Below are 114,939 nucleotides of genomic sequence, written 5' to 3' on the forward strand. Positions count from 1 at the left end.
CATAATGTGGGCTACGTGGGTTAGTGCAAAGGCGATCCGGTAAATCCGGGCGTGCTGCTGTGTCTTGAGTAGTGTCTGTCATGGCTCTGGCCTGTAATAAATAAAACGTGCGTCATTGTAGGCAAAGCCAGCAGTGGGCTCAAGAGCGGCGGTTAGAAACAGAGAAAAACAAAGATAATAGGGATATCAGGCTCTGTGCTTTTCTGATAAATATTTTCAAGTTTGTAGCTACTGGGTACATCCAGCCTTAACTTTCCTGCGCCGATTTATTTTTAGTACCATCAGACTAGTTTCTCAGTTGATGTTGGCTGCAGGTATTTGTTGCCGAAGAAGGAAAACTAATTTAATTTAAAAATCAACAATGACAACACTCAAAACATGCATGTAAGTTAATATGCCGATTATGCCCAGTCTTTACGACTGAAGAACATCTGACTTTGGACTTTTTGCTCAATTTGAAACTCAACTTCATTGGTGAAATTTATCCTGATTTAGTCAATTTTTAGCATCGAGTGAGCGGGCTGATTGATGCTTTAAAGCTGGTTTCCAAGCGTGCCGTAAAAATTGGGGTATTAATGTATCATAGACAAAGGAGCTAGCTTTCTCATCTCTGAAAGCTTTTTAAGCTATATAAATGGAAAGAATATGAAGTCAGCATTTTTTATACTAGTTGTTATCCTGATGATCACCGCTTGTCAGAGCACAAGTCCTAAGGTTTTTTTAAATTTTCCAGGTTATGAGCAGCGTTTTAAAATCGGTGAAGATCATTTCAAAGCGGAAATATTAGCTGGGAATGAAAGTAAAAAACTTGATTTGGCAGTTTTATATTATTCAAACTTTTATTTAAAGAACCGAAAGCTTGCATTACCTCTGTTCAAAGAATTGGAGGCTGAAGGTGATATGCAAGGCATCACTTTATTAGCTATTTTAGAATACGACGGTACTCTCGGTTATGTATCAGATGAAACATTTATAAAATACGAACGAGAGATAGAAAGCTATAATGTAACCGAGCTTGTGCGTTACAAAAATGAACGTGACACCTTCATAGAACTTTTATCCACTAATTTCCAAGAGGTAAAGGATTTTTATGACAGTAGTCATCATCTTTGTGAACAGCGAATCGACTCGCACGTGTCACGTCTTGAAAATAATCCTAAGGCTTATCTTGCAATAAAATACTTGGCGAGTTGCCTGGAGGCATATTCCATACACAACAGCGAGTTACGATTTAAGGCGCTGGCAAAGTATGAAAATCTACGCTGCATGAGGCCTGAAAGAACTAAGATCTGTTTAAGTGGTGGTTATACTGCATTAAGTAATGGTGTGTACAAATCTGAACAAGCACATGGAGTGGCGGCTGCCCTGAAAGACGTATACGCAAATCATAACAGTAAGTTGCTAAAAATAAATGTTTTAGATAAAAGGGAAACATTGAGCGGTACGTCACGAGTAATGGCTAAGGCATTTTATGCCAGAGAAGAAGGAAATATATCCGCGGGGATTGATATGTTATTGGATTATATTAAAGATAATTCTCAACTAAACCCCTATGATGCTGCATTTTTAAAAAAATTCTTAGTTATGATGCTAATTATTCGGGATGAAAAAGGCGATTTAGGTAAGGCTGCTGGATATGCTGAAGAAGCACTTAATAGTAATGAGTTGTCTTATAGCGATCAGTCATCATTATTTGGCATGCTTGCCGATATTTATTATAGAGATGAAAAGTATGAAAAATATATTTCACTTATCAGTGAGCACATATTGGCTCGGCAGGGGACTATGGATCTTATTCAGGAGATAAAGTTAATAAAATAATATTATTTAGTCAGGGTTATAATGATCGATAGTTGGTAAGTTTCGTTGGTTCGCTGTCATAGGCGCTTACGTTGAACTAATTATTTTCGCTGTCATTAAAAATAGTGTTAATCATAATGTCGCTGTTATTTAATTTAATAAAATGGACCCACCATGAAAATTGCTTTAATCATCCTAGTTATTGCTTGCATAGCTTTTTACTTCTACAACAACGCCAATAACCAAAAAGCCGCAGCGCTGAATCTGGAAAAAGGCAGTGCGTTTTTAGCTGAAAACTCTAAAAAAGACGGCGTAAAAATCACAGCTTCAGGCCTGCAGTATGAAGTTTTACAAAGTGGCAGCGGCGAAACTCACCCAACAGCCAGCAGCACAGTGCGGGTGCATTACCACGGCACTTTGATTGACGGCACAGTGTTCGACTCTTCAGTCGAGCGCGGCGAAACTATTTCTTTCCCACTAAACCGCGTTATTCCTGGTTGGACTGAAGGCGTACAGCTGATGAAAGTGGGTGATAAATTCCGTTTTTATATCCCTTCTAATCTGGCTTACGGCAACCGCAGCGCAGGCAAAATCCCAGCCGGTTCCACCCTGATTTTTGATGTGGAATTGTTTGAGATCCAATAAAACCAGGCTGCTGTTGTGGTTGAGAGTTATGATCTTGGCTGCCGCAAAACGCAAAGTACTGTGTGTTTTGCGACGGCATTAGTGGTCACGCCGATCTGAACCCAACTGACTTCGCATGATAAAAGGCTATTAAATGAAAAAAGCTCAGGTTGCAGGTTTTTGTATTGCCATCATAGCGGTGTGTTATTACCTGTCCTTTGCCGACAGGTACGATGCAAATGAATCCAGCTCACCCTCTTCGGGTTTTGGTGTCATGCTAGTTTTTCTGATGCTGTTAGTTTCTGCTTTATTGTTAATTCCCTCTTCAGTTCGGCTGTGGCTAAAAAAAACAAGAGACGAAAACCAGTTTAGCGGCCCAGTTTGGCTCAGTTTGTTAGCACTAAATTCAATCCTATCTCTGCTGTATAGCGCAGCTTTGCTTTGGTTAATTTTTATGACCATCAAGTTCTCTATGTAAGCTTTGTTACAGTCCTGCTGCGCCTGTAAAAAAACCTTCATAAAATTCTCTGTCCATAAATCACTGCTCGTTGCTCTTTAGGGGGACTGCTGCGCATTTGCGCCTGGCAGATTTACTTAATCAGCTTAACTAACCAGGAATAATGGATTAATTATGAAGACGAATCTTCGCAAGAGTCATCTGGCTTTGGCCGTGCTGGCTGCACTGCCGGCTTTTTACAGCACTATGGCTTTGGCTCAATCTGCTACGGACGCTGCTGCGGCAGAAACAGAAGTGATTGAAGTGAAAGGCTTTCGTAGCTCTATTATCAAAGCCAAAGATCTGAAGCGTGAAGCCATGATCGCTCAGGATTCGATAGTGGCGGAAGATATTGCCGATTTCCCTGATCTGAACCTGGCCGACTCACTGCAACGTGTGCCTGGTGTCACTATTACCCGTGAAGGTGGCGAAGGCCGGCAGATTTCTTTGCGTGGTTTAGGCCCTGATTTTACCCGTGTGCAGGTCAACGGTATGGAGGCTTTAGGTACTTCGTCTTCGCCTATGGATGCGCGTGGTGGTGTGTCCCGTACCAGGGCTTTTGACTTTAATATTTTTGCCTCTGAGCTGTTTAACCAAATTGATGTGAAAAAATCTTTTTCTGCTGATCAGGAAGAAGGTGGCATAGCTGGTACTGTCAATTTACGTACCGCTAAACCTTTTGATTACGATGGCGCTCAGGCGGCAGTTTCCGCTCAGGTTGGTACCAACAGCAATACCGACAGTACAGATCCTCGTATCGCGGCTTTATTGTCTAATACCTGGTCTGATTTTGGCGCTCTGGTGTCTGTGGCTTACAGCGACAGAGCAACCAATGAATTCGGCACCAACACCACACGCTGGCGTCGTGAAGGTGGCAAAAAAGCGGCCGATGCCACTAATACTGCCTTACAAGCTGAGTTGGATTCAGGTGAATTATGGTTTCCGCGTGGTCACCGTTATTCGGTTTGGGAAAACGATCAAAACCGTTTAGGTATTACTGCGGCTTTACAGTACAAACCAAGTTCAGACTTCAGTCTGGTGCTGGATTTGATGCACGGCAAACTGGAAAATCAGTTGTCTGAGCATCATATGGCGGTGAAAGATAACTCTGTGGTTAACAGCCTGGTCTGGCGTGACAATAACGGCAATAAAGAAGTGATTTATGCCGATTATAAAAATGCGACATGGCGTAATGAAAACCGTCAGGATCGCAACGAGTCGGTATTAAATCAGGCGAGCTTGACGGCAGATTGGACTCTGACCGACGACTTAAAAATGAGCGCTATGCTTGGCCACAGTTCTTCTGATTACGAGCAACCTCGTGTGAATAAACTGAATATCGAAGCCAGTAAAAAAGTGAATATTATTACTGATTTCACTCAGGATGCCTTCTACGGTCACAGCTATTCACCTAGCTTTGATGTCACTACTCTGACTGGTTACACGGTCAAAGATTTGTACTTTCAGTCGAACTTTATCTACTCCGACTTTGATAATGCCAAGCTGGATTTTGACTATGGTTTAACCGACAGCTCCAGCCTGAAATTTGGTGTGAACTATAAGAAATTTACGAACACAGGTTTTGAGCGGGTGGCTCAGGATTTCCCAACCAATAAAGCCACACCGCAAAATCAGGGCGTAAAAACCCTGACGGCCGAACAGGTGCAACTGTTTAACGGTCATCCGGATAAAAGCTGGTTACAAGGTGATATGGCAGCTTTGCAGGCCTTTTATGGTCTGACCGATTTCACTTTAACAGATGCCTACACAGTGGAAAGTTCGGCTTATGATTTAGCCGAAGAAACTCAGGCTGCTTATCTGGTCTACGATACCGAATATGATGTGGCAGGTATGCCGCTGCGCGCCAATATCGGCGTGCGTTACTTCACCACAGAGCTGAGCTCAAAAGGTTTGTCGAAAGGCATTCCGACGGAGATGGTGCGCGATTATTCAGACTATCTGCCAAGCCTGAATATTGCCTACGAGTTTGCTGAAGATGTGATCTGGCGTACAGGCCTGAGCAAAAACATGACCCGTCCTTCGTTAGGTGCTATGGCGTTTTCGGCCAACGTTAGCCAAACCTCCCTGGGCGAAAATGATATAGGCCAGATTTCAGTAGGTAACCCACATCTGCAACCTTTTGAATCGGATAACTTTGATACGGCGCTGGAGTGGTATTTTGAAGATGTAGGTTTGTTGTCTGCAGCCTTGTTTTACAAAGACATTGATAACTTTATCGTCACTGAAACTCAGCAGATTGTCTACAGCGAACTGGGTTTACCGGCTGAGTTATTACCAAAAGGTAAAACGGTAGAGGACATTTTTAATGTGTCATCACCACAAAACTCTGATTCGTCCACCATCAAAGGTTTTGAACTGGCGATGCAACGGGATTTGGATTTCCTGCCAGAGCCTTTTAATAACTTAGGTGTGATTGCTAACTACACCTGGGCGGATGGTAAGACCTTGTATCGTAACGTCGAAAACTCAGGTGAAGATCAAATCAAAGCCTTTCCTGGTTTATCCAAACAAAGTTATAACTTCACGCTGTATTACGAAGCAGAACAATGGGGTGCCCGTGTTGCTGCAGCTTACCGCAGTGATTATATTACGGGTGTGGAAAGTGGCTCGATTGACGATGACGAACGTGGTTACCATGCCACGACCAACGTTGATTTCTCTGCATTTTATCGCTTAAGTGACAGTGTAAAACTGAACCTGGAAGCGATAAACCTGACCAATGTGCGTGACGAGTTATATAGTGACTCCAGCGACAGAGCCTATAACACCACCTTTAGTGGCCGGACTTATATGGCTGGGGTGACAGTACAGTTCTAATCATAGCCTGAAGACAGCCCTGATTCTGTCGGATCAGGGCTGTTTCATAAGTCTTAAGGTGTAGTAAGTGAAAACTTTGGTCGTGAATAAAAAGCAGATTGGTCTGGCTGCTGTAGTAACTTTTTTAATGGCGTCATGTCAGCAAGTGCTAGTGGATCCGCAACCAGAACAAAAGCCAGAACAAGGCAAAAGCTGGCTGGCAGGTGATCACCATGTGCACACCCATTACAGCGTGAAATGGGATAATTCAGTGTTTCCGCCAGCACCTATTTTAGGTGGAGATGCTAAATACTCTATTCCGCTAAATGCCCAGATGGCCTCGCATTATGGCTTAAGCTGGATGGTGATAACCGATCACGGTGGGCCAAACCGTGCCAAACTGGCGTTAGAGCAGGCTTACCCTGAGCTGGTGGCTTCACGTAAAGCTTTACCGCAAATTCTACAATTTTACGGTATGGAGTTTGATGTGCCGGGCAATAGCCCTGGTGGTCGCCATGCCAGTTTTATTATGCCGCACAGGCCAACCGAAGCAGAGCAGTTATACCAGATAGAAAGCCGCTACAACGGCCGTCAGGGTGTACCTCCTGGGCCGGAAAAGTCCGAAGATGGCTTTATGCTGCAAGCACTCAAAGCCATGAATGAATTACCGGATAAACCTTTGCTTTTGGTTAATCATCCGGCGCGCTTAGCCACTGGTTTTCGGCAATACAATAAAGTGACTCCAGCGCAGTTACGTGACTGGCAGGATACTGCACCCGATGTAGTGATTGGGATGACAGGCGCTGAAGGCCATCAGGCGGCAACTTTAAATCCGGATGGCAGTCAGGACCCAAACGCCATCCGCGGCGAATACCCTTATTATCCGACTATGGGTGGCTACGACCAGATGACAGCCCGTTTAGGTGGTGTGTGGGATAGTTTATTAAGTGAAGGCCGCAATTGGTGGGTGACAGGAGTGTCCGACAGTCATGGTCATTATACAGATGGCTGGGCCGACTTCTGGCCGGGTCAATACGCTAAAACTTATGTGTATGCCGATAAAAACTACGACAGTATTTTTGCTGCCCTCAAAGCCGGTCAGGTTTTTGTCACGACCGGTGATTTAATAGATGCCTTGTTTGTCGAAGTGGCGGTAAAAGGTTCGGATAAAACCGCGGCTGCAGGCCAGACTTTGACAATAAAACCTGACGATGAGCTGATGCTGCGGGTGCGTTTTCGTGACCCCACTAGCAATAACGGCGGTGGTTTTAACCCAGAGGTGCAGCGGGTGGACGTGATTCAGGGGCTTATCACAGGCCCAGCTTTAGAGCGAAATAGCGACGAAGCGCTGAAGACCAAGGTAGCCAAACGTTTTTACTCAGCCGACTGGACTATCGAACACGGTTACAGCCAGTTTGAGCTGCCACTGGGTAAAGTCAGCAGCAGCCAGTATTTGCGCCTTCGCGGCACCAACAATAAAAACGAGCTGGAACCAGAGCCTGATGCCAAAGGCGAAAACCCTTGGTCCGATTTATGGTTTTACAGCAACCCGGTGTTTATTAAACTGGTTCAAGACTAAGCTCAATCTGGCTCAGTCTTGAGACTCTGACCAAACTGCAAACTCGTTACCGCTGGGTTCGGTAAAGTGAAAACGGCAGCCGCCCGGGAAGTCAAAAATAGGCTTAATCACAATGCCGCCATGCTGTTGTACTTTGGCTAAAGTAGATCTGATATCTGCACTGTAAAACACCAATAAAGCTCCGCCTGTTGTGCTGGTGGAGCATTGTTCAGATCGGAAAAAGCCACCGTCTAAACCTTGGTCGGAAAAGGCCACATAATCCGGGCCATAGTCAACAAAACTCCAGTCAAAAGCCGCGCTGAAAAATGCTTTGGTGGCGGATAAATCTTTGGCGGGGAATTCGACATAATTTAGTTTTCCGTGTTGGTGCATAGTGCTGTTTCCTTAGAATTGCTATGACTTTGAGTGGTGCAAAGCTAATTTTGCAGGTTCAGGCTACAAACTGCTGCCTGTTGTTCCTGTGAACATTGCGTCTCAGTTCTGGGTGTATTCAGCAGTTCTAGATTAACTGCCATGTTCGTCGTCCCTTCAGACTGTATAGAAAGACCAGAATAACTGAAATAACAGCTCTGGGTGACGGCAATAACACAACAGTATGGCGACAGCAGATGCTTAGGACCAGGTTATTGCTGTTTTTCAGCTTTTTTCTTCCATCAGACCTATTAAGTTACCGTCCGGGTCTCTCAGAAAAGCTATCCATAGTTGATGATCCGGCATCTGTGCTGCAAGCTGTGGAGCTCGCTCCGCTACAGCACCGAGAGCCAGAGCCTTGATATAAAACTGTTCTATGTTGGTTGTTTGAAAATAAGGAATGGAATTTTTGCCAACTTCACCTGTACCTTGCGGCGTGCTGAGCATTAACCGGGTGGCACCAGATTGTACAAAAGCCAGTTGTGGTGTCAGAGAAAATAGAAAGTCTAGTCCCAGTACCTGAGTATAAAATGGCAACGAAAGCTGCACATCTTTTACCACTATGGCCAGTTGGCCTAATCCAATTATTTTATGGTCCATAAATGATTTCACCATCTCAGTGATGTGGTTGAATACGTTGCCCTGCTAAGATAGCGAACCATGCCATAGGCAGATAAGCTATCACCAGATCTAACGCAATAAACCAGCCTGGAGCTGGGATCATAAAACTCGCAGCTACGCCGCCACAAAGGAAAAACACGCCAATCAGATAAGCAAAACGATGTTTATGCTTAGCCGCTATCAGGTAAGCGATCATAGCTCCGGCCAAAGTACCAAGAGCATGCGCCAGAAAGGGCATCACAAAATGTTTGGGTTCAAATAAGTCGATGCCCAAACTCAGGCTTTCGGTGTTTGTTACGTCGACGCCCGCAGGCGGAGGAATAAGCGCAGGACTGATGTGAATCAGCGCCATATTAACTGTCGCTCCAAGCAGGATCCCTAACAGAATAGCCAGTAGATTTCGCAGTAAGTTCAACATGCTGATATTCCACAAAGACATCGTTAGCTTTTAAGTTAGATGAGTTATTGCGACTGAGCAATAACATCACCATATGTGGCACCAGTCTGAAAATGTCGTCGGCGATTAGCCCGATGATTCAGCAGATGTTGCAGTAAAGACGGAATCTTGTGTCTGAGAGTCCCTTCAGGATCCGGCTGAAGGGACTCGCTTTAGAATCTACTTAGCCGCAGCCCCAGCAATAAAACGGTCCATTTCTGCTTCCAGAATTTCCAGTGGCAAAGCGCCATTGGCTAACAGGGCATCATGAAAAGCGCGCAGGTCAAATTTGTCACCCAGTTGTTGCTCGGCTTTAGCTCGCAACTGGCGGATTTTAATTTCGCCCATTTTGTATGACAGCGCCTGACCAGGCCAGGATATATAACGGTCCACTTCGGCTCTTACATTAGCTGGTGACAACGAAGTATTGCTGGACAGGAAATCCAGCGCCTGTTGACGGCTCCAGCCCTTTGAATGGATACCTGTATCAATCACCAAACGACAAGCGCGCCACATCTCGTAACTTAGACGGCCAAATTGCTGATAGGCATTTTCATACACACCCATTTCCACACCAAGACGTTCGGCATACAAACCCCAGCCCTCGCCATAAGCACTTAAATACAGATTACGGCGAAACTGCGGCACATTTTCCAGCTCTTGCGACAGGGCATTTTGTAAATGATGGCCCGGCACAGCTTCGTGTAATGTTAAAGCTACCAGTTCATAGAGTGGGCGTTGGTCCAGAGCATGGGTATTCAGCCAATAAGCACCACCGCGGATGCCACCTATGGCGGCAGGGTTGTAAGAGGCAGTCGTATAGTTCGGTGCTATTTCATCTGGCACAGGCACTATACCGTATGGCAGGCGGGGTAATTTGCCGAAAAACTCCGGCAAGCGGTAATCAATACGCTTGGCGATGTAAGAGGCTTCTTTTAATAATTCTGTTGGGGTTTTGGCGTAAAACTGCGGATCTGTACGTAAAAATTTCGTGAAGTCGCTGAAACTGCCTTTGAAGCCGGTCTCTTTAATCAGCGAGTCCATTTCAGCGCGGATCCGTTTTACTTCGGCAAGGCCAATGCTATGGATCTCGACCGGATCCATATCCTGCGTCACATAGGTATTGATGGTATGACGGTAATAGGCTTTGCCTTGCGGCAGTAGCTCTGCTGCCAGACTGTCTGTAGCGGCTTTCATATAATCGCCTTCAAGAAAGTCAGCTAAACGGGCAAAAGCAGGTAAAGCTGTTTGTGCAATAGCTTGTTTGGCGGCCTGCTGTAATTGCAGTTGTTCAGCTGGTGAAAATGAGGCCGGGAATTTAGTAAAAGGTTCATACAAGCTGCTTTGTGTCGGGTCTTTATAAACCTGAGCGCGCACTGTCGGTGCTATGCCCTGCACAACAATTTTTGGTAAAACAAAACCGTCTTTAATTCCAGTGCGCATATTGGCGATGTTTTCATCAAAGTAGCGGCCAAAGTCATGGATACGGGCAATATAATCCTGATAATCCGTAACTTTGGGCATAGCCAGGCCGCTACTGGCATCCAAAGCTGCGCTCCAGAAACTGTAGAAAGTATTAGCCGGAATACGGTCGAGGAACAGCGTATTGGACTGAATGGAGTTGCGTAGCACCCAGCCCAGCAGTTGGTGGTTTACCCTGTCCGCGTCTGTCAGTTGAGTTGTGTCTATTGCTTGCAGGCGCTGCAGCAATTTTTGTTCAGCCTTCAGACGACGCTCTCTGTCTTTGGCTGTCACACCAGGCAGTTTGTTATTGTAACCAGCCAGTCCCATCCGGCCTGCGGTAACAGGGTCTTCCTGCAGGCTGAAGTGCCAATGGTCATCTATGACCTGTTGTAGTTGTTCTGTTGCAGTGGCGGCTAAGGCGGCAGGCGCCAGCCACAAAAGCGTCAGGCTAAGTAGGCTATGATAAACAAAAGACAGAAATTTGCGGGACCTAAACACAGGGGTTCTCCAGACAGATGGATCGGCTTATTTTTATAGCTTTACCTTAGCATGAGCCCTTTCTCTGGTGACAACTTCTAACCCGTCATTTAAACGCTACACCGCATTCGTTATGTATTAGTTCGCAAATAGCTTTTTGCCTTGGGCAAAAAACAAGACAACAGCACTGTCACCAGAATAAAAGCGCTGGACCAATACAGGCATGCCTCTAAGCCTTGAGTTTGATATAAATACCCTGACAACAGCGTGCCAATGAGGCGGCCCATAGCGTTGGCCATATAATAAAAACCAACATCCAGCGAGACGCCATCTGCTTTGGCATAGCTGACAATTAAATAGCTGTGTAAAGACGAATTGACCGCAAACACAGCGCCGAAGACTAAGAGCACTGACACTAACAAAGTTTCGGTCGGGAAGGGCAGAGGCAAGAGTTTAGCCAATAGCGCTGGTATCAGACAAAGCGCAAAAGCCCAGCCCACAGCAGCCCAACGCCCCGGTACTTTGCCTGCTTTTTTACCGGTAATGAATGGAGCTACACTTTGCACCAGACCATAACCAATAATCCATAAGGCTAAAAAAGTGCCTATGGCCTGCTGGCTCCAGGCCAGTTGCTGGGCTAAAAACAGCGGCAGGGCGATGACAAACCATAAATCACGCGCACCAAATAAAAATAACCGCGCCGCCGACAACAAATTAATAGGACCACTTTTCGACAGCATGTCTTTAAACTTGGGTTTGTAACTACTTTTGCCTAAGTCTTTTTTCAGCAACACCAAACTTAATAACCACACTAGCGCTAAAGCGCCAGCCATCACAGCCACAGCACCCTGAAAGCCGATGTGTGTCAGTAAAAAACCACCTATAAAAAAACCAACCCCTTTCAGCGCGTTTTTCGAGCCTGTCAGCACTGCAACCCACTGATACAGCTTACTTTGGGAGTCTTGCGGCACCAACAATTTAATCGAGCTTTTGGCGCTCATTTTATTTAAGTCTTTGGCAACACCAGACAAAGCCTGAGCCGCCATCACCCAGGGAACTATTAATAACTCCGCAGGAACCAATAACATCGCAAGCGCTGCTATTTGTAAAAATAGCCCAATATTCATGGTTTTATTCAGGCCAATACGAGCGCCCAGCCAGCCACCAAACAGGTTAGTCAGCACGCCAAATAGCTCGTAAAACACAAATAACGACGCTATTTCCAAAGGGCTATAACCGAGTTTATAAAAATGCAGCAGCACCAACATCCGCAGAGCGCCGTCGGTCAGGGTAAAAGCCCAGTAGTTGCCAGTAACTACCAGATACTGTTTGATTGCTGCATTCATTTTACTCGTCCTTTTATATAGACCCGACCATTTTGGCTAACTCTACTGTACGATTGGCGTAGCCCCATTCGTTATCGTACCAGGCGTAAATTTTCACTTGAGTGCCATTGACCACCATAGTCGACAGGGCGTCAATAATGCTGGAGCGCGGGTCGGTTTTATAATCGACCGAGACCAGTGGCCGCTCTTCATAACCCAGAATATCTTTGAGTTCCTGCTCTGATGCCGCTTTTAACAAGGCATTGACTTCTTCCGCTGTGGTAGCGCGTTCTACTTCAAATACGCAGTCAGTTAAAGACGCATTAGCCAGTGGTACTCTTACGGCATGGCCATTTAACCGGCCTTTTAGCTCAGGAAATATTTCGGTAATAGCAGTAGCCGACCCTGTAGTGGTTGGAATTAAACTGCTGCCACAAGCGCGGGCACGGCGTAAGTCTTTGTGCGGTGTATCCAGAATAGACTGAGTATTGGTTAAATCGTGGATAGTGGTGATAGAGCCATGTTTAATGCCCAACTTTTCATGAATGACTTTGACCACAGGCGCCAGACAGTTGGTAGTGCAGCTGGCTGCTGTGACTATTTTGTGTGTTGCCGCATCAAATAACTGGTGATTGACACCCATCACTACGTTTAATACGCCAGCTTCTTTCACAGGCGCGCTGACCACCACACGTTTTACGCCTTGATCTAAATAAGCCTGTAGCTGTGCTGAGCTTTTCATTTTGCCAGAGCATTCAATCACCAGATGGCAGCCTGACCAGTCGGTGTCGTTAATGGCTTTATTGTGCGTCACAGCAATAGAATGACCCTGAATGATGACGGAATTGCCCTGCGCTTCAGCCTGATGATTCCAGCGACCGTGCACTGAGTCGAAATTCAGTAAATGAGCAAAGGTTGCAGCGTCACCGGCAGGGTCGTTGATCTGCACAAATTCAAATTCAGGCCAGTTAAAAGAGGCGCGTAACGCCAAACGACCTATACGGCCAAAGCCGTTGATACCCACTTTAATTTTTTTCATCACAGTATCTCTTTGCTAATCAGTTATGACAGGCTTTGAAAATAAGCCTGATGTGGAGCTAAAGTCAGTGCATTAGGCCGCAAAGCCTGAATACGTTGTTTCACCCGTTCTTTATCGATGCCACGTTCAAGCAGAATTTGTGCTGCTACTAAACCAGTGCGGCCTGAGCCCCCTTTGCAGTGAATGGCGACTTTTTTGCCCTCTTTTAACAGCTGATGAATTTGCGGGCCTTGCTGCTGCCAGGCTGTGGCAAAGTCAGCACGTGGGGCATGGTCGTCTTCAATAGGGCAATGAAACCAGGCTAATCCAAGCTCTTCGCACAAGGCTGGCAAGTCAGTAACCTGGTTGAGTTCCATTTCCTCGCGAGGCATTAAGGTCAGAATGGCCGAGGCACCTGCTTGCTTTAACGTCAGCAAAGCGTCTTTTAATGCTTCAGTTTTAGTGCCAGGACAAGGGGTGAACAGAAGTGCTGCTGAGCCTTCCAGTACTAATTCGTCAAATGGGTGTGACATCAATTTTTCCTTATCAACTGTGCAATAGCTTTATTCATCGCGCAAAAACCAATGGCGGGTGCGGTTAGCAAACCATACCAAAGACAACATCACAGGCACTTCAACCAGCACACCAACCACTGTGGCAAGGGCTGCGCCTGAATTCAGGCCAAAAAGTGAAATAGCCACAGCAACGGCCAGTTCAAAAAAGTTACTGGCACCGACCATACCGGCAGGAGCCGCTATGTTATGCGGCAACTGCAGTTTGCAGCCGGCAAAGTAAGTCAAAGCGAAGATGCCGTAGGTTTGCAGCAGTAACGGAATGGCAATCAGCACTATGGCGAGCGGTTGATTCAAAATGGTTTGTGCCTGAAAACCAAATAACAGCACTACAGTGGCCAGTAAGCCAAAGATGGACCAGGGTTTTATTCGTGCCAGTAAAGTCGTTAGTTTTTCGGGACTTTTGCCTGAGAAAGATTTTCTGGTCCAGACACCAGCCAGCAGCGGTAGCAAAACATAAAGCAGCACGGATAAAATCAGCGTCGACCAAGGCACAGTGATATCTGACACGCCCAATAGCAAAGCACTGATAGGCGCAAAGGCAAAAATCATAATGATGTCGTTCACAGACACCTGCACCAGAGTGTAATTGGCATCGCCTTTAGTTAACTGACTCCAGACAAACACCATAGCGGTGCAAGGTGCTACGCCAAGTAAAATCATACCTGCTATATATTCAGTGGCAGTTTGTGGGTCGACCCAATCGGCAAACAGCACCCGGAAAAACAACCAGCCGAGCAGCGCCATAGTAAAAGGTTTGATCAGCCAGTTCACCACCAGCGTCAGTACAATGCCTTTGGGTTTTTTCGTCACATCTTTGATGGCGCTAAAGTCAATCTGCACCATCATTGGATAAATCATCACCCAGATAAAAGCGGCGATCACCAGGTTCACTTGCGCATATTCAAAGGACGCAACCACCTGAAACAAGCCGGGGAACAGGTTGCCAGCAACAACACCCAGCAGCATGGCTAATGCAACCCAGACCGATAAATAACGTTCAAATAATCCCATTGTGGGTCTCCTTTTTGATGCTGGTCCGTGAAATTAACAGCAGCTTTTTTGTCGCTCTGGTCTGTCACCCATATGACATAACTGCTTTTGGTTTAATGCCAGCCAGTCAGAGCTTGCCTCCAGTGTTTGTTGCAAACAGAATAGAGCCCACTGCGGTAATTCAGGATTTAAGCGGTAATAGACCCATAAACCTTGTTTGCGGTCGAGCACAATGCCATCGCGGCGCAACTGGGCTAAATGACGGGAGATTTTCGGCTGACTGTCGGCAAGCGCAGCCACCAGCTCACAAACACAAAGCTCTTGTTCCTGCTGGATCAGCAACAAAGAACGTAACCTTGTTTCATCTGCCAGAGCTTTAAAAAAGGTGATAGGGTTAAGTTGCATTATTGAAGCTACATATGGAAAACCATATGCAGTAGTATATATCTGTTTTTCCATATGTAAATTGAAATCTATGGAGAAACTTAGCTTTGCGATATGCTAGAGCCAATAAAAACAAGGACGCTTAGCCATGACCAATCAGCTGCTTGATGCTGGATTTTTAGATGATCAGTGTTTATCGGGACCATTACCTGACCAGTGGTTAGTGTTACCAGCTACTGCTTTAACTAAAAGACGCTGCAGCTGGGCTTTGGCTTTGCTGGTCGTATTAGGCGCAGTCGTGGCAGCGCAGTGGTGGTGGGAGTTACCTTGGCTACTGCCTGTCCTTGGGAGTGTCAGCGGATTGATATTTCTTGCCAGTTGGTTCTGGTTACCACTGGCGATCCGCCACAGCAGATTTTTACTTCGCACTGAAGATTTTTTACTGCAATCTGGCGTGCTCTGGCATAAAGCTGTGTTGATCCCCTTGCATCGGGTGCAGCATGTCACCATCAGTCAGGGACCACTGCAAAAACGTTTTGGACTGGCGACCTTAAAAGTCTATACAGCTGGTGGTCTGGACGCTGAAGCGACGTTGGCGGATATAGAATATGGAGTCGCGCAGGCGTTAAGTGAGCAGTTGAGTCAGTTGATCCCACGCGGAGACAGTGATGTTGAACGCTGAGGTGCCAGAGCCAAAAACCGCTTCTGAGCAGTGGCAGCGCAGTTCTATCTGGGCTCTGCTGCCTTTGCTGGTCAAAGCTGTGGTGCAATGGGCTGGTGTGATCCTTGGTGGCGCCTATCTGACGTTTAGTGATCGTTTTCAGCATTATGCTCCCTATGGTCTGACAGTTTTGACGCTATTGATCATCGGCAGTGCCGTGTTGAACTGGCGCAGCACTTTGTTTCGTGTTTCAGCTCAGGGCATTGAGTTAAGCCGGGGCGTATTACAAAAAGAGCATCTGCTACTGGCAAAATCCCGGGTGCAGGAGCTGCAGGTGCAACAGCCGTTTTATTTTCGGCCGCTGCAATTGTTTACGGTCAGCCTGGACAGTGCTGGTAGTCAGCAGCAGGAGTTTTATCTGACCGGCCTGACGGCGCAGCAGCTTAGTCTGTTGCAAGGCGATGCGCAGGCCTCGCGGGATAGTCCTTCAACACCTTTTTTCCGCATCTGGTTGGCGACTTTATACAACAAACATTTGTGGTTACCTTTGATGGCTGTCTGTGGTGCTGTTTTGTCGCAGCTTGATGGCAAATTAGGCGAACAGCTATTGGCGCAAGGTGGTGAAATGCTGCAACAGGCAGGTCTTGAACAAAGTCTCACTATGCAAATAGCTGCCAGTTTTGGTCTGGTGCTGTTGTTATGTTTAGTCTTAGTGCTGATGAGCTGGATTTGGCTTTATCCGCAGTATTTTGTGCGTGATGACAAACAACTGCAGCTGATTCAGGGCTCGTTGCTGAAAAAATCTCAGCGGATCCTAAAGAAACGAGTACAGCTGCTTAGGCTGAATCAGCCCTGGCTGGCACGGATTTTTGGGCACTTCTCTGTTATTTTTCATGGTTTTACTAACTCTCAGGAACAAAGCAGTAAATTTGTGCTGCTGGGGCAACGTCTTGACGAGGTCAATCAACAACTAGTAGCGCAGCAGTTGTTAGCCTTGTCTGATATGCAAAAACTAGCCTGGCAGCGTTTTACTCCGGCCTATTTCCGGCGTTTGCTGTGGCTTAGAGGGAGCATCATTCTGTTATTGAGTCTGGTGATTGCCCTGTTGCTGCACACCCAACTGCTCACTTTAAGTACAGGTCTTCTTTTGCTGGGCCTGTCTGCCCTCTGGCTGCTGGCGGACTGGTGGGCCTACCGGCGTTGGCATGGATTTTATCTGCAGGATCAGGTGCTGTACCTGTGGCGTGGTGGTATTGGTCAGTGCTGGCAGATATTACCTTTGCGGCAAGTACAAAAAGTGCAGTTGGTACAATCGTTGTTTTTGCGTAAGCATCAATTGGTGCAGCTCAGGTTCGATACGGCCAATGGCAGCATCACTCTGGCTGCTATTCCAAATCAGCAAGCCAGGGATTTATATGCCCAGGTACTGAGTTTGCGACACTGAGCTCAGTATGGTCTGCTCGATGCGTCGACTCGTATAACAGCGGAATCATGATGAATTCAGCAGCTGTGGTTTAACTCTTTAACGATGTAATTTGCAGCAAAAACAGTTTTGTTATTTGAGAACAGTTCTTGTTTGTGGCTATACTGCGGCAACTTTCAGTGAACCCCAACGGAGTATTCGATGAAATTTTGGCAAAAATCTTTAATCGCAGCAGCCTTAACTGCTGCAACTATGGCTCAGGCTGCAGAAGTGAATGTGTATTCTGGTCGTCAGGAAGAATTGATCAAACCTATGCTGGATCAATTCAGCAAAGACACAGGGATAAAAGTGAACCTGATCACCGGTAAGCCGGATGAACTAATAAGCCGCATGCAAAGCGAAGGCCGCAATAGCCCTGCGGACCTGCTGATCAGTACAGACGTGGGGCGTTTACATCGTGCTGAGGTACAAGGATTATTACAACCTGTTGATTCAAAAGTGCTGACCGATGCTATTCCTGCTCACTTACGCGATCCTAAACAGCAGTGGTTTGGTTTAACTAAACGTGCCCGTCCTATCATGTATGTGCCAGGCAAAGTCAAACCAGAGCAGTTAAGCACTATTGAAGATTTGGCGGATCCAAAGTGGAAAGGTAAAATCTGTGTGCGTTCATCTGACAATATTTATAACCAGTCGATGGTAGCCGCGTTGATCACCCAGATAGGTGAAGAAAAAACTCAGGCCTGGGCCAATGGTTTTGTTAAAAACTTCGCTCAACCACCTAAAGGCGGCGACCGCGATCAGATCAAAGCAGCCGCTGCTGGGGTTTGTGATATCGCCATTGCCAATACCTACTATTTAGGTGGTATGTTTGATGATGCGGGCGACAAAGCCGCGGCTGAAGCTGTGAAAGTATTCTGGCCAAATCAGCAGGACCGTGGAGCTCATATCAACATCTCTGGTGCTGGTGTGGCGAAATATGCACCAAACAAAGCTGAAGCGATAAAGTTGCTGGAATATATGGTGAAACCCCAAAGTCAAAGCTGGTACGCTGTGACGAACCACGAATATCCTGTTGTGGCGGATGTGAAGTGGAGCCAACGTCTTGAATCTTTTGGGCAATTTAAGGCTGAGCAAGTACAATTATCGACTTTAGGTGAGTTAAACGCTAAGGCGATTCAAGTCATGGACAAGGCGGGCTGGAAGTAATTCCACTGCGTAGTTTTGTTGATTGGATAAGCGGGCGACCATAAAGGTCGCCCCTACGTTTTTTAGAAGGACACTCCTCGTTTGACCAGCCCTTTATTTAGCCGGACTATCACTGTATTCGCTTTGCTACTGGCAGTGCCTGTGCTGGTGGTGCTTGGCTCTTTAGTGACGCCTCAACCACAACTTTGGACACATTTGCTCGATACTGTGTTGGCTGATTACGTCATCAACTCTTTGGTATTGGCCTTGGGTGTGGGTTTGTTAAGTGCTGGCATAGGTACTTTTACCGCCTGGACAGTGGCGCGTTATCAGTTTGCTGGTCGTACTCTGGTGCAGTGGTTATTGCTGCTGCCCATGGCGATTCCGGCCTATATTATGGCCTACAGTTACACAGGTTTACTGGATTTTGCCGGACCAGTACAAAGCGAATTACGGCTGTGGTTTAACTGGTCTTACGGTGATTATTATTTCCCTGAAATCCGCTCTTTACCCGGCGCTATACTGATGTTGTCGCTGGTGCTTTATCCTTATGTCTACATGCTGGCGCGTACGGCCTTTCGCCAGCAATCCGGTTCTTTACTCGAAGCCAGCCGCACTCTTGGCCTCACACCCCGACAGCATTTCTGGAAGGTGGCTTTGCCAGTGGCTCGCCCTGCCATTTTAACCGGGGCGGCGCTGGCGATGATGGAGGCTCTGGCTGACTACGGTACAGTGCAGTATTTTGGTGTGACTACCTTTACCACCGGTATTTTCCGCACCTGGTTTGGTATGGGTAATCAACTGGGGGCAGCCCAGTTGTCGGCGCTGTTGTGTAGTTTTGTGTTGCTATTGCTGTATCTGGAACAATGGTCCAGGCGCAAACTGAAGTTTTATCAGCAAGGCCAAAAGCAGCAGGAGCAGTCCCGGCAGCCAGTGCAGGGTTTAACCGGTTTTAGTTTACTGCTGCTGTGTTTATTGCCTGTTATTTTTGGTTTTTTCTTACCGGCGCTGCAGTTAGTGGGCTGGGCTTTAGAGAGGTTAGAGCAACTGTGGTCAGCTGACTTTGTTCAGTTATTAATCAATAGCTTTTCACTGGCTGCTTTAACAGCTGTAGTCACCGCCAGTCTGGCTTTGTGTTTTGCTTATGCCAAGCGTTTATCCGGCCATTGGTCTTTGGTATTGCCGGTGCGTGTTGCAGCTATGGGTTATGCCTTACCAGGCACTGTGATTGCCATAGGTGTGATGATTCCGCTGGCGGCATTAGATAACTCCATCGATCTATGGGCAGAGCGGCAGTTTGGTATTCGTACCGGTTTGTTGTTATCTGGTACTTTAGTCGCGCTGGTGTTGGCCTATACAGTGCGTTTTATGGCTGTTGCTTTGCATAGTGTTGAAGCTGGTCTGATGAATATTACGCCTTCCATGGACAATGCCGCCCGTAGCTTAGGTGAAAGTCCGGTTGGTGTGCTAAAACGGGTGCATTTGCCGCTGCTCAGAGCTTCGGTGCTGAGTGCTTTATTGCTGGTGTTTGTGGATGTGCTTAAAGAGCTACCAGCCACTTTGTTACTGCGGCCTTTTAACTTTAATACCTTGTCGGTGCGCAGTTACGAGCTGGCTTCAGATGAGAGGCTGGCTGATGCGGCTTTGCCCGCGCTTGCCATAGTACTGATAGGTTTAATTCCGGTGATCCTGCTGTCCCGTGCTTTGGATCGTTCAAACAGAGGAGCCACCTAGTGCTGGTATTACAACAAGTATCGATAGCTTATGGTTCAGCCACTGTGGTCAAAGATGTGAGTCTGAGTTTACAACAAGGCCAGATCGGCTGTTTGTTGGGACCTTCTGGCTGCGGTAAAACCAGCTTATTAAGGGCTATTGCGGGTTTCGAACCTGTGCAAACGGGCTCAGTAATACTGGCAGATAAGAACCTATCAGAGCCAAACCACATGATAGATCCTGAGCAGCGCCGCATAGGCATGGTGTTTCAGGATTTTGCGCTCTTTCCGCATCTGACCGTAGCGCAAAATATTGCCTTTGGCTTAAAGAAAAAGCCAAAAGCTCAGCAGCAACAGATAGTAGCGGAGCTGTTAGCTTTAGTCGGCTTGCCGACCTTAGGCGAGCGTTATGTGCATCAACTCTCTGGCGGTCAGCAACAGCGGGTGGCTTTAGCCCGGGCTTTAGCACCAGAGCCAGAGGTTTTGTTATTAGACGAGCCTTTTTCAGGCTTAGATGCTGATTTACGTGAGGCTTTGGCACAGGATATCCGCGCTATTATCAAACAACGTGGCATCAGCGCTTTGATGGTGACTCACGATCAGTTTGAAGCTTTTGCCATGGCCGATCAGATAGGTGTAATGCAACATGGCAAGCTGCAGCAGTGGGGCAGTGCTTACGAGTTGTATCACCAGCCCGCCAACCGTTTTGTTGCTGATTTTGTTGGGCATGGCGCTTTACTCAAAGGCGAAGTACTAGCGGATGGAAAGGTGTACACAGCCTTGGGCGTATTTGCTCAGACGCAATCGACTTTTACCCCTGGTGTCGCGTTAGATTTACTGGTGCGGCCGGACGATATAGTGCATGACGATCAAAGCGGCGTTACTGCCAAAGTGGTGGGTAAATCCTTCCGGGGCTCACATATTTTGTACAGTCTGGAATTGGAAGGAGCAGAGCAGGTGTATTGTTTAGCGCCCAGCCACCACGACCATCAGCTACATAGCCGCATTGGTATTAAGCTGGAGCTGGATCACTTAGTCTTATTTCCACGAGCATAAAACTAGGCTCAGCTCAGATTGTTAAGGGTTAACAATCTGAGCTGAGCCTCATCGAATTTACAAGGTAAAACGTGCAACGGCATTGTTCAGGCCGTTGGATAAAGTGCGAAGTTCATGCGCCACTTCACTGTTATGACGGGTCGCTTCGCTGTTTTGTGCCGACATAGTAGCGATACGTTCGATATGACCTGCCACTTCGTTACTGGCGGCGTTTTGTTCCTGCAATGACATGGATATAGATTCAACAACACTCACCACCTGCTGAAAGCTGTGCTGAATAGTATCTATGGCTGTACCAGCCTGGCCTGCCAGTTCAACCCCCATATTCACTTGCTCTACCCCTGTACTCATCTGGCCCACAGCATCCACTGTGCCATTTAAAATCACGTCTATCATGCCGGAAATTTCAGTGGTTGATTGAGTAGTGCGCTGCGCCAGTAAACGTACTTCGTCTGCCACTACGGCAAAACCCCGGCCTTGTTCACCAGCCCGGGCTGCTTCGATAGCAGCATTTAATGCCAGTAAGTTGGTTTGATCAGCAATGCCTTTGATCACGTTCACAATAGAAGAGATTTGTTCAGATTGTTTACCCAGCTCTTCAATACGGCCTGAGGCTGAACGCACTACCCCAGCTATCCGTTCCATACTGGCGACTGTGTCGTTAATCACTTTACTGCTTTGTTGCGCCTGTTGACCGGACTTTCCGGCAATAGTCCGGGCTTCGCTGGCATTGGCTGAAACGGAATCTATGCTAACACTGAGTTGTTCCACAGCTGCAGCTATCGACGAAGAGGCTCTGGATTGTTCTTCTGCTGAGGCTGACAGCTGCTCTGTGGTACTGGCCACTGTTGAACTGGCACCACTTAAATCGGCAGCAGCGGTTTTGATTTGACTCATCAACTGATGCAACTGAGTTTGCATTCTGGCAAGTGCTTGCAGCAAGTCCGCTACTTCGTCACCACCGGTGGTATCAATTTTATTGGTTAGTTTGCCATCGGCCACAGCGGAGACTAAATCTTTAGCAACCTGTAACCGATTTTGCAGCGAAGTTTTCAAATAAAGAGCGATAAAAACACTGAACACCAGAATAATTAAACCACCTAACAGCAAAGTGGTTAAGACAAAACTTTTGGCCTGAGCTGCGTCCTGACTGCGACTGTCTAATAAAGAGCGTTCTCTTTGCTGCACAGTTTCCATCTGCAGACGAATTTTATCCATAAAGGCTTTGCCTGTGCCGCGGCGCTCAAATTCCCGCACAGCCTGACGTGCTGTTGTATCTGTGCCTGCTGCTGTCATTTGACTGATACTTGGATCAATAGCCTGAGTCAACCAATCGTTATAGAGGCCCTGTATAGTTTTTAAGCTTTGTTGTTGCTCCGGATTATCCGAGGTTTTCTGCAGTAGTTCTTTGATATCTTTTTCAGCTTCCAGTTTGCCCTGATGGTAGGGGTCTAATGACGCTTCATCGCCGGTGATCACAAAACCACGCTGGCCTGTTTCTATATTCACGAAGGCTTCCGACAATCTGTTGGCAGTGCGAATCACTTCAAAGGTATGGATATTCAGTGCAACAGCCTGCTCCATTTTATTTAATTGATTCAAAGTGATTACAGTCGACAAAGCAACCAGCGCCACAATAGCTGCAAAAGCAAAAATAAGTTTTCTAACCAGAGTCATGGTTTACCTCAGTGGGGAATAGCTGTTAATTAGCGGCCTTAAAGCCCGGTGCTGTAAATTGATTAATACAGTTAGAAGTGGGTACGTGAAGTTTGAATAGTGGATCAGTCGTTTCAGTAATTAAATAGGGACAAGGTGTTGCTGAACACACTCAGAGGTCACATCAATATGATGAAATTTCATGCGCCGAAAAGATGATTACCATCTGGCAACCTGACCATTTGCTGCGACCCAAAACACAGAAATCTTTTGCTTTTTGCAGAAATCCTGCAAAAGAAACATTCTGTCTCTGTATTCATTCGTATCTGGCAAAGCTAAACCAACTTCATTGGTTTTTTGTGGATTTTCAGTTTCATTGAGTGCAGTGAGCATGGCATAGGCCACGTTTGGCCAGGAGCGACTCAATTGATCTCCCGTACTGGCTTCGCCCTTGCACTCTATGACTAATAGTTTGCCTGAGACCGGATCTTTAGCCTCAACGTCATAACCTTGCCTTGTTCCGAGTCGCACCACTACCTCTGAATACCCTTGAGCTTTTAGCCAGGCTTCCATAGCTCTTTTTACATCATCTTCCAGTATCGGCATGCCTGTCCATTTTATAGTTAAATTTCGCTCAAACGCTGGCAACTTGTTGTGGCTTAAGCGTCTTTGGCTGCTGCGTTGTGCTGGCATTTGTTTGTTGCTGTACGGCAATACCTGTGCATTACAAGTAAAAATTCAGAATAAATCCTAAGTAAGAAACCACTTGGAGATGAATCCACAAACAACAATGATCGCACCAATGAACGATGCTTGATTGTTATCTTTATAAGTCCCAACTGCTAAGCATGAAAATCCTACAGCTAATGCTAGATCCCCAAATTTCTGACCGTAAAAAATAAAATTAACAACGTTGATAAAACTAAGAATAACAGCCAGAGCTAAAAATACTTTGCTATCCCTTTTCATTCTGAATTTGCCTCCGAGCTTGAGTCATCATATAGCTAACGCCGCAAACAAGGGCGCCGCCAGGCGTCCTGCTTGATTTGACTTGTTAGGGCTGGACCCCAAATCAAAGCCTTCGAATTAAGTTCTTTGCCCATATCATACAGAACTCAATTGCCCAGTCTGTTTGAGGTGGTGACAATTCAGGAACTGGCTGGCTCCCGGCACCATGCCCGAAGGGATTACGCACTTTGGAAAAGAATTCTACCAAACTTTCTCGCTCCCACCCATTTATAAACTCTCCGTTTGCTTTTGCTCGAAGGTTATCAATGTAATTAGTTGCTCCTTTTTCATTCCCTTTTGTCCACCCTTTCGCGTCAGAAATAATTTTAATAGTACTTTCCAAAGCTTTCGCCGCAAAAAGGGCTGGATCTCTTCCACCACTGTCTCGGAGATCAATAGCTTCCTTCATATCATGATCTACATTTCGCCATATTGGATCGCTAACCAAATTCCAAAAAGGCTGTTCAATCTCGCAAGCAATGACTTCATCCTCTGAGATTTGAATAAATCCATTATGATAATGAAGCTTTACCTTACATTGACGGAACCGCTCATTTAGTTCATTGCACGATGCTCTAAACATATCGTTTTGAGTTTTATTCCACGCACGCAGACCATCTCCATGATTTCCTGGCAGACGTAACGACCGGTTAGGTCTAACTTTTGCGGCCAGATCCTCTTGTTGAATTCGTTTATCGAGACTAGCATTCAACGATGCCAGCTTCTCTTCTTGCTCTCGGAACGCTATTTCTATGAAGCTTAAACGCTCTTTAATGAATTGATCAGCTGAAACTGAGCCATCGTACTTAGCAACAACAAAGTTTTCGCAAACCGTTATTTTCGGCCACGATCCGCTAGTCCAATGTTTGTTTCCGTTCCACTCGGTGTAGTAGCCATATGTAGGTGAGGACAGGTCCTTAAGCCCAAGCTCCATAGCTAATTTCTTATTTAGGCCATCCCATAGGGCCTTAGATTCTGATCTCTCATTACCGCTAGCGTCGTAGTATGGAAACAACTGCTCCGACACGATTCGAAATCCTTGAACCAACAACCTACGTGCGTTTTCGTCGAAATTATCCCAAATAGGATTTTCAAGGTATCTATGAGCAAAAATATCAGTAAGCATTACCAACCCATTTGAATATGATATTCCAAGGAATTATCTACAATCACCGTGGCGCCCTAACGACCGCCACACAGGCGAGCAACTTGTTGCGAGTCCAGAGCCGCTGGCGCGGTGTGCTGGCGTTTGTTATACAAACCTATTTAAAATCCAATGTATCGGACTACGCAAAAAAGCAAAAAGCACTAACCCTAAGAATATAGAGGTTAAAATTTTCATTCCTATAGAGTCGTCCGTATACAAACGATCACCCACACGAAGCTCAATTAGCAAATTTTCTGATTTAACATGTTTTCCGGTAATTACCTTACCTTGCATAATGTCAAAAAATTCTTTGCAAGTCGTATATGTTCCATGGGCGTAATACTCTTTTCCATCAAGTATATAAACCCCTCTAAATTTGTCGGGTTTATACGCTTTCTTGCAAGCAAGTTCACTGTGAGTTAAATCAATTGATTCAACGCTCTGCTCAACCCTAGTGGACAAAATGTATACCATTGCAAATATCACAAAACAAATTGCCAACATGATATCTATTTTGACTTTCTGCGTGGACAATTCTGCAAAACCTCAGTTTGTATAACGCCCGCCACGCATGCGAGCAACTTGTTGCGAGTCCAGCGCCGCAGGCGCGGTGTGCTGGCGTTTGTTATGTTTTTTCATTGTATCTCTTTACAAACCAACCGATTAAGGCCACCGGAAACAACGCTGCATTTACAACAATCATTCTAGCTATGATGCCGAGGAAAAATATAATATCCATATCTGGCGTGCCGTCCCAATTTGGCTTGGACATTACTTGGTGTATAAAAATCAAATCGGCGACAATGATTGAAAAACTAACAGCTCCTTGTGCGATTAAAATCCCCAAAAATCCAATTTTCCTTACAAAGAAGTAAGTCAGCGGGATCCAAACTACCCAATAATAAAATTCATACTCTAGGAACAACTAGACCTGCCTATAAACATAACGATTAAGCTAAGGGGCCGGCTTCGCCGGTCCCAGTGAGCGAAGCGAACGTTTTGAGCGCATTGTTAGGTGCACTACACACTGAACGCTAGCGCAATTAGTGCAGGCTGATTCTTTTCGGTGCAACGATAATTAACAAAAGCAGCGCACTCAACTAAAGCTGAAAACTGTTCAGGGCAGCGTTCTTTAAATTCGCGAGAGTTTTCAATTAAGACTGTAAGCGTTTCACCTGGCTCGATATGCATTTTTGTCATCCCGGAATCAGGATCATCAAGGTCTGAAAGGCAATCAATCCAAGCATTCATGTTGGCACCGTAAAAATCAGGGAAGCCAAATACCTCAGAGAACACTCCATGAAAGCTGTTCCAGTCGATGATTTTGTTTGCATCAATGCGTATCAAGGCTTGTGTACCTAACGATGCCAGCAGCGGCAGAAAAGCCGCGTAGCGGATTTGAGGTCCAGCCCACGAAGTGGGCGTTGCTGACTGGCCTTGTTATGCTTTTTCAATTTCTTTCAACGACTTTTCAGACATATTGAAAAGCGCATTTGGACTATTTTCATCTATCTTGTACTTAAAACCCGAGTGAACTGCCGCTGCTATAAAAACGCCATTGGTAATATAGCCAACTTTCTTCTCAGCCAAGTCCTTCAAACCGTAACTGCTGCGCTTTGAATTGATATTTTTTATTTGCTTTACCTGACTTAACCACTCAACAGTCTTATTGAATGCTTCTGTGCTTTTTAATAAATCAGCCTGACTTTTTGAGAATTCATCGGATTTTTCTTTTTGTGAAAGCCCACGGCCATTTTTGTAAATACCGATACCAAAATCTGTCAACTCAGGGATAAGATCTATCACCGCTTGAATCTGTTCTTTGCTCATATTCACTCACCTCAATTTAAAACCTGCTTCAGGCATAACGATATAGCTCAATGGCGCGTTTAGCGTCCATTGCAGCGTCTTGTTCTGTCTTTGGTTTGCGGTGGACCACCATTCCCTTGGTTCCTTATGACTCAAGCAGTAAAACAATTCTCGACGAAAAAACTCGCCGGTATTGGGGTTTGTGGCTTTACTCGAAGCTTGTGCGCGCAATCCGTCTGCATGCTCGCATCAGCGGTGACGCGAACGCTTCGAGCGTTACAGAAAAACACAAACTTTTCAAGATTAGTTTGTTCTCTAAATCTGGACATTATGCCCCGCCGATCTAAAGCCCTTATTCCGGCGAGACAGAACGTTTGAGGTAAGCGGCAGCCGGAACGCCGCAGGCGTGGAGGGAACCCAAAGCGCAGCTTTGGGCTATCCGCTTGACCGAATTGTTAGAGCGCATTTCGGTAATGCCCTCGGATTACAGCGATTGAATCGACGGGCTCTCCGCCAAAACGTACTGCTTTACTCTCTAGCGTGGAAAACTTTGCCTGAAGAGACCTTGGAATCTCTGTCGTTAAGCTCGCGACAACGAGTGATGACGCAAGGTCAAGGGCGCAATTGAAATTATCGAAATCTTCTTCTGACTCAGCCAAATCAACAACAGCAGACAGCAAGGAGAACGCCAAATATGGCTCGATCTGTTGCTCAAGATCGCTGAAAAGACCAACAGTCATTTCTTCTTCGTGGGCGTAGGTTTTCCCCCAACCAGAGACGCGAGCACGGAAGAGTGCCTTTAGCTCTTCTGGATTTCCTTCCAGAGCTTCCTGAAGGTGTTCTTTTCCGAGGTCGAGGACGCTGCTCATCTTTTGCGCTCTAACGCTGCCAGAACCGGCGAACTGAGCAACGCGAAGTGAGTCCAGTAAAAGGCGCGTTTCTTGCGCCTTTTACGTGGTTACTGGCCTTGTTAGGCATTTGCCAGCTCCTTGATTTGAATTTCGACACATTCTCTTACCCATGGGGCATCGAGATCATAACCTGTGGCGTTTTTACCACTCCAGTTTACTCCAACTAGTAAACCATCTTTTGTTAAACCGGGAAGCCATTTATCTCTAAATTCATCCCAAGATAATTCAACTGGCTCAAAGCCGTTGTAAGCTGGAACATTTTTAATTATCTTCTGGACTCGAGACAAAGTTGACCAAAATGGTTGAGATCTTTGTCCAGTTCGAGTTTTTGGCGCTGGATAACCGCCTTCATCCCTGATGGTCCAAACTTTCTTATTTTTTGCTACATCCTTATAAAAAGCATGCGCTTGTGATGCAGACTGTCCCATGTTTTATATGCCTAACGCCCAAATTTAGCGCGGAAAGCCGCGCAGCGGATTGACGTCGCAGCCAGCGCTTTTTGCTGGCGATAAAATTTGTTTGTTATACATTCTCTGCCTCTACATCTTTTGCCAATGAACGGGGTAAATGCTTTTAAATACAATACTTTTGTAATCTTCAGGCTCTAACTCGCGCCTTTTTAGCATTGGGAAAAAGTATAAAGCTGCACAAAGTGAACATAGTAAATACAAACAAACCAGCAATAAAACCAACCCAAAACCAAAGATAGAAAAGACGAGTTGGTCGCTATACTCTTTTAACGGCACTTTTAGATCTATACCAAATACTGGTAGAGCTTTCATAAACAATATGTAGGCTAAAAATCCGCCAAGAATACATCCTGTGCTACCTACTTTTGCAGCCTTATCATAAAAATAAGGCTTCAGGTTCAGTTGGCTTTTGATTGCTTTAATTAAAATAATCATTACCTCGAGAATGTATAACGCCCGCCACAAACGCGAGCAACGTGTTGCGAGTCGAGCCGCGAAGCGGCGTTTGGTGGCGCTTGTTATGAGGTGCTAGCACGCAGTTGGTTAATAACTTGCTGTAGTGTAAATTGACTAGCTCCGTAATCACTGATTGCTCCTTGCTCATTTAGCTCAGTTATTTCAAACCCTTCTTCGATGTCTTCGTAGAAGATAATGGTTGCGCCTACTTTTGCAACTACAAAGCCGGATTCTGTGTTACCCCAGCGTTCTATTTTTACTGATTCGAGAGGTACTCTGATCTTGTTAAAGTAGGCGAGCTCTTCATCACTAATGTCTTTACATTGAGATGCAATTTCGTTTTCGAGCGCATCTTTTGAAATTGGCATCCAGCTCATATAGCCTCATAACGCAAAGCACACGGGTGACGACCGCGCAGCGGTTGGCATCCCAGCGGCCACAGGCCGCGAGTGATGCGCCTTGTTAGGGCTAATTTACTTTTTGCTAAGTTCATCAAGCTTCCGGTGAATGATATTTAGCTGCAAGTCAATTTGTTGATTATTAATATGTTTTAAATGCATTGATCGCTCTAATGCGTAAAGAATGTAGCCAATAACAACATACAAGCCGAACTCAAAATACATAATCAATAAAACTGCGACTGCGATTTTTACCGCAGACCAGAGCGCTATGGAAAAGAACTTTACATCCAATAGCCTTTTTATTTGCTGTTCCTGTTCACTGAACATAAGTTTCGATTAGCCCTAACATTTGTATATTGTGCTGGCACGATTTGCCTGGTTCTACCAGTTGACGTGCTGCGGTTAATTATTTGATTCACATAGTGTTTTTGTTAAAAGGTTTATCCACGTGCAAGGTAAATCGTGCTGGCACATTATTCCCTTTTGGAGGCCTGTTATTTATTTGCTCAGTGATCCTAAGCCTCTAAATTAGATTGTTTTTCCTTCTTCAGCAACAAATAACTGTGCCTGCCTATCAGCGAAAGCGTGCTTGATTTTGGGAAAAAACAAATAATACTGTATATAAATACATGAGGTGGTGGGCTTCGAAATGGCTAAAAGTGCTTTTTTACAAGCTGTATCTGAAGACATTAGGTTAAGGGGCTACAGTATTCGTACAGAGCATTCCTACTTGTATTGGATAAAAAGTTTTATTTTGTACCATCAGAAAAAGCATCCACAACAGATGGGGGCTGATGAAGTTAAAGCTTTTTTAAGCTGGTTGGCGAATCAGCGCCATGTTGCCGTTAATACTCAAAAAGTAGCCTTAAATGCGTTAGTTTTTTTGTACCACAAGTTTTTGAAAATAGAGTTGGGTGAGCTGGGGTTTACTCATGCGACGAAACAGCGCAGCTTGCCTGTCGTATTATCTGTTAGTGAAGTCGCTGCACTGCTACCCCATCTGAAAGGGATCTCTGCACTCGTCGTGTCTTTGTTATATGGCAGCGGGTTAAGAGTTTCGGAGTGTTTACGTTTGCGTGTGCAAGATATTGATCTGGAGCACTTGTCTATTACGGTCAGGGACGGTAAAGGCAAAAAAGACAGGCAAACTTTGTTGAGTAGTAGTCTGGTAACGGCACTCAAGCAACAGATAACACGAGCTTTGGCGTTGCAGCAGCAAGATAATTTGCGGGGTATTGGTCCGTCCTTACCTTTTGCATTGGGGCGTAAGTACCCTTCGGCGTATCGGCAAGCGGGTTGGATGTTTTTGTTTCCTTCAACCAGTCTCTGTGCACACCCACTGACTGGGGTACTTTGCAGGCATCATTTGCATGATAGTGTGGTCAGAAAGGCGTTGCAACCAGCTGTGGTCGCCTGCGGTATTCGTAAAAAGGTGAATTGCCATACCTTTCGCCATTCGTTTGCCACCCATTTGTTGCAATCGGGTTATGACATTCGTACCGTACAGGAATTGCTGGGTCATAACGATGTGGCAACCACTCAAATTTATACTCATGTGATTGGTCAGCACTACGCAGGTACTGTAAGTCCATTGGATAAGTTGTTTAACCCACCAGAATTGAAAGAACCTCTGTGTATTTATGGCAGCAGCGCTGCATAAAAAAACAGCTAAAGCACAAGCTTTAGCTGAACCAGAGGAAGGCAACCTCTAAAGGGTGGATAGAACCAGTGATGGAAGAATTTACTGAGCTAAAAACTGCCGGATTTGTTCTGCTTTGCTTTGAATATTCAAAAGCCCGTCTAAATGCCCCGCCTGACCCGCAATCTCTTCGTAGCCAGCATCCTGCATCTGCGCTTTGCTGTGTTTGGCCATAGCTGGTGTCAGTAATAAATCACCTGTTGCTGGCAGCCACAGGGTTTTGGCTTTTACACCGCTCAATTTTTGTTGCCAGTTATCCCCCATACCGGCGCGCCATAACTGTGAGGCGCGCACTAAATACAACAATGAATTGGCATCCATGTGGGCAGAGCGCTGTTTTGCTGCGTTCATCAGTTGGCTCCAGGCTGGTAGTTCGGCCTGAATAGCCAGATGAATGGCCTTGTCCAAAGCTGGCGCTGGGTAGCTTTGATTAAATAAATCCGGGTGCAATGCATCCTGTATGACATAAGCCAAAGCCCGGGTTAAGCCTGCAGGTTGCTGAGTGAGCGGATAAGCGCCTTTATTCCAGGCCGGGTCTTGTTTGATTGGCTGAGCCCAACGTTCTAAGCGCACTGCATTAAAACTGTCGATATAAGCTGTGCCTATCACGGGCATTAAGCGCTCGACTTTTTCCGGATAACTCACCGCCCATTCAATCGCCTGAAAGGAACCCATTGAAGGGCCAATGACCGCATAGAGTTTTTCAATGCCAAGTCGGTCCAGCAGGGCTTTTTGCACTTCAACAAAGTCGCGAATGGTAACCACAGGAAAAGTTAAACCATAGGGTTTGCCTGTATCCGGATTGACACTGGCAGGGCCAGTGGTAATCACATCAGGCGAAAAGGCATTTAAATTGACTAAGCTGTCGACGCTCAGCACATAAAATTGGTTAGTGTCTATGGCTTTACCCGGGCCAATAATACTGTCCCAGTAACCTGCTGCTGCATCTGTAGTGCGGTATTTGCCTGCGGCATGCGAAGTGCCGGAAAAATAATGGGTGATTAAAATGACATTGGATTTGTCGGCATTGAGGCTGCCATAAGCTTCCCAGCCGACTTTCACCTGCTTTAACACCACACCACTTTGAGTGGTAAAGTGCGCCAGTTCCAGTTGCTGCTTTTGTACTAAAGGCAGCTCTGACGCCTGAACAAGGCTGCTGAATAGCAGCATAAAACCAAGCCATAGTTTCATCATAAATCCTTTCGGTAAACCTTTTAATCACAGCCATTGGAACAGGAAAATAGCCAGCATCACGCCCAAAGTCGGCACCACTACTGTCACCGCAGCCACAGGCCAATAGGCATTCTGATGACTTTCACCACAGATAGCACGAATAGTAGTCACCACATAACCATTGTGCGGCAATGAGTCTAAAGCACCGGATGAAATTGCGACCACGCGGTGTAACTGCTCTGCGTCCACACCACGTTCTAAATACACTGGTGCAATTTCTGGCAAGGCTATGGCCTGACCACCCGAGGCTGACCCTGTTAAACCCGCTATCACACTAACAGCAACAGCTGCACCTATCAGCTCGGAACCCGGTAAATGTGTCATGGTTTCGACCACAGCGGTAAAAGCAGGTGTTAGCTTAGCGACTGAACCAAAACCTACCACGGCTGCAGTATTGCCTATGGCAATTAAGGCCCCGGTGGCGCCTTGATCCAGAGTCTGGCCCAAAGAGGTTAAGAACTTGCGGTTCAGCAAATATAAAGTAGTAACACCCCCTGTCAGCGCCACTATCAACGCCGCTTGCTGCATGGAGTCATGCAATAAATACGACAACAGCAGTACCACCAGCAAAGGCAAAATACCCATCAGTGGATGCGGCAGGGCTTTGTCGCCTACCACTGGGTCAGCGTCACGGCCTTCAAACATTTCGCCTTTGGCCATGGCAGTTTTGATCATCTTCATCAGCCAGCAATAACCCACTATGGCCATAAAAATCGCCACTATAATGCTGACTTCCCAGCCGGCATAAGGGCTGGTGCCGAGGTATTGAATAGGGATCCAGTTTTGTATTTCAGGTGAACCTGCTGAGGTCATAGTAAAAGTCACTGAACCTAAACCTAAAGCAGCCGGAATAAAACGCCTTGGCAGGTTGGCGTCTTTAAATAAACTCACCGCCATAGGGTAAGCGGAAAATGCTACGACAAAAATGCTGACGCCACCGTAAGTCAGCACAGCGCAAGCTAAAACCACAGCCAGCACAGCGCGTTGTTTACCTATACGTTTGACGATAGCCAGGGCCACAGCGTCGGCAGCGCCTGTATGCTCCATCAGTTTGCCAAACAAAGCGCCGAGTAAAAACATTAAAAACCAGCTGGAAACAAAACCGGCAAAACCTGACATATAACCTTGTACAAAATTAGCCGGGTTATCGGCCAGCCAAAATGGGATGCCATTGAATAAAGCCACAAATAAAGCGCACAGTGGCGCCAGAATAAACAGGTTTACCCCGCGCATGGTCAGCACTATCAGTAACACCAACCCCGCCAACAGACCAAATAAACTCAGCATAGAAACAACCTTGTGTTTTTTCTTTAGTCTGGTTGAAAGCCGGGTGGCAAACCATAGTACTAAGGTACAGTCTTATCGCTTGATGTTAATGTAATCCTTTTATTTTCATGTGCTTATCTGTAGTTTGTGCTGGGTATAGTACTAAGGTACAGCTTAACATTTCGACAGGACAGCCTAGAGTGGTACTGGACAAGTTAGCAGGAGAAGCCAGATGGCCCATAACAATAAGAAGACGAAGACTGTATTCCAACCCACTTTATTAGCAGTGCTGATAGGGTCAGCATTAATTAATCCGGCAATGGCGGAGCAGGCCAGCGACGAAACAAAACAACAAGAAGAAGCGACGCTGGAAGTTATTCAGGTGACAGCCCGTAAAACCGCTGAAAACCTGCAGCAGGTACCTGTGGCCGTAACCTCTATAGGTGCAGAGGCTCTGGCGCAGCGTGGTATTGAAAACTTAACCGCAGTGCAGGCCTATTCACCGAACACCACCTTGCAGGTATCCCGTGGCACCAACAGCACTTTAACGGCTTATATCCGTGGTATTGGCCAGCAGGATCCGCTCTGGGGTTTTGAACCTGGTGTGGGTATTTATATTGATGATGTGTATATGGCTCGTCCGCAGGGCGCTGCTATGGACGTGTACGATGTAGAGCGTATCGAAGTATTACGTGGCCCTCAGGGCACTTTGTATGGCCGTAATACCATAGGCGGTGCTGTGAAATACATCACTAAGCCTTTAAGTGGTGACAATGAACTCAGTTTACGTGGCACTGTAGGTAACTATGGTCAAAAAGACTTTAAAATTGCCGGTCAGACGGCATTAACAGACAAGCTGTTTTTTGGTGCCGCTTTAGCCACGCTAAACCGTGATGGTTTTGGTACTTACCTCAATACAGGTGCGGAGAACTACGATAAAGATATTATGACCGGCCGGGTCAGTCTGCAGTATCAGGCGACAGACAACGTGCGTATTAGTTTTGCTGCCGATCGCACTGAAGATGATTCAAACTCCAAAGGCGGCCATCGTTTAACCCCAAGTTTAGTGACAGGGGATGCGCCACCAGAAAGCGTATTTGACTCCAATACCAGCATGCCAGTGGATAACTCAGTCGTGACTGAAGGTCAGTCTTTGACTATTGCCTGGGATATCAACAGCGACTGGACCTTCAAATCTATTACGGCCAAACGCGAAGGCGTCACCGACACCAATATCGACTTTGATGCAACAGAATTACCGTCACTGGACGTTCCGGCCTTCTATGAAGATGAACAAACCTCACAGGAATTGCAGTTGTTGTTTAACGGCGACAAACTGACCATGGCCTCTGGCCTGTACTATTTCAAAGGCGAAGCTTGTGGTGCTTTTGGTACTGTGTTGGTGCAGGGCTTGGGCGTCACCACTGAAAACGGTGGTTGTGTGGATACGGACAGCGTAGCCGCTTATGCCCAGGGTAGTTATCAATACACAGACAAGCTGTCTTTCACTTTAGGTGGTCGTTATACCAAAGATGATAAAGATGCCGAAGTCTATCGCTTCGTTTATCTGGGTTATAAAAACCCAAGGGACGCTGGCACTCCTATCGCAGTACAGTCTGATTTTACAGGCAGCGAAAGCTTCAGCCATTTTTCACCCCGCGTAGGTTTTGAATACCAGAGCAACGACAACTTTATGTGGTACGGCTCGTACACCGACGGTTTTAAATCCGGTGGTTTTGATATGCGCGGCAACCAGTCTATTAACCCGAATGCGGGCGACCCGTATCAGGAAGAGACGGTAGATACTTTTGAAATTGGTTTTAAAAGTGAGTGGAATGATCGTACTTTACGTTTAAACGCGGCAGCATTTACGTCCAGCTATGACGATATGCAGGTGACTGTGCAGCGTGCTGTGAATAACACTGTGGCATCTCAGGTATTAAACGCCGCCAGCGCTGACATTCGTGGTTTTGAAGTGGAGATGATCTCTGTTTTGACCAGTAACTTAGAGCTGACTGGTATCTTAGGGTACACAGACGCTAAGTTTAACGAAGTGGTGTTTTTTGACGCTGCGTCTCAGACCAATGTTGATGTGTCTGATATTTGGTCTTTTGCCAATACACCCGAGTGGACTGGTACTTTAGGCCTGAAATACACCCAGAGCGCCAGCATAGGTGAAATTGTGTATAACGTCATGGGGTCGTACCGCGCTGATACGCAGATTTTTGAAGTGCCGTCCGTGCTGGACTTTGGTGGTTATACCCTCTTCAATGCTGGAGCTACCTGGTACTCCAACGATGGCCACTGGGACTTATCCGCTCAGGTGCGCAATATAGGCGATAAGGAAACCCGTATTGCTGGGTACAACTTCCCGCTGCTGGCCGGGGAGCAAACCATTACCGCCTACTACGGTGATCCAAGAACTTATAGCTTAACTTTGGGATACCGTTTCTAAGCTGACGGTGTGATATAGGGGCGGAGTTTATCTCCGCCCTTGTCTGCGGTTTCAGGTGGAAAAGGCGCAGCCAATAAACTTATGTAACTGGGGCGAAAAGGCCGGATGAAGTATGTTATAAAGAGGTCTCATAATGTTGATACAGTATTGTTATGATTGCAATTATTGCTGATGACCACCCGTTATTCCGTGTCGCTCTGGCACAGGCTTCCCAACAAATTCTTGGTACAGATGCGGTATTACTGCAGGCCAATAGCATGGCGCAGTTATGGGCTTTATTGCTGCAACACCCTGATACTGAATTAATCTTTTTGGATTTGAAACTGCCGGATGCCGAAGGTTTTGCCGGTTTGACGTCGCTTCGCACCGAATACCCCGATATCGCTATTTTGATGGTATCTGCTATTGAAGATCCTGCTGTAATTAAGCAAGCCTTGCAGCTTGGAGCTTCGGCCTATATTCCAAAATCTGCGCCGCTGGATTTATTATCCGAAGCTGTAGCGCAGGTCGTCGCAGGGGAGAGTTGGGTTCCCGCTGAACTGGTCAACGAAGTGGAAAAAGCCAGAGATCTGATTGATCAGGATTTTGCCCGCCGGCTGGAGCAACTGACGCCCCAGCAATTTCGGGTGCTGAAAATGATCGCTGATGGCTTACTGAATAAACAAATTGCCTATGAAATGCAGGTGCAGGAAACCACCATCAAGCAGCATGTGTCAGCGATTTTGCGCAAACTGAATGTGAATAACCGGACTTTGGCCGGGATTATGTTTGAGAAGTTAAAGCTGCCAGACGAGTTTTAACTCCCCGTCGTACTTGGAACCGCAGCTTTGTTGACTGCGCGCTCTCGCCCCAGTCACATAGGTTTACTATGCTCCTGGGGTCTCCATCACTTGTCGTCGCGCTGCAATTCCAATTACTTAGGGGATATAGCTATTGATTACTTAAGGTTCATCTGTTGTTTCGCTATGCCAAGCAAATGTGCTCTGTCTTCTATTCCATTGGTGCCGCCGTTAATTAGTTGGGTGACTTTGGTTAAATCGTCAGCTTGTGCTGCAGCATTGATATTGCGTTTTTGCCAATACCAGCAGCCTGAAGCTACTGCCAACACTGGATCTGTAGCGACTAAATCCGGTTGACTGACCACATCCACGCCCCAGTCCTGACTAAAGGCCTGATAGTTAGCTTTGCCTGTTAACTGAATAATACCGCGTCCTCTGTAGGCCCAGCCGTCACCACTTTGTTCATTGCCATTACCCATTCTGTTGGCATAAATACGGTTGGCGATTTTTTCCGGCTGACGGGCGTAGCTGCTGACGTCCACACCAACAAAATACTTAGCAAATAAAGAGCTCAGCGCAGAGGCGCTGTAGTTCAGGTTTTCTCTGAGTTGTGAGTAACCGGCGCTTTCATGAGCGGTTTGCGCCATAAAATGCGCGATACACAAAGGCGGCGTAATTTGAGCTTTAGGTAAATCCAAAGCCAGCGCTTGGCAAAAGTCAGTTATAGCAGCGCTGTTTAAAGCCGGGCATAAGGCTGATAACAAAGCCGGGCTCACCAGTGAGGCGGAGGTTGTGGTCGGTACGACTGGTAATTCTAACTGTTGACCCGGATAAAGCTGGTTCGGATTACTCAGATGATTCTGACTGGCAATCCAACTGGCTTTGCTACTATCCCCATAATAATTGGCGGCTATGCTACTTAAGCTATCCCCGGCTTTGACCTGATAAAGCATGATGCGCCCCCTGTCGTTGTGAATAACAGGTACAAAGTATGGTGCAGTTTTTGTGAAATGAAGGAAGATTTTTTCTGATTATATAGATGGCAATAGATACAAAATCGTATGGAGCGATTTGCACTCACATCGTCCATGATGTTCGCCTCGGGCAGCTAAAGCTGTGCAAAACGGCTATCCTGCCGTTTTGTGAAGATTGGAGCGAAGCGACGATGGCCCGACAGGGTGAAGCCGGATAAAGCATTGCCAACAGTTTGGCAATGCCCGGATGAGCGCCAGTGGCTCTGTCCACTGGCCGGAAGGCGCCATGGATGGCAGCGAATACAAAATCGCATGGAGCGATTTGCACTCACATCGTCCATGATGTTCGCCTCGGGCAGCTAAAGCTGTGCAAAACGGCTATCCTGCCGTTTTGTGAACATTAGAGCGAAGCGACGATGGCCCGACAGGGTGAGCGCCATGGATGGCAGCGAATACAAAATCGCATGGAGCGATTTTGAACATTAGAGCGAAGCGACGATGGCCCGACAGGGTGAGCGCCATGGATGGCAGCGAATAAAAAAGCCCACCGCTTTGGGTGGGCAAAAGAGGCGGCAACGCCTTTTAGCTAGGAACTGGTCGTTAGCAGCAACTGACTGTTGTAGCTTGGTTTGAAGCTGAAACTTGAGCTTGCTTTACCGGACTGATAGTGGCTGTTTTATCTGCTCCAGTCTTTAAAGCAGTGGTGTCCGGCACATAACCATGAAATTCAGCTAAGCCTTTAAAGACCTGAATTAAACTTTGTTTGAACATAGCATCGCGTCTGAACATCGTCTCGTCCTCCTGCTGTTTGAATAGTGAGCAGTGTAGAGAGGTTTAAATAGCTTGATTAGCCGGATCAACAAAGACAGATAGTTTCCTAAAAGAAACAGTCAGGACGAAAAAATCCGGTTAAAATCAACACCGTAAACAATATAAGAAAAAGGTGCAGGGATGTCGTTGCTTCAGCGTTTAAGTGATATGGCCACTTTTGCCAAAGTGGTGGAAAGCCGCAGTTTTACTCAGGCAGCTGTAGCGCTTGATATGTCCAAAGGTGCTGTCAGTAAAGCCATTAGTCGTTTAGAGCAACATTTGAATGTACGTTTATTGCAACGCTCCACCCGTCAGTTGAGTTTAACCTCAGAGGGGGAGGCCTTTTTTGATTACTGTCAGCAAGTGGTGGCACAGGCCGACAAAGCTGAGCATCATTTGTCCGAGCTGAGGGATGAACCTTCAGGTTTAATTCGCATTAGTGTCCCTGTCACTTTCGGTACTTTGCGCATAGCGCCTTTGTTGCCACAGTTGTTGAAACAATACCCTAAGTTAAGCATTGAGCTGGATTTGAACGACAAGGTCATCGATCTGATCGCGGATAAAATGGATTTAGGTATACGTTTTGGTCGTTTGGCTAATTCCAGCCTGATTGCCCGATCTCTGCCTGGTTTACCTATTACCATGGTTGCCTCTCCTGGTTATTTGGCCACTTTTGGCACACCGCAAAGCCCGGCCGATTTATGCCAGCATCAATGTTTAAGCTCGGGATCGTCCATTGCCGATCGCACCTGGTTTTTCCGTTATATGGATCAAAGCATTGAGGTTTTGACCTCTGGCCGGGTGTTATGCAACAGCAACAGGGCGCTTAAACATGCCGCTCTGGCGGATATGGGATTATTGTTTGTGACCCGCTATCAGGTGGAAAAAGAGCTGCAAAATGGCAGTCTGGTGGAGGTGATGCAGGACTATATGCCTGAACCCCTGCCGCTACATCTGGTGTATCCAAACCGTCATCATATGAAGGCGGGATTAAAGGTGGTGATCCAGTTTTTACAGCAACAGTTCGCGGTCTGAATCAATTCAGCAAACGTTGCAGCAGTCGCTTCAACGACACCTCTTTTAAGGGTTTGAGCATAAAGTGAAAGCCTGCATTCAGAGCATGCTGACGGATATCTGCACTTTGGTCGGCTGAGTTGATCACGACTGGCGCACTGATACCAAAGTGCTCGGCCAGTTGCACTGCCACTTCCACTCCTGTTGCGCCCTGATCCAGATGGTAATCAAACAGCATCAAATCAGGTTTAAAGCCTTGTTGCACAGCAGCTAAAGCTTCACTGGGGGAGCTGACCGCTATCACGTCACAGTGCCAGCTTTGCAGTAACTGTGACACCGCCTGCAGCAATACAGCTTCGTTATCCATCAGTAAAATACGTTGTCCGGTAAAGCGGCTCGGTTGATTGGTCTTCAGTTGTGGTGTGACTCTTTGGCTAACGCGCATAAGTGGGAGCTGAACATAAAAGCAGCTGCCTTTATCTGGCACCGAACGAAAGCTAATTTGATGGCCTAATAAGCTACAAATACGCTGGCTGATCGCAAGCCCAATGCCTAAACCTTTTTGATCAGCCTGACTGCCTTGTTGGAACTCATCAAAGATTTTCTGTTGATCTGCTTCGCTAATACCCACACCTGTGTCACAGACACAAATATGTAAATACTGTGCCTGACGTTTTACCCCCAGCAGAATTTTGCCGTTTGGCGTATAACGCAGCGCATTGGCCAATAAATTCTGCACTACTCGTTTTAATAGTTTGGCGTCGCTCATAGTGCCAAGGCGGGTAGGCACATACTTAAAGCTTAAACCTTTGCTCTGGGCCAATACCGCAGCTTCCCGAGCGCTTTGATCCAGCAATTCAGATAAAGCAAAAGTTTCAGGCTGGGCTTTAACGACACCAGCATCCAGTTTGGTCAGCTCCAGAATAGCGGCCAGCAACTCTTCGGCAGAGTTGAGCGAATGAGTTAAGTTTTGTGCCAGCTGTTTGACTTCATCCTGCTGACTTTGTTGGCGAATAAGGCCACAAAATAACGCCGCTGCGTTAAAAGGTTGCATCAAATCATGGCTGGCAGCGGCAAAAAATCGGGTTTTGGCTGCTGTGGTGGCTTCGAGTTGTTGTTTGGTGTGTTGCAGTTGATGGTTCAACTGCTCCAGCTCGGCGGTACGGCTTTTCACCCGTTGCTCCAGCGTGTTGTTGCTTTGCTCTAATTCACGCTGTACTTCAATAAAAGAGCTGACATCGCTGTAGGTGGTCACAAAACCACCGCCGGGCAAGGGATTACCCAACATTTCAAAAATACGGCCATCCTGTTGCTGGCGCTGAAATTTATAGCTGCTGCCCTGACGTAGATAATTCAGCCGTTTTTGCACTTCCAGAGTAATTTCCTGTTCAGATAAAACCTGACCCGCTAAACCCCGTTGCAGGTTATAACGAATAAGCTCTTCCACCGGCCTTCCTACTTCAACCAAACCCGGTGGATAAGCAAAAAGCTCAAGATAACGTTGATTCCAGGCGATAACTCTTAAATCGGCATCCACCACACTGATGCCCATGCTGATATTATCGATGGTGGCGTGCAATAAAGCCTGATTAAACTGAAAAACCTGACTGGCTTCGTCGACAAAACGAGCAACAGATTCGATCGGCAGTTGGGCATGTTTACCTGAGGCTTGTAATAAAAGCCGCATGGATGCACCACCCACCACAGCCGCCAGACTACGTTCCACCGCCTGCATAAATTGTGGGTTGGCCCATTGTTCCATCTCCAGACCAGTTTTACTGTAACGTTGCAGCAGTTTTTTCGCTTCTTTTTCACCGGCAAAACGCCGCACCAGTAAATAACCATCCTGCACACTCAGTACCGGGTTTTGATTGTTGGTGCTGGGCTGGCTCGGACGACGTAAAAAGCGGTAGCTTTCCAGCCATTCGCCTAAACGGGTTTGGCTGAAATGACTGACCAGAAGCAACATGGCTGTATTGACGGTGAGACTTAATACCACACCTAAGCTCACCGAATCGATCTGGCCACCAAATAACTGAGTCGGTGCCAGCCACTGCAGACCTAAAGGACCTTCTGTTAACCAGGCGCCGCCAATAAAACCAGCTCTGGCCAGCTCTGGCAGCAATAAAATATAAGCCCAAATCAGCAGGCCACTGCACAAAGCCGCTATGGCACCTTGTCGGTTAATGCGCTGACTGAATAAACCTAAAATTAACGCAGGCGCTAATTGGGCTACTAAAGCAAAAGCCATTAATCCCAGCTGAGCCAGGCCAGTGTTGGTGCCTATCCAGCGGTAATACAGGTAACCACAAAACAACACAGCCAGCATGGACCAGCGTCTTAAGGTGACGACTTTAATTTTTTGCTGGCCCGGATCGTCGGTGTTTTGTTTGCGGTAAATCAGCGGGGTTAGTAAATCGTTGGTGATCATAATACCCAGCACTACAGTGGCGACTATCACCATGCTGGTGGCGGCAGAGAATCCACCTAAATAGGCTAATAACGCTATGTCAGTGCGGTTGGCTGCTAATGGTAGTTGCAGCACTACCAGATCCACATTGGCTTGTGGCCCCAACATCATAATGCCAGCCAACGCCAGTGGCAGGGTAAAAACACTCATCAGCAGCAGGTAGCCAGGGAATATCCAGCGGGCTTGGTGCAAATAGCTCAGTTGCTGGTTTTCAACAAAACTGACATGAAATTGGCGGGGTAAACATAAAGTGGCGATAAACCCCAAAAGCACATGCACCCAATAGACATAAGAAGGCTGACCTTGTTGCTGAATGTGCTGCACGGACTGATGTTCAGCAGCTTTGCTGAAAATATCCTGCATGCCGTCAAACATACCCCAGCAGACAAAAATACCAATACTGACCAGCGCCAACAATTTCACCAGTGATTCAAAAGCTATAGCGGCCATCAGGCCGGGATTAGGTTGATGCGCTTTGGCACTGCGACCGGAAAATAATAAAGCAAACACCGCCAGCCAGAGCGTGACATAAAGTCCGGTGTCCTGATACCAGGGCCTGTTGTCCTGCATCACCACTAAAGCCTGAATGCTGGTGCTGATGGCCTGCAGTTGTAAGGAGATATAAGGAATAATGGCAATCAGCACTATCACTGTGGTGAGAATGGCCAATAAGCGGGAATGCCCATAACGGGTGGCAATAAAGTCGGCGACTGAGGTTATACGGTAACGGCGACAGGCAATAGCAATACGGCCTATTAAACCAAAGGCAAACCAGAATAAAATCAATGAGCCAATGTAAGTCGGTGGTATCCACCAGCCATTGACTGCTGCCTGAGCTGTGACGCCGTAAAAGGCCCATGAGGTACAGTAAATCGATAACGCGAAACTGAAAATCCAGGGCGATACAGGGTGATGGCGCTGCAGTCTGCGGCCCACCGCCCCGACACCCAGCAGCACCAGTAAATACAGCAAAGACAAAGCAGCAATAGTGCCAAGACCTATGTTGCTGGCAGGTAAAGTCATAATCAGGTCAGTGGCCATGAAATAATTTCATTCTGCCCTGATGTTTTGGTAGCTGTCCAGCACGGTGTTGAAGACATTTAACGAGCTGTCCAGCCACCGTCCAGTACCAGTGTCTGAGCTGTGATATGTCGGGCTGCGGGCTCACATAAAAAAGCCGCTGTGCTGGCAATTTCATCCACCCCAATAAAGGCTTTTTGTGGCATAGGTGCCAGCATAATTTGCTCTATCACTTGTTGTTCTGTCAGGTTATGTTCTTTACTCTGCGCTGCTATTTGTTGATCAACCAGCGGGGTGCGGACATAAGCAGGACAAATGGTATTGATGGTGAAGTCAAAGTTAGCATTTTCTAACGCCACTACTTTGCTAAACCCCAATAAGCCATGTTTGGCGGCGACATAAGCGGATTTAAAAGGTGAAGCTACCAGCGCGTGGATAGAACCAATATTAATGACCCGGCCAAAACCCTGTTGCTGCATCCGTGGTAACACAGCTTTGGTGAGCATAGCCGGGCCCGTCAGCATCACTTGCAGCAGTTGCTGCCATTTTTGTTCAGGGAAATCTTCCAGCCTGGCGACGTGCTGCACTCCGGCATTATTGATCAGAATATCGATTTGATAGGCCTGAGCGCAGGCTTCGATAGAGCTTTGTTCTGTCAAATTCAACAGTATGCTGCTGGCTTTATAACCTGCGGCCTCTAGCTCGCGCTGACGCAACTCCAGCTGGCTGCTGTTGATATCCGCCAAAATCACATGATGGCCCAAACGGCCAAAATGTTCAGCCACTGCAAAACCAATACCACCAGTACCGCCTGTTATTAATACATTCATCATCCAACTGCCTGTGCTGATAAAAACTCTCTATCGGGCAGAGTAGGATCTCAGGGATTTAAGCACAACGGTACTTTAGTGCTATAGCTGAAGGTTTTTGTCTGCAAAAGTATTTAGTCGTTAGTTTTTGCTGAACTATAGCCTGGCGGGAAACTTTGTTTTGTCTGGCCCGTCAGCTGTGATAGATTTAAGCTTCACGTAAAAAATAACTACAAAGTTCTGTTAGCACAATGGCATGGATAACTGATGTTTTTATCTGTTATCACAAATAAATAGCATTAAAGCTGAAAATAATAGCCATTTATAAAAACTGCTGCAGCACTATACCCACTCTACAGGGTAGAACCGAGGACAAAGTATGGAACAATCTACTGCGCTGATCACCAATGATGCGGTGGTACTAGGGTTATTGGCTGTCATTTTGGGGTTGGTGTTTCATACCAGCCAAAGCAGCAATAAATATTGCCAGGGCTTTTATAAATATGTACCAGCTTTATTGCTGTGCTACTTCATTCCGTCGTTATTTAACAGTTTCGGCATTATCGATGGTGATAAATCTGAACTCTATAAAGTGGCATCACGTTATCTGTTGCCAGCCAGTTTAGTGCTCTTAACTATTAGCGTTGATTTTAAAGCTATTTTAGGACTGGGCCCTAAGGCCCTGATTATGTTCCTGACGGGGACTGCCGGTATTATTATAGGTGGGCCTTTAGCTTTGGCTCTTGTTGGCAGTGTTGCACCTGAAGCTGTAGGTGGTGAAGGTGAAAATGCGATTTGGCGTGGTATGACTACCATAGCCGGCAGCTGGATTGGCGGTGGTGCGAATCAGGCGGCAATGAAAGAGGTGTTTGAAGTTGGCGGGCCAATTTTCTCGGTGATGATTACCGTGGATGTCATAGTAGCGAATATCTGGATGGCGGTATTGTTGTGGATAGCTAACAATTCCGAGCGTTTTGATCGGGCCAATAAAGCGGATACCTCAGGCATCGAGGCCTTAAAGCAAAAAATTGAGAAGTATCAGGCCGAAAATTCCCGCAATCCGAGCTTAACTGATTTAATGAAACTGGTTGCAGTTGCCTTTGGCGTGACGGGTATTTCGCATTTGCTGGCTGATAGTATTGCGCCATGGATTGAACTGAATGCACCAGAGTTGGCGATGTATAGTTTAACCAGTACTTTCTTCTGGCTGGTGCTGATTGCAACGACTTTGGGCTTGATATTGTCTGCAACCAAAGCCCGTAATTTGGAGGCGGTGGGCGCTTCAAAATTAGGTTCGGTCTTTATCTACATTCTGGTTGCAACTATTGGTATGCATATGGACGTGACCGCTATCCTGGATTATCCAGTGATGTTTGTTGTCGGCGTGATTTGGATGAGTTTCCATGCAGGTCTGCTGATTTTTGTTGCTCGCCTGATTAAAGCTCCGATGTTTTATATGGCGGTGGGTAGTCAGGCCAATGTGGGTGGTGCTGCTTCTGCTCCTGTTGTCGCTGCGGCCTTTCATCCGGCTTTAGCTCCTGTGGGTGTATTACTGGCGGTATTAGGTTATGCGCTGGGCACTTATGGTGGTTATATAGCGGGATTATTGCTGCAGCAGGTTGCGCCTTAAGCCATTCAACTGAGGTCACTCATGCAGTGGGGCAGAGTCAAGACTCTGACTCCACTGGAGCTGTCGATTCTCGTACCAGTAACTCAGGAATAAAAACCGGCTGATCGTCAGTCTGATTTTGACAACCTGGTCTGGTGTGTTTAAAGAGTAACTCGGCAGCGCTTTGCGCTATGATGCTGTTCGGCTGGTGTGCTGTGGTCAGTGGTGGCCAGGTTTGGCGTGAAAACGGACTGTTCTCAAAACCCACAATAGAAAGCTGCTGTGGAATTTCAATATGCTGCAGGCGGGCGCTAAATAAAGCCCCTGCTGCAATTTCATCGTTACAGGCGAATATAGCTGTCGGCTTGTTGGCTAAGGCCAGCAACTGAGTCGCGCCTTTGACTCCGGATTCAAACGAATAACTGCCCGGCACGATAAATTTGGGGTTGGTTTCTATACCTCTTTTGGTCAGTGCCGCTTTGAAACCTGCTAAACGCTCACCACTGGAACTATGTTCCTCATCGCCACATAAAAATGCGATCTGGCTATGACCTAACTCCAGCAAATGGTTAGTGATCTTAAAGGCTGCCGTAAAGTCGTCGACCAGTACGCAGTTAGTTTGTTTCGGTGACGGAGTAGAGCCGGAAATAATACGGACAAAATCGACATTAATACGACTCAGTGCCTCGGCAATTTCAGGCATTTCTGAAAATGGCGGAGTGAGGACTAAACCTGCCAGCCTGGAATGCTGCACCAGATCGATCACTTCCTGCACTATGCCTGGGGATTTAGCATTGGTAGGATGGATCAGCAGCTCATAACCATGTTTACGGCAAGCATCCAACAAACCTCTTTGCATATCAATTACATAGTAGGCATTCGGGTTATCATAGATATAACCAATGCTGTACGATTTAGTGCTGGCCAAATTACGCGCTGCAGCATTTGGTTGATAATGAAGCTCCTGCATCGCTTGATTCACTTTATCGATCGTCGCTTGTTTTACCGACGGTTCGTTGTTCATCACCCGCGACACTGTCTTGATTGACACACCCGCTTTTGCAGCTACGTCATGAATGGTCACTTTCATTGCTGGATCCCAAAAAGCACAACACCGCAGGGCCTTATGCTGAAAATTAATAAGACGATTTTTCTGCTGAACCAGCTAACTTAATGACAGCGCTGGTCATTTTGTAACAAAGATTAAGTTAAGGGATAACTCTTTTTTGCAAAAACGGCAAACATTTATTCTGGCGTTTTTGTTCGAAAAAACGACTCCTTTTTAGGGTTAAATCATTTCGTCATTTTTTGCTATACAAATCATATATATACAAATGATTTAAGGTGGTGCATGCCGAAGTGAGCAGGAAAAGCGTTATAAAAAATAGTTCTAACTGCAGAGTTCTGACTTTTTAAATTCGTTTAAATTTTCAGCTAAAGGAGTTTGCAAAGCTGATTTTTTTTGTGTATGTTGAATTTCAATGACAGCGTTGTCATGAGGGATCATGAAAATCTGTTGTTTCAGGACATAAAAAAATCATCGCACAAAAAAGATCAGGAATGGGAGAGAAGCTAATGTTGCACAATAAAATGAATAAGTGTGCTCTTGCCGTAAAAATGAGTTTGTTGATTGGTGCCGCAAGCTGCGCATTACCGGCACTTGCCCAGCAGCAAGAGCAGGCAGCGCAGGAAGAAAAAGTGGAAGTGATTGAAGTTCGTGGTATTCGCGCTTCGCAGGAAGCCAATATCAATGCCAAGCGTTTTTCAGCTGCAGTGGTTGATGTCGTCACTGCTGAGGATATTGGCAAGTTTCCGGATAAAAACGTTGCTGAATCTTTATCCCGTATCACAGGTGTTTCTGTCACCCGCGGTTTTGGTGAAGGTGAAAAAATTGCGGTCCGTGGTACAGATCCGGCGCAAAACCGTACCTTGTTAAATGGTGCTTCAGTAGCTTCCGCCGATTGGTTCGTATTGGATAACCCGTCACGCGCTTTTAACTTCACATTATTACCTTCGAACCTGGTTTCTGATTTAGAAGTTTACAAGTCACCACAGGCCGATATTCAGGAAGGCTCATTAGGTGGAACCGTTTATCTGAAAACCCGTAAACCTCTGGATCTGGAGGCTAATACAGTATCGTTACAGGTGCAGAACCAATACAGCGATGTCTCCGAAGAATGGGATCCGCAGTTATCCGGGCTGTATTCATGGAAAAATGAAGACGAGAATTTCGGTATTCTGGTGTCACTAACCAAGCAGGACCGTACTTTAGCCCGCGAGGGAAAAGAGGTGTTAGGCTTTGGTCGTCAGGAAGTGGATGGCGAAGATTACTGGGCTCCACGTATTATCGGTGACGCTTTTTTCCAGCAGGAGCGCGAACGTGAAACCGGCTTAGTTTCGGTGCAATGGCGTCCGTCAGAGCAAACTGACATCGTATTAAACGTGTTAGATACTACTCTGGACGCGAACAACATCAACCACAATTTATATACGTTTTATAACTCAGGTTTTGTAGAAGACTCAGCCGTGATCAAAGGCAGTGGCATAGTGTCAGGCACGGCAAACAACGCAGGCTCGGAGTTTGCCATCATTGACCGTATTTCCTACAGCGATGCTCAGTCTTATGATTTTGAAATCAACCACACGCTGGACAGTGGCAGTAAAATCACAGGTAAGCTGGGTACAACAGAAGCTGAAGGTGGCACATCACGCGACAGATATCATCAGTTTAACGGTACTTATGCCTCATCCAGTTATGATTCTGGTCTGAATCTGTCGAATTATGTCACAGCCGGTAATCTTGAAACTCAGGATGATATTCTCGGCCGTACGCTGGACTGGATGCAGGAAGGTTCGCGTGTCATGACGGATGAAGAAGACTATGCGGGTCTGGATTATTCGTTTGATGTGGACCACGGTTTATTTAACAGTATCAAGACGGGTGTGTTTTATCAGGATCATACCAAAGGGCAAAAACAAGACGGTATCCGTTTCCACTGGAGTGCAGATTCTCAACATGTTGATCCTGTGAATGGTCCTTATGGTGTGCTGAAACCGGGCGAAACAAATTGGGCTAATCAGGTGCTGGGGCAATACACTTTCGCTGATTTTGCTGGCGGCGACAGTTATGCCTATTACCCGCTGATGAGCAGAGCTAATTCTGCAACTCTCGCTTTCCCAGCTGAAGCTTATGGCTCACCTACTGCACGTTTTCTATTTTTACCTAATACCTGGGAAGTGAACGAGAAGGTGTGGGCTGGTTATATCAAAGGCGACTTCTCCGGCGAAGGTGTCCGCGGTGATATGGGCGTACGTTTAGTGAAAACTCAGGTGGAGTCTTCCGGTTATAACTGGGATGGTGACTGGGTTGCAGCCTCTATCTCTATGCTCGATGGTTATAGTTTGTTAGCTGGTGCTGTTGACTCTGCCAATGAAGGAAATTGGAATGTTCGGTATGCGACAGTGGATCATGAATACACTGATGTATTACCTAACCTGAACCTGGTGTTTGATGTGGCAGAAGATACTTTATTACGTTTCTCTGCTGCCAGAGTGATGTCGCGTCCTGATTATGTGAATATCGCTAACCAGCAATCAACCAACACTGTGACTCTGACAGGTAGTCGCGGCAATCCAATGTTGGATCCGGTGCGTGCTAACCAATTCGATATCGCATACGAGTGGTATTTCAACCCAAGTTCTTTATTAGCTGCGACCTTTTTCCATAAAGATATTAAAGGTTCTGTGCTGAATACTGTCACTCTGGAAACTGTTTATGACGAGATCAACGACGAAAACGTTGAGGTGGCGATCACTGAACCTGCCAATGGTTTAGGTGGAACAGCTCAGGGGGTTGAATTGTCCTATCAGCAGGCTATCGGTGATTTTGGTGTTATTACTAACTACACCTACACAGATTCCGACAGTGATCAAGCCCGTGATGCGGTGAATAATCCAGGTTCAGGCCTGATTATTGGCAGCTCCAAGCATATGGCTAACTTAACTGGTTATTACGAGAATGATCTGTTCAGCGCCCGCCTGAGCTACAACTACCGCACTGAGTTTTACAACGGCTTAAGCGAGTTTGGCTCTGAGTCCTACACTGACAGTTTTGGTCAGGTCGACGCCAGCTTAACTTATGATATGAACGAGTATGTTCAGTTTGTATTTGAAGCTGTCAACCTGTTGGACGAAGAGGTGTATCAATACCATATTGATAAAGAGCGTCCGACATCTATCTATAAAAACGGCCGTAGGTTTACCTTGGGTGCTAATTTAAGATTCTGATAAAGATCTGCTGAATAAAAACGGCATACCTGAGTGTGCCGTTTTTTTTGCTCTGAATAAAATGAACTGCGAGCCATCTCTGCATAAATCTGGTCATAAAAATTCTGTGTTTCCTCTGGTTTCGAAGCAAAAACTGGGGTAAGTTGGGGTCTAAATTAAGCATACATCGGTCTGCTGTATATTGGTCGTTAACCCGCAACAGGGTTAGATTCGTTAATGATGTAAAAGGTATTATTCATGTCACTGCAAATTGCTCCATTACAAAAAGAAAAACATGCACAAATAAAAATTAACACTGTAAACGCTCTGGCTTTTGCGCAAGAGCAACATATTCTGCCTGTTGTAGTTCAGGAGTTTGTGCGTATTGGTGCTGAATTACCTATAGTGTTCATTAAAGATCCTGCTACAGAGCGTTTCGATGCGGTAGTTATGCTGGGCCTGAAAACAGGTGAGAACCTGATGCTCACAGAGGGAAGATGGCAAGGCTTTTACGTACCGAAAGTGTTATGGAATCACCCGTTAACTCTAGCTGATGACCCAAGCAAGGAAGGTCAGCTGCTTGTCGCTCTGGTTGAATCAAGCCCAATGGTGAATACTGAAACTGGACATCCATTATTTAATGAAGATGGTTCAGAGTCTGACTTTTTAAAATCCCGTGTGGATTCCATGCGCGAATTTTTTATGCAATCTCAATCCACAAAAGCCTTTAACAAGACGCTGGCTGATATGGAATTGTTGATCCCTCAGACGTTAACCATCAGATTAGAAGGTGAACCTCGTGAGATATCAGGGATCTATATTGTTGATGAGAAGAAACTGAATTCATTGTCTGATGAACAATTATTGGATTTGATCAAACGTGGTTTGATGCCAGCCATTTACGCTCATTTAATGTCATTACAACAAGTGCAGCGTCTTGGCGAGCGGGCAAATAAAGCCGTGGCAGCTGCCGCCTAACTTTGATTTATCACAACAAGCAGCACGGTCTGTGCTGCTTGTTGTCTCCTTTCTGGTTTCGCCCCCTGTTTCAGCGGCTTCCTTATCCATTTTTACCTAAGGCTCTTTGAGCAAACGGCTCTTGGCTTTCTCTTTCTTCATATCCAAATAGAGCAGACAAGCTAGCTATCTATGGCGCAGCTCAGTAAAGTAAAGTGATATCAGACTCAGGAACTGTGAAATTTTATGCAGCAGGTGCGGTGGGGAATTATAGGCTGTGGCAATGTCACTGAATTAAAAAGCGGTCCGGCTTTTAACAAAGTGGAGCAATCCAGTTTAGTGGCGGTAATGCGTCGGGACGCGGCCAAAGCAGAAGATTATGCCAAACGCCATCAGGTACCTCGTTGGTATAGTGATGCGCAGCAATTGATCAACGACCCTGAGGTCGATGCTGTGTATGTGGCGACCCCTCCTGACAGTCACAAAGACTATGCGTTGCTGGTCGCTGCCGCTGGTAAAATTTGTTGTGTTGAAAAACCTATGGCACTCAGTACAGCCGAATGTATTGAAATGACGTTAGCTTTCGAGCAAAAACAGCTGCCTTTGTATGTGGCTTATTATCGTCGCTCTTTGCCGCGTTTTTTAAAAATCAAAGAGTGGCTGGAACAAGAATTGATTGGTGTGCCACGTCAGGTGCAATGGAGTTTCTGCCGTACTCCGAATGCAGTAGATCTGGCTGGTCACTACAATTGGCGCACTGATCCGGCCAAATCAGGTGGCGGCTACTTTATTGACTTAGCCAGCCATGGCCTGGATTTATTCTTGTATCTGCTCGGGGATGTGCAGGATGTGCGTGGTATCAGCCAAAACCAGCAACAGCTTTATGCGGCAGAAGATGCGGTATCTGCGGTCTGGCAGTTTCAATCAGGTTGTTTAGGTTCTGGCTTCTGGAACTTCGCTGCAGCGCAGCGGACAGACAGAGTGGTGATATACGGCAGTAAAGGCCGGATTGAGTTTTCTGTATTTGAAAATGAGCCCGTGCTGTTGTTTAGCGCAGAACAGCAATTAAGCCTGGATATAGCGCATCCGGAAAACATCCAGTTTTACCATATTCAGGCTATGGTGCAGGATTTGTTGCATGGCACTGGTCACCCGTCTACAGGCAAAACTGCGTTAAAAGCCAGCTGGATGATGGAGCAGATCCTGGGGCCAGAGTTTTAACTCAGCCCCAAGTCCAACGGCGAGAGTGATGCTGGTTGTTAATCCAGCTGAGTGACTCTGCTGGTTGCGCCATTTTTGGCTTTAGTCCGCAGTAATAAATTACTGCTGACTTTTACCGCCTCTGAGTAAGGTAACCAGCTTTGGCCCTGATCTTCACTGTATTCGATAGTTAAACCGGGCCAGGCGCTGTTTGCCAGTAATAAGCCGTCTTGTAGCACTGCTCCTGGTGGCGGCAGATACAAAGCCACACCAGCTTCGGCTAAACGTGGTAATTCCTTTTGCGTTAAGGTCCAGCCAAAACGTTGCCAGTCTTGCTGGCGTTTTTCTGTGTCTGGCTTTGCACCTTCCCACTCTGCTTTGTACCAGGCCCGCTCTGCCAGAGCTAACAAACGTGGATACAGCATCTTTTCCAGTTGCTCTGGGGTACGAATAGTTTCGCTCCAGACTTGCCCCTGGATCCCAAGAATATTCTCCGGTTTTTCTAAGGCAGGTAACTCTTTACCTAACAAAGTTTCCAGATCGTCAATCACTTTACCCTCACGGGTTTTATCAGCATTGGCGTATAAATCATCTGGCATATAACCAAATACTTTGGCGACATCAGTGAAGCGGGCCGCCCAATAATAACCACGTTCTTCCGGGTGGGCTTCGTAAGGATGGTCAAAATACAAATGAGTACCGTGGGATAACACTACCTGATAACCGGCGTTGGCTAAACGATAAGCTCTGTCGGCGACACCCCATTCCCAGATATTGTCCCAGACATTGGCATAGACTTTTTCATTGGCAAACTGCTTACGATTAAAGGGATTTTTGGCGTCGTACATTAAACCGTCTTCCCAGCCACCTAAAATCAGTTGTCGGTTTGCTGCCAGCTGTGCCACTTTCGCTACAAAATAAGGTTTTAAATCTGCAACTCCGGCAACTCCGCTGTCTGGTGTTGCTATTAGCTGCTGGCAGGCCACAGAGGCTGTCCATGAGCCTGCTCCCGTTTCATCACCGCCCATATGGAAAGTGCTGAGTTTTAATCCTGCCTGACGGTACATTTGCTGCAGTTCATACATCACTTTATCAACAAAAGCGTAAGTAGAGGGTAAACAGACATTGATCGAATTGTCTGTATAGTTTTGCACTGTGATGTAGTTCGATTGATCCAAAGGATCGGATAACAAATACTGTGTCGCTTCAGCGTCTTTACCTTGTTCTTTTAGTGTCAGATAACGAGCCTGCATGGCTTTTACTGCTGCTCTGGCGTGACCCGGCATATCTATTTCCGGGATGATCTCAATATGACGAACTGCGGCATATTTTAGAATTTCAATAAAGTCGGTTGTGCTGTAATAACCATTGCCGTTGCCTGATGGAAAAGGACCTGTACCGAGCTGAGTCAGCAGGCAATTGCGTTCGGATAAATCAAAACAGCGTTTTGCGCCAATTTGGGTTAATTCGGGCAAGCCAGGGATTTCAATGCGCCAGCCTTCATCTTCGGTTAAATGCAGATGCAGTTTATTCAGTTTGTAGCGCGCCAGTTGATCAATTATCCGCAAGGTGACTTCTTTGCCATGGAAGTTGCGCGCCATATCATAATGCAATCCACGCCAGCTAAAACGTGGCCAATCCCTGAGCGTCAGATTGGGTAACACAGTGCGCTCGCCTGTAACCGGCAGCAGAGCCAATAAGCTTTGCACGGCATAAAACGTACCTGCATTATCATTGCCATTTAAGGCAATTTGCTCATCGTGGATCACCAACTGATACCCTTCGGCTTTGTCTTCGTTCTTTGAAATCCCTAAAGCTATATGGGGCTGATTTTTCGCTGGCCTTTGTGTCGTTAAGGCCAGTGATAAGCCTGTGATCTGTTGTAACTGCTGCTGTAAATAACTGGCTTCAGAGGTTAAGCGGCCACTGTGATAGATTTGCCAGTCTGCATTGAGTTTAGTTTGTCCGCGCTGGTAACTGATCTGTTGTGGACGTGGCACTATGGACAATTGCTCCGGCTTTTCAAAGGCGGACAGCTGCTGTTGATTAAGTACAAAACGGCTTTGACTGGTGGCTATTGGGTATAAATCGGGCCCCGGCTGATTAAAACGTTGTAATTGTTCTGGTTGAGTATAAGGTTCGACAAAACGACTGAAATCTTCTGTATCTGTATTGGCAAAGATTTCAGGCGTTAAACCTTTTGCAGTAATAAAAGCCCGCGGCATCCAGTCGCTGTAACTGACTAAAGAAGAAGAAGGGGAAAAGGTAAAATTCAGCTGCTCGCCCGGTTTTAAGCCTTTAAAATCTGTTGCTGGCGTCACACTATGTAAGTCACCTTGCAGATGCTGCAGCCTTAGTCCTTTTTGGACCTTCGTATCCAGTTTTCTAATGGCATGAAAATACACGACCCAGTTGCCGGCACCAGCACCAAGAGCCACAGATGAGTTATTCCGCATTACAAATTCAGCCTGAGGTTTGTGCACTGTGGCTGAAGTAAAATTAGTATTGACTGCAAATTTTAATTCAGTGTTTTTTGCAAACTCGGCTAACTCGGACTGAGTAAAGGCTTGAACTTGTCCGCTCAATAAGTAACTGATACAAAGCCATAGTAGTAGAAAATACTTCATCGCACGCTCCCCAGAACAGCGGTACACTGTACTGCATGTTATTCCCTGATAAACCGCTTTGCTCACTGAAGGCCTGTCCAGGCATAAGGTGGCAGAGCGCGACTACAAGGTGATTGTTATTTAATTGTTTGATTTTAAATGTAAATTTAATTTATTTTTCATGTATTCTGAAAAATTAAGTTCGATTTTTAAACAAGGGTCTTGTTATTTGTCAAAATTATTATATGCTGAATTGAAAAAATGACAACGCTGTCAATTCGGTTTTTGATGAAATAATGGGCTGAAACAGGTGGAAGCATAATCAGACTGGATTAATGCTGACCAGCGGACAATGCAATGAGGTTGGTAGGATGACTACAGCAGTAGGCTATGATGGCCCATTTTATTTAGGTGTAGATGGTGGCGGCAGTAAATGCCGGGTAATCATAGTTACAGAAGACAATCAGGTCATAGGCGAGGGCTTATCTGGCCCTGCGAATCCATTACGTGGCATGAAGGTCGCAACTGACTCTATTCTTGCTGCTACTCAGCAGGCTCTGACTTGCGCTGGCATGGCGTTTAAAGATATGTCCAAACTGATTGTTGGTGCAGGCTTAGCTGGCGTCAATATGCCTGAGTACTATCGTATTTTCTCCGAATGGCAGCATCCGTTTCAGGAATTACATTTAACCAGCGATTTGCATGTGGCCTGTATTGGTGCTCATCAGGGCGGCGACGGTGCCGTCATTATTGCCGGAACCGGCTCATGCGGTTTAGCTGATGTCAAAGGTCAATTGATTGAGGTCGGCGGCCATGGCTTCCCTTATGGTGATAACGGCAGTGGCGCCTGGATAGGCTTGCAGATGGTACACCATGTGCTGTTAGCCAAAGACTTGTTAGGCCCACAGACTTTATTAACCGATTTGTTATGCAGTGAATTAAAGCTCAGTCAAACCTTGGCTTTGGTTGATTTTTTTATGCATGCCACTCCAACCACTTATGCCAAATATGCGCCTCTGGTATTTACTGCTGCAGAGCAGGGTGATCTGCTGGCTCAGCAAATAGTGCAGCAAGCGGCGGCTCATATCAGTGCGATAGCCCAGCGTTTATTAAGTATTAATCCACCCCGTTTGTCCTTGATTGGTGGTCTGGCGCATAAGTTACAGCCTTATCTGGCTTCAGAGGTGCAGCAAAAAGTGACACCAGCTTTGGCTGCTCCTGAATTTGGCGCCGTCTGGTTTGCTAAACAACGTCAGCAAAAAGCTCAACGAATTTCTTAATCTGTTTGTTAACTACTAGCTGTGAGTACTATCAAGATGACCCGAACCATTATGGCGCAGGAAGCTGCAGAAGCACCAAGCCGGATCCGCGAACAATTAGCTGCCAATGCCAGTCGTATTGCTGAGATAGTAGCGCTTATCAAGCAAAAGCAACCGCGTTATGTCTATATGGTCGGTCGCGGTTCCTCTGATCACGCCGGTGTATTTGCCAAGTATCTTATTGAAATTGAAATAGGTTTACCTGTTGCAGCCGCAGCACCTTCTATTGCCAGCGTGTACAACAAGCAACTGGATTTAACAGGTGCATTGGTGCTGGTCATTTCACAATCAGGCCGCAGCCCGGATATTCTGGCTCAGGTGGCGATGGCCAAAGCAGCTGGGGCTTTAGTGGTTGCCTTGGTCAATGATGAAAGCTCGCCTTTAGCTGCACAAGCCGATCAGATTATTCCATTGAATGTTGGTGCTGAAAAAGCAGTAGCTGCCACCAAAAGTTACCTTGCGACCTTAAGCGCTGTACTACAGCTGGTCGCGGCCTGGTCTGGCAATAGCCAGTTGCAGGATGCGGTGATTAGCCTGCCAGAATTACTTGAACGCGCTATTGAATTGCCAGCTCAGCTCACTGCACAGTCATTGCAAGGTGTTGAGCATTTAGTGGTGTTAGGTCGTGGCCCTGGTTATGCGATTAGCCGCGAAATTGCGCTGAAACTCAAAGAAGTCTGCGGTATTCACGCCGAAGCCTTTTCCAGCGCTGAGTTCCTGCATGGTCCTGTGACTTTAGTCAAAGATCAGTTCGCTATCGTTGATGTCAGCATTGCGGACGAAGCCAATGCCGCGCATCAGGCGCAAATTGCCGAAGTGCGCAGCCGCGGTGCCCGTATTGTGCATTTGCATCACGCTGACTTGTTATCGAATCCACGGGTATTACCACTGGCTCTGTTGCAGCGTTTTTATCTGGATGTTGAGGCTGTGGCTCGTAGCCGTGGCGTCAATCCGGATGCGCCTCCAGGCCTGAATAAAGTCACTAAAACGGTCTGACGAGGTTCTGATGCAACAGATTTCAGTAGCACGGCTGTTTGACGGTCAAAACTGGCAACAGAATGTAACTTTGACTATTGAAGCGGGTCATATTGATTCGATTCAACCAGCCGCTGGTCCGGTTCTGCCAGGCTCGCTGGTGCCCGGTTTTATTGATGTGCAGGTCAATGGTGGTGGTGGTGCTTTATTTAACACTGATACCAGTATTGAAGCGCTGCGTACTATGGTCAAAGCCCATGCGCAGTTTGGCAGCACGGCTTTATTACCTACAGTGATCACTGACTCTGTGGCCGTGATGCAGCAAGCCGCTGCTGTGATAGCTCAGGCTATTGCCACCAAAGAACCCGGTATTATAGGTGTGCACTTCGAAGGCCCACATTTGTCCGTACCCAAAAAGGGTGTGCATCCGCAGAACTTTATCCGCCCTTTATCCGAAGCTGAGTTAGCCATTTATAAACGCACCGATCTTGGTATCAAGCTGGTCACAGTGGCGCCTGAAACTATCAGCCCTGAACAAATTAAAGAGCTAGTCAAAGCCAATGTCATTGTCTGTTTAGGCCATAGCAATGCGGACGCAGCCACAGCACAGGCTGCTTTGGCTGCTGGAGCTACAGGTTTTACTCACTTATACAATGCGATGTCACCTTTAACCTCGCGTGAACCCGGCGTAGTAGGGGCTGCACTTGCCGATCCACATAGTTGGTGTGGCGTCATTTTAGATGGTTTGCATGTGCACCCACTGGCAGTAAAAGTGGCGTTGGCGGCCAAACCCAGAGGTAAACTGCTTATTGTCACAGACGCTATGTCACCTGTTGGCACCAATCAAACCGAGTTTGATTTTTTTGATGGCAAAGTGATTCGGGATGGTAACAAGTTAACCAACTTAAACGGCAACCTGGCGGGTTCAGTGCTCGATATGGCCAGTGCGGTGTGTTATGCCGTGGAGGAGCTTGGCCTTGAGCTTTCGGAAGCTGTGCGTATGGCGTCTTTGTATCCGGCTGAGTTTTTAGGTATCAGCGCTGAGCGTGGACAAATTAAGGTGGGAGCCAAAGCCGACCTGGTGTTGTTGAATGACAACGGCCTGGTACAGCAGTGCTGGCTGGCAGGTTACCCTTTTATCGAACAGTAAAATATCCAATAAATTCAACATAATAATTATTAAAGCAACAGGAAGGAATTATGGAAATGACAGTTGATACTCCTAAGGTGCGCAGCAGTATTGTGCCCATGGCTATAGTGGCCATGCTGTTTTTTGTGCTGGGTTTTGCCACCTGGCTGAATGGCTCTTTGATGCCGTATTTAAAGCAGATGCTGCAACTAACCCCTTTACAGGCATCACTGGTGGTGTTTTCATTTTATATAGCCGTGACTTTTACGGCTTTGCCATCGGCCTGGCTGATCCGAAGGGTCGGCTACAAAAATGGTATGGCTTTGGGCATGGTGGTGATGATGCTGGCAGGGCTTTTATATATTCCTGCCGCACAAACTCAGACCTTTGGTTTATTCCTGCTGGCTCAGTTGGTGATTGGTGCGGGTCAAACCTTATTGCAAACCGCTGTGAACCCTTACGTGGTGAAAATAGGCCCGGAAGAGACGGCGGCAGTGCGTATCAGCATTATGGGTATCCTGAATAAAACCGCTGGTGTTGTTGCACCCTTAGTTTTTACCGCTTTGATTGTCAGCGGTTTTACTGCACCAGTGGGAACAGTGCTGAATGCTGAACAAATTGACGCTATGGCGGCCAGTCTGGTGTTGCCTTATCTTGGGCTGGCGGTATTTTTAGCTTTACTTGCTTTGGCTGTGAAGTATTCACCTTTGCCTGAGTTGGAAAAAGAGTCTGATACCGGCACTGGTATCGACCAGCTAAAAGCTGTACTGGCAAAGCCCGCGCTGGTGTTGGGTGTATTGTCTTTATTTGTTTATGTGGCTGTCGAAGTGATAGCTGGCGATACCATAGGTTTATTCGCTTTATCGCTTGGGGTTGAACGCTACACTGTGATGACCTCTTATACCATGGCCTGTATGGTGCTGGGTTATATCTTAGGCATCGTCTTGATCCCTCGGGTGTTGTCACAACAAAAGGCCTTGGCTGTTTCTGCGGTGTTAGGCCTGGCGCTGACACTGGCTATAGTGTTAGGCGATAGCAGCTCTTATCTGATTGCCAACACTTTATTAGTGCCATTTGGTGGCACCGCCTTACCCGATACTTTGTTATTTATCGCTATTCTTGGTTTAGCCAATGCCATCGTCTGGCCTGCGGTTTGGCCTCTGGCCTTATCCGGCCTGGGAGCTTTAACCAGTATAGGTTCAGCTTTGTTAATTATGGGCATTGCAGGTGGCGCTTTTGGCCCGCTGTTCTGGGGACTTGCCAGCAGCACAGGCCTTGGGCAGCAGGGGGCTTATCTGGTGATGTTGCCTTGTTATGCCTTTATCCTGTTTTATGCCATCAAAGGCCATAAGTTAACGAGTTGGAACAACTCCTGATGTCAGCCCCACGTTTTTATGCGCTGGATGCTTTACGGGGTTTAGCCATAGCTTTAATGATCCTGGTGAATACGCCAGGGTCATGGCAGCATGTCTATAGTCCGCTGTTGCATGCGCCCTGGGACGGTTTTACCTTCGCTGACATTGTGTTCCCTACCTTTTTATTTGTGGTGGGCGCAGCGATGTTTTATTCGCTGAAAACCACAGTGTTTTCTAAGCAAAGTTTCTGGCGCGTCAGCAGCCGGGCTTTAAAGCTGATTGGCATTGGTGTGCTGCTGAATTATGTGCCTTTTAGTGTTGAGCTGACGGAGCTGCGTTTACCCGGCGTGTTGCAGCGTATAGGTTTGGCTTACTGGTGTGCTGCGTTATTGGTGTTAAGTGTCAAACGCAGTTCTTTGCCTTTTATTGCTTTTGCTTTGGTGTTGTTGTATTGGCTGGCTTTAGTCGTGGGTGGAGGGGAGCAACCTTATAGTCTGGAGCACAATCTGGTACGGCAATGGGATCTGGCCATTTTTGGTGCTGCACATCTGTATCAGGGGTTTGGTGTGGCTTTTGATCCTGAAGGCCTGTTAAGCACTTTGCCTTGTATTGTGGCTGTGTTGATAGGTTTTGCGACAGCTTCATTTTTGCAGGGCAAGCAACACAATGAAGCGTTACGGTTATTGTTGTTATCCGGGCTCGCTTTTGTGATTTTAGCTATGTTTTGGCAACTACTTTGGCCGGTCAATAAAGCCTTATGGTCTGGCAGTTATCTGGCGTTGAGCAGTGGTTTAATTTTGTTGCTATTGGCTATTCTGGTCTGGGGTATTGATATCAAAGGCTGGACTGCTCTGGCAGAACCTTTAAAAGTGTATGGGACTAATCCGCTATTTATTTATATCTTGTCCTGGCTTTGGGCCGTGCTGATTGGCCAGCTGATCTTGATTCCCGCTGAGGCAGGTTCAGTATCGCTGTATCAGTGGGGCTTTGAGCAGTTAGCTATGATTTTCCCTGCAAAACTGGCATCTTTTGTGTTTGCTGTGCTGCACGTGATAGGGTTTTGGTATCTGTCGTTGCTGCTGTATAAACGCAATATAGTGATAAAGCTGTAAATGATGGGGTCGTATGACCCCATTTTACTCTGAGCCGAATTCGTTAGAATCTGTATTCCCAGGTGGTGGCTGCAGCTACTTCGTCCGCGCCTTCAGGCAGTAATGGCGATTGATCCAGATAACGCAGCTGCAGGCTCAATAAGCCATTAAAAAATGGCCGTCTGTGTTCAGCTTTCGCCTGCCAGCTTTGTTCACTGTTGCCAGCCGTATCATAATAATTCGCCAGATACAGATGGCCTGACCAACTAATACCGTCATAAGTCTGGTAATGATAACCGGCACTTAATACCCTGGCATCTTTGCCATAACCACTGCCAATCACCCGACCGTATCTGCTGTAACCTTGAGGATATAACTCGCCCTGATATGCGCAATCACCTTTAATGACTGAATCGGGACAATCAATATAGGTGTCTGAGTACTCCATATTGACGGTATGAATGCCTGAGCTGTTGCCCCAATAACTGCGTATCCCTGCCAGTAATAAAGGATTGTCTGGCAAGTCTTCGGCGTTATCGTCATCAGCCAGCTCGACGTAAGCAGTCAGAGGCTGGTTCAACAGATTAAAGTGATAACTTGCGTCTATAGCAGCCCTTTGATCGGAGTTAGCACTGGCTTCATCTTTATTGACCACCATGTCCCACCAGTCGCCAAAGCCATTATTTTTTCCCTGGCCGCCCCACTGACTAACTCTGGATACACCCAGCTCCAAACTTGCCGTAGGCCTGAAGTTAAAACGTCCACCCCAGTAGCGGGTTTGGCTGACTGGACTTTGATGCTCACCTAAACCAAGAAAGGTGGTAAAACTCCATGGTCCTAACCAGTTCAGCACTGGCAAATCTATCGCATCCCAGCCATGACGACTTAAACGCACAGAAGGCAGAGGTCTGGCATTATTGCTTTGTAGCAACGCACTTTGTTGACCAGGACCCCACCATGTACTGACCTGGTCTACAGACAGCACCCAGTTTCCCAGTAAAGCGGCTAAATAGCTGTTGTCGTAAGTGAGTTCCTGTTCCGTGCTGCCGTCATGTAATTTGCGATAATGTACCTCTGAGCGACCTGCAAAGATGTCATTCTGAAATTCGCTGAATACTGTGACACTGGCTTTTTCTGAATAAGCTTCACCAAAACTCTGAATACCCATTTCTTCCGAGTTGGCTTTGAGTTTAATGCCGGCCGTTTTGTCGCTTTCATTAACATTTAATGCTTTGCGCACATGGGCCAGCGCAAATTTAACTTCTTCGCTATAACGACGATTAGGGACTTTAGCCAGGTCTTTGGCAATGTTCTTCCACATCAGTGGATAGGTATTGACAGGACCACTGATTAAACCTGCATGAGACAAGGTTTGTAGCGACTGACGCAGGTAGTTGTCCTGCGTATCCATCCAGGGCGTGGCCTGAGCGGATAGAGTAAATAAGGCCAGACTAAGGGCACTGAACTGAAGTTTTTTCATGACGACTAAAATCCGTGTTTTTAACTAAACCGCAGTGAATTTCTGTTTTAACGCAAGTTCCACATGAGAAGCGACAAAACGGCTGATATCACCGCCATGGCGGGCAACTTCTTTCACTAAAGTGGAAGAGATAAAGGTATTTTTTTCTGAAGGGGTCATAAACAAACTGTCTAGATCCGGATTTAACTGACGGTTCATGCTGGCCAGTTGGAACTCATATTCAAAATCAGCCACGGCCCGCACACCACGCAATAACACCTGAGCCTGGTTCTGTTTGGCAAAATCAGCCAGCAAGCCTGAAAATCCAACTACGGTCACATTCGGAAGATCGGTAAAACACTGTTCTGCCAGTTGCACCCGCTCAGCCAGACTAAATAAAGGTTGTTTGCTGGGATTGGATGCGACCGCTACTATCACCTGATCAAATAAACGTGCAGCCCGTTGTACTAAGTCGCTGTGACCATTGGTTAATGGATCAAAAGTACCGGGATAAATTGCTTTAGTTTTCATTGTTTTGTGGTCATCCCTGCTTTTTTATACCCAAAATAACTGGCGTTACAGCGAGGCGACAAATGCGCGAGCCCCCGTGAGCATAGTGATCCTATGTGACTGGGCCAGAGCACGCAGTCAACAAAGCTGCAGCTTCAACTAAGAAGGGTATACCAGACTAGAGTTTTTAATCGAATTGGCGTTACTATAGCAAATTAATAAAAAATAAATAAAAAAAGAAATACGCGGATGGACAAGAAGCTACGAACCAAAGATAAGATACTGCAAGCCAGTATCGAGTTATTTAATCAGCAGGGTGAACGTTGTATCACCACCAATCATATAGCAGCGCATTTGGGCATTAGTCCGGGCAATCTGTATTACCACTTTCGCAATAAAGAAGACATAGTGCGGAATATTTTCCGTGAATATGCCAAGTTGCTGGAAAACAGGTTACAGCCGCCGAGTCAGCCTTCTGAAGCGTTGGACTCGTTAGCCCAATATCTGGATGTGGTATTTGAGCTGATGTGGCGTTTCCACTTTTTTTACGCCAATTTGCCAGACATTTTGTCACGTGATCCGGCCCTGCAGCAGGATTACTTAACAGTACAAAAAGCTGTATTGGCAAAAGTAATTTCAGTGTTAACTGCGTTAAAGAAAGCCGATGTCATAGCAATAGATGACGCTGACATGGCAAATTTTGCCCATACCATCAAACTGGTCGTGACTTTCTGGATCAGTTACTTAAAAACCCAAAAGCCACAAAGCACTATGAATAAAGAGCAGGCCTACCTCGGGGTGTTAAAGGTCTTACTATTATTCAAACCTTACGCCACTGCCCAGGCTATGCCGCGCATAGAAAAACTGCAGCAGCATTATCAGTCCTTGTCAGGTGAACAAACCCTTGAATCGTCCTAGTGGCAACTATTTGCTACGCAACTAATCCGATCTGCAGCCTTTTCTGACAGAAAAGCGCTGCATCGCCTTGGTATAGTGATTACAATACGGCGGTTTTTACCAAGTCCCTCAGCCTCTTTTGGAGACAGTTATGCGAACGACTCCTTTCCTTGCACACTTACAACAACAAATAGAAGACGTAAAAGTGCAGGGCCTGTACAAAGCTGAACGAGTGATAAGCTCCCAGCAACAAGCCGCCGTGACTGTAGGTCATGAGCAAGTACTGAATTTCTGCGCCAATAACTACTTAGGTTTAGCCAATAACCTGGACCTTATTAAAGCCGCGCAACAAGGCCTGGATTCTCACGGTTTTGGTGTGGCCTCTGTACGTTTTATCTGTGGTACTCAGGATATTCACAAAGAACTGGAACAAAAAATCAGCGGCTTTTTAGGCACTGAAGACACCATTTTGTACTCCTCCTGTTTTGATGCCAATGGTGGTTTATTCGAAACCATTTTAGGTGCTGAAGATGCGGTGATCTCCGATGCGTTAAACCATGCCTCTATTATCGATGGCGTGCGTTTATGCAAAGCCAAACGCTACCGTTATGCCAATAACGATATGGCCGAATTAGAAGCCCAGTTAAAACAAGCAGACGCCGATGGCGCCCGTTTTAAACTGATAGCGACAGACGGCGTATTTTCGATGGATGGCGTGATTGCCGATTTAAAATCCATTTGTGATTTAGCCGACAAATACAATGCACTGGTGATGGTAGATGACAGCCACGCTGTAGGATTTGTTGGTAAAAATGGCCGCGGCACCCACGAATACTGTGACGTACTGGACCGTGTCGATATTATCACCGGTACTTTAGGCAAAGCTTTAGGTGGCGCTTCCGGTGGTTACACCTCTGGTAAAAAAGAAGTGATTGAGTGGTTACGTCAGCGTTCACGCCCTTATTTGTTCTCCAACTCTTTAGCGCCTTCTATAGTTACCGCTTCTATCAAAGTGCTGGATTTACTGGCCAATGGTGATGCACTGCGCGCTAAATTATGGGACAACGTCAGTTATTTTCGCGAGAAGATGTCAGCTGCAGGTTTTACCCTGGCAGGCAAAGATCACGCAATTATTCCTGTGATGTTAGGCGATGCCAAAGTGGCCGCTGAAATGGCGCGTCGTATGCTCGCTGAAGGCATTTATGTGGTGGGTTTCTCTTTCCCTGTAGTGCCAAAAGATCAGGCGCGTATCCGCACTCAAATTTCGGCTGCACATAGTAAAGAACATTTGGATAAAGCCATCAGCGCCTTTATCCGTATTGGTAAAGAAATGGGCGTAATTGCCTGAGGACGCCATGATGAAAGCATTAGCAAAATTAAAAGCAGAACCGGGCATTTGGCAAACCGAAGTGGAGATGCCAAAAGTAGGCCCGAATGATGTGCTGATTAAAATCAAAAAAACCGCTATTTGTGGCACAGACGTGCATATCTACAAATGGGATGAATGGGCACAAAAAACTATTCCTCATGGCATGGTGGTAGGTCACGAATATGTCGGTGAAGTAGTGGACATGGGCTCCGAAGTCCGGGGTTTTGCCAAAGGCGATCGCGTCTCAGGTGAAGGCCATTTAGTTTGTGGTTTCTGCCGTAACTGCCGCGCCGGTCGTGTACATTTATGCCGCAACACCATAGGCGTAGGTGTCAACCGTGAAGGCTCTTTTGCTGAATACCTGTCTATTCCGGCTTTTAACGTCTTTAAAATTCCGGACAATATTCCGGATAATATCGCTGCTATCTTCGACCCGTTCGGTAACGCAGTGCACACTGCTTTGTCTTTTGACTTAGTAGGCGAAGACGTACTGATCACTGGCGCTGGCCCTATCGGCATTATGGCTGTGGCTGTTGCCCGCCATGTTGGTGCCCGCCATATCGTCATTACAGACGTCAATCCATACCGCTTAGAGTTGGCGCGTAAAATGGGTGCAACCCGTGCTGTAGACGTCAGCAAAGAAGATTTAAAAGACGTGATGAAAGAGCTGGGCATGACCGAAGGTTTTGACGTAGGTCTGGAAATGTCCGGTGTGCCTTCAGCCTTTCGTGGCATGTTAGACACCATCAATCACGGCGGTAAAATTGCCATGCTGGGCATTCCACCTTCAGATATGGCTGTGGACTGGAACAAGGTGATTTTCAAAGGCCTGGTGATCAAAGGTATTTATGGCCGTGAAATGTTTGAAACCTGGTACAAAATGGCCAGCTTAATTCAGTCCGGCTTAGATTTAAGCCCAATTGTTACCCACGAAATGCCAATGGAAAACTACAAGGAAGGTTTTGAGATCATGTGCTCAGGCCAATCCGGCAAAGTGATCCTGAACTGGTAATTTTATAAGGGCAGAGCTTTGGCTCTGCCCCTCTATCTCTCCTCTGTTTCCCGCTTGGCAGTCTAAATGCGATCTGTTATCATTTGATAATCATTCTTATCTGAACTCGCTACGACTCCAATGATCGCCCTGACTTTTGCTCTGCTGTTTTTGACACTCTTCTTATTTGGCCGTGGTTATTGGCAGCATATTGCTTTGCCAAAATTACAGAACCAGCGTTTGAAACTTCAACTGGTGAGGGTCAAACGTCAGGGTCAGTATCTGAAGTTATGGCTGCAGCATCCGGATGGCTTGTTATTGCCTAAGGCCAAAGCGGGTCAGCATATTTTGCTTTATGGCAAAGACTTACAGGGCAAACCTGTCAGCCGGGCTTATTCATTGGCACAGGATTGCAGTCAGCAGCGTTACTACCAATTGGTGATTAAAGCAGAAACCGATGGCCGCTTAAGCCAGGCATTATTCCAGCAGTTAAAAGTGGGGGATCTGGTCGAAAGCTCTTATCCACGTGGGCATTTTTTATTAAACCGCTCGCGCCAGCCTCTGGTATTGGTGGCAGGTGGTGTTGGTATTACCCCTATGCTGGCGATGGCGTATGCTGCTATCCGGCAAAAACGTCAGGTGTTTCTGGTGTATCAGGCCCGCCGCCTGGAAGATATCGTATTTTATCCGTTACTGCGCCGTTTGCCCCGTTTACAACTTCGTATTGCTTTGACTCAACCACCAGCGGACTGGCAAGGCTTTAAAGGCCGCATTGATGCAGGGTATTTATACAAGCTCGCTGGCCCGCAGGCTCAGTATTACTTTTGTGCTTCTGCCAAAATGGTGGAGCAGCTGATTTATGATTTGGGCATTTTAGGTGCACAGCATTGTTATGCCGAGTTTTTTAGTGCTTCGGCAAGCGAGCAAAGTTTCCCTATTGAGATCAATGGTGTATTTGCCGACAGTCAGGGCCATAAATCAGTGCTGGACGCTATTCTTGCTGCCAGAGTACCGTTGAATTACGACTGCAAAGGTGGCTCTTGTGGCCTTTGTAAAGTGCGGGTTGTCAAAGGTGAATACCAGCAAGTGCTGGAACCCAGTATCAGTTGTGGTGGAGATGAGGTATTAGCTTGTTGTATTCAGCCGACTTCGGCTTTGGTGTTGAGTGTGGATAGTGTAAGCGAAATCGCTGATGAAGTAGTTACATTACTTATTAACACGAACTAGAAATGTAATGGTGTTTAGGTGATGAAACTTTAGAATACATCGGTGCTTTGTCTTGTCAGAGCTAAATCTTGGAAGAGACCATTTCACTTGATGGTGGAATGGTCATTAGTAATGAGCCACAATTAATCGCGCGTCTTGTAAATCCTTACATAACGTCACATAAACACACGTTATACTGAACACACATATTAATTAAAGATGCATGGCAACTACTGGCATAGATAGCGGCGGAAAATGAACCTAAGGCTAAAATTCCGACTAGGATGATTTTCTTTATATGATATTTTAACATGTTAACCTCATATATTTATTAATTACTCTAATTTACCTTGATTTTTTAATCAAAGTGATTTGATGTTAACATGGTTTATGCATTTGTACCAATTATGCGATAGCTATCTTTGTGGGGCTGTGACCACTTTTTTCATATAGTACTTTTTAAACTACCATTATTCAGAATATTTTATTACAAGGTACAGTGTAGTTAACATTCGATAATATTAGGTAAGCACTACCAAAGCCCCACGCAAAGTCGCCACTAAATCCGCTGCTTTTTGCTGTACACGCAGTTGCTGGAACAAGACTTCAGCTTCGGCATATTGCAACTTCAGGTAGCTAAACCATTGTTTGATGCGGTTGGAGTAATACAGGCCTTTATCGCCTGCAATCTCGTAATCTGAGTATTGCAACAGCAGCTCCAGCACCTGGGGCCATGGCATTTTTTGATGAGTGCCATTGGCAAAGTGCTGCTTGATATCGCGGGCTAAGCCAGGGCTGGCTAAAGCGCCACGGCCTAACATTAAATCTGTACTGCCGGATTGCTCTAAACATAAAGCCGCATCTTCAGGTGTCCAGATTTCACCATTGGCCACCACATTTAAAGGTATGGTCTGGCGAATTTTCTCTATCCAGGGCCAATAAGCAGGGGGTCGATAGCCGTCGCTTTTAGTGCGGGCATGCACTGTCAGCTCGCTTGCGCCAGCTTCATAAATAGCGCGGGCATTGTCGAGTGTCAGGCTGGTATCGTCAAAACCTAAACGGATTTTTGCTGTGACTGGAAACTGCGAAGGCACTGCATCACGCACTGCTTTAATAATCTGATACAGGGTTTCGGTTTCTTTTAAAAGCACAGCGCCGCCACGGCTTTTATTGACCGCCTTAGCCGGGCAGCCAAAATTTAAATCAACGCCTGGAGAGCCAAGCTGCACAGCGCGCACGGCATTTTCGGCCAGCCATTGTGGTTCTTGACCCAATAACTGGACCCGCACAGGCACACCGGCTGGAGTCACTCCACCTTGTTTTAATTCAGGACAAATACGGGTAAAGACCCGGTTTGGCAACAGTTGGTCCACCACCCGGACAAATTCAGTGATGCATAAATCAAAACCACCAATACGGGTGAGCATATCCCGCATTAAGTGGTCCACCACACCCTCCATTGGGGCTAATACAATACGCATCTTGGATAGAACTCTGGTTAACTAAAATAAAAGCATAAACAAAAAGGGAGCCGAAGCTCCCAAACTTAAGCGTGGTAGCGGTTGGGCACACCTTGCTGCTGCAGATAGTCGCCTAAGTCGTGCAGGGCCAGTTCGTCCAGCTCCAGAATATCCAGAATAGTGGCTTTATGCTGCTCCCATTCCTGATCTTCGTCTAAATCCAGCAGCACTTTGTTTTCGTCCGTCATGTGCTCCGCCAGTTTCAGCAGGGCAAACAGCCGTTTTTCGTAGATATCATTGGATGCCAGGATCAGCGCGTGGCTGTGGTGATAGGCAATCACATTGGTCAGCTCAGGTGCTAAACCCCAGGACTGCGCAATCATGTAGCCCAGTAGCTCATGGGTGGTCTGGAAATTCTGGTCTTCAGCATCAGACATACTGTAACCAGCCAGGTGAGCTTGTTTCAGCACTTTGGCGTAGTCTTTAAACTGGCTGCTGATCAGCAGCATACCGGCATTATGGAATAAACCCAGGCTGTAGGCGTCGTCAGCGCAATCTGTGCCATAACGCAATTGCTGAGCTAACAGGGTTGCGGCATTGGCGACATTGCCGGCACTTTGCCACAGGTTTTCAGTAAAACGGTCGGTGCGGCCTTCACTTAAAGTAAAACGCAGCACCACAGAGCTGACTAATTTAATCACCCGGTTTAAACCTAAAAACTTACAGGCATGTTCGACCGAGCTGATTTTTCGGCGCAAACCAAAATAGACGGAGTTCACTACCTTGAGAGTGAAACCAGCAATACCCAGATCCTGATTGATCAGCTCAGCAATGCGCTTGATGTTCGGATCATCACTTTCAATTTCTGCTTTGATACTTAATAAAACAGTCGGCTGAGGGGGAATAGTAAAGCCACTTAATGCTTTTTCTACCTCGGCCATATTAATTGCTTTTGCCATGCTGCTATTCCGGCGAACTGAGTGATGAAATAAAGTGCCTATAGTAAAAGGCCTGCGCTGAAAAAGCAAAACGGGATCCGACGATCCCGTGCATACAACCGAGGTTTCAGGCCTGTTTCAGTTGTTTTTCCAGTTTTTTCAGCTCAGTTTGCAGTTTGTCATCATCCTGCTGCTGGTTTTTGATCTGTTGCAACAAGTCTCTGGCTTTATCCTGTTGCTGTTGTAACGAATAAATCTGAGCCAGGCGTAATTGTGCCCAGCTGAATCTGGTGTTGTCACTGTCCTGATAAAAGGCTAAATAGTTCAGCAGCGCTTGCTGACCTGTTTTGGCGTTTTGTTCAGCTGTCGCAGCCAGGCGGCCCAGTTGATAGTAATAGCTTTGCTGCTCTGACAAATCTGTCGCAGCAACTGCGGCTTTTTGGTAGTGCAGAAAAGCCTTTGAAGCTTGATTATTTAAACTGAGCAAGTTGGCATAAGTGCCCAGCAGAGCAGGGTGCTTTGGATGCTGTTGCAGCTGCTGTTCGGCAAGGGCAATAGCCTCTGCTAGTTTGTCATCGTCCATCAACACATCAATAGCCGCTAAGGTGCCTTCTGGCTGATGTTTTTCCGCCATAGCTTTGGCCAGTCTTGTTGCTTCTTCGGTGTCGCCACCTGCAATAGCAGGAGCTTGCAGATAAAACCCAATCAAGCTGTGTTGAGTTTCCAAATCGCCAGGGTTTGCTGCCATGGCCTGTTTCAATAAAGCCAAACCGGCCCTGGCATAAGATCCCGCAGAGAAAATACTACTCTGTTGTGCCAGATTAAACTGATTTAATGCTGCAAGGCGCAGCAGTTCTGCATCTTGCGGATACTGTTGCAACGCCTTCTCTGCCAGTAGCTCGGCTTGCTCAACCTGACCCAACCCCAGCATACTTTTTAACTGCAGCACCAAGATGTCTCGGGCAGGCAGTTGAGTGTCCTGCTCAAGTTGCTGCTGTAGCTGACGGAATTTATCTTGCTCGAGCAATAAATCATAGGTGCTTAAGTCGCTGGCGACTAAGGAGAAACTGCTGACAGCAGCGAAAAGATACAAAGTTTTCATAAGGGTTCCTGTGCTCTGGGTTAACCCTTATTGAACAGGAGTTGTGCTACGACTCACAATAGGCCGAAGGTCACTTTTTCCGGCGGCAACGCTCTGAGCAATATTTCACTTCAGGCCAGTTTTTTTGCCATTTTTTTCGCCAGCTGAAGGCTAAGCCACAGCAGGCACAGATTTTTTGTGGAAGATGAAGTTTATGATGGGTCATACAGGCTCCGTTTGGTCAGGATACGGAGCCTTGAGGGAAAAAGATCGCTTAAGAATCTAAATAAGGACGGCCTGACATCATTTGTTTGGCCAGTTGCGATTCTGCTTCGGCGTCATTCAGTTCTAACGTCGCAAATTGCACATCAAACTGAATTAAATCATCGTCAGGTAACAATTGCGCTATCAGTTTGTCCGGCACCTGACCGACCTGACGATAAGCGTTAATCGCCACCTGAGCTGCTTGCTCCATTAGCTGGAAAAATTGGCCTAATGGAAACTGCTGGAATATTTCCGCGTCCAGTTGCGCCCAACCTAATAAATCTCCGCTGATACTGCCATCGGCGTGGTCAGTAAATAACATGGACACAGCGGGAAAAGGTGGATTTTCACCAGATTGATAGCTGTCCAGATCCTGCTCGTCAAACACCAGTATAAAACCAAATCCCGGGCAGCCCTCAGCATCCATATCATCAAAGGCAGGATCGTAAATTAAATACAAGGGACTATCTGACATGAGTACTCTGTTTCCAAACCAACAAGGCGCGCTATTTTACCTAAGCTTGGGCTATAGCTAAAGCTGTAATTGTTAACTTGGTGTTTTAATGCGTTATTTAGCCGGTTTGGCTGGTTGTTTCTTCGCCAGTTATCCGCTGTTCAGCGGATCCTGAGTAGTCTGCGGTACTCAAGCTGGCTTGGCTGGGCTACAATCGCGATATTGATGTGGATCTGAAGTTGTAAAGGGAGTGCCCTATGAGTGAGTTCAGTCGTATTTCAGTCGCTACAGCGCTGGAGCAAATAGAGCAGCATAAAGCTGTGGTAGTGGATATTCGTGACGAGCAAAGTTATGCCTCCGGTCATATTGCCGGTTCATTCCATTTAACTAACGGCAGTCTGAATCAGTTTATGCAACAAACTGAGTTTGAAACTCCGGTGGTGGTGGTCTGTTATCACGGAAATTCCAGTCAGGGCGCCGCTCAGTATCTGGCACAACAAGGTTTTGAAACCGTCTTTAGTATGGATGGTGGTTTTGAAGCCTGGCGTTCACAATTGCCTTTTGTCACTGAATCTCATGATTAAAATTGGTGAGTTTGCTTCTTCTGCTGCGGCTTTGAGTCTGGCAGATTATTGCAAAAATCAACAACTGGATGTCAGTGTGGTGGTGCATTCCGCAGCGCAGGCTGAGCTTTGGTGTGCACCAGAGCATGCAGAGCAGGTGATGGCTGAGTTAGAGCGTTTTTTAATGGATCCTTACGCAGCTCGTTATCAGGCTGCAGCCTGGGATAGAGCTCAAGTCGTAGCCTCTGGTGCCGGCTCAGCAGGTTTATCCGGTTATTGGCAACAGTTATGGGCTCAAGGCGGCTGGTTTACTCATCTGATTTGGTTATCCGCTTTGTTGGTGTATGGCTGGCAACAACTGGATCCCTGGTCGGCGTTGGCAGCACTGCAGCTTCAGCCACAACTGGGGTTAAGTCTGGAGCAAGGTTGGCGCTGGTTCACGCCGGGGTGGTTGCATTTTTCAGCGTCCCATTTGGTCTTTAACCTGATTTGGGTGTGGTATTTACTTGGACCGCTGGAGCTGAAATTAGGCCGTATTACCGCTATCAGTCTGACTCTTATTGTATTGTTGGCCTCCAATCTGCTGCAGTTTGTTGTGGTCGATGCTAACTTTGGCGGTATGTCTGGCCTGGTGTACGGACTCTTTGGTTTTTATTGGATATGCGGTTTAGTCAGACCGAATTGGGGTCTGCACATCAGCCATGCTTTAGTTGGCTTTATGCTGATTTGGCTTTTGATTGGCTTTTTTGATCTGTTATGGATTTCGATGGCAAATTGGGCGCATCTTGCTGGTTTGTTATCTGGAATGCTCTGTGCTGTAGTGTTAGTTACTGCAAGTAAAGTTCTCACCGTACAGCGCTGACAGTACGGTGAGTCTGGGCTGTTAGTGGTACAGGTACTTAGTAAATAATACGTCTTTTAAAATATCCTGGCCTGTCTCTTTTTTCAGCGTATCACGCAGTTGATTCAGAATTTTTAATCGAATTTCTTCACGACCTGTTAATGATTTAATAGTGTCAGCATTTTCCCGACCAAAAATGGCGACAATTTTATCCAGGATCAATGGCTCATGGTGGGTCACCACGTCCAGATACTTTTTATCCATAATCATTAATTCCAGAGTCACCCGCACATAACCTAATTCTTCCGTCGTAGGCGTGACATAGTTGGTCACTATATCCGGGTCAAAACCATAATAAGCATAATTCGCCTTCATCGGCGTGTTGGCCGCATCCTGAGCCCAAAGATTTTGACTCAACAATAAAAAAACAAAACAAGTCAGCGCTTTTTTCATCCGGTTTACTCTTTCATTTTTATCAAACATTCAAAAAGGATCTTACCCGAAGGCCAGGCGTTAAGCTATCAAAGCAGGCATTTCTTTTGCCAATCGTAAGCGTTGTGCCACCATTTTTCCGGTTAAGGCAAAACCCAGCAACACACCGGCATTGTTTTGATATTTTGCAACCCAATCCTGTCCTTGTCCTTCAAAAGTCCATTCCCCTTGTTGTTGTGATGGAGCTGGCCAACTGACCACAGCTAAAGCTGGTGATTTCACTATCACAGGCATAACAGGAAATTGCACCGCAGTCTGTTGTCCGGTCAAAGTCAAAGCCAAAGCTTTGGCCGACAAACCGATAGGCTGAATATACATCAGGTTATAACCACAAACCTCAGCACAATCGCCCAAAGCATAGATATCAGCCACCGAAGTTGCCAGATTTTGATTAACCTTGATGCCTTTTCCACAGTCGATCCTTGCTGCTGCGGCCAGTTCCAGTTTTGGCTTTAAACCCACTGCGCTGAGGATCAGCTCTGTTTCCAGATGACGGCCATCGGCCAAAACTAACTGGAGCTGCTGTTCAACCCGTTTCGCTTCAGCTATGGCGCTGCCCCAATAAAACTGGACGCCTGCCGCTTTTAATTGTTGTTGTAACACCTGGCCTAATTCAGGCGGCAGCAGTTGTGCTAAAGGTTGCTGTTCCAGTGCTATCACGTCAACCTGAAAACCTGCGAGGGCTAAATCATTAGCGTATTCAATGCCAACCAAGCCTGCTCCTAACACGGTAATTTTTCTCTTCCCCTGACTTAGCTCTAAAAACTTTTGGTAATCTGTTAAGTCATTCACAGACCAGACCAGGCCTTCAGTCGCAGCAGGCAGTGGCAGTTTGACTGGGCTGGCTCCTGTTGCCAGTACCAATTGTTGATAATGCAACAGGCCTTTATCCGTATGTAGCTGATGCTGTGTCGCATCAATACGCTGTGCATGGCAAAACGGCCAAATGCTGATGTTCAGCTCGGCAGCCATCTGTTCTGCCGTTTTTTGGATAAGCTCAGCTGCGCTTTTTTGTTTACTAAAGCCATTTGATAACAAAGGTTTAGAGTAATAATCTGCGCTATCGCTGCTGATAAGCAAAATAGTACGGTTCGGATCTAACTTACGCAGTTCTTTAGCCAGGCTGTAACCGGCGTAACCGGCTCCGATAATTAAGGTATGGTAATGGATCATCACTGAAGGCAATCTGACGAAAATATGCCGCTATGGTAATCAATTTTCCGCATAAAGGCATTAGATCACCTGAGGTGGGAGAAGAGCATCAGATCAGCTCGCGTACCAATATGATGGCAAAATTGTTATGATGCGCAGCAACTTGGATGCAGTTTGATTTTATGCACAGCACAGACAGTCTTTTTCAACTCCATGCTTTATGGCAAAGCGCCCAGCAGTCGCTGCTTCCTGATAGGCTTAAACCCTGGTTATTAAGTCAGGGTTCGCTGACGGCTCTGCTGAAAAAACGCTGTCAGGAGTTCAGGCTGGAACTGGTAACCGAACATTGGCAAAAGTTGCCAGAACCTTTGCAACAGCAATGGCAACAAAGTGAGGGATTAAAACGGGATGTGATCCTCTGGTGTGATGCCAAAGCCTGTATCTATGCACAAAGCTGGTTACCAGAATCAACTCTGGAGCAGATGGAACCTTTAGCCCGTTTAGGCGCGCAACCTTTAGGCGAGTATATTTTCCAGCATGACAGTTTAGAGCGCGGACCTATTGATGTGGCTTTGCTGCAGGCTGGTCTGGTGTTGCCTGTGTTGGGGGAGCAAAAACAGCTATGGGCCAGACGCTCAATCTTTTCGGTACAACAGCAGCCATTGCTAGTGCAGGAAATCTTTTTACCCGGAGTGCTTGAACTATGAGATGGCAGTTAGAGTGGCGGCAGTGGCCTTATTACCGGCAGTTAATGCGCTTGGACAGGCCTATAGGTATTTATTTGCTGCTCTGGCCCACCTGGTGGGCTTTATGGCTGGTGTCGTCTGGTTTGCCAGATTTGACTCTGCTTGTCGTATTCAGTGCAGGTGTGGTGCTGATGCGTTCGGCAGGTTGTGTGATCAACGACTATGCTGACCGTCATTTTGATGGTCATGTGGAGAGAACCAAAGCGCGACCTCTGGCTCTGGGTTTGGTCAGTAGTAGTGAAGCTTTGCAGCTTTTTGTGCTGTTGTTGGTCTGTAGCGCCTGTCTATTATTGTTTTTAAATCCGGCCACGCAGTTGTTGTCCTTAGTGGCTGTGCTACTTGCTACTCTTTATCCCTTTATGAAACGCTTTACTTACCTGCCACAATTTGTATTAGGGGCCGCTTACAGTTGGGGAATTCCTATGGCGGCTATGGCGGTCACCGGCTCAATTCCGTTATGGATTTGGGCTTTGTATTTAGCGAATTTAGCCTGGACTGTGGCTTATGATACGTTTTATGCCATGGTCGACAGGGATGATGATCTGAAGATAGGCGTTAAATCCACTGCGTTATTATTTGGCCGGTATTGCCATCCTGTGATTGCTGCTCTGCAGTTGTTGTTCTTAGGTTTGATGGCTTGGGTAGGGCAACAAAATGGCCTGGGTTTATTTTTTTATACCGCATTGCTACTTGTGCTGCTGAGTTTTGTCCATCAGCACTGGCAAGCAAAAACTCAGGGCAGGGCGGGGTGTTTTCAGGCGTTTTTAAACAATCATTACAGCGGTTTGTTGTTATTTGCTGGTATAGGTTTATCTTTATTATAAAGCGCTGTTTTTCGGTATCGCCATGGCAATAGGAATGCGCCGGTCAATGTGAAAAATAACGCCGTAGCTGAAAACAGGATCAATAGTGGGTGATTAAAATCTTCCCTGTCCTGATAATCCATAATATGTAACATCCAGACAAAATCGAAGAGACGCCAATTATTGGTGCGCACTGACAGCACCTTGCCAGTGTACTCTTCCAGATAAAAGCTGCTGCCTTCTTCATCTGCAAACTGTACTTGCCATAAAGGCGCAGTTAAGTGCCTGACTTCAAAAGGTACCTGTTGCAGACGCTGTATATGTTGGATTTCAGTGCTGCCCTGATACTGTCGCTGCGCCAATGTTTTTATCTGGGCTTGGGTTAGAGGCGGCAAGGCCTCTGCGGTCAGGGCGGAGTAATACAGTTGCTCCTCACCGGTGCTGAATTGATACACAGGGGTTGAGCCTTGTTGGCTGAGTTTAAGCTGATGTTGCGGGTGCTGTTGGGCCAAAGCGGCGGGAGAAATGGCCTGAGTCCAATCGGGCAGGGGCAGGGCTTGGCGCAGATGTTCACCGCGCACTTCACTAATAGGCAACAGACTCATCACCAGACCACTGCCAAACCAGCAAAGTAGTTGCAGTAACAAAAGCCAACCAAGGTATTTGTGCAGCTTACGCCAGAATGACAGACGAACCAGTGATACTGGTATTAATGATAAAGGCGAAGATTTAGACACAGGTGTGATTCCCGATTTTTCTTACTATCTTGCCTTGAAGCAGATTACAGCGCGAGTGTTTTGTGTTTGCTACTGTTGCGGGTCAACCAGGCCCTGAATGCTGCTGTTATGCCTGAACCAGCCGGCTATGCTGTAACGGATTTGTGTTGCAGGTAAAACTTCATGCGGAAAACGGCAACTTTCAAAAATTACTAAAGTGCCAGCTTTGGGTTGAACTTTAGTTAAAAACTGCTCCTGTTCATCATAGAGCACCAATTCTCCACCTTGCTCGACAGTATTCAGATAACAAACGCTGGAGAGCACCCGGTTCGAACGACCGACAAAAGCATCCAGATGTTTTTGATAAAAATCACCCTGTTGATAACGGGCGTAGTGCGCTTCGAAATCGATCAGCCCTAAAAAACAGCGTTGATTCATATCCTGCTGCAGCTGGGCCATCAATTGTAAATACTGCTGCTGCACTGGGTTATCCTGGCTCAGCCAGGCGGTGTGATCGCGCCTTACTTGTTGATTAAGCTGATATTGACCCTGGCGTCCGACTCCGGCTGCGGTTAGCTGTTGGTGTTGTACATCCTGATACAGGCTCCAGCATAAATCTGCCGGTATTGCCTGCTCCAGCACCACATAACCCTGCTGATAAAAGGGTTGTGCTATCTGTTCCAGCCAGTTTGTCAAGGTGGGCCATTGGTAGTGCATCACAACTGTTCCGCTTTGTTGCAGGTTGAAATTGCGGCTTTGTACGCCAGAAGCTGAACCACTGTCAAGACAACACAGCGGGAGTGTGCTGTATTGTCTTGAGTAAAGAGAGATTAATACTGATAGTAGCTGGCTTTTTTCAGCAGGGCAGGTGCGTCAATCTTGCCAGTAACACATTGGTTAATATCGGACTTTTTCACTACCCAGTAGTGATCCCTGGCATTATCACGGCCTGACAAACTAAGTTGAAAAGAGACAAATTCCTGCTCTTTTAAGTCTCTTAAACTGGCGCCATAATCACACAAGGTCGTACTGAATACCTGACCCACTTTAGTCACCAATTCAATCTGACGCTGCTTCGCCAGTTTTTCCTGCTCTGCCTTTTGTTTGTTGTATAAGGCTTCTTCAGCAGACAGTGTCTTTTGTAAATCCGCTAACTTTGTTTTTAATTGCTCGGACTTCTGGTTAATTTCTTTTAGTTTCTTTTGCTGATCAGCATCGAGTTTGCTGACTTTCGAAGAGAATTCGATATCCCGTTTTTCCCGTTCATAATCGCGCAAGTCCCGCTCTATATCCCGGCGCTCTTCCCGCAAGTCCCGCAGCTTTTCATTCTGATCTTGTATTTGCTCTGCCCAGGCTTCAGCCGACTCCACCATGGCATCCATAGCTTCTTCATCAAAATTAAAGCTAAAGCTGTTGCCGTTTTCCGAAATGCTAATGGAGTTTGCAATATTGGCTGAAACAGCCACCGCAGCCCCAGGCGCTGCCGGCGCTACAGGAGGCATTGGAGGCATAACAAAATGTCGTAACCAGCCGCTGTTACTGTCTACCCGGAAGGCTACGCCTTGTCCGTACAAATAGCTGTGCTGGACCCTGCCTATGCTGGAATGCTCCTGGCCGCCTAATGAGCTTTGCAGTATATCCTGCATAATTTTCAGGTTCTGGCCGAGTTTTGCATTCACTTCTGTGGCGGCAAAACTATGGCTTGCGATGACAAGGCCTGCTAACAAAGAGACTTTACTGAATGTCTTCATGATACTGTTACTCCACTAGGTTATCTGTTCTGAGTATTCGGTGACGCGCCAAGTTCTAGTCTGGCCTGGCTTGGCTGATAATTTTCCTGCCAGTAGTGCCAGTCTGATTGACGTTGCTGATTGAGGTATTCCACCAGTTCCAGCATGTCGGTACGCCTTTCTTTGGTTTGTTGTTCGGTTAAGTAATCCTTCAGCAAAATCAGCTGTGACGCCTGTTGCTGCTGCGTATTCTGCAACTGGGTCTGAAGATAATCCTGTTGCTCCTTACGATAGCTGGCGAGCAGCGTTTCCAGTTGCTGCTGTTGCATTTGTTGTCCGCCACGCCAGCTTAAGGTCAGACCGCTGTCCTGCATTTGCAGCTCCAGCGGAGACAAGCTGACCACGAGTGCCAGTACCGAAAATGCCACGCTTAATTTGGGCCACCAGTTGCTGCTTTTGGCTGGTCGCTGCCATTGCTGTGCAAAGATGGACATGGTGTCGATCTCTGGCACCGGGGCAAAAAAAGGTGCTTTCACCTGACGCTGTACTATCTGTGCTGTATGAAAACGCTCAAGCCATTCACTCTGCGGATCCAGTTGCTGTTCGCATTCGCTGGCCGTTATTTTCCCGGCCAGCCAGGCTTCAAAAATTTGCTGACTGTTCGACATTTGCTAACTCCAACTGCGTACGCAGTTTATCTAAGGCCGCGTAAAATCTGGATTTGATGGTATTACTCGACAGCGCCAGCTGATCGGCAATTTCGTCAAAAGTAAACTGTTGATAAAACCTCAGCTCTACAACCAGACGTTGTTCTGGTGGCAAGGATCGTAACTGTTGCTGTACCAGCCGCTGCGTATGCTGACCATAGAGTTGTTGCTCAAAACTCGGTGCTTCATCATCGTAAAAATCGTGCTCTTCGGTAAACTCTGTGGTTGTTTTACGCTTGCGGAGCATATCCATAGCTCTGTAGTTGGCGATGCCAAACAACCAGCTTTTAAACGAGCTGTCGCCTCTGTACTGCGCCAGATTTCGGCACAGGACAATCAAAACATCCTGCAATAAATCACGGGCGTCGTCTGGTGAGCCCAATAAACGCAGGCCAAAATAATACAGGGGCGCCTGATATCTCGACACCAATTGTTGCCAGGCTTTGGCATCGCCGCCTATGGCTTTTTCTATTAAGCTCTCGTCGCTGCGTTTAAACACTTTTAGTCTGTTGTGAAGTTGTATTGATGATAAGTCGTATAGGCATTGAAAATAGTTTGCCTGATTTGACAAAAAAGCAGGAATATTTCTGAAATATTTTTAAGTATATAAATATAAAGGAGAATTTCTGATGAAATTCTCCTTGGCTTTTACAGGCTATGACGCTGAGTTTCTTAACGGCTGTGCTAAGCGGCGTTTAAACCAGATAGTCGCTGGCACACCAATCAAGCTGGGCAGCAGCCAGGGCAACATCATCCAGTGGCCTGTTAATAACTCTGCAAATAAAGCGCGCCCGCCAAAGGCAAAAAATGCGGTGTAGGCGGCTATACCAGAACCTATCATGGCTGAGGCATGTTCTATCAGCCAACGATTGGGTGTGACTGTCTTCGTGTGTAAATAACTCAGAATGCTAAAGCAGGTGACTAATGATATGCCGGCAAAGACCATCACCAGTGGCATACTAAACTGAAAACCTTGCCATGCTGCATAAGGAGCTACTACCACCAATAACCAGACGGGAGCCTGATAACTCCAGTGTTTTAATGGCTCGCGGTTTTGTTTGCATAACAGGCTGCCTGTCGCATGACGGATAGTGACCCAGCTCAGCAGGCTGAGTAAAAACAAAAACAGATTAATCAGCATCAAAAATTCTAATTTGCGCTGTGAGATCTGGCCATCAACCATCAAGCCTGCGCCTTTAATTTCTATTGGGTCAAACCAGACCATGCAAGTCATCACCAGACCACTCAAAGCCACAGCTTTCATCAGATAGGCATAATAACGACCTGATCGGCGATGCAATGCGCTACCTTTGCGGCTAAACATAGGCAACCAGAATAGTAAAAGCGCAATCACACCCAGCAGGATATGAAATTTTAATAACAGGCTGTGCAGCATAAACATCATTATTCTCCCTTAAACAGATGCTGCCAGACTAAAGCTTCAGCTGTGTTTTCGCAGGTGCCAGAAGTCAGGATGTTTCACTGTGACTTTTGGCCTATTGAGCCATTTTTGAAATCAGGCATACTGCAAAACTGAGACCTGTAAATCAGTTCAACCAAATGAAACTTAAAAACTCAATAGCATGGGATGTATTGGCTGGGTTACTGACCTGGTTTTTGGTCTTTATGCTCAGTCTTTGGCTGATGTGGCCTAATGACACACTCTGGCCGTTATGGCCCTGGGTTGTGCTTTTGTTTGCTCTCAACGGTGCTTGCTTTTATTGGGTTACCCGCAGTGACGAGCGCAATGAGCCTCTGGCTCCTTCTGCCTTAATTTGTTACATACTGCAGCTTTTGTCAGCCTTGGCACTGAACTGGATGCTACCGCTGGATTATCTGGCTATTCTGAGCATTATCTGGGTCTCAGTGTTGCCTTATCTGGTCTCGATGCGAACTGCTGTACTGATCACGCTGGCTCTGATGGCGATATGGTATGGCGTGGATGCAGCACTGGAACAACGCTCCATGTGGATCACAGGGCTGTTATTCAGCAGCTTTCACTTTTTTGCTTTGCTGATGAAACATCAGGCCCGCTCCGAACAAAAAGCTAAACAAGAATTACAGCAAACTCATCAGCACTTGTTGGCCACTCAGGATTTATTGATGATGGCATCACAACAGCAGGAGCGAACCCGGATTGCGCGGGATTTACATGACGTATTGGGGCATCATTTAACGGCTTTAACTATTAATTTGCAGGTCGCTGGCCATTTAACGCAAGGTGAAGCGAAAACCAAAGTAGAGCAATGCCATCAGATTGCTAAACTGCTGCTGTCCGATGTGCGAGAAGCGGTTAGTGCATTAAGAGAGCAGCATCAGTTTTCCGTTTATCAAGCGTTAGAGACTTTGTTGACAGATGTTCCAGGAGTGAAAGTTCACTGGGACTGCCCTGTGGATGTGGAACTGGCCGATGTAAAAGTAGCGCAGCAGTTGCTATTAATAGTGCGCGAAGCCTTGACCAATACGCTAAGACACAGTCATGCAAGTGAGTTCTATTTGTCAGTAACGCCTGCTGGGCACTTTGTTCAGTTAGTGATCTATGACAATGGCAAAGTCGCTTCGGATTGGAAACCCGGCAATGGTTTAACGGGCATGAAAGAGCGGGTTGCCTCTTGCGCCGGAACTTTACAATGGCTGGTCAAAGATAGTCATTTTCAATTACAGCTGACTTTACCTGCAGGATTGCCTTTATGACGTTACGAGTAATGCTGGTTGACGATCAAATGCTGATCCGCCAAGGCATAAAAAGTTTATTACAGCTATCTGGTGTAGTGGAAGTGGTCGCAGAAGCTCAGGATGGCTCCACTGTGGTGGAGCTGGTGCAACAGCATCAGCCAGATGTGATTTTACTCGATTTGTCTATGCCCAAAGTGGATGGAGTAGCTACGCTGGAGTTATTAAAGCAGCAGCAACTAAAAACTCCTGTGCTTATCCTGACTACTTTTGAAGAACATGATCTGGTATTAAAGAGTATTCAGCTTGGCGCTAAAGGTTATTTACTCAAAGATGTATCCTTGGACAGCTTAGTTTCAGCCATTCAAACGCTGCAGCAAGGCGGCACCTGCTTTCAAAGCACTATTACCGAACGTTTATTGTCTGGTCTGAGCCCGGTCAGTCATTTTCCCCGTCCGGCTGCAATTGAAGAATTATCAGAAAAAGAGCTGCAAATTTTGCAACTGATGGCCTCTGGTTATGCCAATAAAGAGATTGCCAGTGCGCTTTACAAATCAGAAGGCACGATAAAAAATCAGATCTCCAGCATTCTGGCTAAATTAGGCGTTCGTGACAGAACCAGAGCTGTGCTGTTAGCCTTAGAGCTTGGGTTGATCCATTAAATCGGTTTTATTCCACACCGGACTATTCCTTTGCTATGCGATAAGACTGAGCCAGAGTCACAAAGCATGCGTATACAGTTTCATATCATGCCAGGAGTTTCAGTTATGCGTTTTATTGCTTTGTTTGCCCCTCTGTTGTTGTGGGGATGTAGCCATCAGGTTCAGGATTATCAACAACAAACTCCGATTTTTAATCTGCCCGACTACTTTAATGGTTCACTGAACGCTTATGGTGTGGTTAAAAACTGGCAAGGTAAACAAAGCGTGCGCTTTGAAGCTCAGCTTTGTGGCCAATGGCAAGGCAATAAAGGAACTCTATTTGAGTTGTTCCAGTTCAGTGATGGCAGAGTTGAGCAGCGCATTTGGCAACTTGCGGTGGACAATGAAGGAAAAGTGACAGGTTCAGCTGCAGATGTCACCGGGCAGGCAAAAGGCCAACAGGCAGGTAATACCTTGTATTGGGAATATGTGTTGCAAATCCCGGACGGCGATGGCGTGATAGAGGTTAAAGTGGAAGACTGGCTCTATCTGGTTACACCCAAACAACTGATGAATCAGTCGACTTTATATAAGTTTGGTTTGCCAGTCGGTGAAATTATTTTATCTATTCAGCAGCAGGATACTACTGCAGATTGCAGCGCGTTAGAGCAGCAACTGGTGACATTAAGAGCAGGTTAAACCTGCTCTTGCTCCATGCTTTCCAGCTCTATTTTTATCGCATTGCAGGAAATCTGAATTTCATACAAAGACACCAGTAAGCTCAACATCAGACTGGCGAGGCTGGCGCCAAAAGCTATTTGGCCCGCTAAGCCCCATTGCATAAACAGAAAAAACATCGACAAGGTACAAAGTACAAAACTGATGACTCCCCAGCGCTGCATCGATCGTATTAAAAACATCCGCTGCCGCAGATTCTCTATTTGCCGTTTTGCAAGATCACGCACTTGTCCACCTTCGCGGGTATTCAGTTGACGAATAAGCTGAGCCAGCACTAAAAACCTGTTGGTATAGGCCAGTAACAACAAAGAAATCGCCGGAAACAATAAAGCGGGGGTGGTCATGGTCATCGACATAAAATCACCTGTATTCATAAAAAGAGAGACTGACTCAGTTTCCGATCATATTCGCATTAGCACTGTGCCGATAGTAGACTGAATAAAAATAACAGTGTTTTCTGTCAGCCTGTGCTTGTGTATGATGCGCAGCCACAGCTGCCAGACCGGAATGGACCAACCATGAAACAAAAAGCAAACAACTTCCAAAAGATGCGTGAACTGGGCTTTTATCAGCAAGCCGCTATAGCTGCGACCTTGCTGGAACGTATGTTGCCTAATTATCAGCTCTTTAGTGAAGTCACAGGTTTTGGTGATACGAAGTTGTGTCGCGATATTCTTAACCTGGTGTGGGAATGGTTGTTCGTTAAAAAGGTGAAAATAAACTTTGAGCGTTTATGTAACGAGTTAGAATTAGCGACTCCGGATCAGAGTCAGTTTGATATGTTTGGTGTCTATCCTGCTATTGATACGGCTACAGCACTGGATTCGATGCTCAATGGTATTCTGTCGCAGGATGCAACAGAGTTTGTTAACGTCGCCAAAATTTCTCAGGCTTCAGTTGCACGTCTTATTGAACATCAGGCCGAAGACATCGATATCACGACCGAAGCTGAATTGAAAAAGTGGGTGCGTGATCATGAACTGATGGAGTATGAGATGGATTGTCTGGCAGAGCTCATCGAGTTAGTCACCCCTTTAACTGATGGTTTTCAGCGTGAGCAAGTACAAATGCTGAAGGCGTGGGTGCGTGAACAAGGTTTGAGCAATCTGGGCATGGAGCTTGTTCCTGATATTCAAAAATCAGACGGCTAAAAGTCTTGCTGTCTGTATAAATAGTTCTTTTACAGTCAATACTTTAACTTTGTGCAGATGCCCTTAAATTTCTCTTGCATAAAGTTCACTCACTGCTTAAAATGCGCGCGCTCGAAAGGCAAGTCTCCCGAAAGGGAGTACACGCAAAGCTTCAGATCTAAGGGGTAACCTATGATGGCTGGGCTGCCGTAATCCGATGATTACGTAGGACGCATCTAAACCAGTTCGCTGGTATCAAAGCTCCTCCTTTCGTGTTCGCTGATAAATAACAGCATCACGCTGTTGTTGAAGTTTCAGCCTGTTTACACAGACCAATCAGCCTGATCGATGGATCAGTGTTAGCCAACACCGGAGCTTGTTATGAAATTTAAATTTGTTGCTTTAATCGCTATCGCCGCCGCTCAATTTGTTGCACCAATTGCTTCAGCTAATGACCAAATGGTTCAGTCTATTTGCGCATACGTAGCTGATAACAACAAAAACAACCTGCGTAAAGCTTTGTCAGATAACCGTCTGCGCTTAAAGAGCGTTTATGATGGTATCGTTTGTGACGGTTTACCTTTAGTGCGTCATGCTATCAAACACAATGCGGCGGATACTGCTGAATTTATTATCAAGCAGTTACCAGGCAGCCAGGTTGCTCAATCAGGTGATATCGAGTGGGCAACGAGCAATGGTTTTGCTTCTTCTCCTATTCTGGAAGCGATCAAAGCACGTAGCGCAAGCTAATCGAATTTGCATATAGAAAAGGCGCCTGATGGCGCCTTTTCTGTTTTCGGCTTTAAGGTTGTTGCCAGAGCCTGTAAGCCAGTTGCCCTGCTACCTTTTCTTTTAATAATACCCAATCTGCGGGCAGTTGATCCATAGCCAATTCTTTTTCTGTTTCCAGATAAACCAGAGCCCCTGACTTGAGCCAGCCTTGTTCTGCCAAAGCTTTGCAGCAAGCTAGAGCCATATTTTGCCGAAAGGGCGGATCAATAAAAACCAGATCAAACTGACGCTGTGCTGGCTTTTGCAACCACAGCAAGGTATCTGCCTGCAGAACTTCGGCTTGATCGCTGCCCAGAGTGTTCAGATGTTGTTTCAATAAGGTGGCTGCTTTGGCATCTTTTTCCAGTAAGAGCACAAAATCAGCATAGCGCGACAAAGCTTCTAGCCCTAAACTGCCGCTACCGGCAAAACAGTCCAGCACAGTGCTGCCAGCAACATCCTGCATCAACCAGTTGAACAGCGTCTCTTTGACTCTGTCTGAGGTTGGCCTCAATCCTTGCGCATCCAGGACGGGTAAACGCCGACCTTTCCATTTGCCACTGATCAGCCTGACAAAGCCAGGCCCCTGATGTGTCGGAGCAGTACTGCGACCCTTTGCTGTTTTCATTGAGTATTTTTGTCCTGCATCTTAAAGATGATACTATATGGGCCAATTTTACCTTAGTTTTCGGATCTTCTGGCAGCGACCTTTATGACAAAGCAAAATAAACTCTTCTCCTGGCTTGGTTTTGGTAAAAAAACAGAGGCTGATACGGCTGATTCCTCAGCAGAACAGCAGATCCCGGTGACAGAAAGTCAGCCCGAAACACTGCTTCCTCATGCCAAGGAGCAGGTTGCTGCAGAAATGGCAGAAGTGAAGCCTGAACCTGCAACAGCGGCTGCTATAGCGCCGGTCAGCGAGTTGCAGCCACAGCCAGCGGAACGACCTGGTTTTTTTGCCCGCTTAAAACAAGGTTTAACTAAAACCAGCCAGAATTTAGGTAATGGTTTAGCCAGTCTGTTTTTAGGTAAAAAAATTGATGAAGATTTATACGAAGAATTAGAAACCCAGTTGCTGATGGCCGATGTGGGGGTAGATACCAGTCAGAAGCTGATTAAACAGCTGGTGCAACATGCGGATCGTAAACAGCTAAAAGATGCCGATAGTCTATTTGATAAGTTGCAGCAAGAAATGGCGTTGTTGCTGGATGATGTTGAACAACCCCTGCAGCTCAAAGGGGCGGACGGTCCTTTTGTGATTCTGATGGTAGGGGTTAATGGTGTTGGTAAAACCACCACTATTGGCAAAATGGCACAGCAGTTTAAGCAACAAGGCAAGTCAGTGATGTTAGCCGCTGGTGATACCTTCAGAGCTGCAGCCGTAGAGCAATTGCAGGTGTGGGGCGAGCGTAATGCCATTCCGGTGATAGCTCAGCATAGCGGTGCAGACAGTGCTTCGGTGATTTTTGATGCCTATCAGGCAGCCAAAGCCCGTGGTGTGGATGTATTGATTGCTGACACCGCAGGTCGTTTGCAAAACAAAGCGCACTTAATGGAAGAGTTGAAAAAAATAGTCCGGGTGATGAAAAAAATCGATGCCAATGCACCGCATGAAGTGATGCTGACGCTGGATGCTGGCACAGGACAAAATGCATTAAGTCAGGCGCGTTTATTTAAAGAAGCTGTGGATATTACCGGCATCAGCTTGACCAAACTCGATGGCACGGCCAAAGGCGGTGTGATTTTCGCAATCGCTGATCAGTTTCAATTACCTATCCGCTATATAGGTGTAGGGGAGGGGATCGACGACTTACGGGTTTTCGACAGTAAAGATTTTATTAAGGCGTTGTTCGCCAGGGATCTCTGATTATGTTGCGTTTTGAGCAAGTCACAAAAAGTTATAGCGGTGGTTTTGTTGCGCTGGACAGAGTGAGTTTTCATCTGGAAAAAGGTGAAATGGCTTTTTTAACAGGCCATTCAGGTGCGGGTAAAAGTACCTTATTAAAACTGATTAGCCTGATTGAGCGTCCGACTACGGGTAAAGTCTTTATCAATGGTGTGGATTTAAGTCGGGTGAATAAAGGTCAGGTGCCTTATGTGCGCCGCGATATCGGTATGATCTTCCAAAACCATAAACTGTTGATGAACCATAGCGTGTTCGACAATGTGGCCTTGCCTCTGGTGATTGAAGGTTTCAGCGGCAAAGACATGACCAAACGTGTGCATGCGGCTTTAGATAAAGTCGGTCTTTTGGACAAGGTGCGTTGTCTGCCTCACACTTTATCTGGTGGTGAACAACAACGGGTAGGTATAGCCCGAGCTGTGGTCAATCGCCCACCTTTATTGCTGGCAGATGAACCCACAGGTAACCTGGATCCAGAGTTATCGAAAGACATTATGAATGTATTTGAAGCCTTTAATCAGGTTGGGGTTTCTGTATTGATTGCCAGCCACGATTTAAGTTTATTAGCCCGGATGCGTTACCGGACCCTGACTTTAAAAAATGGCCGCATGATCAACGATGGCTTAACGTCCTCTGGAGCCGACGAATGAGTATTTTATTTCAAGGCCGGGCTACAGGCGCCACTGCAGTGAAACAAAGTCTGTGGAATAAATTTGTGATGTTTTGGATACATCATCTGCGCCAGGCACTGACCAGTTTAGGTGAAATCTGGCTGACTCCGGCGTCGTCTTTATTAACAGTGGCTGTGCTTGGGGTCAGTTTAACTTTACCTGTGACTTTGCATTTGATGGTGAAAAACCTGCAACAGGTCAGCACCAGTGTCGATCAGGCAGCACAAATCAGTTTGTTTTTAAAAGCGGACACCAATGAAACTCAGATAGCTGAACTGATAGCCTTGTTGCAAGCCAACCCTGAAGTAGCTGATGTGCAGTTTATTGATAAAAGTCAGGCGTTGGCTGAATTCACCGCGGAGTCAGGTTTTGGTGACGCATTAAGTTATATCGAAGACAATCCTTTACCTCATGTGATGCTGGTCAGTCCCAGAAATACCTCCAGTGTGGCAGCTTCAGCTTTATTAGCTTCCCTGCAACAAGAGCGCTATGTCGAGTTGGCCAAACTGGATATAGGCTGGTTAGAACGACTGGATGCTATTGTCAGTTTGGTACGTCAGGTGGCTATTGCTGTCGCTTTGCTGCTGATGGTGGCTGTACTTTTGGTCGTGGGTAATACCATTCGATTGATGATCCTGAATAAAAAAGATGAAATCGAAGTAATGAAACTGGTCGGTGCGACCAACAGCTATATCCAACGGCCTTTTTTATATACAGGAATTTGGCTGGGTTTTTTCGGCGGCATTCTGACGTTTTTAATCGAGGAAGTACTGCTGTGGTGGTTAAAGCAGGGCATAGCCAATGTGACTCAATTGTATGAAAGCACTTTTACTCTGCAACCTTTGAGCCTGTCAGAGCTCGGCTATTTGTTATTGGTTGCTGTAGCCTTAGGTTTTGTTGGTTCCTTTTTGGCCGTACGTCGCAATATCAGCCAGATTGAAGCTACAGGCCTTTAACTGAGTGGAGTAGCGGGGTTAATGCTGCTGCACTGTCAGTAAGCGTTGCCCCCATTCCACCGCCTCAAAATACACCAGATTTAAATCCACTGTCTCCGGCACCATGCTGGACGATAGTTCAGTTTGTTGTTGCCACAACCCCTGTTCAAAAGTACGTTCTACTTTGAGGTAATCTGCCAGCACCCCTCTGTGTTCAAGCAGTGCGGCTTTTATTTCAGGCAACAAAGGTAGCTGTGCCAACAACTCTTCCAGCGGTTGTTCCAACAGAGCATCCACCAAAGAAAATAAACCTGTTAAAAAGGCTGCTGGCGGATTTTCTGAATCGCCGCGAATATTTGCCAGGCGATCACAAAATCGTGCACGGATCAGTGACATCACTAAAAGCTCATCGGATTGGCCTTCGGCCAGATTGGCCAACGCCAGCAGGGAAATAAACTTTTTTAGTTCAGCTTCGCCCATATACACCATGGCGTGTTTTAGTGAGCCTATGCATTGTTTACGGGCAAAGTTGGCGCTGTTGATAAAACGCAGCAACTTATAGGACAAATCCAAATCGCGTTCGACAATAGCTGCCAGACCATCAAAATTCAGCCTTACCTTGCTGGATTCGCTGATGAGCGCCAGCAGGTTCAGTTTATTACTGCCTAGTTGTTTGTGTTTCAGCATCTCAGGGCGAGCGAAAAAATAGCCCTGATACAAATCAAAGCCCAGTTGCTTTAGTTGCTCGTATTCATCGGCGGTTTCTACTTTTTCCGCTAGCAAAGTGACAGGGTATTTGGCGATGCGACGCAGATATTTACTGATTTGCAGCATATTAAACATCCGTACATCGACTTTAATAATACTGACATAAGGCAAGAATACGTCCCACTTGGCGTCAAAATCGTGGTCGTCCAATGCCAGCCGATAGCCCATTTTATGCAATTCTTTACAGGCGGTCAGTAGTTCATCACTGATAGGCACTGTTTCGAGAATTTCGATCACCATGCTCTTTGGATCGATAGAAGTAGGAAAGTGGTGAATTAAAGTGTCTGCGGAAAAGTTAATAAAAGCTTGTTTGCCACTAGTGATTTTTTCAACTCCCAATAACAAATGGTGTTGAGTAATCAACTTAGATGTTGCTTCATCAGCATTCACGTTCGGAAAGCTGTTATTTACACCATCTCTAAATAACAGTTCATAGCCTGTTACGGCTTTTTGGCGGTCGAAAATAGGCTGACGAGCAACATAACAGTACATAAAAAAGACCTTAGCTGGTTATTGTTTTTTTCATTAGTCTAGGCTTTAAGTTCTAAATTTATCATATAAGAAAAATGCAGCTTTATATATGAATTGATATTATTAAAAAGTCGGGCTTATACAATTAGGATCTTAAAAGAAGCAAATTTCTTTTAGCACTCTCAGTCAAAGAGTGCTAAGATTTGACCCAATCAAGCGATTAAGGGGTAATTACATGATTCAGACTTCTCAAATGAAGACTCTGACAGTGGCTGGAAGTGGCAGCCTTGAAGCATATACTCATGCGGTAAGTACCATTCCTATGCTCACAGCGGAAGAAGAACGTTCTTTAGCTGAAAAATTACAACAAGACGGTGATTTGGAAGCAGCCCGTGTGCTGATTATGTCTCACCTTCGATTCGTGGTGCATATCGCCCGCAGTTACTCAGGTTATGGTTTACCTATCAGTGATCTGATCCAGGAAGGCAATATCGGCCTGATGAAGGCTGTGAAACGTTTTGATCCCTCTGTGGGCGTGCGTTTGGTCTCTTTTGCCGTGCATTGGATCAAGGCCGAAATTCATGAGTTTGTGCTGAAGAACTGGCGCATTGTCAAAGTCGCGACCACTAAAGCGCAACGTAAGTTGTTCTTTAATCTGCGTAAAGCTAAAAAACATTTAGGTTGGTTTAGTAAAGAGGAAGTGCAAAACGTTGCTGATTCCTTAGGCGTTCCTGTGCACGAAGTGTTGGAAATGGAATCCCGCATGAGCAATCATGATATGCCTTTTGATGCTTCGGACGATGAGGACGAAAGCAATTACACTGCACCAGTATTTTACTTGCAGGATAAAGGCTCTGATTTAGCTAACCGTATTGAAGAAGACCAATGGGATAACGCTTCAGTGGACCGCCTGCAAGCTGCAGTTCGTACTCTGGATGAGCGTAGTCAGGATATTATCCGTGCACGCTGGTTAGATGATCAGAAACTGACATTGCAGGAATTAGCTGACCGTTATCAAGTGTCTGCTGAACGTGTGCGTCAGTTAGAGAAAAATGCGATGAAGAAACTGCAGTCTGCAATGGCTGCTTAATGGTTACTTCTGCAGTAAAAGAAAGCCCTGACTAGTCAGGGCTTTTTGCTTTTGGTGTCGATTCACTAAAAGCTGCTTCCTAACTGATAGAAGGGCACAGACCGCACTGGTGTTATAGCGGGTTTTGATAAAATCCAGTGTTTTGGAATGAATACCGCCGTTGGTTTAATCTCAGCTAAAGTCAACGGATTCAGCAGCTCGGGTATCTCCCATTGCTGGCTGTACATGGCAATAATAGCTGCAGGCTCTTCGATGGCGGGAACAAAGACGGGCTCTGTCATGTCTGTTTTTGGGCTAGGTATGGCGCTGTTTTGTGTCTTACTCAGGTGCGCGAGCTGTACAGGATGCTGTTCTGGTAAAGATAAAGGTACATCAGCAGTTTGTGCTGCAGTTGTCACCGGATAATCGGCAGGTAGTAAGGCCGATAACTTCACAACTTCAAGACCTTGTGTGGTTAAGCTGGCTAAGTTTTTTTTCAGATAAGCGTAGGTTTCGGGATAAGGATGACCAATGGCTATTGCAGACTGATGCTGCTTGGCTAATTTGATCATCAGCTTAAATTGTTTATCTAAGGCCTGATAAGAGCGATCATTATCCAGAAATATCTGCCGGGTCAGTAGTGGCATCTGATGCTTTTGGGCATAGATACCCGCCTGACTACGGGCTGTTGTTTTGCTGTCGAGGAAAAATAGCTGACGTTTCGCAATGTAGCCTAAGGTCCAATCCATGACATCAGCTTGTTCTGTAAAGTAACTACCCATATGGTTGTTGACACCTATGGCGTAAGGAACATCAGCAAAAGCTGCCTGCAGTTTTTGCTCGATTTGGCTGCGGTTCATCGTCACTTTTAACGCATTTTTACTCAAATCAGCGCGACGTGCTGACTCCATCGGCATATGCAAAATTACATCCCGACGCTTTTGATAGGCAGCTTTGGCTACTGCATGGCTATGGGGGGTATGAGGAATGACAGCAAAGGTCAGCTCATAAGGCAAGTCCAACAGCTTGTAGTCAATTTGGTGGTAACCAATATCGTCTATCACAATGGCCACTTTGGCTGCGAGAACTGGCAAACTGCAAAGCGCAAAGGCTAAGCTCAGTACATACTTCATTCACTAAGATCCTGCGCGTTTTTGTAACCAGGTAATAGGGTTAATGGCTGCACCCTTTTGCCGGATCTCAAAATACAATCCAGCCTGAGCCTGACCACCACTGGCACCGACTAAAGCCACGGCTTCACTAGCGTTGACCGACTCCCCAGGTTTCTTTAATAAAGTTTGGTTGTGGCCATACAGGCTCATGACGCCATTGCCGTGGTCCAGCACTATGACCCAGCCATAACCTTTGAGCCAGTCAGCATAAATCACCTGACCATCAGCTACAGCTTTTACTTTGGAGCCTTCAGCTGCCGCTATTAAAATACCACGCGAGCTGACCCCTGCCAGACGTTTTTCGCCATACCCCTGCAGAATGTCGCCTTGTACAGGCCAGGGCAATTTGCCTTTGGTTTTCGGCAGATTGATCCGTTTTTTGGCTGCGATAGCGGCAGCTTTTAATTTACCTAAGGTGTTTTGCAAGCTTTGTTCGTTTTGTTTCAGGTAGTCCAGTTGTTGTTCCTGATCCGTCAAAAAGCTCTTCATCTTTTTCACTGACGCCAACTGACTGGTTTTGGCTTCCATCAGTTCCTGCTGCTGCTCTTTCAGCTGGGCCTGCAATTCTTGTTGTTGTTCTACTTTGTGCTGCAAGTCCATTTCCACTTGCTTTAATGCTTCAGCCGTTTGTTCTATTTTGGTGATTTGCTGCATGCGAGCCTGATTCAGGTACTGATAATAAGTCAGCACCCGTTCCAGCTTGTTGCTGTCTTGCTGGTTGAGCAGCATCTTGGTGTAATCGTGCTCGCCCGTAATGAAAGCGCCTTTGAGCTGCTGCGCCAACAAGGATTTTTGCAACTCAAAACTTTGTTGCAGTTGCTGTTGTTCTAATTCCAGCTGCTGTTGTTGTTGCTGTACTTTGGTAAGTTCTTCATTGCTTTGCCGAATTTGCCGGGCTAGTTTAGCCAGTGATTGGTCGGCAGATTTCAATAAATCCTGAGCTTTACTAAAAGCTTTTTGTTGCTGCTGCAGTTCTTTTTCTGTTTTCTTAATTTGTCCTTTGAGCTGCGACAGTTCTTGCTGCACCTCTTTCTGATCCTGAGCTGCGACACTGGCTGTGCCTAAACAGAGCAGCAGAGCTAAGCTCTGCTGCATCTTTACTCTGTACTTCAAACGTCTTGCCGGCATTAATGTGTCTTCATCAGAATTTTACCTGTCATTTCAGCAGGTACAGGCATGCCCATCAAGTGCAGCATAGTTGGTGCTATATCACTTAAAATACCGCCAGGTGTCACTGTAGCGGGGCGGCCAACATAAATCAGTGGCACAGGATCGCTGGTATGGGCGGTGTGAGCCTGCCCTGATTCGGGATCCATCATTTGTTCAGCGTTACCATGATCGGCGGTAATTAAACATTCGCCGCCCACTTGCTGTAAGGCTTCGACTACGCGGCCAATACAGTGATCCACAGCTTCCACTGCTTTGATAGCGGCAGATAAAATACCAGTGTGGCCGACCATATCGCCATTTGGATAGTTACAAATGATCACATCAAAGTCGCCACTGTGAATGGCGTCCACCAGTTTGTTGGTCAGTTCGGTGGAATTCATTTCTGGCTGCAAATCGTAAGTGGCCACATTCGGCGATGGCACCAGAATACGTTGCTCACCGTTAAATACATCTTCACGACCTCCACTGAAAAAGAACGTGACGTGAGCGTATTTTTCGGTTTCGGAAATACGTAATTGAGTTTTGTTGTGTTTGGCCAGCCATTCACCCAGGACATTGTCCAGGCTCTCTGGTGGATAAGCGCAAGGCGCTTTGATATCAGCAGCGTATTCAGTCAGCATCACAAAGCTGGCCAGCTCTGGTTGATAGTCACGTTGAAAGCCTGTGAAGTCGCTATCAATAAAAGCACGGCTGAATTGACGGGCGCGGTCGGCTCGGAAGTTCATAAAAATCAGGCTATCGCCCCGCTGCATTTTAATGACATCACCACTTGCATTTTTAACGGCGGTGGCCTTAACAAACTCATCATTTTCATCGCGGCTGTAGGCGGCTTTTAATGCCTCTACCGCTGTTGTTGCAGTGTATTCGGCTTTGCCCTGCGTCAGTAAATCGTAAGCGGCTTGTACACGGTCCCAGCGTTTATCGCGGTCCATCGCATAATAACGGCCTATCACAGAGGCCACCTGGCCTACGCCAATAGCTTTAAAGTGCTCTTCGACTCGTTGTAATGACGCTTCAGCGCTGCGGGGTGGGGTATCGCGGCCGTCTAAAAAGGCATGCAGGTAAATTTCAGTCGCACCTTGTTGTTTGGCTAAATCAATCATCGCAATAATATGGTCTTCGTGACTGTGCACGCCCCCCGGAGAGAGCAGGCCCATCAAATGCACGGCTTTGCCATGGCGCACTGCGGCTTGTGTCGCCTCAACCAACACAGGGTTGGTAAAAAAATCACCGTCAGCAATGGCTTTGGTGATGCGGGTAAAGTCCTGATAAACCACCCGGCCAGAACCTAAATTAACATGGCCTACTTCAGAGTTACCCATCTGACCATCCGGCAAACCGACGTCCAGACCAGAGCCAGAAATCAGCGTATGAGGATACTCTGCCCATAGTTTGTCCATGACCGGGGTATTGGCTTGTAAAATGGCATTGGATTCACGTTCTTCTCTGTATCCCCATCCGTCCAATATCAGTAAGACTAACGGCTTTTTCGGCTGCATACTCATGGCTCCGTGCTTTGTCATTTAAAGATGCTTTGATAGCCTATCTTACCTTGTTTTCGCTGTGAAAACAGTGACGAAATAGTACGGATAGGGCTTCAATGCTGCATTCTTTTATCAAACTAGGTATACTCGGCCGCAAAGTTTTGCTCCTGAAATGAAACAGAATGGTGTTTATGCAGCAATATATTGATTTTTTAAGTAATCATCCTTACCTGACTGCCGCGTGGGTGGCATTGTTTTTAGCTTTAATTGTGAGTTGGGTGAAGTCGTTAACCTCTTCGGTAAAACAAATTACTCCCACTCAGCTCACCTTACTGGTGAACAGAGAAGATGCGACTGTCATCGACATTCGTGCTGAGGCTGATTTTAAGAAAGGCCATATCACTGGTGCCCGTCACCTGAGCGCGGAACAAATTAACACTCAGGCTACAACTGGGCTTGAAAACAAAAAAGACGCACCCATCATAGTAGTGTGTCAGGCGGGTATGTCTGCACAAGGCGTCGCTGCTAAGCTGAACAAACAAGGCTTTGCCAAGGTTTTTGTTCTGCAAGGTGGCATGAATACCTGGACAGGTGCAAACCTGCCGGTGGTTAAAAAGTAAGTCGGAGCAAAGATGGCACAAGTCACTATTTACACTAAGGCCTATTGTCCTTATTGTGTTCGCGCTAAGGCGTTATTAGGCCAAAAAGGTGTGCAGTTTGACGAGATTAAAATCGACGAGCAGCCAGAACTGCGTCCCGCTATGATTGAACGTGCCAATGGCCGTACCACAGTGCCGCAAATTTTTATCGGCGATACTCATGTAGGTGGTTGTGACGATCTTTTTGCATTGGAAAATGCCGGTACTTTGAATTCGATGCTCTCTGCTTAAGCGCAGAGGGGTTTCAGCTTTCACTCATTATTATTAAAACTAGGATTTATCATGGCCGAACAACAAGCCGCTGAACAATTTGCTATCCAGCGTATTTACGTCAAAGACATTTCTTATGAGTCACCTAATGCGCCGGCAATATTCCGTAAAGAGTGGCAGCCAGCTATTCAATTAGATTTAGATACCCGCAGTGAAAAGTTAGACGACAATACCTTCGAAGTGGTGTTATCTCTGACTGTGACAGCTCGTATTGAGGAAGAAGTAGCGTTTTTATGTGAAGTTCAGCAGGCTGGTATTTTCAGCGTGCCTGTGCTGGAAGATGCTCAAATGGCGCATATGTTAGCTTCTTTCTGCCCAAATATCCTGTTCCCATATGCCCGTGAAGCAGTGTCTAATCTGGTAAACCGTGGTACTTTCCCGCAACTGAATCTGGCACCTGTGAATTTTGATGCCTTATTTGCTCAATACGTGCAAAAACGTCAGGCTGAAGCTCAGGCCCAGCAAGGCGTAGAACTACAGTCTTAAGATGAACGCTGCAATTGCTGTGTTAGGGGCGGGCTCATATGGGACCGCCCTTGCCATTTCACTGGCTCGTAATGGTAATCCAACTCTGTTGTGGGGACGCAACGCGGATGATATCCGCGTCATGGCCGAGCAACGGGTTAATCAACGTTATTTGCCTGATATCCGCTTGCCTGATTCTCTGGCTGTGACTGACGATTTGGCGTATGCCGTAAGCTCTTGTCGGGATATCTTATTGTCCGTGCCAAGCCATGCTTTTGCAGACACCTTAAAGCAAATAAAACCTTATTTGCAGCCTGCAGCTCGTGTGGCTTGGGCGACTAAGGGTCTTGAACCAGAAACCGGTCGTTTACTGCAGGATGTCGCCAAAGAAATTCTGGGTGAAGACATCTCTTTAGCTGTGCTGTCAGGCCCGACTTTTGCCAAAGAGCTGGCTAAAGGTTTACCAACAGCGATTTCTTTGTCCTCTACCGACCCCGAATTTATCGCCGCTTTATCCGATTTATTGCATTGCACTAAAACCTTCAGGGTTTATACCAATCCTGACTTTATCGGCGTACAGCTCGGTGGTGCAGTGAAAAATGTCATTGCTATAGGCGCTGGTATGGCCGACGGTATAGGTTTCGGCGCCAATGCCCGTACAGCATTGATCACTCGTGGTTTAACAGAAATGTGCCGTTTAGGTTGTGCTTTGGGCGCAAAAAAAGAAACCTTTATGGGCATGGCTGGTTTAGGCGATCTGGTTTTAACCTGTACAGATAATCAATCCCGCAACAGACGTTTCGGTTTGTTGTTAGGTGAAGGCAAAGGCGTAGACGAAGCCATGACGACCATAGGTCAGGTGGTGGAAGGCTATCGCAATGCCAAAGAAGTCTTTAATCTGGCACAACGTGTTGGTGTAGAGATGCCTATTACCGAGCAAATCTATCAGGTGTTGTATCAGGGTAAAGATGCCCGGTTAGCGGCGATGGACTTACTCGGCCGCGAAAAACGCGACGAATAAAATACCCGTCGTATTTGGTGCCTCAGCGTTGTTGCCTGCACTCTCTCGCCCCAGTCACATAGTAATCTATGTTCCTGGGGGCTCGCTCCTTTGCTGTTGGGCCTCTAAGATGGGCTCTCTGTCTTTGGCTCTTTATCCAGTAACGCTGCTATTTGTTCTGGCTGCACTGGTGGGCTAAACAGATAACCTTGTACGACCTGACAGCCCATCACGTGCAGTAAATAAGCCTGCATTTCAGTTTCTACACCTTCAGCCACTACTGCAATTTTCAGATAGCCTGCTAACCGGATAATAGTAGCGGTGATATTACGGTCTTGTTCGGACGTATCCATATCCTTGATAAAGGCCCGGTCAATTTTCAGAGTATCGATAGGGAAACGTTTCAGGTAACCCAAAGACGAATAGCCGGTACCAAAATCATCCAATGCCAGGGTAAAGCCCATAGCCTTGAGTTGATGCATGACCTCAAGACAATGTTCTGCATCACGCATCATAGCGGTTTCGGTGATTTCCAGTTCCAGTACACTGGCATCCAGTTGATAGTGCCGCAACTCCTGCTGTAAGAAGTCGAGTAAGTCAGGTTGTTGCAGTTGTTGCACTGACAAATTCACCGCAACCCGGCCCCGCATCCGGCCTTGCTGTTGCCATTGTTGGATCTGTGCACAGACCTGGCTGAAGACCAGCCGGTCCAGTTGAATAATGACGCCATTTTCTTCAGCAATAGGGATAAACATCAAAGGAGACACTATGCCTCTGACTGGGTTATGCCAGCGGCATAAGGCTTCATAACCTACTATGGTGTTGCTGCCTACGTTGTATTTAGGCTGGTACACCACCTTAAATTCACCTTGATTGATACCACGCCATAAATCGCTCTCCAGCGCCAGATATTCAGGGGTGCGTTGCAGCATCTTGTCATTAAAAAACTGCGCATTATTACGGCCCATTTGTTTGGCATGGTGCAAGGCTGTATCGGCACTTCGTAACAATATATCTGAAGAACGGCCATCATCGGGATAAACCGCTATACCGATACTGGCGGTTAGAGTAATTTCCAGATCACCAAGCATTAGGGGCTGACGGATATGCATCAGTAATTGCAGGCTCAGGCGGTTTAACAACAGGTCAAATTGCTCAACACTGAAATGAGACGGCACCAGAATAGCGAACTCGTCGATCCCTAATTTCGCCAGAATGTAACCCGCAGGTAATTGTTTTTGTAAACGTTCTGCCACCATTTTCAGCAACTGATTACCGCTATCGTGGCCTAAGGAGTCATTAATTTTAGCGAAACGATCTAAATCAACTAATAACACTGCAAAGTGAGGAAAGCGGCTGCTGCAACTAAAAAAGGCTCTATCCAGATGTTCCAGAAATAAAGCCCGGTTCGGTAATTGGGTGAGCGGATCTCTGGTGCTGAGCTTACGCAGTTCCCGTTCATTCAGTTTACGGTTGGTCACATCAGAGAAAATAGCCAGATAAAGTTTTGGTTCCTGTGTCCCCTTACCTGATAACAAGGTAATAGCCAGAGATAAGGCAAAGCTATCACCATTGGCTTTTTTACTCCAGACTTCTCCCCGCCAGAAGCTAAATTGCTGTAGCTGTTGCGCTATGGTCTTCAGTAGCTCAGTCTGGTGACCCTGAGCTGTGTAGAGTTGCAGAATTTGGCCCTCTATTTGTTTAGCGTCAAAACCTGTGATCTGACAAAAGGCCTGATTTACTTTTTCAATCCGCAGTTGTTCGTCACCGAGCCAGACCGCATCCTGAGTATTGTCAAACAGGGAACTGATCATCAATTGTTGCTCAAGCTGCTGATGCAAACGTTTTTGATGCGCACGATAACGCCATAACAATAATGCCAGCATCAACACGGATACAAACAACATCAACCAGAGCCAGCTCTGTTGGATCCACCAGTAACGATTAAACTGTAATTGATAGTCACCAGCCTGTTGCCAATTCAGGCCGTCCCGACTCGCTTCTATAGATAACTGATAGCTGCCGCTATTTTCCAGCTGCAGTTTAAAATGGCGTTGAGGATAGCTCAGTTGTACTGCCGAAGCTTTATCCAGACTATAGCGGAAGTAATTCCATTGCTGGCCTGAAGCCGGATAATGGCTCAGACGAAATTCCAGTTCAGGTCCCCAGCTGTCAATAAACAGCTGATGCTCTTTTTGCTTCAGATGTTGTCCGTTTTCAGTGATGAGGTCGAGGCGTAATGGATTGATTACCTCAGAGTTTTTGTATTGCCGCAGCGGTAACCTATAGTGATTAATGGAACTGTTGAGCAGTAGTTGTTGCTCGATGACTTGAGGCTGAAAGGGCAGCAGGTATTCACCTTGATTCAATTGCCATTGTGCCACCGAGCTGTTGTTCAGATCCAACAAACTCAGCTGTTGTCTGGACCAAAGCCAGAGTTGTTGATCCTGTTTGAGCATATGCTGTTGCTGCCAGGGGACTTGCCACTGCTTTTGGAGGGCTAACTTCAGCTTCTGATCGTGCTGAGGTTGATAAAAATACAGTTGATCCGGGGTTAGCAGCCATAATCCTTGTGGTTCAGACTGCAAATCCGTGATCTGACGGGGATCTAGACAAGGCGTAGCGCTACAAGGCGCAAATTCGTAGCTACGCAAGCGCTGTTCTGTCAGTTGATAAGAGTAGAGGCCGTCATGGCCAGATAACCAGAGTTGTCCGGATTGATAGCGCACAAATGACCAATTTGTTTCCGCGCTGAGTAACGCAGCGCTTTGGCCTGAGTGTTCCCACTGCCACAAGCCCTGCTCCGTCAGATACCAGAATTTTTCTTCAGCAAGTGTCATATCCACTACAGGCTGCTGGACCAGAGCAATCCAGTTTGCCGTTTTTGCATCATAACGCCAGATTTGCCGGTCTACCCAGACAAAATACTGCTGCTGTTGCTGCCAGAACTTTCTGACCTGTTCAGGAGCGAAAGGAAAAATCAGACTGAGTATTGGATCAGAACCTCCTGACTGCAAAGTTAATTGGTGCTGCGCTATCTGCCAGAGTCGGTTTTTATTATCCCAGATTTGTACTTTTTCAATCGCCTGCATGCTCAGAGTTGAAACCTGCGCTAATGCTAAAGTTCCGGCCGTGTCAGCCAGCCAAATATTCTGATGGCGGTCGGCAAATAACTCAGTCCAGGCTTGGACCAATGGTTGGGTCTGCCAGGTTTTTTCAGCTGGCTGGTACAAATACAAATGTTGAGGAGACAGCAGCCAGACTTGTCCCAATGGATCGACTTCCAGATCTGTCGCATAAAAATGATCTGGCGGGGTAAGCTCCTGAAGTTGTTGGTCTTTTAACTGATAGAGTTGCTTGTTCTGTACCAACAACCAGAGCTGCTGATCCGGACCTAAAGCTAAATCTGTTTGCTGTGGCAGCTTCAGCGGATAGTGTTGCCAGCTTTGGCTAGCCAGGTCATAACGGGTTAATTGGGCGTCTTTGGACCACAACCACAACGAGCGACCATCACTGACACCTTGCACCCAAGCTGATGCTGAGCTGTTGCGCCACAGCAGAGTTGCATGATCAGTCGCTGCAGACCATTGCCAGATTTCCTGCTCAGTTAAAATCAGCGGTACGGCACTGTCGGATAGAAATAAAGCTTTAATAGGCTGCTTGCTTTGCCAAATTTGACGGAACTGACTTGTGTTTTGTTCAAACAGCCAGAGTTGATCCATACTCGCCAGCCATAACTGCTGTTGATTCAGCGTCAATAATTGCACTAAAGCCTGAGTCTGTAGTTCCTTGGGTAAGTTATAAGACTGGTGTTCATGGCCATCAAAACGATGCAACTGAGTACTGGTACTCCACCATAACAAACCAGAGTTATCCTGAGTAAATAGCTCTATGGCCAGATGCTGTGATTGACGGGAGTTCACCACGGGTTGCACTTGCAAATAGGCTTGAAGACCGCTGCTGCAAAAGATTAACCAAAGTGCCAGATAAAATTTAAAGCAACGCTGCAGCATCTGAATTCATTCTCCGGATCATCTTTATTAACTATATTGATACGCCAGCAAGCTAAGTCACACTATAGCTTGATGCTTTTCAGCCTGGCAAACTCAAGGCCTTGCGCCTGGATAACCCAATTGACGCCAGGATTCATAGACAAATACTGACACTGCATTGGAAAGATTCATCGAACGACTATCAGGCGTCATTGGAATGCGCAGCCACTGTTCTTTAGGTAAGGTCGCCAGCAGATCCGCAGGCAAACCACGGCTCTCAGGGCCAAAGACCAAGGCATCACCTAATTGATAAACCGCATCACTATGGTGATGGCTGCCTTTAGTAGTGCAGGCAAAGACCCGGGTTGGTTGAACGTCCGTTAAAAATGCCGCAAAGTTTGCATGACGTTTCACATCCGCAAATTCGTGATAATCAAGACCCGCTCTTTTAATACGTTTATCATCCCAGGCAAACCCCAATGGCTCAATTAAATGCAGACGAAAGCCAGTGTTGGCACAAAGACGAATAATGTTGCCTGTATTAGGCGGGATTTCAGGTTCATATAACACTATGTCTAGCATGATGATTTCCAAATTCTTAAGCGCTGTGAGTGTAACAAAATTGGCGTACAATGCCTATGGATGCTGATGATGAAAGAGGCGCATATGGATAGTTTAAATACGAAGAAAACAAGGACTACAGATTACCAACTGTGGGTGAAACGTTCAGGCTACCTGACGTTAACCATAGCTCTTACTATTCTGTTGCTGAAGTTCAGCGCAGTACTGGCAACCAATTCCAGTTCGGTGCTGGCCTCTTTTACCGATGCTTCTATGGATTTGTTGGTCTCAGTATTGAATTTCGCTGTATTGCGGTATGCGTTGCGTCCTGCCGATGACAATCACAGTTTTGGTCATGGCAAAGCGGAGGCTGTGATGGCCTTGTTGCAGGCTGCTTTTTTAACTGGCGCAGCGGTGTTGTTGTTAACTCAGGCGTTCAGTCGTTTTCACCAGACAGAAGTCGTACAGCAATTGGAATTTGGGATGGGCATAACACTGCTTTGTGCATTGTTAACCCTGACTCTGGTTATGGCTCAGCGCTGGATCATTAAGCGCACTGGCTCTTTAGCGGTCAAGGCTGATCTACTGCATTATCGCAGTGATTTATTAATGAACCTGCTGGTGATAGTGGCGCTGTTTTTCGCCAGTCAGAACTTACTTTGGGTGGACAACCTGGTGGCCATACTGATCTGTGGTTATTTACTCTACAGCGCATACGAACTGGCAAAAGAGGCGCTACAGCATTTACTGGACGAACAATTACCTGAAGAGCAGTTGTTACTAATAGAGCAAGCTTTACTGACTCAGCCTGAAGTGCTTGCTGTAGAGCAACTAAAAACCCGTCAGGCTGGGCCCCATATATTTATTCAATTACGTCTGGTGCTTAAGGATGATTTATCTTTATTGGCCTCTCATAGCATAGTGGATAAAGCTGAGCAGCAGCTGATGACTTTATACAAACAAGCCGAAGTTATTATTCATGCAGAGCCTTATTCAGAGTCCGAGCTGAAGCACAAAACGGTTCAGAGCCGCAAAGAACTGGTTACGTAGCGGGTCGGTTTCAAAAATAATTTCATGCAAAGCGCCCTGAATTTGTACCAATTCACAAGGCTGGCCTTGCTCTGAGTGTTTCTGCTGATACAGCTGCTGCATTTGGTTGTCTACCACAGGATCCTCTGTTGCCTGCAGGATCAATTGAGGCAAGGTCAGAGCGGCTGCCTGTTGCAACGCCTTGATGGCGAGCAGGGATTGTTGTAACCATCGACTGGATACTCCGCCTAGTTGTAATTGTGGCTGGGCCTGATACAGCTGGCGAAACAGCTGATAACGCACAGGGCTGTGAGTCAGATGATTGCCGGCAAAAGCTTTATCCTGATAAGGGGTTTGACCCGGAAAGTAGCTGCTTTGTCTGCCGCATAAATTATTCAGTGTTGTAATAAAGCTCACCAGTATTGTTGCTACTGTTTTTGGCAAAGGCTTGCTTTGAATGCCAAACATAGGGGAACAATACACAGCTCCGCTAAAACCATGCTGAGGATGTTGCTGCAAATAACGGCACAAAATGGCACTACCCATGGAGTGCGCTAATCCCAGGAGCGGAGCTTGTTGTGTAGGCACTATGTGCTGCTCTAGCCACAGTGCGAAGTCCTGCACATAGTGCTGAAAATCAGCCACATCACCTAAATGCCTATCTGCATTGATCCTGTCCGACAACCCCTGACCGCGGTGATCAATCAAATGCACAGTAAAACCTGCCTGATACAAATCAAAGCAAAATTCCTGATACTTCTGCGCTGCCTCAATACGGCCGGGAGACAGCACTATTTCAGCGCGTGGCGCCGGGTGACGGAAGCAGCTGTAACAAATCTGCGTCTGGTCAACACTTAAAAAGGATTGATGCAGACCTTGTTGCCAGAACTTTTGTAATTCAGGCTGAGCCTGTGTCAGTTGCTGTTCGGTAAAACTGGCAGTCAAAGGTTTATGTGATGGTGCAGACAATCAAAGATCCTTAGTGGCTCAGAGGTAACAAAATCCGTATTAATAAACCGCCTGTTGCAGGTACAGAAGCTTCGATACTGCCCTGATGTTGCCGTATGGCTGAGGCCGCTATCGCCAGGCCAAGGCCCGTACCATTTTGATGTTCGCGTACTGTCGATACCCGATAAAAAGGCGAAAAAATGTGCGATAAACTTTCTTCCGGTACACCAGGCCCCTGATCCTGTATCAGCAATTCGAGCTGTTGTTCGTGTTGCTTCAGCGTGCATAAAATCAAGCTTTCTGCCGGGCTGTATTTAATAGCGTTTCGCAGCACATTTTCAATAGCACGGCCCAATAAACGTTGATCTGCGGCCAACCAGCACTGTTCAGGTGCATTGAGCTGTACCTGTTGTTGTTTTGCGTCGGCCTCCAGTTGATTTAACTCAATAATAGCGCTGAGCAGTTCTGTTAAGTCCAACTGCTGTTTTTCCAACGGGTACTGACCTGCATCGAGGCGACTGAAGGTTAATAACTCATCCAACAGTTGATCCAAAAGTTTCAACTCCATTTCTATACGCTGCAATTGCGGATGGTCACCTTGACGTTGTTGCAATGCCAGGGCTAATTGCGAGCGGGTCAGTGGAGAACGTAATTCATGCGACACATCCCGCAGTAGGCGCTGCTGATTATGGATCAGGTTTTCTATCTGGGCCGCCATGGTATTAAAGCCCCGGCCTAAATCACCCAGTTCATCTTTACGGGCAGCCAGGGCGGTCACCCTGTTGTCCAGTTCTCCTTGAGCAAACTTTAAATGGCTGCTGCTGAGTTCACGTAAAGGCCGGGTGATCGACAAGGCCAGAATGAGACTGGCTACCGCCGATACGGCCAGAAGCAAAGTCAGTAATGAGCCTTCCGGCAGTGCATGCAGTTGCCACCAGGCTTGTTCAGGTCGTTGTTTTAACTGAAACAACGCAATATTTTTGTCTGAAATGACTGTCAGCAAGGGTCCGGCCACATAGGTATTTTTGTGCACCAGTAAACGCGGACGGTTCAGTTGCGACAGTTCAGTCAGCCAATTCGGATCAAAGTTTGAGGGCAAAGCGTCCGGATTGAGTAACTGATTGCTGTCCACATCGACCATCAGCCAACGCCCTTTGTATTTACGTTCCAAATCGCGTTGTAAGGTCGTCAGGTTGGCAAAAGGCTGAAAGTGTTCTTTCAGGTGCCTGAATTGCTCTGCGACAGGGTGAGGTAAACGCCGTATTTCAGTTTGTTCAGGCCAGCCTCTGGCGAGTAAAATTGCGCCAGCCACGGCTACAGACAGCACCAGCCAAAACCACAAAAAAATTCGGCCAGCCAGATAGTTCACCGGATTACAGCGGGACCAGTTCATCGCTATTCGCCTTCCAGCAAGACATAACCTAAGCCTCTTAAGGTCTGAATTTTCTCAGCCTCATCGTAGTGAGCAATTTTTTTGCGGATATTACTGATATGCATGTCCAGACTGCGATCGTACAGTTGCAATCTTTTCCCCAGAGCCAGCTGACTTAAATCTTCTTTACTGACTACATCTCCGGCATGGCGCATCAACAGTTCAAGAATTTGGTATTCAGTGGCGGTCAGTACCAGCACATTGTCCTCCACAAAAATCTGGCGTTTGGCGCTATCCAGCCTAAGACTATTCACTTGCAATGACGCCAGTTGAGGTTGCTGCTGTTGCTGGATCAGCTCAACCCGGCGCAAAATAGCTTTGATGCGTGCCACCAGCTCACGGGGGCTAAAAGGTTTGGCCAGATAATCATCTGCACCGAGTTCAAGCCCAACCACCCTGTCTATTTCATCCCCGCGAGCGGTCAGCATCAGTACAGGACAATAACTATATTGGCGTAGCTGTTTTAATACCGTCAGGCCATCCATACCCGGTAACATGATATCCAGCAGCACCAATTGAAAAGCGTTGGATCTGGCCAGTTCCAGACCTTCAGGCCCCTGATGCACAGCTTTAAACTCATAACCGTCCAGTTGCAGATACTCGGCAACCAGTTGGGTCAGCGCTACATCGTCATCAATCATTAATATAGAAGTCATTCTGGCTCCAGAGCATTTTTTGCCAGTGTAAAAGACAGCGTAAACTTGTTGCAGTCCTTTACACAACCTTTACGTTGGCTTTGCGCTGCTTTGCATTGGGTATCGTAAGCTATCACTGTCGCAATGAGAGCCAAACAAGGCAAATGAGGAAAGACACTATGAAACATTCTACAGTGATTGCATTGGTATTCAGTGGTTTATTAGCTGCCACCAGCATCAGCAGTTTTGCAGGCCCTGACCGTGGTCATGAAGGCCACGGCCCGGCAGCTGGTTTTCATATGAAAGCCTTAAAAGGGCTGGATTTAACGGAGGCACAAAAAGATCAAATTAAAACTCTAATGGAACAACACCGCGCCAGCATGCCAAAACGCGATGAACTCAAACCAGAAATGGAGCAGCTCAAAGCCCTGGTGCAGGCAGATACTTTTGACGAGGCGGCGGTGCGGGCTTTATTGGAGTCCAGACAGAAAGACAAACTGGATCACGAAGTGGCCCGCGCTAAATTACAGTTTGAGATCAATAAGGTGCTGACAGTGGAGCAAAAAGCTAAATTAGCAGAGCGTCAGCAAAAATGGCAGGAAAAAGCTAAGGCCAGAGCAGAAGCTAAGTCTTAATTTAAACAGCTGAGAAACGGCGGTCTGCTGATGCAGGCTGCCGTTTTTTTATTGATAAAGCTGCACTTACTCTTTCACGATCATCACACCGTGCTTTCCTTACCAGCTTGACACTGCTAACTTATCGCTTTTTGCGTTTTGGGGTGAGTTATGAAAAAAAGTCTGTCGTATTTGAACTGGAGCCTTGCGCAGTTAAAGTGGACCAGCCTGGGCAGTTTTGTGTTGGCTGCGGCTGCAGTGGCTGTGTTTGTTTTTTTTCCAAAATACACAGTGCAAAGTGATGGCTCAGATTTATTGCAGGTACCCGCGGTCCTCAGCGGCATGAACTGTGATGCTGATTTAGCCGGTAAAGGCATTATTTATCTAAAAAGCAGCTTGTCGACGGAGTGGTTACCGCTGCAAGGCAGACAGGATTGCGACAATACCCAGCAGTTGTATGGCTTTTTAAACAGGGAAAATCAGCTGATATTTTTTATTGAAAACAAAGTCGGAGACTTCTTAATTCACGGTGTGCGCACTTCGGCGACCAACAAAAAACTGCTGTGGCCGGAAAACAACATCATCGTAATGAACAAGTGGAACAGTCTGCCGCTGGTACTGGCATTCGTCTTCTTTGTCTGTGGCGTGATGTTTTGGCGAGCTTATGCGCAGCGTACTGAGTTTTAAGCAGCTACTGGCCGTAGTTGTTCTGTCAGCCACTGAATAAAATGAGCCACAGCGGTGCTTTGTATGCTGTCGGTTTTGTAATGCAACTGATATTGGCCCCAGGGCAGCTGATAGCTGAACTGGCGTAATGCCACCAACTGACCGCTGGCTAAAGCTGTGCCAGCGATAAAGTCATTCGACAAGGCAAAGCCACTACCCGCTGTGACAGCTTTTGTCGCCAATAATGCCAGATTGACATAACGCAGTTGCATAGCCGCTGGGCTGCGTAGCTGCTGATGTTGACACCATAATTGCCAGTCTTCCCCGGTTTCTGAACTGTAAAGCGGGTAATGCAGTAATTCAGCTGCGTTGTCCGTCTTTAATAGTTGAAACTGAGCCGGAGCACACACCGGATACCAGAACTCAGTTCGTAGTTGCCGGCTGACAAAACCAGCCGGAGCAGGCCAGGTGCCCAGGATAATATCGTATAGCTCAGGATCGGCGTTATTTGCCATCGAAGCCATATCCAACAAGGTATCCAACTCCGGATGTTGTTGTTTAAACAACTCCAGACGGGGAGCCAGCCACTCTACAGCTATGGAGGTTTGTGCCAGAATTTTGAGTTGGACAGGCGGCTGATTGAGTAAATGCTGAGTCACAGAATTTAGCCGGACAAAACAGTCCCGCACCACTGAATACAACATATCGCCGGACTGGGTCAGCTCGACACTTTTATTTTGTCTCAGCAGCAAAGGCTGGCCAATAAAGTCTTCCAACAGTTTCACCTGATGACTGACTGCACTTTGAGTAACATAAAGTTGTTCTGCCGCTTTGCTAAAACTTTTTAGTCGTGCTGTGGCTTCAAAGGCTTGCAGTGCTTTCAGTGGAGGTAACATGGATGAATCCAATTCATGATGTGTTGAATTTATATCATTTTAATTCATGTAATCACAGCTGCATACTTTGAACTATCAACAGAATAGCGGAGCAGAGAATGAGTCAGATAGGCGGGAAAACCAAACAACAAGCGCTGGACAGCTTAGAACCTATGATCGCGGGCGTCGAAGCCATCAGCGCCGCTGAGTATCAGGCCCGTATTCACAAGGCACAGCAGCTAATGCAGCAGCAGGGTATAGATGCTTTATTCCTGAATGCGGGTACTAATTTAAGTTACTTTACTGGTACCCTTTGGTACGCCAGTGAGCGTTTGGTTGGTGCTTTGCTGCCAGCTAGTGGGGAGCTGGTCTACATCAGTCCTGTATTTGAAATCCCGACTCTGGCAAGTTTTCAGGTGATGAAAGGCGAGGTTTTGGGTTGGCATGAACATGAAAATCCGTACGAGCTGTTGCTGAGCACCTTCAAGCAACGCTGTGCTAAAGCCGAACCAGTGCTGGCGCTGGATGACAGCAGTGCGTTTTTTATCTTCGAAGGTTTACGTCAGGCTGATCCAAAGCAGCAGGTCGTCAGTGCTAAAGCCATTACACAAGGTTGCAGAGCGCAGAAGTCGGCAGCAGAAATAGCCATTATGCAGCGAGCTATGGATATGACCTTAGCTGTACACAAAGCTGTGGCCAGTATTTTGTATGAAGGCATCAGTACAGCGGAAGTGGAAGCTTTTATTGATGACGCCCACCGTAAAGTCGGGGCCAGTGGTTCGTACTTTTGCATCGTGTTATTTGGACCAGATTCGGCGTACCCGCATGGGGTGAAAACGCCAAAAAACCTTGAAAAGGGCGATATGGTGTTGATTGATACGGGCTGTCGTTTATTGGGCTATGTCTCTGACATCACCCGCAGTTATGTCTTTGGTCAGCCTACAGCTCGTCAGCGTGACATCTGGTCTGCAGAAAAGGCTGCTCAGGCGGCAGCTTTTGCAGCGGCAAAGTTGGGTTTGGCTTGTGGACTGGTGGATGCCGCAGCCCGTGAAGTATTGGAGTCTCATGGCTTAGGACCGGATTATGCTCTGCCTGGTTTACCACACAGAACAGGCCATGGTATCGGCATGGACATTCACGAAGGGCCTTATCTGGTGCGCAATGAACACACGCCACTGGCTGTTGGGATGTGCTTTAGTAACGAACCTATGATCTGCGTACCAGGTGAATTTGGCGTACGGCTTGAAGATCATTTTTATATGACAGCCTCAGGTCCCCGTTGGTTTACTGAACCAGCCATCAGCATAGAGCAACCTTTTCCGCTTTAATTCAGCGTGGCTCAGTCGTATTCGAACCAGCTGCTTTGAGTGGCTGGTTTTACCTTTTGCTGATATTCAGTAACTTTTGCCAACCGAACCATTACAAATGGTCACAGGGTTTTTCCTGGTTGTTCTTAGACTAGAGCTAACTGAAGGAGATCTGTGATGAAGCACTGGGCTTTACTGGTAGGGTTGGGTTGTTTGCAGCTGTCTGGATGCAATATGGAATTGCTCGGCGCAGACAAGGCTTTTAATTTTGATTTCAATACAGGCAGTCATGGCTGGACTGCTGGCTTTTCAGATTATCCTGCGGATAACGCAACAATTTATCAGTTGGAGTCCGGGCTTCGCGCTTTACCGGGCGAGTCGGCTAAAAAGGGATTTTACCTGTCAGGCATGAATCGCAGCGACGATCTGTTTATGTATTTAAAGAATCAGTTTTCCGGGCTTGAACCTTCAACTAAATATTACGCCAGAGTACGGCTGACATTTTTATCCAATGCTGGTGTGGACTGCGCCGGAGTAGGAGGCGCACCGGGCGAAAGCGTGTACCTGAAGTTTGGTTATGCTGATAAAGAGCCCAGGCAGGAAGGTTATTACCTGAATGTGGATAAAGGACAGCAATCACAGTCTGGCAGTCAAGCCAAAGTGATAGGTCATGTGGCAGCCAAAGATGCGGCTTGTGATGGCTCGACATTTGCTGCAAAGACAGTACAAACCACCACCAAGGAACGAATTCCTTTGTACAGTGACGGGCAGGGGAGAGTTTGGGTTTTTGTGGGTACAGATTCTGGCTATGAAGGCTTAACTTCGTTGTATTACACCAGCATAGAAATTGCGCTCGAGCCTTTTTAACGCGAAAGACCAATTTCCTGCCGGTCAGATGTATTGATGTGGCATTTGACCGGTTTTTTTATTCAGTCGGACTGAATTTACCAGCAAGAAGGGATGAACAACTCATCCCTATTCCATATTCAACTCTTTCAGCTTACGGGTCAGCGTATTACGACCCCAGCCTAAACGTTTAGCCGCGTCCTGTTTATGACCGTGGGTGTAATGCAGTGCTTGTTGCAGCACAATCTTTTCAAACTCCGGTCCTGCTTCTGCCAGTATATTTTCTTCACCTGCATTGAGCTTTTGACTAACCCAGGCCGCTAAGGCATCTTGCCAGCTTTGTTGACCACCAGCCGTAGAGTTAACCACCACTTTAGGTGCAGTAGTCAGCTCGGGCGGTAAGTCGGATAACAACACCTGCTTACCGCTGGCCATCACCGTCAGCCAACGACAGCTATTTTCCAGTTGACGTACGTTACCTGGCCAGTCGAGCTGAGCTAAAAATTTTTCGGTCTCAGGAGCGAGATTTTTCGCTTCGACATTCAGTTCGCGGGCCGCCTGCTGCAGGAAATGCTGTGCCAGTTTCGGGATATCCTGTTTGCGGTCCTTCAATGCCGGAATTTGAATACGGATCACGTTCAGGCGGTGAAACAAATCCTCACGGAATTTGCCTTCAGCCACTAAAATCTCCAGATTCTGGTGCGTTGCCGCGATAATACGCACATCCACACTAATGCCCTGATGACCACCGACCCGATAAAACTGGCCATCTGCTAAAACCCTCAACAAACGGGTTTGCACATCCAATGGCATATCACCAATTTCATCGAGGAATAAAGTGCCGCCATCGGCCTGTTCAAAACGGCCCTTGCGCAAATTGGCTGCGCCGGTAAACGCGCCTTTTTCATGACCAAACAGCTCAGACTCTATTAAATCTTTTGGAATAGCGGCCATGTTCAATGCGATAAAAGGCTGCTCCGCTCGTGGGCTATGTTTATGCAGCGCATGAGCCACTAACTCTTTACCCGTACCTGACTGACCGTTGATCAGTACACTGATACTGGAGCGTGATAAGCGGCCTATAGCGCGAAATACTTCCTGCATAGCCGGAGCTTCGCCGATAATTTCCGGTACTTCAGTTTGTGCCACAGCCTGCTGTTTTGGCTGTTTGGCCTGGCTATGAGCCAAAGCGCGTTGTATCAGCGACACGGCTTCGTTGACATCAAAAGGTTTAGGCAGGTACTCAAAGGCGCCTTTTTTAAAGGCATTGACGGCGCTGTCCAGATCCGAATGCGCCGTCATAATAATGACGGGCAGTTCAGGCGATAACTCCTGCAATTTAGTCAGTAATGCCATGCCATCTGTGCCCGGCATCCGAATGTCGGATACCACTACGGTAGGTTGTTCATACTGCAAGCGTTGCAACATTAAATCGGCCGACGCATAACTTTCACAGGCAATATCAGCCCTGGCCAGTGCCTTCTCTAACACCCAGCGGATCGAATTGTCATCATCAATAATCCAGACTACTTGCTGCATTGTTCTTCTCCAGAGTTATTGAGCGGTAAATACAAAGTAAAAGCCGTTTGCCCCGGCCAGCTTTCGCAATCAATCCAGCCACCGTGCTGGTGAATTAAGGTTTGAGCGATCGACAAACCTAAGCCTGTACCGCCGGGTTTGCCTGTGACCATAGGGAAAAATAAAGTGTCTTTAATTTCAGCGGGAATACCAGGGCCGTTGTCTATCACTTTAACGGCTGCGACTAAACGGTGGCGGCGGCCGTGAATGGTATGCTGATTGAGGATCCGGGTTTGTAAGGTGATTTGCCCGCCTTCAGTCAACACCTGCTGTGCATTGCCCACTATGTTTAGCAGAGCTTGCTCTATCAGTTCAGGGTCGAAGGAAAAATCCGGAATGCTGGGATCATAATCCCGCTGAAATTGCACATGAGTAGGGTTGTCCATTTGCGCCAGCTGGCTGACTCGTTCCAGCACCTGATGTACGTTGGATGGCTTTTTATTCGGAGCTTTGTAGGGGCCGAGTAAACGGTCTACCAAATTTCGTAGTCGGTCTGCCTGGGCAATAATCAGCTGAGTGTATTCTTTCTGATCGTCATTTAATGACTCTTCCAGCAACTGAGCTGCGCCACGTAAACCGCCTAAAGGGTTTTTAATTTCGTGAGCCAAACCGCGGATCAGCTCTCGCGCAGCTAAATGTTGGTGCTGTTGCAAACTTTCCAGACTGATTTTGCGCTGTTGATCGACCTGACGTAATTCCAGCATCAAGGCTAAATGGGGCTGTTCAATCAGATTGACTGTCACGTCCAGCAAAATATGTCGGCCATCCAGTAATACGGCCTGTACATCACTGATGCCAAAACCTTGCCGGTTTTGCAATGCGGTTAAAAAGAAACTGGAGGTTAGATCCGTGTACTGAAATAAGGTAAAAAAATACTGCTGCGCCAGCCGTTTTTCGCCCACACCAAACATAGCCGAACTGGCGGTATTAAAATACTGCACCTGTAGCTGGCTATCGAGCACCAAAATGGCGGTGCTGAGCTGATCGGTAAAGTCGGTGGTGGAAAAATCCATCGTCTTTTGTTCTTGGGTCACTGTGTGTACCTTTTGCACCAAAATGGTGCTCTGATTTCACAGTGTACTGTAAAATAGGACGGCTAACCGTCAAAATGCACTATTTTGGTGAAGCTATTGTTGTTTTACGTAAATAAAAGGTTGTGATAGTACTTTCTGCAATTAGCTTGCCGTTTTGATCTATTGCTTGTAACTGAAGCTGATGTTCTCCTCGCTCCACCCCGAGCATTCGGAAATTACTACTTTGTTGCAGTGGACTGTGTTGAATGTTATCCAGTACTAACCGTAACTTGTGCTGATCCGCTAAGGTTGGCTGTACTTCTGTTTGCACTAGCACTTCACCTTGATTGGAGATCACAGTCGCTTCCATGGCTGGGGTTAGTATAGTCAGTTGATAAGAGGCTACGTTCTCGGTTAACGAGGCTAGAGGAGTAATTTGAGCGACTGGTTGCGTAGGTTGACTTGGCAATGATACTTTCAGCTCCAGCTTTTTGGAGCCGGCCACTGCTTGGTCTGAATACAGCGGTACTCCGTTTTTATCGACGCTGAGATACACCTGCTGTGCCTGCAGCGAGCTGCAGAAAAACACAAAACAACAGATCAGCTTGTTCATATCTACCTTAGAGTGATAGAGAGGCCTTTCTTCACTCTAATCTGTCCTGAATAGGATCTCAAATAGCTGAAAAAGAAAAACCCGCGACAGGCGCGGGTTTTCAGGCATCTTACAAGCGGTATTAAACGCTGTAGTACAGTTCGTATTCCAGTGGGTGAACTGCGACAGATACACGTTTAGCTTCAGCGCGTTTCAGTTCGATGTACGCATCGATCATCGCGTCAGACATGACGCCGCCTTTAGTGAAGATAGCGCGGTTTGCATCCAGTGCATCCAGAGCTTCGTCTAAAGAACCACAGACCTGAGGGATCAGTGCTTCTTCTTCTGGTGGCAGGTCATACAAGTCTTTATCCATGGCATCGCCTGGGTGGATCTTGTTCTGAATACCATCTAAACCAGCCATTAACTGAGCAACAAATGCCAGGTACGGGTTAGCCGCCGGATCCGGGAAACGCACTTCAATACGACGTGCTTTCGCACTTGGTACCAGTGGAATACGGATGGACGCTGAACGGTTACGGGCTGAGTAAGCCAGCATTACTGGTGCTTCGAAATGTGGCACTAAACGCTTGTACGAGTTCGTAGAAGGGTTAGTGAAGGCATTAATTGCTTTCGCGTGCTTGATGATACCGCCAATGTAGTACAGGGCAGTTTCTGACAAACCAGCATATTTATCACCAGCAAACAGGTTTACACCGTCTTTTGCTAATGACTGGTGACAGTGCATACCTGAACCGTTATCGCCAACCAGAGGTTTTGGCATAAAGGTCACAGTTTTACCGTACAGGTTAGCAACGTTGTGAATCACGTATTTTAAAACCTGAGTTTCGTCAGCTTTTTTAGTTAACGTATTGAAACGGGTCGCGATTTCGTTCTGACCCGCAGTAGCAACTTCATGGTGGTGTGCTTCAACAGTCTGGCCCATTTCTTCCAGTACCACACACATGGCGCTACGGATATCGTGGTGTTGGTCTACTGGTGGTACCGGGAAGTAACCGCCTTTTACGCCAGGACGGTGCGCTTTGTTACCGCCTTCGTATACTTTATCCGAGTTCCATGCAGCTTCAGCAGAATCGATAGCGAAGAAAGCTGTAGACATCGTATTTTTGAAACGTACGTCGTCAAACATAAACCATTCTGGTTCAGGTCCAAACAATACAGTGTCAGCAATACCGGTAGACTTCAGGTACTCTTCTGCACGTTTAGCGATAGAACGTGGGCAGCGTTCGTAACCTTGCATAGTGCTTGGTTCGATCACGTCACAGGTAATGTTTATTGTGGTTTCTTCAGAGAACGGGTCCAGTAACATGGTGTCTGCCTGAGGCATCAGGATCATGTCTGAGTCATTAATGCCTTTCCAGCCTGCAATGGAAGAGCCGTCAAACATTTTGCCGTCTTCAAAGAAATCTTCGTTGATCTGGCTGGCAGGAATAGTAACGTGTTGCTCTTTACCTTTGGTATCTGTAAAGCGTAAATCAACAAATCTTACGTCGTTCTCTTTGATAAAACTCAGTACTTTAGATGCAGACATGCATTCCTCCGGTTTGTGCTGTTGACGGGTGCGATCGAGCACCTGTTTTTATAATGCTGGCTTAGGCCAAAGCTTTGCAAAATGAAATGCTATTCTTGTGCCATATATTTATAGTGTTGATTTTTATAGTCTTTTATTCTTGTTTGTTCAGGTTGAAATTAGGGTTTGCATTAATTTGGTGCAATGTTGCCTCATTGTGAAGCAAGAGCCCCAGCTTGGTGCTTTGACTTAAAATAGCAAGTTTCATCGCACTGTCACCTAAAAGCGTTGAAATAACTCGTTTGGTTACATAGTTTTAAAAAAAGCTACCGAAGATCAAAGTTATTTTTTTCTTTCTGTACAAAAACAGAGTAGAATACGCGCCCTTGAATTCGAACAACTTTTAGTCAATGCCTAGTAATCAGGTTTATGGTCAGCTAGTGCCACAGAGGAAATATCAATGAGCGGAACCGCTTCAGCAATAGAAAAACTGCGTAATATCGCCATTATCGCGCACGTTGACCATGGTAAAACAACTTTAGTTGACAAGTTACTGCAACAATCAGGCACTTTTGATTCCAGAGCTAAATTACAAGAACGTGTGATGGACTCCAACGCCCAGGAATCTGAGCGTGGAATAACCATTTTGGCAAAAAACACTTCAGTACGCTGGAATGGCTACCACATCAACATTCTGGACACACCGGGCCACGCCGATTTCGGTGGTGAGGTTGAGCGTGTATTGTCTATGGCTGACTCTGTATTGTTATTAGTTGACGCTGTTGAAGGCCCGATGCCACAAACGCGTTTCGTTACTCAAAAAGCCTTCGCTCACGGTTTAAAGCCTATTGTAGTTGTGAATAAAATTGACCGTCCGGGCGCACGTCCTGATTGGGTGATTGACCAGGTATTTGACCTGTTTGACAACTTAGGCGCAACTGACGAGCAGTTAGATTTCCCTATCGTTTACGCATCAGCTATCAATGGTTGGGCGACTCTT

The 114,939-nt window shown here is 46.6% G+C and carries 110 protein-coding genes and 1 riboswitch (2 of these 111 only partly in view); of the genes, 49 read left to right on the plus strand and 61 right to left on the minus strand.

Going from position 1 to position 114,939, the window contains the following annotated elements:
• On the minus strand, positions 1-82 hold the 5' portion of the coding sequence (locus IEW88_RS01025; protein ID WP_147903082.1) for a DUF3297 family protein. Its footprint begins 179 nt before the window's first position; 82 of the gene's 261 nt are visible here — the first part of the coding sequence; its start codon is at positions 80-82; its stop codon lies beyond the left edge, outside the window.
• A gap of 563 nt (positions 83-645) precedes the next feature.
• Here IEW88_RS01025 and IEW88_RS01030 point away from each other — a divergent pair.
• Both IEW88_RS01030 and bamJ read left to right on the plus strand, forming a co-directional pair.
• The gene (locus tag IEW88_RS01030) at positions 646-1,821 is read left to right on the plus strand and encodes a hypothetical protein (RefSeq protein WP_147903081.1); all 1,176 of its coding nucleotides are present in this window, start codon (positions 646-648) and stop codon (positions 1,819-1,821) included.
• 153 nt (positions 1,822-1,974) lie between these two features.
• Positions 1,975-2,445, plus strand: coding sequence for a BamJ family beta-barrel-assembly machinery protein (gene bamJ / locus IEW88_RS01035; protein WP_147903080.1), 471 nt, complete (start codon positions 1,975-1,977; stop codon positions 2,443-2,445).
• 186 nt (positions 2,446-2,631) lie between these two features.
• Here bamJ and IEW88_RS01040 read toward each other — a convergent pair whose 3' ends face one another.
• Entirely contained in the window at positions 2,632-2,943 is a 312-nt protein-coding gene (locus IEW88_RS01040) for a hypothetical protein (protein WP_147903079.1), read from the minus strand.
• A 112-nt stretch (positions 2,944-3,055) separates the two neighbouring features.
• Here IEW88_RS01040 and IEW88_RS01045 point away from each other — a divergent pair, with 112 nt between their 5' ends.
• Positions 3,056-5,758 (plus strand): TonB-dependent receptor, encoded by a 2,703-nt coding sequence (locus IEW88_RS01045; RefSeq protein WP_147903078.1) that lies wholly within the window; start codon positions 3,056-3,058, stop codon positions 5,756-5,758.
• 67 nt (positions 5,759-5,825) lie between these two features.
• Positions 5,826-7,316, plus strand: a complete 1,491-nt coding sequence (locus IEW88_RS01050) for a CehA/McbA family metallohydrolase domain-containing protein (RefSeq protein ID WP_147903077.1) — start codon at positions 5,826-5,828, stop codon at positions 7,314-7,316.
• Between the two features lie 12 nt (positions 7,317-7,328).
• On the opposite strand, the gene IEW88_RS01055 is transcribed toward IEW88_RS01050, so the two are convergent.
• The 9 genes from IEW88_RS01055 to IEW88_RS01095 all read right to left on the minus strand — a co-directional run bounded on the left by IEW88_RS01055 (position 7,329) and on the right by IEW88_RS01095 (position 15,038).
• A complete protein-coding gene (locus IEW88_RS01055; RefSeq protein ID WP_147903076.1) occupies positions 7,329-7,688 on the minus strand; it encodes a VOC family protein in 360 nt (119 codons plus the stop codon).
• 264 nt (positions 7,689-7,952) lie between these two features.
• Positions 7,953-8,327: a VOC family protein gene (locus tag IEW88_RS01060; protein ID WP_147903075.1), complete on the minus strand. Its 375-nt coding sequence runs from the start codon at positions 8,325-8,327 to the stop codon at positions 7,953-7,955.
• 16 nt (positions 8,328-8,343) lie between these two features.
• Positions 8,344-8,766, minus strand: coding sequence for a hypothetical protein (locus tag IEW88_RS01065; RefSeq protein WP_147903074.1), 423 nt, complete (start codon positions 8,764-8,766; stop codon positions 8,344-8,346).
• A gap of 198 nt (positions 8,767-8,964) precedes the next feature.
• Positions 8,965-10,746: a DUF885 domain-containing protein gene (locus IEW88_RS01070; protein ID WP_147903073.1), complete on the minus strand. Its 1,782-nt coding sequence runs from the start codon at positions 10,744-10,746 to the stop codon at positions 8,965-8,967.
• 110 nt (positions 10,747-10,856) lie between these two features.
• Positions 10,857-12,071 (minus strand): organoarsenical effux MFS transporter ArsJ, encoded by a 1,215-nt coding sequence (gene arsJ / locus IEW88_RS01075; protein WP_147903072.1) that lies wholly within the window; start codon positions 12,069-12,071, stop codon positions 10,857-10,859.
• A gap of 13 nt (positions 12,072-12,084) precedes the next feature.
• Positions 12,085-13,089 (minus strand): ArsJ-associated glyceraldehyde-3-phosphate dehydrogenase, encoded by a 1,005-nt coding sequence (locus IEW88_RS01080; RefSeq protein WP_147903071.1) that lies wholly within the window; start codon positions 13,087-13,089, stop codon positions 12,085-12,087.
• A 23-nt stretch (positions 13,090-13,112) separates the two neighbouring features.
• A complete protein-coding gene (locus IEW88_RS01085; protein ID WP_147903070.1) occupies positions 13,113-13,601 on the minus strand; it encodes a phosphatase domain-containing putative toxin in 489 nt (162 codons plus the stop codon).
• Positions 13,602-13,631: 30 nt separating this feature from the next.
• Positions 13,632-14,654: an ACR3 family arsenite efflux transporter gene (gene arsB / locus IEW88_RS01090; protein ID WP_147903069.1), complete on the minus strand. Its 1,023-nt coding sequence runs from the start codon at positions 14,652-14,654 to the stop codon at positions 13,632-13,634.
• A gap of 33 nt (positions 14,655-14,687) precedes the next feature.
• Complete coding sequence (locus IEW88_RS01095; RefSeq protein ID WP_147903068.1) at positions 14,688-15,038, minus strand: metalloregulator ArsR/SmtB family transcription factor; 351 nt, start codon at positions 15,036-15,038, stop codon at positions 14,688-14,690.
• Positions 15,039-15,165: 127 nt separating this feature from the next.
• On the opposite strand from IEW88_RS01095, the gene IEW88_RS01100 reads away from it, so the two are divergent.
• The 5 genes from IEW88_RS01100 (at position 15,166) to IEW88_RS01120 (ending at position 21,057) form a co-directional block, all read left to right on the plus strand.
• Positions 15,166-15,699: a PH domain-containing protein gene (locus IEW88_RS01100; RefSeq protein ID WP_147903067.1), complete on the plus strand. Its 534-nt coding sequence runs from the start codon at positions 15,166-15,168 to the stop codon at positions 15,697-15,699.
• A complete protein-coding gene (locus IEW88_RS01105; RefSeq protein WP_147903066.1) occupies positions 15,686-17,122 on the plus strand; it encodes a PH domain-containing protein in 1,437 nt (478 codons plus the stop codon). The genes IEW88_RS01100 and IEW88_RS01105 overlap by 14 nt, the downstream gene beginning before the upstream one ends.
• A 180-nt stretch (positions 17,123-17,302) precedes the next feature.
• Positions 17,303-18,310: a Fe(3+) ABC transporter substrate-binding protein gene (locus IEW88_RS01110; RefSeq protein WP_147903065.1), complete on the plus strand. Its 1,008-nt coding sequence runs from the start codon at positions 17,303-17,305 to the stop codon at positions 18,308-18,310.
• An 81-nt stretch (positions 18,311-18,391) separates the two neighbouring features.
• On the plus strand, positions 18,392-20,023 hold the full coding sequence (locus tag IEW88_RS01115) for an ABC transporter permease (RefSeq protein ID WP_147903064.1): 1,632 nt from the start codon (positions 18,392-18,394) through the stop codon (positions 20,021-20,023).
• Positions 20,023-21,057, plus strand: a complete 1,035-nt coding sequence (locus IEW88_RS01120) for an ABC transporter ATP-binding protein (RefSeq protein ID WP_147903063.1) — start codon at positions 20,023-20,025, stop codon at positions 21,055-21,057. Before IEW88_RS01115 ends, IEW88_RS01120 begins: the two co-directional genes overlap by 1 nt.
• A 57-nt stretch (positions 21,058-21,114) precedes the next feature.
• On the opposite strand, the gene IEW88_RS01125 is transcribed toward IEW88_RS01120, so the two are convergent.
• The 11 genes from IEW88_RS01125 to IEW88_RS01175 all read right to left on the minus strand — a co-directional run bounded on the left by IEW88_RS01125 (position 21,115) and on the right by IEW88_RS01175 (position 28,891).
• Positions 21,115-22,734 carry a methyl-accepting chemotaxis protein gene (locus IEW88_RS01125; protein ID WP_147903062.1) on the minus strand — a complete coding sequence of 540 codons (1,620 nt, stop codon included), beginning with the start codon at positions 22,732-22,734 and terminating at the stop codon, positions 21,115-21,117.
• A 198-nt stretch (positions 22,735-22,932) separates the two neighbouring features.
• Positions 22,933-23,406 carry a hypothetical protein gene (locus tag IEW88_RS01130; RefSeq protein WP_147903061.1) on the minus strand — a complete coding sequence of 158 codons (474 nt, stop codon included), beginning with the start codon at positions 23,404-23,406 and terminating at the stop codon, positions 22,933-22,935.
• 379 nt (positions 23,407-23,785) lie between these two features.
• On the minus strand, positions 23,786-24,847 hold the full coding sequence (locus IEW88_RS01135) for an abortive infection family protein (protein ID WP_147903059.1): 1,062 nt from the start codon (positions 24,845-24,847) through the stop codon (positions 23,786-23,788).
• Between the two features lie 126 nt (positions 24,848-24,973).
• Positions 24,974-25,402, minus strand: a complete 429-nt coding sequence (locus tag IEW88_RS01140) for a hypothetical protein (protein ID WP_147903058.1) — start codon at positions 25,400-25,402, stop codon at positions 24,974-24,976.
• A gap of 91 nt (positions 25,403-25,493) precedes the next feature.
• Positions 25,494-25,715 (minus strand): hypothetical protein, encoded by a 222-nt coding sequence (locus tag IEW88_RS01145; protein WP_147903057.1) that lies wholly within the window; start codon positions 25,713-25,715, stop codon positions 25,494-25,496.
• Positions 25,716-25,888: 173 nt separating this feature from the next.
• Positions 25,889-26,215, minus strand: coding sequence for a barstar family protein (locus tag IEW88_RS01150; RefSeq protein WP_147903056.1), 327 nt, complete (start codon positions 26,213-26,215; stop codon positions 25,889-25,891).
• A gap of 93 nt (positions 26,216-26,308) precedes the next feature.
• Positions 26,309-26,698: a hypothetical protein gene (locus IEW88_RS01155; RefSeq protein WP_147903055.1), complete on the minus strand. Its 390-nt coding sequence runs from the start codon at positions 26,696-26,698 to the stop codon at positions 26,309-26,311.
• Positions 26,699-27,132: 434 nt separating this feature from the next.
• Positions 27,133-27,546, minus strand: coding sequence for a hypothetical protein (locus IEW88_RS01160; RefSeq protein WP_147903054.1), 414 nt, complete (start codon positions 27,544-27,546; stop codon positions 27,133-27,135).
• A gap of 101 nt (positions 27,547-27,647) precedes the next feature.
• The gene (locus tag IEW88_RS01165; protein WP_147903053.1) at positions 27,648-28,016 is read right to left on the minus strand and encodes a DUF2750 domain-containing protein; all 369 of its coding nucleotides are present in this window, start codon (positions 28,014-28,016) and stop codon (positions 27,648-27,650) included.
• A gap of 111 nt (positions 28,017-28,127) precedes the next feature.
• Positions 28,128-28,493, minus strand: a complete 366-nt coding sequence (locus IEW88_RS01170; protein WP_147903052.1) for a hypothetical protein — start codon at positions 28,491-28,493, stop codon at positions 28,128-28,130.
• An 83-nt stretch (positions 28,494-28,576) separates the two neighbouring features.
• On the minus strand, positions 28,577-28,891 hold the full coding sequence (locus IEW88_RS01175; protein WP_147903051.1) for a hypothetical protein: 315 nt from the start codon (positions 28,889-28,891) through the stop codon (positions 28,577-28,579).
• Positions 28,892-29,564: 673 nt separating this feature from the next.
• Between IEW88_RS01175 and IEW88_RS01180 the strand changes: the two genes are divergently transcribed.
• Positions 29,565-30,575 (plus strand): integron integrase, encoded by a 1,011-nt coding sequence (locus IEW88_RS01180; RefSeq protein ID WP_147903050.1) that lies wholly within the window; start codon positions 29,565-29,567, stop codon positions 30,573-30,575.
• Positions 30,576-30,656: 81 nt separating this feature from the next.
• Here the strand turns inward: IEW88_RS01180 and IEW88_RS01185 are convergent, their stop codons facing one another.
• Positions 30,657-31,805 (minus strand): E22 family MetX-like putative esterase, encoded by a 1,149-nt coding sequence (locus IEW88_RS01185; protein WP_185148521.1) that lies wholly within the window; start codon positions 31,803-31,805, stop codon positions 30,657-30,659.
• Positions 31,806-31,832: 27 nt separating this feature from the next.
• Positions 31,833-33,134: a GntP family permease gene (locus IEW88_RS01190; RefSeq protein ID WP_147903048.1), complete on the minus strand. Its 1,302-nt coding sequence runs from the start codon at positions 33,132-33,134 to the stop codon at positions 31,833-31,835.
• 211 nt (positions 33,135-33,345) lie between these two features.
• On the opposite strand from IEW88_RS01190, the gene IEW88_RS01195 reads away from it, so the two are divergent.
• Entirely contained in the window at positions 33,346-35,568 is a 2,223-nt protein-coding gene (locus tag IEW88_RS01195) for a TonB-dependent receptor (RefSeq protein WP_147903047.1), read from the plus strand.
• A gap of 152 nt (positions 35,569-35,720) precedes the next feature.
• A complete protein-coding gene (locus IEW88_RS01200; RefSeq protein WP_147903046.1) occupies positions 35,721-36,368 on the plus strand; it encodes a response regulator in 648 nt (215 codons plus the stop codon).
• Between the two features lie 137 nt (positions 36,369-36,505).
• Here IEW88_RS01200 and IEW88_RS01205 read toward each other — a convergent pair whose 3' ends face one another.
• Both IEW88_RS01205 and IEW88_RS01210 read right to left on the minus strand, forming a co-directional pair.
• Positions 36,506-37,300, minus strand: coding sequence for a glycoside hydrolase family 19 protein (locus IEW88_RS01205; RefSeq protein WP_147903045.1), 795 nt, complete (start codon positions 37,298-37,300; stop codon positions 36,506-36,508).
• 621 nt (positions 37,301-37,921) lie between these two features.
• Complete coding sequence (locus tag IEW88_RS01210; RefSeq protein ID WP_147903044.1) at positions 37,922-38,110, minus strand: hypothetical protein; 189 nt, start codon at positions 38,108-38,110, stop codon at positions 37,922-37,924.
• A gap of 162 nt (positions 38,111-38,272) precedes the next feature.
• Here IEW88_RS01210 and IEW88_RS01215 point away from each other — a divergent pair, with 162 nt between their 5' ends.
• On the plus strand, positions 38,273-39,166 hold the full coding sequence (locus tag IEW88_RS01215) for a LysR family transcriptional regulator (protein WP_053423811.1): 894 nt from the start codon (positions 38,273-38,275) through the stop codon (positions 39,164-39,166).
• A gap of 1 nt (position 39,167) precedes the next feature.
• Here IEW88_RS01215 and IEW88_RS01220 read toward each other — a convergent pair whose 3' ends face one another.
• Both IEW88_RS01220 and IEW88_RS01225 read right to left on the minus strand, forming a co-directional pair.
• On the minus strand, positions 39,168-42,656 hold the full coding sequence (locus tag IEW88_RS01220) for a PAS domain-containing hybrid sensor histidine kinase/response regulator (RefSeq protein ID WP_229670219.1): 3,489 nt from the start codon (positions 42,654-42,656) through the stop codon (positions 39,168-39,170).
• 59 nt (positions 42,657-42,715) lie between these two features.
• The gene (locus IEW88_RS01225; RefSeq protein ID WP_229670221.1) at positions 42,716-43,468 is read right to left on the minus strand and encodes a 3-hydroxybutyrate dehydrogenase; all 753 of its coding nucleotides are present in this window, start codon (positions 43,466-43,468) and stop codon (positions 42,716-42,718) included.
• A 355-nt stretch (positions 43,469-43,823) separates the two neighbouring features.
• Between IEW88_RS01225 and IEW88_RS01230 the strand changes: the two genes are divergently transcribed.
• Positions 43,824-45,074 carry a DUF819 family protein gene (locus IEW88_RS01230; protein WP_053423813.1) on the plus strand — a complete coding sequence of 417 codons (1,251 nt, stop codon included), beginning with the start codon at positions 43,824-43,826 and terminating at the stop codon, positions 45,072-45,074.
• 37 nt (positions 45,075-45,111) lie between these two features.
• Here IEW88_RS01230 and IEW88_RS01235 read toward each other — a convergent pair whose 3' ends face one another.
• Positions 45,112-46,143, minus strand: coding sequence for a LacI family DNA-binding transcriptional regulator (locus tag IEW88_RS01235; RefSeq protein WP_053423814.1), 1,032 nt, complete (start codon positions 46,141-46,143; stop codon positions 45,112-45,114).
• 485 nt (positions 46,144-46,628) lie between these two features.
• Here IEW88_RS01235 and IEW88_RS01240 point away from each other — a divergent pair, with 485 nt between their 5' ends.
• From IEW88_RS01240 to IEW88_RS01250, 3 genes are all read left to right on the plus strand, one after another.
• Positions 46,629-49,340: a TonB-dependent receptor gene (locus IEW88_RS01240; RefSeq protein WP_053423815.1), complete on the plus strand. Its 2,712-nt coding sequence runs from the start codon at positions 46,629-46,631 to the stop codon at positions 49,338-49,340.
• Positions 49,341-49,577: 237 nt separating this feature from the next.
• Positions 49,578-50,297, plus strand: a complete 720-nt coding sequence (locus IEW88_RS01245; protein ID WP_147903043.1) for a SapC family protein — start codon at positions 49,578-49,580, stop codon at positions 50,295-50,297.
• A gap of 225 nt (positions 50,298-50,522) precedes the next feature.
• Complete coding sequence (locus tag IEW88_RS01250) at positions 50,523-51,497, plus strand: Gfo/Idh/MocA family protein (RefSeq protein WP_147903042.1); 975 nt, start codon at positions 50,523-50,525, stop codon at positions 51,495-51,497.
• Positions 51,498-51,535: 38 nt separating this feature from the next.
• Here the strand turns inward: IEW88_RS01250 and IEW88_RS01255 are convergent, their stop codons facing one another.
• Positions 51,536-54,103, minus strand: a complete 2,568-nt coding sequence (locus tag IEW88_RS01255; RefSeq protein ID WP_147903041.1) for a beta-N-acetylhexosaminidase — start codon at positions 54,101-54,103, stop codon at positions 51,536-51,538.
• 350 nt (positions 54,104-54,453) lie between these two features.
• Here IEW88_RS01255 and nagK point away from each other — a divergent pair, with 350 nt between their 5' ends.
• The 5 genes from nagK to IEW88_RS01280 are packed head-to-tail and all read left to right on the plus strand — an operon-like array spanning position 54,454 to position 59,972.
• Positions 54,454-55,362 (plus strand): N-acetylglucosamine kinase, encoded by a 909-nt coding sequence (nagK, locus tag IEW88_RS01260; protein ID WP_147903040.1) that lies wholly within the window; start codon positions 54,454-54,456, stop codon positions 55,360-55,362.
• 36 nt (positions 55,363-55,398) lie between these two features.
• Positions 55,399-56,397: a glucosamine-6-phosphate deaminase NagB-II gene (nagB-II, locus tag IEW88_RS01265; RefSeq protein ID WP_147903039.1), complete on the plus strand. Its 999-nt coding sequence runs from the start codon at positions 55,399-55,401 to the stop codon at positions 56,395-56,397.
• Positions 56,398-56,407: 10 nt separating this feature from the next.
• On the plus strand, positions 56,408-57,526 hold the full coding sequence (gene nagA, locus IEW88_RS01270; protein ID WP_147903038.1) for an N-acetylglucosamine-6-phosphate deacetylase: 1,119 nt from the start codon (positions 56,408-56,410) through the stop codon (positions 57,524-57,526).
• 50 nt (positions 57,527-57,576) lie between these two features.
• Positions 57,577-58,881 carry an N-acetylglucosamine MFS transporter NagP gene (gene nagP / locus IEW88_RS01275; RefSeq protein ID WP_221411349.1) on the plus strand — a complete coding sequence of 435 codons (1,305 nt, stop codon included), beginning with the start codon at positions 57,577-57,579 and terminating at the stop codon, positions 58,879-58,881.
• Positions 58,881-59,972, plus strand: a complete 1,092-nt coding sequence (locus tag IEW88_RS01280) for an acyltransferase family protein (RefSeq protein WP_147903037.1) — start codon at positions 58,881-58,883, stop codon at positions 59,970-59,972. Before nagP ends, IEW88_RS01280 begins: the two co-directional genes overlap by 1 nt.
• Positions 59,973-60,015: 43 nt before the next feature.
• Here the strand turns inward: IEW88_RS01280 and IEW88_RS01285 are convergent, their stop codons facing one another.
• Both IEW88_RS01285 and coaD read right to left on the minus strand, forming a co-directional pair.
• Positions 60,016-61,431, minus strand: coding sequence for a capsule assembly Wzi family protein (locus IEW88_RS01285; protein ID WP_147903036.1), 1,416 nt, complete (start codon positions 61,429-61,431; stop codon positions 60,016-60,018).
• A gap of 24 nt (positions 61,432-61,455) precedes the next feature.
• Positions 61,456-61,941, minus strand: coding sequence for a pantetheine-phosphate adenylyltransferase (gene coaD, locus IEW88_RS01290; protein WP_053423823.1), 486 nt, complete (start codon positions 61,939-61,941; stop codon positions 61,456-61,458).
• A 228-nt stretch (positions 61,942-62,169) separates the two neighbouring features.
• On the opposite strand from coaD, the gene IEW88_RS01295 reads away from it, so the two are divergent.
• The 4 genes from IEW88_RS01295 (at position 62,170) to IEW88_RS01310 (ending at position 66,404) form a co-directional block, all read left to right on the plus strand.
• Complete coding sequence (locus IEW88_RS01295; protein ID WP_147903035.1) at positions 62,170-62,838, plus strand: TetR/AcrR family transcriptional regulator; 669 nt, start codon at positions 62,170-62,172, stop codon at positions 62,836-62,838.
• Positions 62,839-62,968: 130 nt separating this feature from the next.
• Positions 62,969-64,165, plus strand: a complete 1,197-nt coding sequence (locus tag IEW88_RS01300) for a glycine C-acetyltransferase (RefSeq protein WP_147903034.1) — start codon at positions 62,969-62,971, stop codon at positions 64,163-64,165.
• A gap of 7 nt (positions 64,166-64,172) precedes the next feature.
• Positions 64,173-65,198 carry an L-threonine 3-dehydrogenase gene (gene tdh, locus IEW88_RS01305; RefSeq protein WP_229670223.1) on the plus strand — a complete coding sequence of 342 codons (1,026 nt, stop codon included), beginning with the start codon at positions 64,173-64,175 and terminating at the stop codon, positions 65,196-65,198.
• A 120-nt stretch (positions 65,199-65,318) separates the two neighbouring features.
• Positions 65,319-66,404, plus strand: coding sequence for a 2Fe-2S iron-sulfur cluster-binding protein (locus IEW88_RS01310; RefSeq protein WP_147903033.1), 1,086 nt, complete (start codon positions 65,319-65,321; stop codon positions 66,402-66,404).
• A gap of 500 nt (positions 66,405-66,904) precedes the next feature.
• Here the strand turns inward: IEW88_RS01310 and IEW88_RS01315 are convergent, their stop codons facing one another.
• The 5 genes from IEW88_RS01315 to IEW88_RS01335 form a co-directional block, all read right to left on the minus strand.
• Complete coding sequence (locus IEW88_RS01315; protein ID WP_147903032.1) at positions 66,905-67,864, minus strand: tRNA-dihydrouridine synthase; 960 nt, start codon at positions 67,862-67,864, stop codon at positions 66,905-66,907.
• 65 nt (positions 67,865-67,929) lie between these two features.
• The gene (locus IEW88_RS01320) at positions 67,930-68,802 is read right to left on the minus strand and encodes an HDOD domain-containing protein (RefSeq protein ID WP_053423831.1); all 873 of its coding nucleotides are present in this window, start codon (positions 68,800-68,802) and stop codon (positions 67,930-67,932) included.
• 106 nt (positions 68,803-68,908) lie between these two features.
• Positions 68,909-69,883: a tetratricopeptide repeat protein gene (locus tag IEW88_RS01325; protein WP_147903031.1), complete on the minus strand. Its 975-nt coding sequence runs from the start codon at positions 69,881-69,883 to the stop codon at positions 68,909-68,911.
• A gap of 70 nt (positions 69,884-69,953) precedes the next feature.
• Positions 69,954-70,088, minus strand: a complete 135-nt coding sequence (locus IEW88_RS18760; protein WP_082335703.1) for a DUF2256 domain-containing protein — start codon at positions 70,086-70,088, stop codon at positions 69,954-69,956.
• A gap of 48 nt (positions 70,089-70,136) precedes the next feature.
• Positions 70,137-70,601, minus strand: a complete 465-nt coding sequence (locus IEW88_RS01335) for a hypothetical protein (RefSeq protein WP_053423833.1) — start codon at positions 70,599-70,601, stop codon at positions 70,137-70,139.
• A 236-nt stretch (positions 70,602-70,837) separates the two neighbouring features.
• Here IEW88_RS01335 and glpE point away from each other — a divergent pair, with 236 nt between their 5' ends.
• Positions 70,838-71,164, plus strand: a complete 327-nt coding sequence (gene glpE, locus IEW88_RS01340) for a thiosulfate sulfurtransferase GlpE (protein ID WP_053423834.1) — start codon at positions 70,838-70,840, stop codon at positions 71,162-71,164.
• Positions 71,157-72,005 (plus strand): rhomboid family intramembrane serine protease, encoded by an 849-nt coding sequence (locus IEW88_RS01345; RefSeq protein WP_147903030.1) that lies wholly within the window; start codon positions 71,157-71,159, stop codon positions 72,003-72,005. Before glpE ends, IEW88_RS01345 begins: the two co-directional genes overlap by 8 nt.
• Before the next feature lie 21 nt (positions 72,006-72,026).
• Here IEW88_RS01345 and IEW88_RS01350 read toward each other — a convergent pair whose 3' ends face one another.
• Together IEW88_RS01350 and IEW88_RS01355 are read right to left on the minus strand one after the other, a co-directional pair.
• Positions 72,027-72,437, minus strand: a complete 411-nt coding sequence (locus IEW88_RS01350) for a flagellar basal body-associated FliL family protein (RefSeq protein WP_147903029.1) — start codon at positions 72,435-72,437, stop codon at positions 72,027-72,029.
• Between the two features lie 60 nt (positions 72,438-72,497).
• Positions 72,498-73,649, minus strand: coding sequence for an NAD(P)/FAD-dependent oxidoreductase (locus IEW88_RS01355; protein ID WP_185148520.1), 1,152 nt, complete (start codon positions 73,647-73,649; stop codon positions 72,498-72,500).
• Between the two features lie 146 nt (positions 73,650-73,795).
• Here IEW88_RS01355 and IEW88_RS01360 point away from each other — a divergent pair, with 146 nt between their 5' ends.
• Positions 73,796-74,335, plus strand: a complete 540-nt coding sequence (locus IEW88_RS01360) for a chorismate--pyruvate lyase family protein (protein WP_147903027.1) — start codon at positions 73,796-73,798, stop codon at positions 74,333-74,335.
• Positions 74,332-75,198: a 4-hydroxybenzoate octaprenyltransferase gene (gene ubiA / locus IEW88_RS01365; protein ID WP_147903026.1), complete on the plus strand. Its 867-nt coding sequence runs from the start codon at positions 74,332-74,334 to the stop codon at positions 75,196-75,198. Before IEW88_RS01360 ends, ubiA begins: the two co-directional genes overlap by 4 nt.
• Here ubiA and IEW88_RS01370 read toward each other — a convergent pair.
• From IEW88_RS01370 to IEW88_RS01395, 6 genes are all read right to left on the minus strand, one after another.
• Positions 75,150-75,914, minus strand: coding sequence for a PepSY-associated transmembrane domain-containing protein (locus IEW88_RS01370; RefSeq protein ID WP_229670225.1), 765 nt, complete (start codon positions 75,912-75,914; stop codon positions 75,150-75,152). The two genes, ubiA and IEW88_RS01370, sit on opposite strands and share 49 nt — an antisense overlap.
• A gap of 69 nt (positions 75,915-75,983) precedes the next feature.
• A complete protein-coding gene (locus tag IEW88_RS01375; RefSeq protein WP_147903025.1) occupies positions 75,984-76,610 on the minus strand; it encodes a 2OG-Fe(II) oxygenase in 627 nt (208 codons plus the stop codon).
• A gap of 113 nt (positions 76,611-76,723) precedes the next feature.
• Positions 76,724-77,644: a coiled-coil domain-containing protein gene (locus IEW88_RS01380; RefSeq protein WP_147903024.1), complete on the minus strand. Its 921-nt coding sequence runs from the start codon at positions 77,642-77,644 to the stop codon at positions 76,724-76,726.
• A gap of 20 nt (positions 77,645-77,664) precedes the next feature.
• Positions 77,665-78,291, minus strand: a complete 627-nt coding sequence (locus IEW88_RS01385; RefSeq protein ID WP_147903023.1) for a hypothetical protein — start codon at positions 78,289-78,291, stop codon at positions 77,665-77,667.
• The gene (locus tag IEW88_RS01390; protein WP_053423844.1) at positions 78,266-78,829 is read right to left on the minus strand and encodes an RNA polymerase sigma factor; all 564 of its coding nucleotides are present in this window, start codon (positions 78,827-78,829) and stop codon (positions 78,266-78,268) included. The genes IEW88_RS01385 and IEW88_RS01390 overlap by 26 nt, the downstream gene beginning before the upstream one ends.
• A 156-nt stretch (positions 78,830-78,985) precedes the next feature.
• Positions 78,986-79,735: a DUF2306 domain-containing protein gene (locus IEW88_RS01395; RefSeq protein WP_147903022.1), complete on the minus strand. Its 750-nt coding sequence runs from the start codon at positions 79,733-79,735 to the stop codon at positions 78,986-78,988.
• Between the two features lie 155 nt (positions 79,736-79,890).
• On the opposite strand from IEW88_RS01395, the gene IEW88_RS01400 reads away from it, so the two are divergent.
• The 3 genes from IEW88_RS01400 to IEW88_RS01410 all read left to right on the plus strand — a co-directional run bounded on the left by IEW88_RS01400 (position 79,891) and on the right by IEW88_RS01410 (position 82,343).
• Positions 79,891-81,024 (plus strand): sensor histidine kinase, encoded by a 1,134-nt coding sequence (locus tag IEW88_RS01400; protein ID WP_147903021.1) that lies wholly within the window; start codon positions 79,891-79,893, stop codon positions 81,022-81,024.
• The gene (locus IEW88_RS01405; RefSeq protein ID WP_053423847.1) at positions 81,021-81,665 is read left to right on the plus strand and encodes a response regulator; all 645 of its coding nucleotides are present in this window, start codon (positions 81,021-81,023) and stop codon (positions 81,663-81,665) included. The genes IEW88_RS01400 and IEW88_RS01405 overlap by 4 nt, the downstream gene beginning before the upstream one ends.
• Before the next feature lie 105 nt (positions 81,666-81,770).
• On the plus strand, positions 81,771-82,343 hold the full coding sequence (locus IEW88_RS01410; protein WP_147903020.1) for a DUF3833 domain-containing protein: 573 nt from the start codon (positions 81,771-81,773) through the stop codon (positions 82,341-82,343).
• On the opposite strand, the gene IEW88_RS01415 is transcribed toward IEW88_RS01410, so the two are convergent.
• Entirely contained in the window at positions 82,340-82,738 is a 399-nt protein-coding gene (locus tag IEW88_RS01415; RefSeq protein ID WP_221411348.1) for a DUF2721 domain-containing protein, read from the minus strand. The genes IEW88_RS01410 and IEW88_RS01415 overlap by 4 nt on opposite strands.
• A gap of 162 nt (positions 82,739-82,900) precedes the next feature.
• Here IEW88_RS01415 and IEW88_RS01420 point away from each other — a divergent pair, with 162 nt between their 5' ends.
• A complete protein-coding gene (locus IEW88_RS01420; protein ID WP_147903019.1) occupies positions 82,901-83,533 on the plus strand; it encodes a YjaG family protein in 633 nt (210 codons plus the stop codon).
• A gap of 107 nt (positions 83,534-83,640) precedes the next feature.
• Positions 83,641-83,724: riboswitch (cyclic di-GMP riboswitch) on the plus strand.
• Between the two features lie 169 nt (positions 83,725-83,893).
• A complete protein-coding gene (locus IEW88_RS01425) occupies positions 83,894-84,262 on the plus strand; it encodes a DUF3718 domain-containing protein (RefSeq protein ID WP_147903018.1) in 369 nt (122 codons plus the stop codon).
• A gap of 52 nt (positions 84,263-84,314) precedes the next feature.
• On the opposite strand, the gene rsmD is transcribed toward IEW88_RS01425, so the two are convergent.
• Positions 84,315-84,911, minus strand: coding sequence for a 16S rRNA (guanine(966)-N(2))-methyltransferase RsmD (rsmD, locus tag IEW88_RS01430; RefSeq protein ID WP_147903017.1), 597 nt, complete (start codon positions 84,909-84,911; stop codon positions 84,315-84,317).
• 84 nt (positions 84,912-84,995) lie between these two features.
• Between rsmD and ftsY the strand changes: the two genes are divergently transcribed.
• Genes ftsY through ftsX form a run of 3 tightly spaced genes read left to right on the plus strand, consistent with a single transcriptional unit; the run spans position 84,996 to position 87,813 of the window.
• Positions 84,996-86,150, plus strand: a complete 1,155-nt coding sequence (gene ftsY / locus IEW88_RS01435; protein ID WP_147903016.1) for a signal recognition particle-docking protein FtsY — start codon at positions 84,996-84,998, stop codon at positions 86,148-86,150.
• Between the two features lie 2 nt (positions 86,151-86,152).
• Positions 86,153-86,836, plus strand: a complete 684-nt coding sequence (ftsE, locus tag IEW88_RS01440; protein ID WP_053423852.1) for a cell division ATP-binding protein FtsE — start codon at positions 86,153-86,155, stop codon at positions 86,834-86,836.
• Positions 86,833-87,813, plus strand: a complete 981-nt coding sequence (gene ftsX / locus IEW88_RS01445; RefSeq protein ID WP_147903015.1) for a permease-like cell division protein FtsX — start codon at positions 86,833-86,835, stop codon at positions 87,811-87,813. The genes ftsE and ftsX overlap by 4 nt, the downstream gene beginning before the upstream one ends.
• Positions 87,814-87,831: 18 nt before the next feature.
• On the opposite strand, the gene IEW88_RS01450 is transcribed toward ftsX, so the two are convergent.
• Positions 87,832-89,052 carry an EAL and HDOD domain-containing protein gene (locus tag IEW88_RS01450; RefSeq protein WP_147903014.1) on the minus strand — a complete coding sequence of 407 codons (1,221 nt, stop codon included), beginning with the start codon at positions 89,050-89,052 and terminating at the stop codon, positions 87,832-87,834.
• A gap of 214 nt (positions 89,053-89,266) precedes the next feature.
• Between IEW88_RS01450 and rpoH the strand changes: the two genes are divergently transcribed.
• A complete protein-coding gene (gene rpoH, locus IEW88_RS01455) occupies positions 89,267-90,121 on the plus strand; it encodes an RNA polymerase sigma factor RpoH (protein ID WP_147903013.1) in 855 nt (284 codons plus the stop codon).
• 65 nt (positions 90,122-90,186) lie between these two features.
• Here the strand turns inward: rpoH and IEW88_RS01460 are convergent, their stop codons facing one another.
• From IEW88_RS01460 to gpmM, 3 genes are read right to left on the minus strand one after another with little or no spacing between them, the layout of a single operon-like run.
• Positions 90,187-91,233: a divergent polysaccharide deacetylase family protein gene (locus IEW88_RS01460; RefSeq protein ID WP_147903012.1), complete on the minus strand. Its 1,047-nt coding sequence runs from the start codon at positions 91,231-91,233 to the stop codon at positions 90,187-90,189.
• Between the two features lie 3 nt (positions 91,234-91,236).
• On the minus strand, positions 91,237-92,400 hold the full coding sequence (locus IEW88_RS01465) for a murein hydrolase activator EnvC family protein (protein WP_229670226.1): 1,164 nt from the start codon (positions 92,398-92,400) through the stop codon (positions 91,237-91,239).
• Positions 92,400-93,965, minus strand: coding sequence for a 2,3-bisphosphoglycerate-independent phosphoglycerate mutase (gene gpmM / locus IEW88_RS01470; protein ID WP_229670233.1), 1,566 nt, complete (start codon positions 93,963-93,965; stop codon positions 92,400-92,402). Before gpmM ends, IEW88_RS01465 begins: the two co-directional genes overlap by 1 nt.
• A 152-nt stretch (positions 93,966-94,117) precedes the next feature.
• Here gpmM and IEW88_RS01475 point away from each other — a divergent pair, with 152 nt between their 5' ends.
• From IEW88_RS01475 to gpsA, 4 genes are read left to right on the plus strand one after another with little or no spacing between them, the layout of a single operon-like run.
• Positions 94,118-94,546, plus strand: coding sequence for a rhodanese-like domain-containing protein (locus IEW88_RS01475; RefSeq protein WP_053423933.1), 429 nt, complete (start codon positions 94,118-94,120; stop codon positions 94,544-94,546).
• A 12-nt stretch (positions 94,547-94,558) separates the two neighbouring features.
• The gene (grxC, locus tag IEW88_RS01480) at positions 94,559-94,816 is read left to right on the plus strand and encodes a glutaredoxin 3 (RefSeq protein WP_127685103.1); all 258 of its coding nucleotides are present in this window, start codon (positions 94,559-94,561) and stop codon (positions 94,814-94,816) included.
• A gap of 51 nt (positions 94,817-94,867) precedes the next feature.
• A complete protein-coding gene (gene secB, locus IEW88_RS01485; protein ID WP_127685104.1) occupies positions 94,868-95,341 on the plus strand; it encodes a protein-export chaperone SecB in 474 nt (157 codons plus the stop codon).
• A 1-nt stretch (position 95,342) separates the two neighbouring features.
• The gene (gene gpsA, locus IEW88_RS01490) at positions 95,343-96,341 is read left to right on the plus strand and encodes an NAD(P)H-dependent glycerol-3-phosphate dehydrogenase (RefSeq protein WP_147903011.1); all 999 of its coding nucleotides are present in this window, start codon (positions 95,343-95,345) and stop codon (positions 96,339-96,341) included.
• Positions 96,342-96,445: 104 nt separating this feature from the next.
• On the opposite strand, the gene IEW88_RS01495 is transcribed toward gpsA, so the two are convergent.
• Both IEW88_RS01495 and trmL read right to left on the minus strand, forming a co-directional pair.
• Positions 96,446-100,333, minus strand: coding sequence for an EAL domain-containing protein (locus IEW88_RS01495; protein WP_147903010.1), 3,888 nt, complete (start codon positions 100,331-100,333; stop codon positions 96,446-96,448).
• A gap of 93 nt (positions 100,334-100,426) precedes the next feature.
• Entirely contained in the window at positions 100,427-100,894 is a 468-nt protein-coding gene (gene trmL / locus IEW88_RS01500; RefSeq protein WP_147903009.1) for a tRNA (uridine(34)/cytosine(34)/5-carboxymethylaminomethyluridine(34)-2'-O)-methyltransferase TrmL, read from the minus strand.
• Positions 100,895-100,978: 84 nt separating this feature from the next.
• Here trmL and IEW88_RS01505 point away from each other — a divergent pair, with 84 nt between their 5' ends.
• Positions 100,979-101,923, plus strand: a complete 945-nt coding sequence (locus IEW88_RS01505; RefSeq protein WP_185148519.1) for a cation diffusion facilitator family transporter — start codon at positions 100,979-100,981, stop codon at positions 101,921-101,923.
• Here IEW88_RS01505 and IEW88_RS01510 read toward each other — a convergent pair.
• Genes IEW88_RS01510 through IEW88_RS01520 form a run of 3 tightly spaced genes read right to left on the minus strand, consistent with a single transcriptional unit; the run spans position 101,867 to position 104,938 of the window.
• Positions 101,867-102,871 (minus strand): alpha/beta fold hydrolase, encoded by a 1,005-nt coding sequence (locus tag IEW88_RS01510; RefSeq protein ID WP_147903007.1) that lies wholly within the window; start codon positions 102,869-102,871, stop codon positions 101,867-101,869. The two genes, IEW88_RS01505 and IEW88_RS01510, sit on opposite strands and share 57 nt — an antisense overlap.
• Before the next feature lie 10 nt (positions 102,872-102,881).
• Complete coding sequence (locus IEW88_RS01515) at positions 102,882-104,243, minus strand: ATP-binding protein (RefSeq protein WP_147903006.1); 1,362 nt, start codon at positions 104,241-104,243, stop codon at positions 102,882-102,884.
• A 2-nt stretch (positions 104,244-104,245) separates the two neighbouring features.
• On the minus strand, positions 104,246-104,938 hold the full coding sequence (locus IEW88_RS01520; protein WP_147903005.1) for a response regulator transcription factor: 693 nt from the start codon (positions 104,936-104,938) through the stop codon (positions 104,246-104,248).
• A 158-nt stretch (positions 104,939-105,096) separates the two neighbouring features.
• On the opposite strand from IEW88_RS01520, the gene IEW88_RS01525 reads away from it, so the two are divergent.
• Together IEW88_RS01525 and IEW88_RS01530 are read left to right on the plus strand one after the other, a co-directional pair.
• Positions 105,097-105,552, plus strand: a complete 456-nt coding sequence (locus tag IEW88_RS01525; RefSeq protein ID WP_185148518.1) for a Spy/CpxP family protein refolding chaperone — start codon at positions 105,097-105,099, stop codon at positions 105,550-105,552.
• Between the two features lie 150 nt (positions 105,553-105,702).
• On the plus strand, positions 105,703-106,218 hold the full coding sequence (locus IEW88_RS01530) for a hypothetical protein (RefSeq protein ID WP_147903003.1): 516 nt from the start codon (positions 105,703-105,705) through the stop codon (positions 106,216-106,218).
• Here the strand turns inward: IEW88_RS01530 and IEW88_RS01535 are convergent.
• Complete coding sequence (locus IEW88_RS01535) at positions 106,215-107,093, minus strand: LysR substrate-binding domain-containing protein (protein WP_053423869.1); 879 nt, start codon at positions 107,091-107,093, stop codon at positions 106,215-106,217. The two genes, IEW88_RS01530 and IEW88_RS01535, sit on opposite strands and share 4 nt — an antisense overlap.
• 98 nt (positions 107,094-107,191) lie before the next feature.
• Between IEW88_RS01535 and IEW88_RS01540 the strand changes: the two genes are divergently transcribed.
• Both IEW88_RS01540 and IEW88_RS01545 read left to right on the plus strand, forming a co-directional pair.
• The gene (locus IEW88_RS01540; RefSeq protein ID WP_147903002.1) at positions 107,192-108,400 is read left to right on the plus strand and encodes a M24 family metallopeptidase; all 1,209 of its coding nucleotides are present in this window, start codon (positions 107,192-107,194) and stop codon (positions 108,398-108,400) included.
• A 156-nt stretch (positions 108,401-108,556) separates the two neighbouring features.
• A complete protein-coding gene (locus IEW88_RS01545) occupies positions 108,557-109,246 on the plus strand; it encodes a hypothetical protein (protein WP_147903001.1) in 690 nt (229 codons plus the stop codon).
• A 108-nt stretch (positions 109,247-109,354) separates the two neighbouring features.
• Here the strand turns inward: IEW88_RS01545 and glnG are convergent, their stop codons facing one another.
• The 4 genes from glnG to glnA form a co-directional block, all read right to left on the minus strand.
• Positions 109,355-110,764, minus strand: a complete 1,410-nt coding sequence (glnG, locus tag IEW88_RS01550) for a nitrogen regulation protein NR(I) (RefSeq protein WP_053423872.1) — start codon at positions 110,762-110,764, stop codon at positions 109,355-109,357.
• Entirely contained in the window at positions 110,752-111,837 is a 1,086-nt protein-coding gene (gene glnL / locus IEW88_RS01555; RefSeq protein ID WP_229670235.1) for a nitrogen regulation protein NR(II), read from the minus strand. The genes glnG and glnL overlap by 13 nt, the downstream gene beginning before the upstream one ends.
• Before the next feature lie 79 nt (positions 111,838-111,916).
• Entirely contained in the window at positions 111,917-112,429 is a 513-nt protein-coding gene (locus IEW88_RS01560; RefSeq protein WP_147903000.1) for a DUF4124 domain-containing protein, read from the minus strand.
• 121 nt (positions 112,430-112,550) lie between these two features.
• Positions 112,551-113,960, minus strand: a complete 1,410-nt coding sequence (gene glnA / locus IEW88_RS01565) for a glutamate--ammonia ligase (protein WP_053423875.1) — start codon at positions 113,958-113,960, stop codon at positions 112,551-112,553.
• 439 nt (positions 113,961-114,399) lie between these two features.
• Between glnA and typA the strand changes: the two genes are divergently transcribed.
• Positions 114,400-114,939, plus strand: partial view of a translational GTPase TypA gene (gene typA, locus IEW88_RS01570; protein WP_053423876.1) — the 5' portion only. It continues 1,293 nt past the right edge of the window; 540 of the gene's 1,833 nt are visible here — the first part of the coding sequence; the start codon lies at positions 114,400-114,402; its stop codon lies beyond the right edge, outside the window.

The organism is Rheinheimera tangshanensis (genome assembly GCF_014645135.1).
Taxonomy (GTDB): domain Bacteria; phylum Pseudomonadota; class Gammaproteobacteria; order Enterobacterales; family Alteromonadaceae; genus Pararheinheimera; species Pararheinheimera tangshanensis.

Bases quoted from the DNA above. Each gene is read 5' to 3' on its own strand.
- IEW88_RS01030 (WP_147903081.1), top strand. From the start codon at position 646: ATGAAGTCAGCATTTTTTATACTAGTTGTTATCCTGATGATCACCGCT.
- bamJ (WP_147903080.1), top strand. From the start codon at position 1,975: ATGAAAATTGCTTTAATCATCCTAGTTATTGCTTGCATAGCTTTTTAC.
- IEW88_RS01040 (WP_147903079.1), bottom strand. From the start codon at position 2,943: ATGAAGGTTTTTTTACAGGCGCAGCAGGACTGTAACAAAGCTTACATA.
- IEW88_RS01045 (WP_147903078.1), top strand. From the start codon at position 3,056: ATGAAGACGAATCTTCGCAAGAGTCATCTGGCTTTGGCCGTGCTGGCT.
- IEW88_RS01055 (WP_147903076.1), bottom strand. From the start codon at position 7,688: ATGCACCAACACGGAAAACTAAATTATGTCGAATTCCCCGCCAAAGAT.
- IEW88_RS01060 (WP_147903075.1), bottom strand. From the start codon at position 8,327: ATGGACCATAAAATAATTGGATTAGGCCAACTGGCCATAGTGGTAAAA.
- IEW88_RS01065 (WP_147903074.1), bottom strand. From the start codon at position 8,766: ATGTTGAACTTACTGCGAAATCTACTGGCTATTCTGTTAGGGATCCTG.
- arsJ (WP_147903072.1), bottom strand. From the start codon at position 12,071: ATGAATGCAGCAATCAAACAGTATCTGGTAGTTACTGGCAACTACTGG.
- IEW88_RS01080 (WP_147903071.1), bottom strand. From the start codon at position 13,089: ATGAAAAAAATTAAAGTGGGTATCAACGGCTTTGGCCGTATAGGTCGT.
- IEW88_RS01085 (WP_147903070.1), bottom strand. From the start codon at position 13,601: ATGTCACACCCATTTGACGAATTAGTACTGGAAGGCTCAGCAGCACTT.
- arsB (WP_147903069.1), bottom strand. From the start codon at position 14,654: ATGGGATTATTTGAACGTTATTTATCGGTCTGGGTTGCATTAGCCATG.
- IEW88_RS01095 (WP_147903068.1), bottom strand. From the start codon at position 15,038: ATGCAACTTAACCCTATCACCTTTTTTAAAGCTCTGGCAGATGAAACA.
- IEW88_RS01100 (WP_147903067.1), top strand. From the start codon at position 15,166: ATGACCAATCAGCTGCTTGATGCTGGATTTTTAGATGATCAGTGTTTA.
- IEW88_RS01105 (WP_147903066.1), top strand. From the start codon at position 15,686: ATGTTGAACGCTGAGGTGCCAGAGCCAAAAACCGCTTCTGAGCAGTGG.
- IEW88_RS01110 (WP_147903065.1), top strand. From the start codon at position 17,303: ATGAAATTTTGGCAAAAATCTTTAATCGCAGCAGCCTTAACTGCTGCA.
- IEW88_RS01125 (WP_147903062.1), bottom strand. From the start codon at position 22,734: ATGACTCTGGTTAGAAAACTTATTTTTGCTTTTGCAGCTATTGTGGCG.
- IEW88_RS01130 (WP_147903061.1), bottom strand. From the start codon at position 23,406: ATGCCAGCACAACGCAGCAGCCAAAGACGCTTAAGCCACAACAAGTTG.
- IEW88_RS01135 (WP_147903059.1), bottom strand. From the start codon at position 24,847: ATGCTTACTGATATTTTTGCTCATAGATACCTTGAAAATCCTATTTGG.
- IEW88_RS01155 (WP_147903055.1), bottom strand. From the start codon at position 26,698: ATGAGCAAAGAACAGATTCAAGCGGTGATAGATCTTATCCCTGAGTTG.
- IEW88_RS01160 (WP_147903054.1), bottom strand. From the start codon at position 27,546: ATGAGCAGCGTCCTCGACCTCGGAAAAGAACACCTTCAGGAAGCTCTG.
- IEW88_RS01165 (WP_147903053.1), bottom strand. From the start codon at position 28,016: ATGGGACAGTCTGCATCACAAGCGCATGCTTTTTATAAGGATGTAGCA.
- IEW88_RS01170 (WP_147903052.1), bottom strand. From the start codon at position 28,493: ATGATTATTTTAATTAAAGCAATCAAAAGCCAACTGAACCTGAAGCCT.
- IEW88_RS01175 (WP_147903051.1), bottom strand. From the start codon at position 28,891: ATGAGCTGGATGCCAATTTCAAAAGATGCGCTCGAAAACGAAATTGCA.
- IEW88_RS01180 (WP_147903050.1), top strand. From the start codon at position 29,565: ATGGCTAAAAGTGCTTTTTTACAAGCTGTATCTGAAGACATTAGGTTA.
- IEW88_RS01185 (WP_185148521.1), bottom strand. From the start codon at position 31,805: ATGAAACTATGGCTTGGTTTTATGCTGCTATTCAGCAGCCTTGTTCAG.
- IEW88_RS01190 (WP_147903048.1), bottom strand. From the start codon at position 33,134: ATGCTGAGTTTATTTGGTCTGTTGGCGGGGTTGGTGTTACTGATAGTG.
- IEW88_RS01195 (WP_147903047.1), top strand. From the start codon at position 33,346: ATGGCCCATAACAATAAGAAGACGAAGACTGTATTCCAACCCACTTTA.
- IEW88_RS01200 (WP_147903046.1), top strand. From the start codon at position 35,721: ATGATTGCAATTATTGCTGATGACCACCCGTTATTCCGTGTCGCTCTG.
- IEW88_RS01205 (WP_147903045.1), bottom strand. From the start codon at position 37,300: ATGCTTTATCAGGTCAAAGCCGGGGATAGCTTAAGTAGCATAGCCGCC.
- IEW88_RS01210 (WP_147903044.1), bottom strand. From the start codon at position 38,110: ATGTTCAGACGCGATGCTATGTTCAAACAAAGTTTAATTCAGGTCTTT.
- IEW88_RS01215 (WP_053423811.1), top strand. From the start codon at position 38,273: ATGTCGTTGCTTCAGCGTTTAAGTGATATGGCCACTTTTGCCAAAGTG.
- IEW88_RS01220 (WP_229670219.1), bottom strand. From the start codon at position 42,656: ATGGCCACTGACCTGATTATGACTTTACCTGCCAGCAACATAGGTCTT.
- IEW88_RS01225 (WP_229670221.1), bottom strand. From the start codon at position 43,468: ATGATGAATGTATTAATAACAGGCGGTACTGGTGGTATTGGTTTTGCA.
- IEW88_RS01230 (WP_053423813.1), top strand. From the start codon at position 43,824: ATGGAACAATCTACTGCGCTGATCACCAATGATGCGGTGGTACTAGGG.
- IEW88_RS01235 (WP_053423814.1), bottom strand. From the start codon at position 46,143: ATGAAAGTGACCATTCATGACGTAGCTGCAAAAGCGGGTGTGTCAATC.
- IEW88_RS01240 (WP_053423815.1), top strand. From the start codon at position 46,629: ATGTTGCACAATAAAATGAATAAGTGTGCTCTTGCCGTAAAAATGAGT.
- IEW88_RS01245 (WP_147903043.1), top strand. From the start codon at position 49,578: ATGTCACTGCAAATTGCTCCATTACAAAAAGAAAAACATGCACAAATA.
- IEW88_RS01250 (WP_147903042.1), top strand. From the start codon at position 50,523: ATGCAGCAGGTGCGGTGGGGAATTATAGGCTGTGGCAATGTCACTGAA.
- IEW88_RS01255 (WP_147903041.1), bottom strand. From the start codon at position 54,103: ATGAAGTATTTTCTACTACTATGGCTTTGTATCAGTTACTTATTGAGC.
- nagK (WP_147903040.1), top strand. From the start codon at position 54,454: ATGACTACAGCAGTAGGCTATGATGGCCCATTTTATTTAGGTGTAGAT.
- nagB-II (WP_147903039.1), top strand. From the start codon at position 55,399: ATGACCCGAACCATTATGGCGCAGGAAGCTGCAGAAGCACCAAGCCGG.
- nagA (WP_147903038.1), top strand. From the start codon at position 56,408: ATGCAACAGATTTCAGTAGCACGGCTGTTTGACGGTCAAAACTGGCAA.
- nagP (WP_221411349.1), top strand. From the start codon at position 57,577: ATGGAAATGACAGTTGATACTCCTAAGGTGCGCAGCAGTATTGTGCCC.
- IEW88_RS01280 (WP_147903037.1), top strand. From the start codon at position 58,881: ATGTCAGCCCCACGTTTTTATGCGCTGGATGCTTTACGGGGTTTAGCC.
- IEW88_RS01285 (WP_147903036.1), bottom strand. From the start codon at position 61,431: ATGAAAAAACTTCAGTTCAGTGCCCTTAGTCTGGCCTTATTTACTCTA.
- coaD (WP_053423823.1), bottom strand. From the start codon at position 61,941: ATGAAAACTAAAGCAATTTATCCCGGTACTTTTGATCCATTAACCAAT.
- IEW88_RS01295 (WP_147903035.1), top strand. From the start codon at position 62,170: ATGGACAAGAAGCTACGAACCAAAGATAAGATACTGCAAGCCAGTATC.
- IEW88_RS01300 (WP_147903034.1), top strand. From the start codon at position 62,969: ATGCGAACGACTCCTTTCCTTGCACACTTACAACAACAAATAGAAGAC.
- tdh (WP_229670223.1), top strand. From the start codon at position 64,173: ATGATGAAAGCATTAGCAAAATTAAAAGCAGAACCGGGCATTTGGCAA.
- IEW88_RS01310 (WP_147903033.1), top strand. From the start codon at position 65,319: ATGATCGCCCTGACTTTTGCTCTGCTGTTTTTGACACTCTTCTTATTT.
- IEW88_RS01315 (WP_147903032.1), bottom strand. From the start codon at position 67,864: ATGCGTATTGTATTAGCCCCAATGGAGGGTGTGGTGGACCACTTAATG.
- IEW88_RS01320 (WP_053423831.1), bottom strand. From the start codon at position 68,802: ATGGCAAAAGCAATTAATATGGCCGAGGTAGAAAAAGCATTAAGTGGC.
- IEW88_RS01325 (WP_147903031.1), bottom strand. From the start codon at position 69,883: ATGAAAACTTTGTATCTTTTCGCTGCTGTCAGCAGTTTCTCCTTAGTC.
- IEW88_RS18760 (WP_082335703.1), bottom strand. From the start codon at position 70,088: ATGACCCATCATAAACTTCATCTTCCACAAAAAATCTGTGCCTGCTGT.
- IEW88_RS01335 (WP_053423833.1), bottom strand. From the start codon at position 70,601: ATGTCAGATAGTCCCTTGTATTTAATTTACGATCCTGCCTTTGATGAT.
- glpE (WP_053423834.1), top strand. From the start codon at position 70,838: ATGAGTGAGTTCAGTCGTATTTCAGTCGCTACAGCGCTGGAGCAAATA.
- IEW88_RS01345 (WP_147903030.1), top strand. From the start codon at position 71,157: ATGATTAAAATTGGTGAGTTTGCTTCTTCTGCTGCGGCTTTGAGTCTG.
- IEW88_RS01350 (WP_147903029.1), bottom strand. From the start codon at position 72,437: ATGAAAAAAGCGCTGACTTGTTTTGTTTTTTTATTGTTGAGTCAAAAT.
- IEW88_RS01355 (WP_185148520.1), bottom strand. From the start codon at position 73,649: ATGATCCATTACCATACCTTAATTATCGGAGCCGGTTACGCCGGTTAC.
- IEW88_RS01360 (WP_147903027.1), top strand. From the start codon at position 73,796: ATGCAGTTTGATTTTATGCACAGCACAGACAGTCTTTTTCAACTCCAT.
- ubiA (WP_147903026.1), top strand. From the start codon at position 74,332: ATGAGATGGCAGTTAGAGTGGCGGCAGTGGCCTTATTACCGGCAGTTA.
- IEW88_RS01375 (WP_147903025.1), bottom strand. From the start codon at position 76,610: ATGCACTACCAATGGCCCACCTTGACAAACTGGCTGGAACAGATAGCA.
- IEW88_RS01380 (WP_147903024.1), bottom strand. From the start codon at position 77,644: ATGAAGACATTCAGTAAAGTCTCTTTGTTAGCAGGCCTTGTCATCGCA.
- IEW88_RS01385 (WP_147903023.1), bottom strand. From the start codon at position 78,291: ATGTCGAACAGTCAGCAAATTTTTGAAGCCTGGCTGGCCGGGAAAATA.
- IEW88_RS01395 (WP_147903022.1), bottom strand. From the start codon at position 79,735: ATGATGTTTATGCTGCACAGCCTGTTATTAAAATTTCATATCCTGCTG.
- IEW88_RS01400 (WP_147903021.1), top strand. From the start codon at position 79,891: ATGAAACTTAAAAACTCAATAGCATGGGATGTATTGGCTGGGTTACTG.
- IEW88_RS01405 (WP_053423847.1), top strand. From the start codon at position 81,021: ATGACGTTACGAGTAATGCTGGTTGACGATCAAATGCTGATCCGCCAA.
- IEW88_RS01410 (WP_147903020.1), top strand. From the start codon at position 81,771: ATGCGTTTTATTGCTTTGTTTGCCCCTCTGTTGTTGTGGGGATGTAGC.
- IEW88_RS01415 (WP_221411348.1), bottom strand. From the start codon at position 82,738: ATGTCGATGACCATGACCACCCCCGCTTTATTGTTTCCGGCGATTTCT.
- IEW88_RS01420 (WP_147903019.1), top strand. From the start codon at position 82,901: ATGAAACAAAAAGCAAACAACTTCCAAAAGATGCGTGAACTGGGCTTT.
- IEW88_RS01425 (WP_147903018.1), top strand. From the start codon at position 83,894: ATGAAATTTAAATTTGTTGCTTTAATCGCTATCGCCGCCGCTCAATTT.
- rsmD (WP_147903017.1), bottom strand. From the start codon at position 84,911: ATGAAAACAGCAAAGGGTCGCAGTACTGCTCCGACACATCAGGGGCCT.
- ftsY (WP_147903016.1), top strand. From the start codon at position 84,996: ATGACAAAGCAAAATAAACTCTTCTCCTGGCTTGGTTTTGGTAAAAAA.
- ftsE (WP_053423852.1), top strand. From the start codon at position 86,153: ATGTTGCGTTTTGAGCAAGTCACAAAAAGTTATAGCGGTGGTTTTGTT.
- ftsX (WP_147903015.1), top strand. From the start codon at position 86,833: ATGAGTATTTTATTTCAAGGCCGGGCTACAGGCGCCACTGCAGTGAAA.
- IEW88_RS01450 (WP_147903014.1), bottom strand. From the start codon at position 89,052: ATGTACTGTTATGTTGCTCGTCAGCCTATTTTCGACCGCCAAAAAGCC.
- rpoH (WP_147903013.1), top strand. From the start codon at position 89,267: ATGATTCAGACTTCTCAAATGAAGACTCTGACAGTGGCTGGAAGTGGC.
- IEW88_RS01460 (WP_147903012.1), bottom strand. From the start codon at position 91,233: ATGAAGTATGTACTGAGCTTAGCCTTTGCGCTTTGCAGTTTGCCAGTT.
- IEW88_RS01465 (WP_229670226.1), bottom strand. From the start codon at position 92,400: ATGCCGGCAAGACGTTTGAAGTACAGAGTAAAGATGCAGCAGAGCTTA.
- gpmM (WP_229670233.1), bottom strand. From the start codon at position 93,965: ATGACAAAGCACGGAGCCATGAGTATGCAGCCGAAAAAGCCGTTAGTC.
- IEW88_RS01475 (WP_053423933.1), top strand. From the start codon at position 94,118: ATGCAGCAATATATTGATTTTTTAAGTAATCATCCTTACCTGACTGCC.
- grxC (WP_127685103.1), top strand. From the start codon at position 94,559: ATGGCACAAGTCACTATTTACACTAAGGCCTATTGTCCTTATTGTGTT.
- secB (WP_127685104.1), top strand. From the start codon at position 94,868: ATGGCCGAACAACAAGCCGCTGAACAATTTGCTATCCAGCGTATTTAC.
- gpsA (WP_147903011.1), top strand. From the start codon at position 95,343: ATGAACGCTGCAATTGCTGTGTTAGGGGCGGGCTCATATGGGACCGCC.
- IEW88_RS01495 (WP_147903010.1), bottom strand. From the start codon at position 100,333: ATGCTGCAGCGTTGCTTTAAATTTTATCTGGCACTTTGGTTAATCTTT.
- trmL (WP_147903009.1), bottom strand. From the start codon at position 100,894: ATGCTAGACATAGTGTTATATGAACCTGAAATCCCGCCTAATACAGGC.
- IEW88_RS01505 (WP_185148519.1), top strand. From the start codon at position 100,979: ATGGATAGTTTAAATACGAAGAAAACAAGGACTACAGATTACCAACTG.
- IEW88_RS01515 (WP_147903006.1), bottom strand. From the start codon at position 104,243: ATGAACTGGTCCCGCTGTAATCCGGTGAACTATCTGGCTGGCCGAATT.
- IEW88_RS01520 (WP_147903005.1), bottom strand. From the start codon at position 104,938: ATGACTTCTATATTAATGATTGATGACGATGTAGCGCTGACCCAACTG.
- IEW88_RS01525 (WP_185148518.1), top strand. From the start codon at position 105,097: ATGAAACATTCTACAGTGATTGCATTGGTATTCAGTGGTTTATTAGCT.
- IEW88_RS01530 (WP_147903003.1), top strand. From the start codon at position 105,703: ATGAAAAAAAGTCTGTCGTATTTGAACTGGAGCCTTGCGCAGTTAAAG.
- IEW88_RS01535 (WP_053423869.1), bottom strand. From the start codon at position 107,093: ATGTTACCTCCACTGAAAGCACTGCAAGCCTTTGAAGCCACAGCACGA.
- IEW88_RS01540 (WP_147903002.1), top strand. From the start codon at position 107,192: ATGAGTCAGATAGGCGGGAAAACCAAACAACAAGCGCTGGACAGCTTA.
- IEW88_RS01545 (WP_147903001.1), top strand. From the start codon at position 108,557: ATGAAGCACTGGGCTTTACTGGTAGGGTTGGGTTGTTTGCAGCTGTCT.
- glnG (WP_053423872.1), bottom strand. From the start codon at position 110,764: ATGCAGCAAGTAGTCTGGATTATTGATGATGACAATTCGATCCGCTGG.
- IEW88_RS01560 (WP_147903000.1), bottom strand. From the start codon at position 112,429: ATGAACAAGCTGATCTGTTGTTTTGTGTTTTTCTGCAGCTCGCTGCAG.
- glnA (WP_053423875.1), bottom strand. From the start codon at position 113,960: ATGTCTGCATCTAAAGTACTGAGTTTTATCAAAGAGAACGACGTAAGA.